Below are 115,343 nucleotides of genomic sequence, written 5' to 3'. Positions count from 1 at the left end.
CGTACTTGTTGGCGTGATGTCCACAGAAGATCAGATCGCCGCCCTCGGCGAGCCGAACTCGAAGTTTCCCTGCCGCGTTGCAGCGGTCGCACCGTTCCTCGGCGGCGGGGGGCGCCGCCGTCTCCGGCGGCGGCGTGAGGGTCGGGGTCATCGCCTTCCTCCTCTGATCGTCACCGACGAACGCTTCCTTGCGTCGTTCACAGATGGTTCAACACCGTGTTGCCCGACATCGTTCCCACCTGGTGTGGGGGACCGATGTCACATTTCTGTCGTGCCCGGGAGGCCGATACCGGGTTGGGATCGAATACCCGCTACGTGCTTCCTATCGCGCCGCGCTTGCGATCACAAGTGGGTTGGCGCGGCGCCACGGCTCTGTAATGCCCTCGGTGACCCGAAACACACCCGGGCCGCCCCAAAAGGGACGGCCCGGGTTCGCGCAGAGCGAAAAACGGTCGTTCAGTCCAAGTAATCCCGGAGGACCTGGGAACGCGACGGGTGCCGCAGCTTGGACATCGTCTTCGACTCGATCTGGCGGATGCGTTCGCGGGTCACGCCGTACACCTGGCCGATCTCGTCCAGGGTGCGCGGCTGGCCGTCGGTCAGGCCGAAACGCAGCCGCACGACGCCCGCCTCGCGCTCCGACAGCGTCTGCAGCACCTGCTGGAGCTGGTCCTGCAGCAGCGAGAAGGAGACCGCGTCGACGGCCACGACCGCCTCGGAGTCCTCGATGAAGTCGCCCAGCTGGCTGTCGCCCTCATCGCCGATGGTCTGGTCGAGGGAGATGGGCTCGCGGGCGTACTGCTGGATCTCCAGCACCTTCTCCGGCGTGATGTCCATCTCCTTGGCCAGCTCCTCCGGGGTGGGCTCGCGGCCCAGGTCCTGGAGCAGCTCGCGCTGGATGCGGCCGAGCTTGTTGATGACCTCGACCATGTGCACCGGGATGCGGATGGTGCGGGCCTGGTCGGCCATGGCGCGGGTGATGGCCTGGCGGATCCACCAGGTGGCGTAGGTGGAGAACTTGTAGCCCTTGGTGTAGTCGAACTTCTCGACGGCGCGGATGAGGCCGAGGTTGCCCTCCTGGATGAGGTCCAGGAACGCCATGCCGCGGCCGGTGTACCGCTTGGCGAGCGACACGACCAGGCGGAGGTTCGCCTCGAGCAGGTGGTTCTTGGCCCGCTCGCCGTCGCGCGAGATCCACATGAAGTCGCGGCTGGCCGGCATGACCATCGGCTCGCCGGCCTCCTCGGCCGCCCGCAGCCGCTCGGAGGCGTACAGCCCGGCCTCGATGCGCTTGGCGAGCTCCACCTCCTGCTCGGCGTTGAGCAGCGGGACCTTGCCGATCTGCTTGAGGTAGGCGCGGACCGAGTCGGCCGACGCGGTGAGCTCGGCGTCGCGCCGGGCCTGCTTGAGGGCCTCGGACTCGTCGTCGTCCCACGCGAAGTCGTCGTCGGTGGCCGTGGCCTCCGCGTCGGCCTCGGCGGCCTTGGTCTCCTCGACCGGCTCGTCGACGACGACGTCCTCGATCTCGGCGGCCAGGGCGGCGTCGTCGAGGTCCTCGAGCTCCGGCTCCTCGCCGGCGCCGGCGGTCGGGGCCGCGGGGTCCGCGGCCTCGGCCGGGGAGGCCTTCTTGGCGCCGTCGGGCGCGGCCTTGGCCGGCGCGGCCTTCTTCGCCGCCTTCTTGGCGGGCGCGGCCTTCTTCGCCGGCACCGCGGCCGGCGCGGCGGGCGCGGCCGGAGCCGCGGCGGATGCGGTGGGCGCCGATGGCGCGGCCTTCTTCACAGGAACCTTCTTCGCCGCCGCCGGCTCCGGCGATCCGGATTCGACGGCTGTCAGCGGCTTGGCAGCGGGTGCCTTGCGAGCGGGGGCGGCCTTGGCCGTCGCCGCCTTGGACGCCGGGGTGGCGGAACGGGCCGCGGCGACCCGGCGCCGGCTGTGCGCGGAGTCGTCGACCACCACGGTCACGCCCGCTTCCGCCAAGCTCCTCAGCAGCTTCTTGGCGTGCGCGGGGGTTACGTCTGCGGTCTCTACCGCCTGCGCGACCTCCGCCGACGTGAGATGGCCGCCGTTGGAGGCGGCACGCGCGATCAGCGTGTCGGCGAGGGAGCGTACGTCAACGCTGGGCTGGTGAGCTGCTGTCACGAACGACCTTCCGGTGCGATGAGCGAGCGACGGCCGGTGCGGCCGGGTTCGCGCACGGCGCGGCCGTGCTGAGTGGGCCGGGTTGCTTTGGTGGCTTCCGTGTGCCGTGACTCCGGGCGGATTCACAAACGACAGCGGGCAGCGCGTGAATTGTAACGCTCTCTCGCCCCAACATCCCCTCTTGAGGGGGCTGGACGCGCTCTTGTGACCGAACGGATGGGCTCCGAGCGGCCCGAGAAGCCTTTGGAAGGATGGCGAGCATGGCTCAACCGGTGGAACTGCTCAACCTTGCCGTATCCGTTGCCCGCTCCGCGAGCGAGCTGGCCAGCCGCATGCGAGCCGAGGGCGTGTCGGCCGTGACGACCAAGTCGACCGCCACCGATGTGGTCACCGCCGCCGACCGGGCGGTCGAGCGGCACGTGCGCGAGCAGCTCGCCCGGGCCCGGCCGGACGACGCGGTGCTCGGCGAGGAGTACGGCGCCGACCGCGACGCGCCCGTGCGCTGGATCCTCGACCCGATCGACGGGACCGTGAACTACCTCTACGACCTGCCGCAGTACGCGGTGTCCCTGGCCGCCGAGGTCGGCGGGGTGGTGGTCGCCGGCGTCGTGGTCAACGCGGCCACCGGCCGGGAGTGGACGGCGCTGCGGGGCGGGGGCGCGTTCCGCGACGGGCGGCGCCTCGCGGTGTCGCCGGAGACGGACCTGGGGCAGGCGCTGGTCGGCACCGGGTTCGGCTACGCCGCCGAGCGCCGGCTGTATCAGGCCCGGGTGCTGGCCGGGCTGATCGGCCACATCCGCGACATCCGCCGGCTCGGGGCGGCGTCGATCGACCTGTGCCTGGTCGCCGAGGGGACCCTGGACGCGTACTACGAGAAGGGCCTCAACCCGTGGGACCACGCGGCCGGCGGCCTGGTCGCCGCCGAGGCGGGGGCCCTGGTGACCGGGCTGGACGGGGCGCCGCCGGGGCCGGACATGGTCGTGGCGGCCCCGCCGGCGCTGCACGCCCGGCTGCACGACCGCCTCAGCGAGCTGGACGCCGCCGGCGGCCCGTGACGGGCGAGGCAGGCGGCGCCGCAACGGCCGGGGCCGGCCCGCGGGAGCAGGCCGGCCCGGACGGCGCGGGTCAGTCGTCCTTGGCGCAGGTGCCTTCCGGCAGCTCGGGGTTGCCCAGCGCTGCGATCGCCTGGTTGACCTCGGTCGTGGTCGGCAGCTGGCGGAACTTGCCGCCCAGGATGATCTCGACCTTGTCGTCCTGGCGGGCCTTGTCGAACTGGGTGTCGGCCTGGTTGAGGAAGTACGCCCGCACGAGCCACGCCGCGCCGACCGTCTGCGGGCCGTAGCGGATGACCGCGACCACGTTGCCCGGCTTGGCGACCGGCGGGTTGGGCGCCGCCGTGACCACCTTCGCCTCCTTGAACCGGCGGCTCAGGAAGTCGTTGGCGACATCCGTGGCGGCGCCGGTGCGTGTGGTGGCGTTGTAGATGGTGACCTTGACGTCCTCCTGCCGGGGGAGCTTGGCATTGGCCATCACCGCGCCCTCGGCGCACTTCTTCGCGTTCGCCGTCCCGCCGCTCTGGTGGTCCTTCACCACGGCGACGATCACGAACACCGCCGCGGCGACGATGAGGATGCCGACCACCGCGAGTGCTCTCACCCGCGCAAAACTCATGGCTCGCTCCCCGGGCCTGCCTCGTACGTTGTTCCGTCACCAGAGAAGACGCTCTGGCTGCCGGAGAGGTTAGCGCCTGATGCGCACACTCGCTGAAGTCCCCACCGGAGGTACCACAAAGTTCCTACTCGCCGTTGCGGGACGACTTCGCACACGAACAGCGGGCGGGCGGTATCGTCGCATCGCCGCGGGGCGGGTGCAGGACGGGCCCCTCCGAGCAAAGATCGTTGTGTCGCCTCGGTCACAGTGGGAACAAGTTTCCGCGCGTGGGCGTACAACAAACGTCCGGGAGCGGTAAGGTACGCCGCCCCACCCTACCGGCGACATGAAATTGGGAGTGTGAACACCGATGGCCACCGACTACGACGCGCCACGTCGCGACGAGGTCGACCTCGGGGAGGACAGCCTCGAGGAGCTCAAGTCCCGCCGCACCGACGCGCAGTCCGCGACCGTGGACGTCGACGACTCCGACCTCGCCGAGAACTTCGAGCTGCCGGGGGCCGACCTCGCCGACGAGGACATGACGGTCAAGGTCCTGCCGATGCAGGCCGACGAGTTCCGCTGCTCGCGCTGCTTCCTGGTGCATCACCGCAGCCAGCTCGCGGTCGAGCGCAACGGGGAGCTGATCTGCCGCGAGTGCGCGTAGACCGTGTGTTCCGGCTGACTTGATCACGCGGAACTCGCCCCGGCGTGCTTCAGTGTGAGGCAGTGACCGTTTCCGTACCCCCGGAGGTTTCGATGGTCCAGCCGGTGCCCGCCGACGAGGCGGCCGAGAACGCGCCCGTCCAGCCGGAAGCGCTGGCCGGACCCGGTGGCGACGCCGCGGCCGGCCCGGTGGACGACGCGGAGCTGTCGCAGGCCGTCGTCGCGCTCACCGACGAGGAGGTCACCGCCAAGGACCGCGGCCGGCTGCTGGGCCGCCTCGTGCGCATCGAGATCGGCGAGCGTGGCCTGCGTGACCTGTTCCGGCCGAAGAAGGCGATCGGCTGGATCACCGACTCGGTGACGCGGGTCGCGCCGCACATCCCGGTCCGCGACCTGGACACGCTCCGGGCGCACTACCCGGGCCTGGAGGGCGACGCCCTGGCCGATCGCCTGATCCGCAACGCCGCGCGGGTCACGGCCGGCATCGGCGCGGCCGGCGGCGGCGTGGCCGCGGTCGAGTGGGTCGCCACGCCGAGCCTGCTGTCGGCCCCGGTGCTGCTGGCCGCCGAGACGGTGGCGGTCGTCGCCGTTGAGATGAAGCTCATCGGTGAGCTGCACGCCGTCTACGGCCGCCCGATCCCCGGCAGCGGCACCCAGCGCGCGTTCGCGCTGATCCAGGCGTGGGCCGAGCGGCGCGGGGTCAACCCGCTGCGCATCGGCGGCAGCGTGGCCGCGGCGATGGGCACCGCGCTGCGCAAGGAGCTGCGCGACCGGCTGCTGAAGCGCTTCGGGCGCAACCTGAGCACCATGGGGCCGTTCCTGACCGGTGCCGCGGTCGGCGGGTTCCTCAACCGCCGGGCCACCCAGTCGCTGGGCAACGACATCCGCAAGGACCTGCAGAACCCGCCGCCGGGCGATCAGCGCGTCATCGAGGCCTGAGCGGCGTCGCGCAGGGCCGCCGCGAGCTGTTCCGGGTGGCGGGTGCTGATCAGCCAGTACGGCGTCGGGTCGGCCTCGTCGCGGATCTCCACCCGCACGGCGGGCCCGACCCAGGGCCGCTGGATCACGAACGCCTCCGGCTCGGCGTAGGGCCCGAGCAGGTCGCGCTTCTCGTCGGCAGTGATCGTCGTCACCTCGCCGACGTACCGCAGCGGGATGTGCGCGTCGTCGACCCGCAGCTCGCCGTTGGACACCTCGATGCGGATGCGGCCGAGGCGCCAGAGCCCGACCACGGTCAGCGGCAGCAGCACCAGGTAGGCCACCCAGGTGGCCGCGCCGGGTGCGCCCAGCTTGACCTCGGCGGCCAGCGCGGCGGCGAGGGCGACCGCGGGCAGCCAGAGCCACCAGGACAGGCCGAGACGCTCGCGGTACGGGTTCGGCGTGGACACGCAGGCGAGGATACGCGGTAGGCGAGGGTACGTGTTCGCGCGCCGGACGGACCCGGCAGGATGGAGGCATGGGGATGGAGGTACTCCTGCGGCAGCTCGACCCGGGTCTGCCGGTGCCGGCCTACGCGCATGACGGCGACGCCGGCGCCGACCTGTACTCGGCGCAGGACGTGGAGATCGCGCCGGGCGAGCGGGCGCTGGTGCGCACCGGCGTGGCGATCGCCCTGCCGGAGGGCTACGTCGGCCTGGTGCACCCGCGCAGCGGCCTGGCCGCGAAGATGGGGGTAACGGTGCTCAATGCGCCGGGCACCGTCGACGCGGGCTACCGGGGCGAAATCCTGGTGAACCTCGTCAATCACGATCGAGTGATATCGGCGAAGATATCCCGCGGTGACCGAATCGCCCAGCTTGTTATCCAGCGCGTGGAGCGGGCACACTTCCACGTCGTCGACGACCTTCCCGATACTGTGCGCGGGGCCGGTGGCCACGGGTCCACCGGCGGGCATGCCGGGCTGGTCCCGGCAGCGAACTTGGAGGCAGAGCAGTGATCTTCTCGCGCAAGAGCGGGAGCGGGAGCGGGCGGCACGCCAAGTCCGACGCGCGGGCCAAGGGCCAGGAGGCGTTCGACGACGAGTTCGACGACGACCTCGACGCGATCGAGGACGACGCCGACCCGCGCCCCGGCAAGTCGCCGCGCACCGGCGGCCCGTACGACATCAGCGAGGCCCCGGACGGCATCGCCCAGCTCGACCTCGGCGCGCTCAAGGTGCCCGCGGTCGACAACGTCGAGGTGCGGGTCCAGGCCGACAACGAGGGCAAGATCCAGCAGATCGTGCTCGTGTACGAGCAGAGCGCGCTGCAGCTGGGCGTGTTCGCCGCGCCGCGCAGCGAGGGCATCTGGGACGAGGTCCGCGCCGAGATCCGCAAGCAGCTGTTCAACGACGGCGTCGCGGCCGAGGAGGTCGCCGGCGACTACGGCACCGAGCTGCGGGCCCGGGTGCGCACCCCGGAGGGCCTGACCGACATCCGCTTCGTCGGCGTCGACGGCCCCCGCTGGCTGGTCCGCGCCGTGTTCCAGGGCCCGGCCGCCGAAAACCCGCAGGTCGCCCCGCCGCTGCTGGAGTGCCTGCACAACCTCGTCATCGATCGCGGCCACGAGGCGATGCCGGTGCGCGAGCCGCTGCCGCTGCACCTGCCGAAGGAGGTCACCGACCAGCAGGCCGCCGAGGCCGCCGCGGCCGGCGGCGCCGAGCCCGGCACCAACGGCACCAATGGCACCGACGGGACCGACGGCGGCGAGGCCGCTCGCCGAAAGCCGTCACCCCGGCCCCGTCGCAAATAGCCCCAAAGCGCGTACCGTCGTAGTTCAAGGTGTCATGACAGCCGAACGGGAGGGTGGCACCGTCATCATGGCCACGGACAGTGACGCGGTAGCGGGGCAGCGGGGGCTGCGAAAGTTTCTGCGCCGGCTGACGGCGAGCGACTCCGAGCTCGACGCGGAGGAGCTGCAGCGCGACGCCGTGCAGTGCGGCAGCATGCCGGCGCTGACCTGCCAGCGGGGTCAGGTGGTGAGCCTCAAGGGGCGGCTGCGCACGGTGGTGTACACGCCGCGCACCAACCTGCCGACCCTGGAGGCCGAGCTCTTCGACGGCAGCGACCTGGTCACACTGGTGTGGCTGGGCCGGCGGCACATCGCCGGCATCGAGCCGGGTCGAGCGATCACGGCGAAGGGCCGCATCGCCGTCCGTGATGGCCGTAAGGTGCTCTACAACCCGTACTACGAGCTCGACACCCCACGATGACGCGCAACCCATGATGAGGCCGGATGCAGCCAGGTAACGAGACCGCCGCCGAGACGTCCACGGACGAGGAGGAGCCACTCCCCCCGTTCTCGGTGCAGATGGCCCAGCAGCTCGGCGGCGTGCGGGGGCTCGTCGAGTCCAGCATCCCGATCACGCTGTTCATCGTGGTCAACTTCCTGGGCGATCACTTCCACTGGTGGTCGCTGCGCACGTCGCTCATCGTGGCCGTCGGCGCGGCGCTGTCGATGGCCGTGTACCGCCTGGCCCGCAAGGAGCCGACCCGCCACGCGCTCAACGGCGTGTTCGGCATCGCGATCGGCGCCTACATCGCCTGGAAGAGCGGCGACGCCAAGGACGTCTACCTGCCGGGCATGCTGCTCACCGTCGGCTACGTGCTCGGCATGCTGGTGTCGGTCGTCATCGGCCGGCCGCTGGTCGGCTGGCTGTGGTCGGTGACGCTGGACGGCGGCGCCACCCGCTGGTACGACAACCAGCGCCTGCGCCGCGCCTTCGTCTGGCTCACGGTCCTCTGGGCGGTCGTCTACGCGCTGAAGCTCGGCGTGCAGGTGGCGCTCTACCGCGACTCCAGCGCCGACTCCGACGACCTGCTCGGCATCGCCCGCCTGGCGCTGGGCTGGCCCCCGTACGCGCTGCTGGCCGCCCTGACCGTGTGGCAGGCCCGCCGCATCCTGCGCGACGAGCCCGCCCACGCACCGGCCGACGAGCCCGCCTCCTGACCGCGCGAAGCGCCCTTCAAGCGGGGTGGGAACCCCCCGCCGCGCCGCGCCGGAGGCGCCGCCAGTTGCGCTTGCAGTCTCTTAAAAGACCTTCCCGCCGCGGGTCTTCTCGACGCTGTCCTCGCCGAGGATGACGGCGCGGACCGTGTCCTCCATCTCGGTGGTGACGACGAACACCAGCTCGTCGCCGGCCTCCAGCGGATCGTCCGGGGTCGGCACCAGCACCCGCCGGCCCCGCAGGACCGCGACGAGCGCCGAGTCGTGCGGCAGCGGCACGTCGCGCACCGGGTGCCCGACGTAGGGGGCGCTGGCCGGCAGGGTGATCTCGACGAGGTTGGCCTCGGACTGCCGGAACGTCATCAGCCGGACCAGGTCGCCGACCGACACCGCCTCCTCGACCAGCGCCGCCATGAGCCGCGGCTTGCTCACCGAGACGTCGACACCCCACTGCTCGTTGAACAGCCACTCGTTCTCGGCGCGGTTGATCCGGGCGACCACCCGCGGTACCGCAAACTCGGTCTTGGCCAGGAGCGAGACGACCAGGTTGACCTTGTCGTCGCCGGTGGCCGCCACGACCACGTCGCACGAGGAGAGGTCGGCCTCCTGCAGGCTGGTCAGCTCGCACGCGTCGGCGAGGATCCACTCGGCGGCGGGCACCCGCTCCGGGCGCACCATCCGCGGCACCCGCTCGATCAGCATGACCTGGTGGCCGTTGTCGACGAGCTCCTTGGCGATGGAGCGGCCCACGTTGCCGGCCCCGGCGATCGCGATGCGCATGGTCAGTGTCCCCCTTCGGGCGCCGAGCTGGTGACCTTGGTCACGGAGCCGGACATCTCGTCCGTGAGCAGCATGAACGCGAGGTCGCCGTCCTGGATCACGGTCGACTCGGTCGGCAGCATCGCCAGGCCGAAGCGCATGAGATAGGCCAGGCGGGCGCCGCTGCGCTGCTCCAGCTGCCCGACGCTGTGCCCGATCCAGTCGGGGTGCATCGGCACCTCGACGATGGACACGGTGCTCGTCGGGTCGCGCCAGATCTCCACGTTGCCCTCGGGGACCATCTGGCGCAGCATCCGGTCGGCGGTCCAGCGCACCGTCGCCACGGTCGGTATGCCGAGGCGCTCGTAGACCTCCGCGCGCTTCGGGTCGTAGATGCGGGCCACGACGCGGTCGACGCCGAAGGTCTCCCGGGCCACCCGGGCGGAGATGATGTTGGAATTGTCACCGGAGGAGACGGCCGCGAACGCGTCGGCCCGCTCGATGCCGGCCTGCAGCAGCACGTCCCGGTCGAAGCCGATGCCGGTGACGGTGGTGCCGTGGAAGTCCGAGCCGAGGCGGCGGAACGCGTCGGCGTCGACGTCGATCACCGCGACGGTGTGTCCGCGCTGCTCCAGACTCTGCGCCAGCGTGGAACCCACGCGGCCGCAACCCATGATCACGACGTGCACGTCCCCGCCTCCGTGTCCCTAGAGCACCCACCCAGAGGATGTCATGCGCCGCCGTTTCGGGCGCGCCGGGATCGCCCAGCGCGCGCGGACCGGTGCACCCGCAGGAGGCACGGCCCGTACGCTTAGGCGTCGTGGCCAGTCCCACCTCCCTCATGAAGCGGCTGCTCCTGGGCCGACCGTTCCGCTCGGACCGGCTCAAACACACGCTGCTGCCCAAGCGCATCGCGCTGCCCGTGTTCGCCTCCGACGCGCTGTCGTCGGTCGCGTACGCCCCCGACGAGGTCCTGCTGACCCTGTCGATCGCGGGCGCGTCGGCGCTGACGATCTCGCCGTGGATCGGTCTCGCGGTCGCCGTGGTGATGCTCACAGTCGTCGCCAGCTACCGCCAGAACGTGCACGCGTACCCGTCCGGCGGCGGCGACTACGAGGTGGCGACGGTCAATCTCGGCCCCCGCTTCGGGGTGGCGGTGGCCAGCGCCCTGCTGGTCGACTACGTGCTGACCGTGGCCGTGTCGACGGCCTCCGGCGTGGCCAACCTCGGCTCCGTCGTGCCGTGGGTCGCCACCCACAAGGTCGCCATATCCATCATCGCGATCGCCGTGCTCACCGCCATGAACCTGCGCGGCATCCGCGAGTCGGGGGCGGCGTTCGCCATCCCGACGTACGGCTTCATGATCGTCATGATCGGGATGGTCCTCACCGGCTTCTTCAAGCTGTTCGTCCTCGGCGAGGACCTGCGGGCGCCCAGCGCCGACCTGGTCATCCACGCCGAGCACACGAACATGACCGGCGCGGCGATGGCGTTCCTGCTGCTGCGGACGTTCTCCTCGGGCTGTGCGGCCCTGACCGGCGTCGAGGCGATCTCCAACGGCGTGCCGGCGTTCAAGGAACCCAAGAGCAAGAACGCGGCGACGACGCTGCTGCTGCTCGGCTCGATCTCGATCACGATGCTGCTCGGCATCATCCTGCTGGCCAACCGGACCGGCCTGAAGTTCGTCGAGGACCCGAGCCAGATCGAGAGCGGCCCGGCCAACTACGTGCAGAAGACCGTCACCACGCAGCTCGGCCAGACCGTCTTCGGCGCGGGCTCGATCATGCTCTACGTGGTCGGCGTCATCACCGCCCTGATCCTGTTCCTGGCGGCCAACACGGCGTTCAACGGCTTCCCGGTGCTCGGCTCCATCCTGGCCCAGGACCGCTACCTGCCGCGGCAGCTGCACACGCGCGGCGACCGGCTGGCGTTCTCCAACGGCATCATCCTGCTGGCGCTGGCCGCCATGGTGCTCATCATCGGCTTCAACGGCGAGGTGACGCGCCTCATCCAGCTGTACATCGTCGGCGTCTTCGTGTCCTTCACGCTCTCCCAGGCGGGCATGATCCGGCACTGGAACCGGCTGCTGCGCACGGTGCGCGACCGGCAGGTCCGCAACCACATGATCCGGTCGCGGACGATCAACATGATCGGCCTGACCCTGACCGGCGCCGTGCTCATCGTGGTGCTCGTCACGAAGTTCCTGCTCGGCGCGTACATCGCCATCATCGCGATGATCGTCATCTACTTCCTGATGGTCGGCATCAAGAAGCACTACGACACCGTCGCCCGTGAGCTGGCGCCGACCGAGGACCGCCCGGTGCTGCCGGCCCGCAACCACGCCGTGGTGCTGGTCAGCAAGGTGCACCGCCCGACGCTGCGCGCGGTCGCCTACGCGCAGGCCACCCGGCCCGACAGCCTGACCGCGCTGACCGTCAACGTCGACGACCACGACACGCGGGCGCTGCAGGAGGAGTGGGAGCGCCGCGGCATCCCGGTGGCGCTGACCGTGGTCGACAGCCCGTACCGCGAGATCAACCGCCCGATCCTCGACTTCGTGCGCAGCAAGCGCCGCGACTCGCCGCGCGACGTGGTGACGGTCTTCATCCCGGAGTACGTGGTCGGCCGATGGTGGGAGCACCTGCTGCACAACCAGAGCGCGCTGCGGCTGAAGGGCCGGCTGCTGTTCGAGCCCGGCGTGATGGTGACGAGCGTCCCGTGGCAGCTCAGCTCCATCGGCGACGTCGACATCGACCGTCTCGACGCGACCCTGAGCCGCGGCCCGAAGCGCGGCCCGCGCTCCGCCGCCAGCCCCGAGTCGTGACCGTCACCACGGACCTCGAACTCGAGGTCGGGCCGGTCGCGCACGGCGGGTTTTGCGTCGCCCGCCACGAAGGGCAGGTCGTCTTCGTCCGCCACGCCCTGCCCGGGGAGCGCGTCCGGGCCCGGGTCACCGACCGGCGCAAGGGCTTCCTGCGCGCCGACGCCGTGGAGATCCTGCTGCCGTCGCCGGACCGGGTCATCCCGCCGTGCCCGTTCGCCGGCCCCGGCGCCTGCGGCGGCTGCGACTGGCAGCACGCCTCCTGGGACGCGCAGCGCCGGCTGAAGGCCGACGTCCTGCGCGAGCAGCTGACCCGCCTCGGCGGCCTCACCGACTTCTCCGAGCTGCCGGTCCTCGTGGAGCCCCTGCCGGGCGGCCCGTTGTCCTGGCGGACGCGGGTGCAGTACGCGGCGGGGCCGGACGGCCGGGCCGGCTTCCACGCCCACCGCTCGGCCGGCATCGTGCCCGTGGACCGCTGCCGCATCGCCCACCCGGCGATCCAGGCCCTGCCGGTGCTGCGCGAGTCGTGGCCGCCGGGCGCCACCATCGAGGCCGTCGCGGCGTCCAGCGGCGACACCGCCGTGGTGACCCGCGCCTCGCGCACCGGCCGCGCCGAGGGCCCGGTCGCCCAGGTCCGCGAGCGCGCCGCCGGCCACGAGTGGACCCTGGACGCCACCGCGTTCTGGCAGGTACACCCGCACGCCGTCGACGCCTTCACCACCACGGTCGTGTCGATGCTGCGCCCGGCCGCGGGGGAGCGGGCCTGGGACCTCTACGGCGGCGCCGGCGTATTCGCCGCCGCCCTCGCCCCGCACTGCGGCCCAATCACGGTCGTCGAGGCCGACCCGCGCGCGGTGGCGTCCGGCCGCCGCGCCCTGCGCGACCTGCCCAACGTCACGTTCGCCCGCGGCGACGTCGCCCGGGTCCTGGCCGCGAACCCGCGCTGGCGCTCCGTCGACCTTGTGGTGCTGGACCCGCCCCGCTCCGGCGCCGGCCGCCCGGTCGTCGCCGCCGTCACCGCCCGCCGGCCGCGGGCGGTCGCGTACGTGGCGTGCGACCCGGCGGCCTTCGCCCGCGACGTGCGCACATTCGCCGAGCGGGGCTACTCCCTGACCGCGCTGCGCGCCTTCGACAGCTTCCCGATGACGCAGCACTTCGAGACCATCGGCCTGCTGACGCCGGCGCTCTAGGGTCCGCGTCCGCGCCGCCGGTCACCCGGATCACGGCGGTTAGACTCCGAGGGTCCACACGGCAGGAGGGTCCCATGGCAACGCTGCGTGAGCGGCTGACCGGCGGCGTGCCGCTGGTCGCCGTCAGCTTCGGCGACGACGACGCCGAGGCCGACGCCGCCCGCGCCCGCGAGGCCGGCGTCGACCTGGCCGAGCTGCGCATCGACTGGTACCGCAGCATCGAACCCGGCGACGTGCTGCGCGCGGCCGCCCCGTTCCGCGCGGCCGGCGTGCCGACCCTGGCCACGATCCGCTCGAAGGCCGAGGGCGGCTACTGGCCGGCCGACGACGCCGCGCGCCTGCGCCTGTTCGAGGCGGTGCTGCCCGTGGTCGACGCCGTGGACGTGGAACTGTCCTCGGCCGGGATCCTCCCGGCCGTCGTCGCCGCCGCGCGCTCCCACGACCGGCCGGTGATCGTGTCGTACCACGACTTCGACGCCACCCCGCCCGAGCCCGCCCTGCAGGCCACGGTCGACGCGGCCCGCGCCGCCGGGGCCGACCTCGTCAAGATCAGCACGATGGCCCACGGCCCCGCCGACCTGCGCACCCTCGCCTCGCTGCTCGTCCGCAACGACGACATGATCGTGATCGGCATGGGCCCGCAGGGCGCCGGCTCGCGCGTGTTCTTCCCGCTGCTGGGCTCCCGCATCACGTACTCGGCGATCGGCGGCCGCCCCGCCCCCGGTCAGCTGCCCTTCGACCAGACGGTGTACATGCTGTCGGCGTTCTCACCCGCGTACGCCGCGGCCCGGAACCCCGCATGACCGCCCCCGGCCCCGGTTCCGACCCGGCCTTCGACGAGGAGCGGCCGCCGCGGGACCCGATGCGGGCGCTGCGCAAGACGGTCTCGCAGATCGTCGTGGTGTTCACGATCCCGTTCGTGTTCTCGATCGTCCAGGCCGCGCTGGGCGGCGGCCGGCTGAAGGTCGACCGCTCCCCGGCCGCCTGGACGGTGTGGACCGCCGGGGTGGCGCTGATGGTGGTCGCGTCGCTGCTGGCGGTGCAGTCGCTGCGCGGCAAGGCCCCGGCGTGGACGGGCCGCTCGGCGGCGTGGTGGTGCGCCGCCATCTGGGGCGCCGGCCTGATCCTGACCGTCGTGTACAGCAACATGGTCCCGCCCCCGACCCGCTGACGGTTGCGGCCCGGATAAGTCGGGCGCTGGCGCGCCACGACTTATCCGACTTATACGGTGGCCGGGTATAAGTCCGATTTGTGTGACTTGCCGGGGCGGCGCGGTTGGCTGCTTGCCCCTATCTTCTTGTCCGTGCCGCATGACATGACGCAGCCGCCGGGCACGCCCGGACCCGACGAGCCGACCGACTGGCAGCGCTCCGCGCCGCCCGGTGCGCCGGACATCCAGCCGCCCGCAGCGGCGGACGCCGGACGCCCGCCCGCAACGGCGGACGCCGGACGCCCGGCCGTGGCGGCGGACGCCGGACGCCCGGCCGTGGCGGCGGACGCCGGACGCCCGGCCGTGGCGGCGGCTCCGGCGCCGGCCGAGCCCGGGTTCGCGCCGCCCGACCGGCCCGCGACGACCGGGGCGCCCGCGCTTCGTCCGGCGACGCCCGCGCACGGCTTCGGCCCCCAGGCCGGCGCGATCCCGCCGCCCGTCACGCCCCCGCCGCCCGTCACGCCCCCGCCGTACGCGGCCGTCTCGCCGTCCCTGCCGCCCGCCCCGGCGGTGGTGCACTACGACCCGGCGCAGACCTATCTGGTGTACGAGACCGTGGCCGCCGGCTACGGGGTCGGCCCCGGCATGCACGACCCGCTCATCAGCCCCGACTACGGCGGCTGGTGGCGGCGCAGCGGCGCGATCTTCAAGCTGGTCTGGCCGTACGTGCTGCCGCTGCAGCTGGCCGCCTTCGCCGTGTCGCTGCTCGTCATGATCCCCGAGGCGCTCAACGCCAACCGGTTCCTCGCCGACTTCTCGGCCAACGCCTCCACCAACCCGCAGGCGCCGCCCGACACCGGCGGGGCGCTGCGGGTGTTCGGGATCTCGATGCTCGGCTCCGCGTTCGAGATCTTCGTTGCGTCCGTCGTCGCCGTCGCCGTCACCCACATCGCCGTCTCGGCCGCGGCCGGGCTCACGCCCCGGCTCGGCCCGGCGCTCGCCCTCGCCGGGCGGCGGCTGCTGCCCCAGGCCGGCTGGCAGGTCCTCGCGTCGCTGCTGATCGGCGCCGGCGTCTGCGCGTGCCTGCTGCCCGCCGTGTACTTCTACGTCGTGCTCATGGTCCTGCCGGTGGTCGTGACGTTCGAGCGCGGCGGCGCCGGGATCGGGCGCTGCTTCAAGCTGTTCCACAGCAACGTGGGCGTCGCGGCGTCGCGGGTCTGCACCGTGGCCGGGCTCGCGCTGCTCGTCGGGATCGTCGCGGCCGTCGCCGGCGTCATCGTCGCGCTGTTCGACGCCAACGCCGTCACCTCCGGGGCCGGCGGCCCGTTCGCGGCGTCCTCGACGACGACGATCGTCGTGCGCACCGTCGTCAGCGCGCTGTTCTCGGCGCTGCTGCGGACGTTCACGAGCATCATGCTCCTCACGGCGTACGCCGACATGCGCGCCCGCGTCGAACCGCTCTCCACCGCCGCGCTGGCCGCGGAGATCGGCATCGCCCCGGCCGCCCCTTCGGCGCCGGCGGCCCCGGCACCGGCCTGACGCCCGCAACGGCGGTACGGGTGCGGCTTGCCCGTACCGCCCCTTCCGCCCGATTCGCCGGTCGATACTGCATGCATGGGACTGAGCCGGCGCGAGCTGCTCGCCGCGGGGGCGGCGGTACTCGGGCTGTCCGGCTGCGGCGGCGGCGAACCCACCGGCGCCGCGCCCGACCGCAAGGTCGAGGTGTTCTCGTGGTGGGCGGGGCCGGGGGAGAAGGAGGGCCTGGAGGCGCTCGTCGCCGATTTCAAGGCCACCAACCCCGGCATCGAGTTCGACAACGCGGCCGTCGCCGGCGGTGCGGGTACCGTCGCCAGAACGGTCCTCGCCACCCGCCTGGAGAACGACGACCCGCCCGACTCGTATCAGGCGCACGCCGGCCGCGAGCTCAGCGCCCACATCGCCGCCGGCTACCTCGAGGACCTCCGCGAGCTGTACCGGGAACAGGGCTGGCTGCAGAAGCTGCCCGCCGGGCTCGTCGAGTCGATCACCGTCGACTCCGCGATCTACTGCGTCCCGGTCAACATCCACCGATCCAACCTGCTCTGGTACAGCCCGAAGACCCTCGCCGAACTCTCCCTCACGCCGCCGTCGACGTGGGCGCAGTTCCTCGACCAGGCCGACACGATCACCCGGCGCGGCCTCACCCCGCTGTCGATCGGCCCCGGCTGGACGCAGAAGCACCTGCTGGAGAACGTGCTGCTCGGCGAGCTCGGCGCCGACGGCTACACCGGCCTGTGGACCGGGCGCACCGACTGGTCGGGCGGGCCGGTGCAGCAGGCCCTGCAGCTGTACACCCAGATCCTCGCCCGCACCGACATCGCCGCCGGCTCCGGGGACTGGCAGCCGGCGCTGGACAAGGTGGTGGCGGGCACCGCGGCGTACAACCTCATGGGCGACTGGGCCGACGCCTACCTGCGCACCAACGGGCTCGCCTTCACGGAGGGTTACGGGGTCGTCGCAAGCCCGGGGACGGACCGGGTGTACAACTTCCTCTCCGACTCCTTCACGCTCCCCAAGGGCGCGCCCCACCCCGGCGCCGCCCGCAAGTGGCTCATCGAGTGCGGCTCCGTCGGCGGGCAGGACGCGTTCAACCCCCAGAAGGGCTCCGTGCCCGCGCGGACCGACACCGACCGGTCGAAGTACACCGGCTATCTGGCCGCGGCCCTCGCCGACTGGGCCGACCCGGCCACCCGGGTGGTCGGCTCCCTCACCCACGGGGTGGTGGTGGACACCATCTGGAGCACCAAGATCGATACCGCGCTGGCCTCCTTCGTACAGGACAAGAACGCCGCGGCGTTCGCCAACGCCGTGGCCACGGCCCGTTCGTGACAGGGATGTGTGGAACCTGTCAAGATTCGTTCGGCCAAGGTGCGCCGCTGCGCGGCCCCACTAGACTCGGCGGGCATGAGCACAGAAGAGAACGCGGCCTCGTCCCTGCTGAGCACGGTCCAGGCCCCGGGTGATCTTCGAAACCTGACCGCCGAGCAGCTTGACGTGCTCGCCGCCGAGATCCGTGACTTCCTCATCGCGAAGGTCTCCCGCACCGGCGGTCATTTGGGTCCGAACCTTGGTGTGGTCGAGCTGACCCTCGCCCTGCACCGCGTCTTCGACTCCCCGAAGGACCGGATTCTCTTCGACACGGGCCACCAGGCGTACGTCCACAAGATCGTCACCGGCCGCCAGGACGGCTTCGACCTCCTGCGCCGCCGCGGCGGGCTCACCGGCTACCCGAACCAGGCCGAGAGCGAACACGACATCATCGAGAACTCGCACGCCTCGACCGCCCTGTCGTACGCCGACGGCCTCTCCAAGGCCTTCGCCCTGCGCGGCGAACCCCGCCACGTCGTCGCCGTCGTCGGCGACGGCGCCCTCACCGGCGGCATGTGCTGGGAGGCGCTCAACAACATCGCCGCCGCCAAGAACCCCCTCGTCATCGTCGTCAACGACAACGGCCGCTCCTACTCGCCGACCATCGGCGGCCTCGCCGACCACCTCTCCAACCTGCGCCTCAACCCCGGCTACGAGAAGGTTCTCGACCTCGTCAAGGACAACCTCGGCCGCACCCCGCTCGTCGGCCCGCCCCTGTACGAGGTCCTCCACGCCGTCAAGAAGGGCATCAAGGACGCCGTCGCCCCGCAGGCGATGTTCGAGGACCTCGGCATCAAGTACGTCGGCCCCGTCGACGGCCACGACCGCGAGGCCGTCGAGTCCGCACTGCGCAAGGCCAAGAACTTCGGCGGCCCGGTCATCGTGCACGCCGTGACCCGCAAGGGCTTCGGCTACCGCCCCGCCGAGGAGGACGAGGCCGACTGCCTGCACGGCCCCAGCAGCGCCTTCGACATCGAGACCGGCAAGCTCCTCGCCCCCGCGTCCGTCAAATGGACCGGCGTCTTCGCCGACGAGCTCGTCGCCATCGCCGACGAACGCGCCGACGTGGTCGGCATCACCGCCGCCATGGCCGAGCCGACCGGCATCGCCAAGCTCATGCGGAAGTACCCCGAGCGCGCCTACGACGTCGGCATCGCCGAACAGCACGCCGCCACCTCCGCCGCCGGCCTCGCCATCGGCGGCCTGCACCCGGTCGTCGCGGTCTACGCCACGTTCCTCAACCGCGCCTTCGACCAGGTACTCCTCGACGTGGCCATGCACAAGCTCCCGGTCACCTTCGTCCTCGACCGCGCCGGCATCACCGGCCCCGACGGCCCGTCGCACTACGGCATCTGGGACATGTCCGTCTTCGGCGTCGTCCCCGGCCTGCGCCTGGCCGCCCCGCGCGACGCCCAGACGGTCCGCGAGGAGCTGCGCGAGGCCGTCGGCATCGACGACGGCCCGACGATCCTGCGCTTCCCCACCGGCTCCGTCCCCGCCGACCTCCCCGCCCTGCGCCGCGTCGGCGGCGTCGACGGCTTCGGCGGCGTCGACGTCCTCGCCGAGCATCCGCGCAAGGACGTACTCCTCGTCAGCGTCGGCGCCTTCGCCCACATGGCCATGGACGTGGCCGCCCGGCTGGCCGAGCAGGGGTACGGCGTCACGGTCGTCGATCCGCGCTGGGTCCGCCCGGTGCCGGTCGAGCTGGTCGGCCTGGCCCGCGAGCACCGCCTGGTCGTCAGCATCGAGGACGGGGTGCGCACCGGCGGCGTCGGTGACGCGATCGCCAAGACCCTCCGCGATGCGGACGTCTGGACGCCGCTGCGGGACCTCGGCGTTCCGCAGGGCTGGCACCCGCATGGGGCGCGCAATGAGATTCTGGCGGAGCTGGGGCTGACGGCTCAGGACGTGGCTCGTCAGGTGACGGAGTGGGTGAGCCGGATCGAGGAGCCGTCGCCGCTGGCCGAGGCCCCTTCTTCGCAAGCCCGCGCTCCGCGCCGCTGACGCTTCTCTACGGCCGTGCCCGTGCCCGTGCCTGCGTCGGCCCGCGCCTGCGTCGGCCCGCGCCTGCGTCGGCCCGCGCCTGCGTCGGCCCGCGCCTGCGTCGGCCCGCGCCTGCGTCGGCCCGCGCCTGCGTCGGCCCGCGCCTGCGTCGGCCCGCGCCTGCGTCGGCCCGCGCCTGCGTCGGCGCGGCCCGCGGGTTGCGTCGGCCCGCGGTTGCGGGTCGCGTTCATCGACTCACGTCGTGCCGCCGCCCTGACACTGTCATCGTGACAGTGTCACGGCGCTCGATGCTGACAGTGTCACGTCGACAGTGCCGCGGCCTTGCGGCGGACGACGGGCGGCGGCGCGTTGACCGCGTCTCGGCTGTCCCGGCGTCGGTGACGCTGACAGTGTCACGTCGACAGTGTCGCGGCCTTGCGGCGCTGGCAGGGCTAGGGGCGTTCGGGCGCCCAGCGCCCCGGGGTCGGGTCGGCGGTGGACGTTGACGGCTCCCAACCTGAGCAATGCTGACACTGTCACGTCGCCAATGTCGCGGTCTTGCGGCGTTGGCGAACCAGCGGCGTTCGGGCACGGAGACGGCGCTGCTGCGGACGTTACCCGTGTCGCCGCGGGGGCGCCGCTGACAGCGTCACGTCCACAATGTCCGGCTGCGGGCCTTGCCCATGTCACGGTGTGGGCGATCGCGGCAGCGTCGCGTTGACAGTGGCGTGGCCTTGTGGCGCTGAAGAGGCAGGACCCGCGGCTCGGCCCGCTGCGGCCAGATGTGGGCGCTGTCATCGTGACGATCTCACGGCCGCCGATGCTGACAGTGTCATGGTGACAGTGACAGGGTTCAGGGCCGCGCGGTGACAGAGGCGTCAGTGTCCTCAGAGGACCGCGGCCGGAGTGGCGTTGCGGTTCAATCGACGGGATGATCCACCAGCGGCGAGACGTCGCGGACGAGCGGCGCCTGGCGGCGCGGATCGAGGCGCTGCTGCGCCGCCTTGAGCGCCGTCCCGATCCCGAAGACTGGCGCGAGCTCAGCCGCACGCTCGTCCTCGAAGAGGAGTATTCGAGCGGGCCGGGTACGCCGCGCTGCCTCGGCTTGCCCCGCTCGCCGCCGATGCAGAGCACCGCGAAGACGCGCTGGCCCCGGCGGCGGGGTCGCCATGGGGACGCTCCAGCGGTACCACGGAGCGGATGACCTCGTCGAAGACGCGGCGAAGGCGTTGGCCGGGCGGTGGCGCATCGCGGTCGACGGACGGCGCGAGAAGAGTGGCGAGGAAACCGGGCGGGGTTCGTGGGACTCTCTACGGGCAGCGGCGGAAAGGGGGCCCGTGGCCGAGGCGATGATCGAGCTCGACGTCAGCGCGCCCTGGGAGCCGCCCGACGACCGCGAGCGGGTGCCCGGGCGGTCGCGGCGCTGGGGGATGGGGGCCGCGGTGCTGGCGCTCGTGTGTGCCGTGCTGCCGGCGGGGCAGGCGCCGCGGGACCTCACGCCCTTGTACACCGCGGACTTCCAGGTGATGTCGCTCGACGCGGCCGGGGGGCGGCTCATCGTGTCGCGGTACCAGGCCGGGGGCGCGCCGCCCGTCGTCGAGGCGATCGATGCGCGCGACGGCAGGACGCTGTGGGAGCGGCCGACCGAGGCCGACCAGTCGTTCGTCGCGCTCACCGACGAGGTGGCGCTGCTGCAGGTGGAGCGGGCCGACGAGCAGGGGGAGTACGACGGGCGGATCATCGCTCTTGACGCGGCCTCCGGGCGCATGCGGTGGGAGCGGCGGCGGACCCGGATCGCGGGGCTCGCCGGGGGGCTCGTGCTCGCCGAGGACCAGGCGTGGCCGGGGGAGGAGCAGGGGTTCGACCCGGCGTACGGCGATCCCGAGGACCCGGCCGTCGTGCTGCCGATGCTGCCGCATCACGAGCGGCGGGTGGCGCTCGAGCCCGGGACCGGGCGGGTCGTGTGGACCGTCGACACGCCGCCGGGCGTGGTGGCGAGCCTGACCTACGGCGACTACCCGCAGGTGGACGAGCTCAGTGAGCTTGACGCCGCGGGTGTACTGCGGGTGCGTGACCTGGCGACCGGCGGCGTCGCGGCCACGTTCCGGCTGGGCCGCTCGGGGGCGGTCGGGATGCACCGGCGCGGGGTCGCGGGGCAGGAGGTCGTGTGGGCGGCCGGCGCGCGCGGCGCCGACGTGTACGACCGGGGGTCCGGGCGGCTGCTGTGGCACGCGCCGGCGGACGGGTCGGCGTACAACGGGCCGTTTCCGTGCCTCCCCGACCGGTACTGCGTCTTCGGCGAGAGCGGCACCGACGTCCTCGACCCGGGGGCGGGGGCGCGGCAGTGGCGCGCGGAGGGGTACGCGGCGATGCTCGGGGCCGTCGACGGGCGGCTGCTGCTGTACCGGCAGGGGCCGCAGCAGTTCCATCCCGACGACGTGACCGCGTTCGACCCGCGGACCGGGGCGGTCGCCTGGCACGAGCAGGGCTGGCAGTTCGCGAACGGGATGTTCAAGGGGCCGGGGCTTGCGGGGTACTTCGTGTGGCGCCCGACCAGCAACACCGACGCGGTCGTGGGGCGGCTCGACCCGCGCGACGGGCACGTCGAGGTCATCGGGCGGGCGGCCGACTTCTACGGCTCCCCGCAGTGCACCGCCACCGGCGGGATGCTCGCCTGCCTCGCCATCGGGGTGCTGTACGTCTGGGCACTGCCGTGACCGAGGCGTTCATCGACCTCGGCGCGGCCGAGCCGTGGACGCCGCCGGACGAGCCGCCGCAGCGGGGTCGGCGGCGGGCGCGAGGGCTGCTGGTGGCGCTGGTCGCCGTGCTCGCCGCGGCGCTGCCGGGCGCGGCCGCGCCGAGGGCGGGGGCGCTGCTGCACCTCTCCGCCGGGGTGCAGAACGTCGGCCTGGGCGGCGGGCGGATGTTCGTCACGCGGTACCTCGGCGAGGGACCGCACCGGCTCGAGGCGTACGACACCGGCACGGGCCGGGCGCTGTGGAGCGTCGAGCTCGAGGACGGGCAGTCGTTCGTGTTCGGCGATGCCGACGTGGTGATGGTGAGCAGCGAGTACGGCGAGCGCCAGCCGCTGCAGCTCAGCGTGGTCACGGCGCTGGATCCGGGCACGGGCGCGCTGCTGTGGCGGCGGCCGTCGGCGGGCGTGGCCGGGCGGGGCGGCGGGCGGGTGCTGCTGCAGGACCTCACCTCGTTCCAGCAGCCGGAGGACGGCGTCACCGCGCCCAGCCCGGAGAACCGGGTCCTGGGCGCCGACGCGCGCTCCGGCGCGCTCGTGTGGGAGCTGCTGGTGCCGCCCGGGTCGCAGGCGGCGTACGGGCGGGATCCCGGGTCGCCGTACACGATGCGCTCGCTGTCGGTCCTCGACCCCGACGGCGCGCTGCGCCGCTACGACCTGCGCACCGGCGCGGTCGCCGGGACCGCGCGGCTGGCGTGGTCGGGTCCCGTCGGCTGGTTCCGGCTCGGCGAGGACGGCGACGTGCCGGGGCCGCCGGGCGCGCGGGCCGGGCAGGTCGCGGTCGGGGGCGAGGGCGGGCTGCGCGCCGACGTGTACGACGAGCGCAGCGGGCGGGCGCTGTGGCACGTCGACGTCGAGGCGTACGGCGGCCTGCGCGCGTGCGCGCCCGGCTGGTGGTGCGTCGCCGGCGACCACGGGCAGGTCGCCTACGACGCGGTCACCGGCGTGCCGGTGCTGCGCGCCGACACCACCGACGTGATGGTCGCCAACGACGGCGGCGTCCTGGTCCTCGGCCGCCTCGCCCCGGACCGGCGCGCCCTGGCCGGCCTGCGCACCGTCGACCTGCGCACGGGCGCGACGCTGCGGACCCTCGACGGCTGGCGGCCCGCGTTCGGCCCCGGCGACCGGCTGCTGGTGTCGTGGCAGGCCGACGGCGAGTACTCGGCGCTCTTCGGCCAGCTCGACGCGCGGACCGGCCGGGTGACGGTGCTCGGCGCCGCCGACCTCGGCGCCGCCGACCCGGTGTGCGTGTCCGACGAGCGCTCGGTCGCGTGCGGCGGGTCCAACGGGTCCGGCGACGTGACGCTGTGGCCGGCGCCGCCGCGGCACGGCGGCTGAGCGCGGCGGGTCCGACGGGTCCGGCGACGTGACGCTGTGGCCGGCGCCGCCGCGGCACGGCGGCTGAGCGCGGCGGGTCCGACGGGTCCGGCGACGTGACGCTGTGGCCGGCGCCGCCGCGGCACGGCGGCTGAGCATGCGCGGCGGCCGGAGAACTCGCCGGTCCGGCCACTGCCGCGGCGGCCCGGCGATCAGCACAATGGATGCGTGCCGCTGAGTGCGATGCACGCCGCCGACGCCGCCGTGAGTGGGGCCGTGATCGACCTGGGGCTCGTGCGTGGGGAGCCCGCGATCGACGCCGACCGGGGGCCCGCCGGGCTGCCCCGCGGCTGGGGCCTGCTGCTGGCGCTGGGGCTGCTGCTGTCGCTCGTCTCCGCGGTACCGCAGCGGCAGGCGCCGCAGGAGGTCACCCGGCAGCCGTTGCGCAACGGCGAGTTCCACCTGGCCGGCGGGGCGCTGCTGCTGCTGGCGAGCGACCGCACGCCGACCCCCGTCGAGGCCTACGACGGGCGCGGCGGCGACCTGCGGTGGCGGTACACGCCGGACGGGCTGGCGACGCTGTCGTACGCGGCGGCTGGCGACGGCCTCGTCGTGCTCTGGCCGGACCTGTGCCGCTCGGGCGTGACCGGCACGACCGTCGCCCTGGACGTGCGCACCGGGCAGGAGCGCTGGCACGCCATCGGCGTCCCCGTGCGTACCGCGGCCGGCATCCCCGGCACCGTGATCCTGCGCAGCCTGTGGTCGGACGGCTGCGGCGCCCTCGCCGCGGGCGCCCCCACCGGCGGGGCGCTGCGCTGGCAGGCCCTGGACGCCGGCGGCCGGGCGCGCTGGGAGGTACCGGTCGACGCGGGCACCCGGGTCGCCGTCGACGGCGCGGGGGAGGGCGCCGCGTGGGCCGCGCTCGTCGACCGCCAGGGCGCGGTCAGCGTCGCCGACTTCGCCACCGGCGTGCGGTCCGCGGCCGGCGACCTGCGCGTCGGGCCGGACGCGCTGGTGGCGGCGGCCGGGGGCCTGCTCGTCGTGTCCGGGTTCGACGCCGACGGGGCGACGCTCACGGCGTACCGGCGCGGCGACTACGCCACGGCGGCGTGGCGCGCGCGGGTGCCGACCGGGCCGCAGCCGGGCCGCACCGACCGGTTCACCGTGCGGCCGTGCGGCCGGGAGCTGTGCGTGGCGGGGCAGCGCACCGTGGTCCTCGACCCGTCGACCGGCGCGACGCTGTGGGTCGCCGGGGCCCGGGCGGACCTGGAGGCGGTGCCCGGTGGCCTCCTCACCGAGGCCGGCGTGCGGCCGATGGCGTTGCTGGACCCGCGGACGGGGGCGGCGGCGGCCGACCTGAGCGGCTGGGAGGTGCTCGGCAGCGACGGCGGGCGGATGCTGCTCGGCTCGGTGTCGCCGGCGGGGACGCTGCTGGGCCTCCGGGACACCGCCACGCCCGCCCGCACGGGGGTGACGCCGTTCGCGACGCTCGACGACCGGCTGCTGGGGTGCGAGCTCGAGGGCGCGCTGGTGGCCTGCCAGACGGACACGGACGAGGTCGTCCTGCTGCGCCTGACCGCCTGACCCGACCAGGATTTTTCGCCTGCCGGGGTATAAATCCGAAATGTCGTGGCGCGCAGCGCCCGACATTTCGTGCGACAGCCGCGGTTGGGGTCATCGGGAGCGGCCGTACTCGGCCAGTGCGTGGAAGGCCGCCTTCGGCGTCCACGAGCCGTCCGGCAGCACCTTCACGATGCCCCGGCTGGCCAGGTCGAAGTCCAGCGACGGGTCGTCGGACGTGGGCAGGTGGCGCGAGGCGAACGTGTACACGAACGCCGCGTCCGCGCCGCCGGCCTCGTAGTCGCGCAGCAGGTCCACCACGTACCGGGCCTGGGCCTCCTCGTCGCGCTCCAGCGGGGCGGTCAGGGCGGCCGCGCGGCCGTGCTCGTCGTAGCGCACCGGCTCCGCGGCCGTGCCGGCCGCGTCCGCCGCGCCGCGGTGGGTGGCGCAGCCGAACTCCGTCGCCGCGTACGGCTTGCCCTGCGACACCATCGCGCGCAGCGTCTGCGGGAACGCCGCCGCGTTCGTCGCGTCGCGGTAGCCGGCGTCGCTGGCGATGATGTCGAACGGGGCCCAGTCGACCGCCTCGAACGGCAGCGACGCGTAGCCGACCGGGCCGGCGAAGCGGGCGCGGACGGCGGGCAGCGCCTCGGCCAGGAATCGGGCGATCGCGGCGCGGGCGGGCGGGACCGCCGCGCGCAGGCGCGCCGGGTCGCCGAGCAGGGCCATGCGTTCGAGCAGGTCGGCGCCGGGCAGGAAGCCGGCGTTGCACATGGTGATCTCCGAGCCGGTCAGGTACACCACCGCCGCCCCCGACCCGCGCAGCCGCTCCGCGCGCTCGGCCCCGTCGAGGATGAACGCCATCAGCTCGTCGTAGGGCAGGTTGTTGGTGAACGGGCAGTACCACACCTCCAGCCCGGCCTCGGCCGCGAACCGCGCCGCCGTCTCCAGGCGGTCCTGGACGCCGCCGGTGACCCGTACCGCGTCGCAGCGCAGTTCGTCGCGGATGACCCGCATGTCGCGGCGCACCGCCTCGGGGTCGAACGGCTCGTGGGTGGTGCTGCCGGCGCTGACGAAGCCGGTGTCGTACGTGACGCCCCAGACGCGCATGGATGCTCCCCTGTCGTAAATAGGGTACGGACAGTACCTTACGATGGAGGTCATGACAACGCGGCGGCGGGGCGAGGAGCTCGAGCGGGCGATCCTGCGCGCGGCGGCCGAGGAGCTGCGCGAGTCCGGGTACGCGGGCATGACCATGGACCGCGTCGCGCAGCGCGCCGGCACGAACAAGAACGCCATCTACCGCCGGTGGCCGCACCGGGCGGCGCTGGGCATCGCCGCGTACCGGCAGCTGTCGGCCGAGCGGATGCCGGACCCCGACACCGGCACGCTGCGCGGCGACGCGCTGGAGATGCTGCGGGCGGCGAACCGGACGTGGGCCTCGCCGCACGGCGCGCTCCTGCGTGACCTGCTCGCCGCGGCCGCCGACGACCCGCGGCTGCTGGCGCTGCTGCGGGAGCGCTCGGGCACCTCGGCGATGGACGCCGCGTGGCTGTCGATGCTGGCCCGCGCGGCGGCGCGCGGGGAGGCCCCGGCCGGCGCCGTGCACCCGCGCGTGGCCGCGGCGCCGATGACGCTGCTGCGCGGCGAGTACGCGATGCGCGGCGCCCCGACCGTGCCCGACGAGACCCTGGTCGAGATCGTCGACGAGGTCTTCCTGCCGCTGGTGCGCGGCCGCGGCGCCTAGGGATGCCGCGGCGCCTAGGGATGCTGCGGCGCCTAGGGATGCTGCGGCGCCTAGGGATGCTGCGGCGCCGGGGGGATCAGGGGTCGCCGCCGCTCAGGGCGGGCAGGGCGCGGGCGGCCGCCTGCAGCGCGGCCACCGCGGCGTCGACCGCGTCGTCGTCGGGGACGGGGCGGGTGCTGAGGCGCACCTCGTACGTCAGTGCCGCCCCGCCGTTGCCCGGCGCGACGAGCGGCACCCAGCGGAACCGGTCGGCCCGCCGCCCGCCGAACTCCATGCCGGGCTTGAACGCGAGGGCCGCGTCCGACGGGGCGACGAGCACGCGGCCGTCCCACTGCGGCCCGACCGCCTCGTGGCGCAGGCGCAGCACCGCCGTCGCCGGGTCGTCCAGCGCCGGGGCCGGCCGCTCGAGGCCCCAGGCCGCCGCCCGCTCGTCCGGCACGCCGGGAAGGTGCAGCACCGGGCGGTACCGCTGCCGCAGCTCGGTCAGGGTGAGCCGGGCGGCGCCGACGTGCGCGGCCGGGACCATCGCCTCGAGGCGCGCCGTGTAGAGGGGTACCGACCGGGTCCCCTCCGAGCGGCCCACGAGCAGGGCGTGCCGGCCGAGGCCGCCGTCGTGGCGGGCCCGCAGCTGCCCGGGCGGCAGGTAGTCGACGGCGACCCGCGCCCGGCCGAAGCGCTCCCGCAGCCGGGCCTGCGCGGGCGCGACGAACAGCGCATGGTGTGGCAGGCAGGCCAGCCGCGGCAGGCCCTCGTCGGCGGCGGCGCTGCGCATCAGCCGGTACTCCCCGACGACCCCGCGCGCGGCCCGCTCGAACTCGCGGCCGCGGGCGGTGAGGCGCAGCTGCCCGCGGTTGCCCTCGAACAGCGGCTCGCCGCACCAGCGCTCGATGCGCTGGATGGTCTTGCCGACCAGCTGCCGCGCGTACGGGCGGTCGCGTAGATGGCGCGGGCGCTCCGGCGACAGCGCCTCGGCGGCCTTGGTGTGCTGGCGGTGCTCGACGACGGCGAGGAACACGCGGCACTCCCACTCGTCGGGCGCCACCTCGTCGCTCACGGCCATGCCCGAAGAACCTAGGGGCGGGCGGCCCCGGCGCGGTAGCTCGGCGCGCGGTTTCGCAGCATGGGTCAAAATCCCCCCAAAGACCTTGCGTTCGTGACCGTCGGTAACTTGACGCAGAGGGCCGATCCATCACGCTCTGCGATATAGACCATAGGGAGTGGGGGCGGTAGGGGGCCGATTCCACCGTGCGTAGAAGGGGGATCACTCTACGCACGGTGAGGGAACCATCGGGGTGCGGCCGCCTTCGACGACTACGGTGCGCACGCGCGACGGGGGCGGTAGACAGTGCACAGCGGGGATGGGTCAGAGGGGGAGCCGGTGTCGGCGCTGACGATCGAGTTCGTCCAGGGCGGCGCGGTGCGCGCGTCGCTCACCGTGCGCGGGTCAGGCGCGGTGGCGGCCGGGCCGGTCGGGGCCGGCGGCGTTCTTGACGGCGTACATCGCCTCGTCGGCGGTGCGCAGGACGGCGTCGGGCTGCTCGCCCGGGGCCGCCAGGTGCACGCCGATGCTGGCCCCGATGCGCACCTCGTGCCCGTGGATCTCGAACGGCTCGGCGACGACGGCCCGCAGCCGCTCGAACAGCGCCGAGGTGTCGTCGGCGGGGCCGATGCCGGGCAGCAGGACCACGAACTCGTCGCCGCCGACGCGGGCCAGCACGTCGCAGGGGCGCAGGCAGGCGGCGAGGCGCGCGCCGACCCGGCGTAGCAGGTCGTCGCCGGCCTCGTGGCCGAGCTCGTCGTTGACGGGCTTGAAGCCGTCGAGGTCGACGAAGAGGACCGCGACCGGCTCGGCGCGCAGCGAGTCGGCGAGGCGCTGGTGCAGCCGGCGGCGGTTCGGCAGGCCGGTGAGCGGGTCGTGGTGGGCGTCGTGGGCGAGGCGGTCCTGCATCTCGCGGCTGTCGGTGATGTCGCGGGCGTTGATGACGACGCCGCCGAGGGCCGCGTTGTGCAGCTGGTTGGAGGCGGTGAAGTCGAACCAGCGGTAGTTGCCGTCGGCCTGGCGCACCCGCACCTGCATGCGCTCCAGGCCGCCCCTCTCCTGCAGCAGGGCGGCGAAGCGCTCATGCACCGGGCCGCGCTCCTCGGGGTGGATGATGTCGAAGACCGAGGTACCGACGGCGATGAAACCCAGGATGCGTTCGCCGCTCGGGCTGGCGTACACCACCTGCCCGTCGCCGTCGAGGACGGTGACGACGTCGGGGGCGTGCTCGACCAGGGCGGAGAAGCGCTCCTCGGCGCGGCGGCGCACCAGCTGCGAGCGGTAGCCGAGCACGGCCAGCCCGGCGATGCCGACGAGCAGCATCGTGAACAGCGCCAGGCTGGTGGTGAGGCTGCGGTTGCGCATCGGGCCGTCGAACGTGGCCGTGGACTGGGCGCGCACGTAGGCCCAGCCGCCCGGCAGGCCGCCGTGCACGGTGGCGATCATCGAGCGGCCGTTCTCGGTGTACGTGACGAACACCGCCTCCTGGGCGCCCAGCCGCGCGATGACGGCGGAGTCGGCGAGCGAGCCGAGCCGGTCGGGGCTGCTGGACGCGCCGACGGTGCCGGCGGAGTCGACGAGCATGGAGACGTGCGAGGCGTCCCTGAGCTTCATGAGGTACGCCTGGAGCTGGCTCTTGGCCACCGGGATGAACCCGTACAGCAGCGCGGCGGGCCGGCTGCCCACGACGATGGGCACGGCCACGGCCTGCACCAGCGTGTCCTTGACGGTCATGATCGAGGAGAAGCCGGGGCCGCCGAGCGCGATCGAGGAGATGAGCGGCTTGTATCCGACCGACTGCGGGTCGGGGAACATGTTCGCGGTGCGGGTGGCGTTGAGCGGGTTGCCGACGAGGTCGGTGAGCACGAGGCCGTAGGTGAAGTACGACGACTTCTGCGAGTACTCGGCCAGGGCCGCGGTGTCGCCGGGGTCGCCGGCGGTCAGCGACAGCGGGTGGCTGCCGGTGAAGTCGGCGAGCTCCTTGGCCGAGACGCGCAGCAGCTGCCCGGCGAGCCCGGCGTTGTTGGTCGCCAGGGCCAGGGAGTCGTCGCGGTGGACCCGCTCGACGGCCTCGAGCGCGGAGCGGTTCATGAAGATGCCGGCCCCGCCGATGCCGAGCAGCAGCGCGACGGAGACGCCGACGACGAGCCAGCTGCGCAGCCGCATCGAGCCTCCACTCCGCTAGCACCGGCCGGAAACGCAGCCCAGATCGGCCCGGTACGGTCCGGGCCTGAGGGAGTGTGCCCGCGATCACAGTGTGGCGGCGCCGTCACTGCGGGTGAGATCGCAAGATCGGCTTTTTTCGCGTCGGCTAGCATAGGTTCAGGAACAACGAGGAAGCCCGCGCGGGACCGGCTCCTACCGTGCCGCCTGGCGCACCGACGCGGTGCCGGACAGCACCGGCGTGACGGCCGCCGCCGGCAGCGAGACGGTCACCTCCAGGCCGCCGCCGTCGAGCGCGACCGCGCTCACCCCGCCGCCGTGGGCCTCGCACACGGCGCGCACGATCGACAGCCCCAGCCCGGTGCCGCGCGCCCCGGTGCGCTCCCGGCCGCCGCGGCGGAACGGCTCGAACAGCGCGGGCAGGTCGGCCGGCTCGACCTCGAAGCCGGTGTTGCCGACCACGAGCCAGGCCAGGGTGTCGTCGGTGCCGGTGCGGACCCAGATCCGGCCGGCCAGGTGGTTGTAGCGGACCGCGTTCTCGATGAGGTTGCCGGCGAGGCGCTCCAGCAGGGCCGGGTCGCCGACGACGGTGGCCGGCGACAGGTCGGTCTGCACGTCGAGGTTGAGGCGCTGGACCTCCTTGCCCATCGCCGACAGGGCGACCGTGACCCCGGTGGCGAGGTCGGTGTTGACCTTGCGGCCGAGGCGGCGGCCGGCCTGGGCCTCGGTGCGGGCCAGCAGCAGCAGCGACTCGACGAGCGCGTTGGCGCGCATCGAGGCGTCGCGCACCACCGTGGCCATCCGGCGGTACTCCTCGGTGTCGGCCTCCGGGTCGTCCAGGGTCACGTCGACCTCGGTGCGCATCACCGCCAGGGGCGTGCGCAGCTCGTGGGAGGCGTTGGCGACGAAGCGTTTCTGGGTCTCGAACGCGCCCGCGATGCGGTCCAGCATCGCGTCGAAGGTCTTGGCCAGCTCCGCGACCTCGTCGTCGGCGCCGTCGTAGTTGATCCGCGCGTCCATGGACTCGCCGGTCAGGCGGCGCGCCGTGGTGGTGACCCGCTGCAGGGGCCGCAGGGAGCGGCCGGCCACGACGTAGGCGCCGGCGACGCCGACGGCGCCGATGAGCAGCAGCGCCAGGCTGCCGCGGGTCAGCAGCTCCCACTCGGCGGAGTCGACGAGGTCGGTCTGCCACGTCTGCGCGTCGACCTCCTGGCCGTTCTCCAGCACGACCCGGGTGCCGGGCTGCAGCTGGTCGGCGGGCTTGAGGGCGCCGTCGACGAGCAGGTAGGCCAGCACCACGAGGACGAGGCCGGCGCCGATGAGCAGGATGCCGTTGAGCAGCGTGAGGCGCAGCCGCAGCGTGGGGCGGAAGAACGCGGTGCGGCGGGCGTCGTAGACGGTCATTGCGGCTGCCTGGTGCGGTACCCGGCGCCGACGACGGTCTCGATGAGCGCCGGCTCGCCGAGCTTCTTGCGCAGCGTCATCATCGTCACCCGCACCGTCGTGGTGAACGGGTCGGCGTTGGCGTCCCAGACCCGCTCGAGCAGCTCCTCGCTGGACACGACCGCGCCGCGGGCCTTGAGCAGCTCCTCGAGCAGGCCGAACTCCTTGCGCGTGAGGTCCAGGGGGTGCCCGGCGCGGGTGGCGACCCGCTTGGCCTGGTCGAGGACGAGGTCGCCGATGGTGAGCACCGGCGGCGCGGCCGGGGTGGCCCGCCGGCCCAGCGCCTGCACCCGGGCGACGAGCTCGTCGAACGCGAACGGCTTCGGTAAGTAGTCGTCGGCGCCGATCTGCAGGCCCTCGACCCGGTCGGCGACGCTGCCGCTGGCGGTCAGCATCAGCACCCGGGTCAGCGCCCCCGAGGCGACCAGGTCGGCGCAGATGTCGTCGCCGTGCATGCCCGGCAGGTCGCGGTCGAGGACGACGACGTCGTAGCGGGTGACCATCGCCATCTCGTGCCCGGCGGTGCCGTCGTAGGCGACGTCCACGGCCATGCCCTGCCGGCGAAGCCCCCGGACGATCGCGTCGGCGAGATTCGTCTCGTCCTCGATCACCAGCACGCGCACGCCCTTCACCTCCGCCGATCCGGGCCAGTCTGGTGCAGGGGACGTGAAGTCCCCGTGAAAGCCCTGTGGTGCCAATGTAACTACCCGGGCAACCGCCAGAGGTGTACCGCATCGCCGCCGGCCAGGCACGACAGCCGGTGCTGGCGCACCGAGCAGCGCGACGGGATCGCCGCCACCCGGCCGAGCGGCGTGATCATGCCGGTGCGCAGGTCGATGCGGGCCAGCCGCGACCCGTCGCCGTCCGGCCGCTGGATGATCGCCGCCGGGACCTGCGCGGTGCCGAGGTCGTCGTCGTCCGTACCGTTGCTGGCCGTCGGCACCACCGCCCACCCGGCCAGATCGGTCCGGTCCGCGCCGGTGTGCCAGTCGACGACCCGCACCCGGGTGAAGTCGTCCCGGTCGCGCGCGACGAGCACCCCGGGCCCGGCCGCGTCCAGCTGCAGCGGCCGCCGCCACACCTGCTCCCCGGTCGCCGCGTCGAGCACGGCGAGGTCACGCCAGTTCGGCACGCAGACCATCGGGCCGCAGGCGACGACGACCGGACCGTAGGCGATCTCGGCGATCGGCGCCTGGTCGCTGGAGGAGAAGAGCCGGTTCCAGAGGTACCGCAACCCGTCCCGCCGGTACGCCGTGATCATCGCCCCGTCGGCCCGCACCGCCACGATGACCAGCAGGTCCCCGACGATGCGCACGCTGGTCGGCGGCTGCCCGGCCAGCTCGTCGACGTCGGCGACCGCGGTGACCGCCCCGGTGACGGCGGAGCGGATCTCGGCCCGCCCGCCCTGGTACCACACGGCGAACCAGCCGCTCCCGGGCCCGTCCGGCGCCACCAGCCGCGCCCCGCCGGCCAGGTCGAACGCCCACCGGACGTCCCCGGTCTCGGCGTCGACCCCGGCCAGGTGCACCGGCGCCGGCGCCGCATTGCGCGGCGGTACCACGGGCGGGCACTCGGCATTGCGGTCGTCCACGGTCAGCAGCCCCGGCGCCTCCCCGGCGGGCCCGGCGACGACGGCGATCGGCGCCCCGGAGCGGCGCCACCGGGTGCCCCCGGTCGCGGGGTCGAGCCGCTCGAGGCTCCACCCGAGGGTGTCGGTGCAGGGCCGGTGCCGCACGTAGGCGCGGTCGGCGGCGAGGTACACCTGCCCGCTCCCGCCCGGCAGCGACCGGCTCCACCGGGAACGCCCGGTCGCCCAGTCGAACGCGGTGAGCGCCGGCGACTCCCGCAGCGCGTACAGCGCCCCGCGGTCGGCGACGAGCGCGGAGGCCGGCTGGGCGAGCACGCCCATGTCCTCGACCGCGGTCGCCGGCCGCGACCCGGTGGCGAACAGGATCACCAGGGCCAGCACGCCGATGAGCGGCCACTGGCGGCCGCTGGCCGGTTTCGGCACCGGCCAGTCGAGCACATCCCCGTCCACCCGCCCGTGTGACTCACCGAGGTCGATCAGCTCACCCACCGCTACAGCTTGCCCGTCCGGGCCGTTGGTCACAATTCGGCAACGGATTCTGGCGGAAGATACCCGCTCAAAGCCGGGCGAAGTACTCCCGGGCAGCCGCGACGCCGCCGCCGGCGGCCAGGGCGACCATCAGCGCCGCCCGCGCCTTGCCCGCCGGCAGGCCGCGGGAGCCGATCGCGCCCACCGCGCCGGCCAGGCCGGTGCCCAGCGGCCGCTCGTCGAGCCCGGCCCGGCCCGCCCGGGCGCGGGAGGCGACGACGACCGGGATGTCCCAGTCGGTGAGGTCGCTGATCGCGGCCAGCAGCGAGGCCGGCACGTTGTACGCCCCCGTGCCCTCCAGCACCACCCCGCGCGCGCCGGCGTCGGTAGCGGCGATGAGCAGGTTCCCCTCGATGCCCGGGTACGCCCGGATGAGCGCCACCTCCGACTCCGGCTCCCCGCGCGGGTCGGGCGGCCGCGGCGGCGGTGCGGCGAGGACCTCCACGCGCGAACCCCGCACGCGCCCGAGCATCGGGTGCGGCGCGGACGACAGCCCGGCCGGCGAGTCGGCGTCGAGCAGCGTCACCCAGCGCCCCGCGTGGACCTCGCCGCCGAGGCACACGAGCGCGCCCGCGCCGGCGAACGCCGGGTCGGCCGCGACCGTCAGGGCGTCGGCGAGGTTGCCGGGGCCGTCGCTGGACACGTCGTCCAGCGCGCGGACCCCACCGGTGAACACGATCGGGCCGGGGCCGGCGACGAGGTCGGCGAGGCAGGCGGTGTCCTCGATGGTGTCCAGGCCGTGGGTGACGACGACGCCGTCGAAGCCGGCCAGCGCCGCGCGGGCGCGGCGGGCCAGGTCGGCCATCGTGCCGGGCGTCAGGTCGAAGGCCGGCTCGGCCATGACGTCCTCGACGGTCACGTCGGCGGCCAGGGCGGGCACCGCGGCCAGCAGCTCGGCGCCCGTGGCGATGCCGGGGGGCCGGCGGCGGTACGACATCAGGTCCTTCGTCGCCAGCAGCAGCAGGCGCGGCGTCACGCGCGCTGCTCCAGGCGTTCGATGCGGGCGGTCAGGTCGGCCAGCACGGTCGTCACCCGGTCCAGCGGGGAGGCCTGGCTGGCCTGCAGGTGCACGTAGCCGGCCAGGGCGGCGGCCACCGCCCGGCGGGTCAGGCGCAGCTCGGCGCCGAGGGAGCGCAGCGCCTGGCCGCCGGCGCCGTCGGGCTCGGCGACGAGGCCGAGCAGGAGGTGCTCGCAGCCGACGTAGTTGTGGCCGAGCGCGGTGGCCTCGGTGACGGCGAGCTCGAGGGCCCCCGCGGCCGGGACGCTGAAGCGGCGGTCGCCGCCGCCGGGGCCGGCTGCGTCCTCGGCGAGGTTGCGGGCGGCGAGGTCGGCGGTGACCCGCGCGGGCTCGATCTCGATCGCGCGCAGCACGTGCAGCGCGAGGTTGCCGCCCTCGTCGATGAGCCCCTGCAGGAGATGGCCGGTGCCGACGTCACCGGGGGAGGCCGCGGCGGCGAGGCGCAGCACGGCGCGGGCGCGCTGGGTGAAGCCGGGCAGGCGGGCGGCCAGGGCGGCGTCGTCGAGGTCGCCGAGGACCGTCTCACGGATCGCGGTCACGCGGCGCACGGCCTGCTCGAGCGCGCGCTGGCAGACGGCGGAGACGGGCACGCCGGCCTCGCGGACGGCGTCGGCGAGCTCGTCCGGGAGGTACACGTTGATTTTCGGCATGACCCCTATATACCCCCACTGGGGTTATAGCGTCTACCCGATGGGGGCGCCGTGGGCGCGCATGAACGGCAGCGGGTCGACGGCATTGCCCGGCGTGGTCGGCGGCGTGCTCACGTGGACCTCGAAGTGCAGGTGCGGGGCGGAGGAGTTGCCGGAGCTGCCGACGTAGCCGATGACCTGGCCGGCGGCGACCTGCTGGCCGGGCTGGACGACGCCGCGGTGGACCATGTGGCAGTACAGCGTGGAGACGCCCCCGGCGTGCTGGATCTTCACGTACCAGCCGCAGCCGCCGACGGAGGCGCTGCCGACCTGGTCACAGCTGTGGCCGGCCTCGATGTTGCACACCACCTCGACGACGGTGCCGGCCGCGGCGGCGCGGATCGGGGTACCGACGAAGCTCATGAGATCGACGCCGACGTGATTGGGGTTGGTCGGCGTGCGGAAGCCCGGCCGCGCGGTGAAGCCCGGCAGCGGGCTCACCCACCTGCCCGCCTCCGTGCCCGGCGCGACCGCGGGCGTGGACGCCGGGGCCGGGCTCGCCGCGCAGGCCGGCGGGGTGACGCCGCGATTGACGTAGGCGTCGGCGACGTACGCACCGGTGTCGAGGCGGTCCCACTGGTCCGTGGTCCGCATCGTGCCGATGATCACCTCGCCGCGCTGCTGGCAGGCGATGTTCAGCGCCGTGCCGTTGGGCAGCGCGCCGAGGATGGCGGCCGTCCGGCCGGGCCCGCCGCGGGTCTTCAGCGGGATGGCGCCGGACGCCACGGCGCCCGCCGTGGTCGGGGTCGCGTGGGCCGCCTGGGCCGTCGCCGGTTGACACGCCGGCAGCGGTACCCCCGGAGCCCGCCGCACCCACGCATCGCTCACGTAGGTCCCGTCGGTGAGCCGGTCCCACTGGTCGGTGACGCGGACCGGCCCCTGGTCGATGAGCTGCCCCTTGACCTGGCACTCGATGCTGACGCCGGCCCCGTTCGGCAGGGTGCGCAGGGAGGTCGTCCACACGGCGGCACCGGCCCGCACGTTGAGCGGCCGCTTGGGCGACACGACCGTGGCGGTGGTGGCAGCCTGGGCACTGACCGCAGGCACCAACGCGGCGGCGACGACGGCGACGACGACGACGAAGATCGTTTTGCGCATGGTGCACCCCCGGGGACGAGCGATTCGTGCGCTCGGGCCGGGGGGACCGCGAACCCCGACAACGCTAGGCGCCGCCGGGGTCCGGGATCCGAAATATCCGCCTCTTGTCACCCGTTCGGGGTGTTTCGGCGCTGACGCGGCCCGGGCCGCAACCGTGGTTGCGGCCCGGGCGACGGCCAGGGCCGGCCGCCTGCGCGCGGACGCGGTCCGCAACCGCGCCTGGGCGGGCGGCAGACCGTGGGCGCCCGGGGGACGTGTGCCGCCGTGACACTGTCATCGTGACAGTGTCACCGCGGACCGCGGGCGCACTCAGGGGCCCGCGGATGTGGTCCGCCCTGCGCGGATGCGGTCCGCAACTGCGCCTGGGTGGGCGGCAGACCGTGGGGGCGCGGGGTGAAGTTCCGCCGTGACACTGTCATCGTGACAGTGTCACCGCGGATTGCGGGCGCGCTGAGGCCCGCGGATGTGGTCCGCCCTGCGCGCGGGCGCGGTCCGCAACTGTGCCTGGGTGGGCGGCAGGCCGGAGGCGCGCGGGGGCGTGTGCCGCCGTGACACTGTCAACGTGACAGTGTCACCGCAGATCGCGGGCGCTCTGAGGCCCGCGGATGCGGTCGGCACCTGCGGCAACTGCGTCTGGGTGGGCGGCAGACCGCGGCCGCCCGGGCGACGTGTGCCGCCGTGACACTGTCATCGTGACAGTGTCCCCGCAGACCGCGGGCGCCCTGGGGCCCGCGGATGCGGTCGGTACCTGCGGCAACTGCGTCTGGGTGGGCGGCAGACCGCGGCCGCCCGGGCGAGGTGTGCCGCCGTGACACTGTCACCGTGACAGTGTCACCGCAGACCGCGGGCGCCACGGGCGACGTGTGCCGCCGTGACACTGTCATCGTGACAGTGTCACCGCAGACCGCGGGTCCCGGGGGCCGTGACTGCGTCGGGGCGGCGTGGGTGGCCGCGGGCGCGCGGACGCGGTTCGCGACCGCGCGCCCCGGCTGGGCGGTGCGGGTCAGGCGGCCTTGGGAGCGTTGGCCGCGCCCTCCGGCAGGAACCGCGCGCCGGTGACCGTTTCCGAGATGCCCTCGCGGTCCAGGTACGGGGTGACGCCGCCGAGGTGGAACGGCCAGCCCGCGCCGAGGATCATGCACAGGTCGATGTCGCGCGGGTCGGCCACGACGCCCTCGTCGAGCATGAGGCGGATCTCCCGGGCCAGGGCCTCGGTCGCCTCCGTGCGCAGCTGCTCGGCCGTCGACGGGGTGTCGCCGACCTCGAGCAGGGCGAGGACCTCGGGGTCGGGGTTGCCCTCGGCGTCGGTGAAGCCGCGCTTGCCGGCCTCGACGACGCGGGCGAGGTTGGCCGAGACGCCGAAGCGGTCCGGGAACGCGTGGTGCAGCGTCTCGGCGACGTGGTGGGCGACGGCCGGGCCGACCATGGTGAGCAGGGCCATCGGGCGCATCGGCAGGCCGAGCGGGTCGAGGGCCGAGTCGGCGACGTCGATCGGGGTGCCGCGGTCGACGGCGGCGGTGACGACGCCGAGGAAGCGGGTCAGCAGCCGGTTGACGACGAACGCGGGGGCGTCCTTGACCAGTACCGAGGACTTCTTCAGCGCCTTGCCGACGGCGAACGCGGTGGCCAGGGTCGCGTCGTCGGTCCGCGCCGCCCGCACAATCTCCAGCAGCGGCATCATCGCGACCGGGTTGAAGAAGTGCAGCCCGACGACGCGCTCCGGGTGGGCGAGGTCGGCGGCCTGCTCGGTGACCGACAGCGACGAGGTGTTGGTGGCCAGGACGCAGTCGTCGCGCACGATCGCCTCGACCTCGGCCCAGACCTGCTTCTTGACCTTGAGGTCCTCGAAGACGGCCTCGAGGACGAGGTCGGCGTCGGCGAACGCGGACTTGTCGACGCTGCCGGCGACGAGGCCCTTGAACTTCGCGGCCTTGCCCGGGTCGAGGCGGCCCTTCGACACGAGCTTGTCGATCTCGGCGTGGACGTAGCCGACGCCCTTGTCGACGCGGGCCTGGTCGAGGTCGGTGAGCACGACCGGTACCTCGAGGCGGCGCACGAACAGCAGCGCCAGCTGGGAGGCCATGAGGCCGGCGCCGACGATGCCGACCTTGTTCACGTCGCGGGCGAGGCCCTTGTCGGGGGCGCCGGCGGGGCGCTTGGCCCGCCGCTGCACGAGGTCGAACGCGTAGAGGCTGGCCCGGGCCTGGTCGCCCAGGATGAGGTCGGCGAGGGCCTCGTCCTCGGCGGCGGTGCCGTCCTCGAAGGAGGCGTCCTTGGCCAGCGCCAGCAGCTCCAGTGCTTTGCTGGCCGAGTTGACGGCGCCGTGGAGGCGCTCGTCGAGCTGGTGGCGGGCGAAGTACAGCACGCCGTCCCACATCTCCCGGTCGATCTCGGGCCGGGTCACGGTGACCGTGCCGTCGACGACGCCCTCGGCCCAGGCGAGGGAGCGCTCGAGGTAGTCGGCCGGCTCGAAGATCGCGTCGGCGATGCCCAGCTCGTGCGCCTGCGCGGGCTTGAGCTGCTTCTGGGTGAGCGGGTTCTGCAGGATGACCTGCGCGGCCGGGGCGATGCCGATGAGGTTGGGCAGCAGCTGGGTGCCGCCCCAGCCGGGCACCAGGCCGATCGCGACCTCGGGCAGGGCCAGCGCGGCCGCGCCCGATGAGACGGTGCGGTAGTGGCAGTGCAGCGCCACCTCGAGCCCGCCGCCCATGGCGGCGCCGTTGACGAAGGCGAAGGTGGGTACCGGCGAGTCCCGGAACTTCTTGAAGACCCGGTGGCCGTAGCGGCCGAGCTCGACCGCCTGGGCGCGCTCGGTGAGCAGGGGCATGCCGGTGATGTCGGCGCCGACGCAGAAGATGTAGGGCTTGCCGGTCAGCGCGATGAACTTCGGGTCGGCGGCGACGGCCTCGTCGATCGCCGCCTCGAGGCTGGCCAGGCCGGCGGGGCCGAACGAGTTGGGCTTGGTGTGGTCGAAGCCGTTGTCGAGCGTGATGAGCGCGGCCCGCTCCCGGCTCGGCAGGGTCACGAAGCGCAGCAGCGCCCTGGTCACGACCTCGTTCGGGTTCGAAAGAACAGACACTGCCGCGCTCACTTGGCGCCCTCCCAGTTCGGGTTCTCCCAGATGACCGACGCGCCCATGCCGATGCCGACGCACATGGCGGTGAGGCCGTAGCGGACGTCGGGCCGCTCGGCGAACTGGCGCGACAGCTGCGTCATGAGCCGCACGCCGGAGGAGGCGAGGGGGTGACCGACGGCGATCGCGCCGCCCCACGGGTTGACCCGCGGGTCGTCGTCGGCGATCCCGAAGTGGTCGAGGAACGCCAGGACCTGCACGGCGAAGGCCTCGTTGAGCTCGAACAGGCCGATGTCGTCGATGCTCAGGCCGGCCAGGCGCAGCGCCTTCTCGGTGGCCGGGACCGGGCCGAAGCCCATGACCTCGGGCTCCACGCCGGTGAAGCCGTAGGCGACGAGGCGCATGCCGACGGGCAGGCCGAGCTCCCGCGCGACGTCCTCGGCGGCGATGATCGAGGCGGTGGCGCCGTCGTTGAGCCCCGCGGCGTTGCCGGCGGTGACCTTGCCGTGCGGGCGGAACGGCGTCTTGAGGGTGGCGAGCTTCTCGAGGCTGGTCTCGCGGGGCGCCTCGTCGACGGTGGCCAGGCCCCAGCCGGTCTCGGGGTCGCGGGTGGCGACGGAGACCAGGTCGGGCTGCAGCTTGCCGGCGGCGTACGCGGCGGCGGTCTTGACCTGGGAGGCGTAGCCGAACCGGTCGGCGCGCTCCTTGGTGATGGCGGGCAGCCGGTCGTGGAGGTTCTCCGCGGTGGCGCCCATGACGAGTGCGGACGGGTCGACGAGCTTCTCGGCGATGATGCGCGGGTTGGGGTCGACGCCCTCGCCCATGGGGTGGCGGCCCATGTGCTCGACGCCGCCGGCGATCGCCACGTCGTAGGCGCCGAAGGCGATGCCGCCGGCGACCGTGGTCACCGCGGTGAGCGCGCCCGCGCACATCCGGTCGATCGCGTAGCCGGGCACGGTCTTGGGCAGCCCGGCCAGCAGGGCGGCGGTGCGCCCGATGGTCAGGCCCTGGTCTCCGATCTGCGTGGTCGCGGCGATGGCGACCTCGTCGACCCGCTCCGGCGGCAGCTGCGGGTTGCGGCGCAGCAGCTCGCGGATGCAGCGGATGACGAGGTCGTCGGCGCGGGTGTTGGCATACATCCCACCGGCCTTGCCGAACGGGGTGCGCACGCCGTCGACGAAGACGACGTCGCGGACTGCACGGGGCACGGGTGTCCTCCTAGCAACGAATTACCGACGATGTTACTCGCCAGTAGGTCGCGCCGGGCTGTGAACCCTTTCACCCGTCATTGCGGTGTCTGTAGCCGTCAGGCCGGGGAACAGGTCACTGCGGCGTCCGCAGCGCCTTCGTCAGGCCGGGGGAGACGAGGGCGACCTGCCACTGCCGGGCGCCGTAGCCGGACAGGACCGCGGCGACGGCATCCTCGGTGAGCTCCTCCGGCGGCGACCAGGCCAGGCGGCGTACCGAATCCGGGGTGATGAGGTTCTCCGGAGGCAGCAGGTGTGTCGCGGCCAGGCCGGTGACCAGCTCCCGGCACCGGGCCAGGCGGGCGGCCGCGACCGGGTCCCGCTCCGCCCACCGGTGCGGCGGGGGCGGCCCCTCCGACGGGGGCGTGGTCGGCAACTCCTTGTCCGGCAGCGCCCGCGCGTCGCTCAGCGCGCCGAGCCACGTCGGGGCGAGCCGGCGCACCGAGCGCCCGCCGAAGCCGGCCAGCGCCAGCAGCGAGCGCTCGTCCTTCGGGTCGGCCTCGGCGGCCGCGATGATGGCCGCGTCGGCGAGGACCCGCCCGGGGCTCGCGTCGCGGCGCTGGGCGATCTCGTCGCGGGCCGTCCACAGCGCCCGCACGCGCGCGAGGGCGCGGGCGCCGCGCACCCGGTGGATGCCCGACGTGCGCCGCCACGGGTCGGCGCGCACCCGCGGCGGGTCGCCGGCCGAGGCGACGAGCGCCGCGAACTCCTGCGCCGCCCAGTCGGTCTTGCCCTGCCGGGCGAGCTCCTCGGCGAGGGTGTCGCGCAGCTGCAGCAGCAGCTCGACGTCCAGCGCCGCATACGTGAGCCAGGACGACGGCAGGGGCCGCGTCGACCAGTCGGCCGCGGAGTGATGCTTCTCCAGGGTGTACCCGAGCAGGGACTCGGTCAGCGCCGCGAGCCCGACCCGCTCGAACCCGCACAGGCGGGCCGCGAGCTCGGTGTCGAACAGCCGGGTGGGCCGCAGCCCGAGCTCGGTCAGGCACGGCAGGTCCTGGCTGGCGGCGTGCAGGATCCATTCCGCCGGCGAGATGACCTCGTCGAGCTCCGGCAGCTGGCCGAAGGGCAGCGGGTCGATCAGCACCGTGCCGGCGCCGGCCCGGCGCAGCTGCACCAGGTACGCCCGGTGCGTGTAGCGGTAGCCGGACGCCCGCTCGGCGTCCACGGCCACCGGGCCGGTGCCCTGGGCGAAGCGCTCGATGGCGCGCGCCAGCTCGGCCCGGTCCGCGATCGGCTCGGGGGTCCCGTCTTGGGGGGCGGTCAGCAGGACGGGCTCGGTCTTTTCGCCCGGTTTACCCGGACTGTCGTCTGGCTCCTCGTCCCGACGCCGCGCGGGGGGTTCGTCGGTCACGCGACAACCGTACGTTGCGCCACAGGTCCCTTGTTGCAGCCGGTCCGGCGCGTCGGCGTTCAGCTGATCTCCGTGCCGTCCGGCGGAGCCGCGTATGGACCGTTATGCGGATTGTCATGTGGACGTTGTGTTGACCTTGTGTGCGCCGCCGGTGTAGGGGACGGACGGACAGACATGGTTGCCGGTACGGTTCGCTGACGTGGCCGGTCAGGTTGTGTACACACGCGGCATCGGAGGTCGCGAGGCTTGTGCCCGCCGTCTAGGGTGAGGGCCGACCGCGGTATCGCCGGACGACCACCGTCGAGGTGCATGTGTCCGGCGAAACGGGTGGAACCGTGACAGGAAGGAAACAAGCAGCAATGACGGCCGGGTATGACCCCTCCAACCCGGTGGCTTCCGGCAGTTCCGACGCCTACGATCCCGACCGCCCGCGTCACGCGGCGGCCGAGGTCGACGACCCGGAGCGCCTCGGCCCACACCCCCCTCGGATGACCTCCACCGGCTCCTTCGCCACGGTCACCGCCCCCGTCCCGGCCCAGGGCCCGGCCACGGGCGCGCAGCCGACCAGCTCGTGGCCCGTCTCGGCGCCCGTGACGCCGCCCCCGCCGCACAGCGTGCAGCCGGTGGCCTTCGCCCCGCGCCGCAGCCGGCTCGGCGCCGTCTCCCTGGTCCTGGCGATCCTGCTGCTCATCGTCGTCGGCGTCCAGGCGGCGTTCATCGTCGACCTGGAGCACAAGGCCGACAAGGCCGACGCCGCCGCGAAGGCCGCGCAGGCCGGCGACGCGTCCCGCCTCAAGGCGCTCGAGGACCGCGCCGACAAGCTCGAGCAGAAGACCGGCGGCAACCTCGACGCCGCCGAGGTCTCCTCGAGCGTGCGGCCCAGCGTGTTCCGGGTCTCCACGAAGTACGCCATCGGCACCGGCTTCGCCCTCGGCAAGGCCCCCGCCGGCGGCGGCACCGACCTCATCACCAACTACCACGTCGTCGCGGACGCCTACACCCGCGGCGAGAAGGACATCAGCCTCGAGCGCACCGACCAGCGCTTCCCCGGCAAGATCGTCGAGGTGCACCCGGACAAGGACCTCGCGGTGCTGCACACCGACGAGGAGTTCCCGCGCCTGACGGCCGCCGCCGGCCCGCCGAAGGTCGGCGAGCCGGTCCTCGTCATCGGCTCCCCGCTCGGCCTCGAGGACTCCGTCACCACCGGCGTGGTCAGCGCCTTCCGCACCCTCAACGGCGAGTCGCTCATGCAGTTCGACGCGGCCATCAACCCCGGCAACTCCGGCGGCCCGGTGTTCAACGCCAAGAAGGAGGTGGTCGGCGTAGCGACGCTCAAGGCGCAGCAGGCCGAGGGCATCGGCCTGGCGATCCCGATCTCGGTGGTCTGCGACACGGTTCCGGCTGTCTGTTGAGCCCCGCCGCCCGCTGACCAGCTTCCGACCGCCCGGTTCTTCGGCCGGGGTACCACCACGCCGGCGCACATCCCGGACGCGCCGGTAGTAAGACTCCCGCGGGGGCGGTGCCCGGCGGGACCACCAGGAGGAAGAGAACATGGCATACCCCGGCAACCCCCAGGGCAACCCGAACGACGCATACGGCTACCCCGACCCCAACGCCTCCACCGGCGCATACCCGCCGCCGCCCCAGCAGCCCCCGGCCTACCCGGCCGCGCCGTTCGGGGAGCAGCCGCCGGCGCCGCAGTACGGCCAGCCGGCCAACCCCTACGGCGAGCAGCCGCAGTACGGCCAGCCGGTGCCGCCGCAGCCCCAGCCGGTCCACGACCAGGGCACGACGCAGCTGCCCACGTACGGCGAGAGCTCCTACAGCCTCGACCCGTCCGTGTCGGCGCCGCCGACCGCCCCGATGCAGCCGGCCCCGCCGATGTCGGCGCCCCCGATGTCGGGCCCGCCGATGTCCGGCCCGCCGGTCGCCTACGGCCCCGTGTCGGGCCCGCCGACCAGCGGCTTCCCCGGCCAGCCGATCGGCTACCCGGGCGCCGAGCCGCCGAAGAAGCGCGGCATCGCCGTGCCGCTGCTGTCGGGCCTGCTCGCCCTCGCGGTCATCGCCGCCGGCGTGTTCGTCGGCCTGTGGGTCGACAAGTCCAACAAGCTCGAAGCGTCCGAGGCGAAGTCGAACCAGCGTCAGGTCGCGCTCGACCAGTCCAACAAGGACCTCGAGCAGACCCGCACCGACCTCAAGGCCAAGGCCGACGAGCTGGCGAAGTCCCAGCAGGACCTGCGCGGCACCCAGGCCGACAGCACCGAGGCCAAGCGCCAGCGCGACGTCATCGGCAACTGCCTGAAGCTGCTGCTGGAGGCCCTCGACGCCGCCAACTCCGGCGACAAGACCACCACCCAGAACAAGCTCAACGAGATGGAGAAGCCCTGCAACGAGGCGCAGGTCATCCTCGGCATCTGATCCGGTGAGGACCGGGGCCGGACGTCCGCGGCCCCGGTGCTCGCCGCTCAGGCCGTGTGGATGAGCTCCGCGAGGCGGGTCAGGACGTCCGGGTCGGTCTCCGGCAGGACGCCGTGGCCCAGGTTGAAGATGTGGCCGGGGGCCTTCGCGCCCTCGGCCAGCACGCGGCGGGCCTCCTGCTCGATGACCGTCCACGGCGCGAGCAGCACGCATGGGTCGAGGTTGCCCTGCAGGGCCCGCCCGGGGACCCGCGCCGCGGCCACGTCCAGCGGGGTGCGCCAGTCGACGCCGACCACGTCGGCGCCCGCGTCGGCCATGGCGGGCAGCAGTTCCGCCGTACCGACGCCGAAATGGATCTTCGGAAGGCTCCCCGTGACGCCGTCGAGGACCGCCCGCGAGTGCGGCAGGACGTAGCGGCGGTAGTCGGCCTCCGACAGGGCGCCGGCCCAGGAGTCGAACAGCTGGATCGCGTCCACGCCCGCGTCGACCTGCACCTGCAGGAACGTGCGGGTGATCTCCGCGAGCCGGGCGCACAGCGCGTGCCACACGTCCGGGGCGCCGTACATCAGCGCCTTCGTCTTCGCGTGATGCCGCGACGGCCCGCCCTCCACCAGGTAGGAGGCGAGGGTGAACGGGGCGCCGGCGAACCCGATGAGCGCCGTGCCGGACCCGCCGAGCTCGGCCAGCAGCAGCCGGATCGCCTCCGCGACGAACCCGACCGCCTCCGGCTCCAGGACCCGGATCGCCTCGACGTCGCCCATCCCGCGCACGGGGGCGGCGACGACGGGCCCGGTCCCGGCGACGATGTCGAGGTCGATGCCGGCGGCCTGCAGCGGCACCACGATGTCGCTGAACAGGATCGCCGCGTCCACCCCGTGCCGGCGCACCGGCTGCAGGGTGATCTCGCAGACCAGGTCGGGCCGGCGGCAGGACTCCAGCATGCCGACTTCGGCGCGCAGCTGCCGGTACTCGGGCAGGGACCGGCCCGCCTGGCGCATGAACCAGACCGGGACGTGCGGGACAACCTCGCCGCGGGCGGCGCGCAGCAACAGCTTCGTGTCGTTCATAGCCTGCCCATCGTTGCACTGATTGTGCGCAGGCGGCGCGGCGGCACCCCCTGCGCTCGTTTCGGATTTAGTCTTCCGTTATGGCGCCATCGACCGCGACTCCGCCCACGTTCACCCGGGCGGTGCAGGAGCTGCGCGCCGTGACCACCCGGCCGGAGATCACGCTCGAGGAGGTCCCGGCCCCGCAGCGCCTCGCCCCCTACGCACACGCGATCGGGGGCACGGTCCTGCGCCACGGGGACGAGGTGGCCACCGGCCGGCTGATCCTGCTGCACGACCCCGCCGGCCACGATGCCTGGGACGGCACGATGCGCCTGGTGACGTACGTGACCGCCGAGCTCGAGGCCGAACTGGCCACCGACCCGCTGCTGCCCGGCGTCGGCTGGAGCTGGCTCGTCGACGCCCTCGACGGCCACCACGCCGCCTACACGGCGATCGGCGGCACCGTCACCCAGACGATGTCGACCCGCTTCGGCGACCTCGCCGGCCCGCCGGCCGCCGCCGACCTCGAGATCCGCGCCTCCTGGACCCCGACCGACGAGGACATGCAGGCCCACGTCCACGCCTGGTGCGCGCTGCTGGCCTCCACGGCCGGCCTGCCGCCCCCGGGCGTCACCGCCCTGCACTCCTAGGGGTGCAGGGCCGCCGGCCCCGGCTACGGCAGGTTGGCGACCAGGTCGGCGATGTCGCGGCGGCGGCCCGTGTAGAACGGGACCTCCTCGCGCACGTGCCGGCGGGCCCGCGACGCCCGCAGCTCCCGCATCAGGTCGACGATGCGGTGCAGCTCGTCGGCCTCGAACGCCAGGATCCACTCGTAGTCGCCGAGCGCGAAGCTCGCCACCGTGTTCGCCCGCACGTCGGGGAACGTGCGCGCCTGCTGCCCGTGCTCGGCGAGCATCGCCCGGCGCTCCTCGTCGGGCAGCAGGTACCACTCGTAGGAGCGCACGAACGGGTACACGCACACCCACTCGCGGGCGTGCTCGTCGGCGAGGAACGCCGGGATGTGGCTCTTGTTGAACTCCGCCGGCCGGTGCAGCGCCATCTGCGACCACACCGGCGCCATCCGCTGCCCGACGCCGGTGCGGCGGAACCCGGTGTACGCCTCCTGCAGCGCCTCCGCGCTCGGCGCGTGCCACCAGATCATCAGGTCGGCGTCGGCCCGCAGCCCGGCGACGTCGTAGGTGCCGCGGACCGTGACGTCCTTCGCGGCCAGATCGGCGAGGAACGCGCTCGCCTGCGTCGCGTCGCGGCTGCCGGCGCCGTACGGCTCGGCGAGCCGGAAGACCGACCACATGGTGTAGCGGATGGACTCGTTCAGCTCGCGGATGCGTGCCGCGTTGCTCGTGGTCATGCCATCTACTCTGCCAGCCGCTCCAGCACCGCCTCGGCGGCCCTCCAGCCGGAGGCGACGCACGCGGGGATGCCGACGCCGTCGTAGGCCGCGCCGGCCACCGCGATCGCCGGATGCGCCGCGAGCCCGGCCCGCAAGGCCCGGACCCGGTCCTGATGATTCGGGGTGTACTGCGGGAGCGCCCCACCCCACCGGAACACCCCCCGGCCGAGCTCCGCGGGCAGCGCGTCGACGCCGATGAGCCGCGCCACCTCGGCCCGTACCACCTCGGCCAGCGCGTCGTCGGTGCGCTGCAGCTGCCCCTCGTCGCCGTGCCGCCCGACCGACGCGCGCAGCACCGTCACCCCGGGCCGGCGCAGATGCGCCCACTTCTGGTCGAAGAACGTGACCGCCTTCACGGCCAGCCCCTCCGTCGCCGGGACCAGGAACCCGGACAGCTCCGGCAGCTTCGTCGCCGGCAGCGCCAGGGCCACCAGGGCGACGGAGGCGTAGTCCAGCGGTACCGAGCTGACGCCGTCCACCGCCGCCAGCAGCCGCTCGGCGGGCCGGGCCGGCACGGCGAGGACCACGCCGTCGGCGTCGAGGACCTCCGCGTCGCGGGTCGAGCCGAGCGTGAGCTGCCACCCGCCGCCGCTGCGGCGCAGCGCCCGCACCGTCACACCGCACCGCACGTCGGGCAGCGCCGCCGCGACCGCGTCCACCAGGCGCGACATGCCGCCCTCGACGGTGCCGAAGACCGGGGCCCCGGGTGTACGCCGGGACGCCGCCACCGCCGCCTGCAGCGCCTCGGTCAGGGTGTGCGCCCGCTCGGCCGCGGCGGCCAGCGCCGGCAGCGCCATGCGCAGGGACAGGCGGTCGGCCCGTCCCGCATAGACGCCGCCCAGCAGCGGCTCCACGAAATGGTCGACGACGGCGTCGCCGCGGCGCGGCCGGACCAGCCCGCCCACCGTCACGTCGGCGCCGGGCGCCAGGAGCGGTGCCGTGGCGGGCTCGTCGAGTACCGAATCCGGGGCCTGAACCGGAATGCCCATCAGGGTCCCGGCGGGCAGGTCGCGCAGGCTCCCGTCGATGGCGACCGCGGCCCTCGCCGGCGTCGGGTGGACGACGGTGACGCCGACCGCCTCGGCCAGGCGCAGGGCCGCGCTGGACCCGCCCTCGGGCGCGCCGACCAGGAACGACTCCGCGCCACGCTCCACCGGGCCGCCGGCCAGCTCGCCGGTGGACAGCTTGCCGCCGGGCCGGTCGCGCTGGTCGAGCAGCACCACGTCGAGCCCCGGCCGCAGCGTGTGCAGGCGGTGCGCCGCGGCCAGCCCGGCGATCCCCCCGCCGACGACCACGACGCGTTTTGTCATACCCGCAGTCTATTGTCGCGGCATGGGCGAAGAGCGCGTGGCAGTGATCACCGGGGCGGCGCAGGGCATCGGCCGGCGCACCGCCGAGGTGCTCGCCGAGGAGGGCTACCTCCTGGCCGTCATCGACCGGCAGCCGGTCACCGGGTTCGAGGCCCTGTCGTTCGTCGGCGACGTCTCCGACGAGGCCGACGTGCAGCGCTTCGTGGCCGCGGTCGAGGCCCGCTACGGCCGCGCCGACGTGCTCGTCAACAACGCCGGCATCGCCTCCATCGCCCCCGCCGAGGACACCACCGCCGAGCAGTGGCGCCGCGTCCTCGACGTCAACCTCACCGGCCCGTTCCTGCTCTGCCAGGCATTCGGCCGCCGCATGCTCGTGCGCGGCACCGGCTCCATCGTCAACATCGCCTCCGTCGCCGGCCTCATGGGCGTCGCCGACCGCGTGGCCTACAACACCAGCAAGCACGGCCTGATCGGCCTCACCCGCACCCTGGCCGTCGAGTGGGGCGGCCGCGGCGTGCGCGTCAACGCCGTCTGCCCCGGCTGGGTCAAGACGGAGATGGACGACGAGTCGCAGTCCTCCGGCGCCTACGTCGACACCGACATCACCGAGCACGTCCCGATGGCCCGCTTCGCCCAGCCCGACGACATCGCCCGCGCGGTCGCCTTCCTCGCCGACCCGGCCCGCAGCGGCTTCGTCAACGGCACGGCACTGCCGGTCGACGGCGGGTGGGCCGCGGACGGCTCCTGGCAGTCGCTGCGCCTGTCGGCCCGCTCCCGCGCCTGACTCACCGCCGGCCCGGTCCGGCCTCGGGTCTTCGGCTCGGCCTCGCGCCTGACGCACCGCCGGCCCGGTCCGGCCTCGGGTCTTCGGCTCGGCCTTGCGCCTGACTTTCCGGCCGCGGCGGCGTTGTTCGGGGGCACCGGCCGGTCGGGTCGATGGTGGCCGGGGCGCGGACGGTTCGTGGCGGTCCCTGCACCTGCCGACCGGCTTCCGCGCGCGGCCGTTCCGGGGCGTCGTGATGTTCACGCTCCTGACGGAATTGTTGTCCCGCGCCGCGTGTCGTCTTGCGATCTCGCTCGTTGTTCCGGTGTGCGTCGATATGTCGTCGAGTAGGGTGATCGTGGCCCCCGCGATGTCCTTCTGAGGGGCGAACCCCTCTGGAAGATCTCCGCGAACGCGCGCACACTCTCGTGGATGAGCGACCTCGCGTCCTCCCGCCCCGTGCCCGACGAGCCGCCCGCGCGCCCCGGCGGTCCGAGCGACGTGTCCGGCCTGTTCCCGCGGGCTTCGGAGCTGTTCGTGCCGGCCGCGCGCGATCCCGCGGACGACGGCTTCGCGCTGAACCCGCTCGCCGAGGTCATCGCCGACCTGGCCGACCTGGGGTCGCACCGCTCGTCGCCGTCCTCTGACGATGCGCTGCCCGGGTCGTCACCATCCGTTGCCCCGGACGACCCGATGGCCGGCCGGTCGCCCGAACCCGGCACGTCGGCGTACGCCTTCAGCGACCCCGACCGCGGCACGTTCGGCGACGTCGCGTTCGGCGATTCCACGTTCGGAGGCCGCGGCGCGTTCGGCGATCCCGCTGCGTACGGCGGTAGCGGCGCGTTCGACGATGGCGGTTCGTACGGTGATGGCGGTTCGTACGGTGATGGCGGTTCGTACGGTGATGGCGGTTCGTACGGTGATGGCGGTTCGTACGGTGATGGCGGTTCGGCGGATCTCGGCGGTGACGCGGGATTCGTGGCTTTCGACATCGACGGCGGCCTGTCGGCGGCCCTCGACGACACGGAGCCGACCGCCCGCACGATCGCCGCGCTGCTCGAGGCCCCGGCAACGTCCGCCGCCGAGCTGGCCGACGCGGTCGCCTGGTGCTACGACGACGCGGCGCTGCCGCTGCTGCTGCCGCTGACCCGCCACCCGGACGCCGGCGTGCGCCGCTCGGTGGCGCAGGCCCTCCCCAGCGTCCTCGGCGAGGCCGACCCGGCCGAGACGGTGCGGGCCCTGATCGCGCTGAGCGGCGACGCGGACGACGACGTACGCGACTGGGCGTGCTTCGCGCTGGGCACCCAACTGTCCGAAGTGGACAACCCGGTGATCCGCGACGCCCTCGCCGCGCGGCTGGAGGACCTCCACGACGACACGCGCTGCGAGGCGCTGCTCGGGCTGGCCCGCCGCCGCGACCCGCGGGTCCTGCCGGTGCTGCACGAACGGCTGTCCAGGGACAACGTGTACTCCCTGGAGATCGACGCCGCCGGCGCGCTGGGGCACGCCTCGCTGCACACGCTGGTCCGCGGGCACCTGTCCGGCTGGGACGACGACGTGGTGGCCCGGGTGTGCGCCGCGCTGCGGCTGACGGACCCCGACGGCGTCGGCGACGACCTGCTGGACGGGCTGACCGACTGGTTCCGCCAGGGCGCACCGCACGCCACCGACGAGGACCGGTACTGGTGGTCGGTGACGCTGCAGTTGCTGGAGCACGCCGAGTACCGCGCCCCGGAGATCGCCGAGCAGGTCCACTACCGCCTGATGAACGCCGAGCCGGCCACCACGTTGATGCTCGGCTCCCGCCTGTCCCAGCTGGCCGGCGACCACGGCTGGCCCCGGTGGCGCCCATCCGGTTCGTGACGGAAGCGGGGTAACGGCCTGTTGTGAAGCGCGGTCAGGACGGGTTGGTCATGATCGTCGACCAGCCCGTCCAGACCGCCGCCTGCTTGAGCCACAGCTGCGTGACGAGGTCGCCGGCGGGGGAGACCGCGTAGATCTCGGTGTTGCCGGTGTACGGGTTGAGGATGACGGCCGGGTCGGTGCCCAGGTCCCCGCCGATCGGCGTCCAGGCCGCCCATCCGCCGCCGGGCATGATGAGGGTGTACGCCAGCGCCGAGCCGCTGCGGGCATAGATCTCGGTCGAGCGGTACTGCGGGTTGTAGAACACCGCCGGCCGCCCGGCGACCGACCCGCCGAGGTCGTTCCAGCCCGACCAGCCGCCCGCGTAGAACTTCTGCCACAGGTGGCCGTTCGTGCCCTGGGCGTAGATCTCCGACGAGCCCCACACCGGGCTGCGGAACACGGCCGGGTCGCCGGCGAGGTCCCCGCCGAGGTCGTTCCAGCCCGACCACGCGCCGGCGAAGTACTTCTGCAGCAGGTGGCCGTTCGTGCCGCGGGCATAGAGCTCCGTGGTCCTGTACACCGGGTTGTACAGCACCTCGGCCGGGTCGCCGGCGAGGTCGCCGCCGAGGTCGTTCCAGCCGGACCAGCCGCCGGCGTAGAACTTCTGCCACAGGTGGCCGTCGGTGCCGCGGGCGTAGATCTCCGTCGAGCCGTACCGCGGGCTGTAGAACACGACCGGGTCGCCGGCGATCGAGCCGCCGAGGTCCGTCCAGTCCGACCAGCGGCCGGCCTGCCAGTACTTCTGCGCCAGCCGGCCGTCCTGCGTCCGGGCGTACACCTCGACGGTGCCGGCCTTCGGGTTCTGCAGCACGTGCGGGGTGCCCGCGATGCCGCCGCCGAAGTTGCTCCAGCTCGACCAGCCGTAGCCGGGGCTCCAGTACCGCTGGGACAGGCCGTGGCCGGCGTCGGTGTACACCTGCAGCTGCTTCGTCGGTTCGTGCACGACCGGCGTGGGCCGCGCGATCAGGGGCGCCGGCGGGTCGATGCCGGCGAGGCGCTGCAGCGCGGCGAGGTCGCCGTTGAACACGTCCTTGTCGTAGTTGCCCTGCTGCTGGTTGTTGCCGCCGGCGTACTGCCACAGCGTCCACTTCGACCAGCCGTTCGGCAGCTTCGGCGCGGTGCCGCTCCAGGTCGCCACGTCGAGCGGGTACCCCGCGAACTGGGTGGTGCTGCCGACGCACTGGTTCCACCAGTTCGCCGCCGTGTAGATCATCGCCTTGCGCCCGATGCGGACCTGCACCTGGTCCAGGAACGCCTGGATCCAGTTGCGCATCGCCGTCTGGTCGAGGTTGTAGCAGGTGCCGACGGTGGAGAAGTACGGCCACTCGAGGTCGACGAACGGCACCAGGGTCTTGGAGTCGTTGACCCAGGCGGCCTTGTCGATGAACCGGTCGGCGTCGCCGACGGGGGTGCCGCGGTCGGGCCGCGCGAACGTGTAGGCGCCGGCGAGCAGGCCGGCCTTCTTGGCGTCGGCGATGTCCTGGGCGAAGTACGGGTTGACGTAGTTGTCGGTCTCGGTGGCCTTGATGTAGGCGAAGGAGACGCCCTGGGCGGCCTGGCCGGCCCAGTCGATCGTCTTGAACGTGCTGTGGTCGTGGCTGGAGACGTCGATGCCCTTGACGGTGTACTGCGGCCCCGGCGCGGCCGCCGCTTCGGGTCCGCGTGCCCCCGCGTGTGCCCGGCCGTTGCCCGGCTCGGCTTCTGCTGTCACTGCAGCGGACTCGGCCTCTGCTGCCACTGCAACGGACTCGGCTTCTGCTGTCACTGCAGTGGCCTCGGGTTCTGCTGTCACTGCAGTGGCCTCGGGTTCTGCTTTCACTGCAGTGGCCTCGGGTTCTGCTTTCACTGCAGTGGATGAGCCGAACAGCAGCAGCCCGGCCAGAAAGCCGGCGGCCAGCACGGTACGCATGTCGCTCGGGTCCCCCTCTCCCGCGCCGCCACGGTACCGTGCGGGCGCGGTGCCGCGTGGGCTGATCCGGGCGAATTCGGACGTTTGTCGCGTGAGTGGGGACGAATGGCGGTAAATCTGGATATTCTGATCGAACGCCTGCGCAGAGCCGACACCGAGGTCCGGGTCGCCGCGCGCGACGCGCTCGCGGCGCTCGACCCGGCCGTGGGGCTCGCGGAGCTGGCCAACCCCGCCCGCGACGCGGCCGCCGATGTGGTGATCGGCGGCATCCTGGCGCGGTGGGGCGACCCGGCGTTCGACCCGACGGTGGCGGCGCTGGCCGCCGCGCCCGGCGAGCGGGCCGCCCGGCGCACGGCGAGCGCTTTCTCCTGGCTGACGAGGCTGGACTCGGCCCGTTTCGCCTCCTGCTGCGCCACGCGAGCCCGGCGTGCGCGAGGGCCGCCGCGTACGTGCTGGTCGTGCACCGCGACCACGACGCCGCCGCGTTCGCCGACGACTTCGTGCCCCTGCTCGCCGACCCGGACCACGCCCTGCGCGAGCGCGCGGTGCAGGCCCTGACCGCGGCCGGCCCGGCGGCGCTGCCCGGCGCCCGCCGGATGCGCCGCACCGTCCCGGCCGGCCGGCGAGCCGCGCTGCAGGTCATTGCGGCGGTCGACTGGACTGCCCTGGAGCCGGCCGACGTCGAGGCGGTCCGCCGCCTGGTCCGGATCAAGGCGCCCCGGGAGGTGCCCGCGCCGGTGGAGCGCGAGTCCGAGCCGTGGTTCGCCGTCCCGTCCCGGGCCGCCGCCGCGGACCACGCCGCAGGGGGCGGCTGACCTCGCTGGCCCTCGCGCGCGGTGATCACGCCGGGGCGGAGCGGGCCGGGGCGGAGCGGGCCGCGGTGGACCTGTCGGCGGTCGCCGCGGAGCAGGCGGCGGTCCTTGAGGCGTTCGGGCTGTCCGGCCCGGAGCCGGTGACCATGCGTATGGGGTTGTCGTCGTGGTACCGCCGGTGGCATCCGGCGCCGGGGCGGCATGCGTACGTCACGCCCGCCCTGGACGGGTGGTTCCTCGTGTTCGGCGACCTTGTGGGGCCGCACGAGGCGATGGCGATCTGTGAAGCGGTGAGCGCGAAGCTCGGGGAGTGTCACTACTACGGCACCGGCTGGCTCGTGGCGCGTGAGGGCCGGGTGGTGCGGTGGTTCGATGACGAGCTGCCCGAGCTGGGGGAGCCGTTGCCGTTCGAGATCGAGTGGGGGGATCCCCGGGTCAGCGAGGTGCTGCGCGAGGTCTCCGTCGATCCCGGGCGGCTTGGTGCGCACACGCGCGTGCGTGGGCGAGGCGTGCTGGCGTTGACCGAGCTCGGACGGGAGCAGGGGCCGGGAGGCGGGGTGCTGGAGATCTGAGGCGACTCCGGCGGTGGCATTCCGGCTTCAACCACAGCCTAACCCACCCCACCTAACCGATCATGCCCGCCGGCACCCGCCGTGACCGGTCCGTCACCCGCGCGTCCTGGCGCGGAACAAACGCGGCGGATGCGATGGCCGAGCCGGCCGTGGTGGCCAGGCACCAGGCGACCGCGCGCCAAGGTGCCGGGCCGGCCGGCTGGCACCGGCCGTGACCGGTCGGTCACCCGCGCGTCTTGGCGCGGAACAACGCGGCGGACGCGATGACCGAGCCGGCCGTGATGGCCAGGCACCAGGCGACCGCGCGCCAAGGGGCCGAGCCGGCCGGCTGGTCCAGCAGCAGGGCGCGGAGGCTCTCGACGATCGGGGTCACCGGCTGGTTGCCGGCGAAGCCGCGCAGCCACGTGGGCATGGTCGTGATGGGGACGAAGGCGCTGCTCGCGTACGGCAGGAAGGTGATGCCGAACGTGTAGCCGCTCGCGGCCTCGGACGAGCCGGCCAGCAGGCCCAGCGCCGCCGACAGCCACGACACGGCGGCGATGCTCAGCAGCAGGATGCCCGCCGCGGCGAGCCACTGCGCGAAGTTGGCGCGGGGGCGGAAGCCCAGGGCGAACGCGACCGACAGGACCAGCACGCTCGACACCGTGTTGCGGGCCAGGCTCGCGAGCACGTGGCCCGACAGCAGTGCGGCGCCGCCGACGTCCAGGGAGCGGAAGCGGTCGACGATGCCGCCCGACAGGTCGCTCGCCACCGCGACCGCGGTCATCGCCGAGCCGAACGAGACGCACAGCAGCATGACGCCGGGGACGACGTACGTGACGTACTGCGTGCCGACCTGCAGGGCGCCGCCGAAGAGGTACACGAAGACGACCATCAGCATGACCGGCAGCGCGATCGACATGATGAGGGCCTCGACGTTGCGCCGGCCCAGGCGCAGGGAGCGGGCGCCGAGGACCGACCATTGGGTGAGGGCCGAGCTAGACACCGGCGGGCTCCTTGCGGGAGGTGAGGGACAGGAAGACGTCGTCGAGGGTGGCGCTGTGCAGCGAGAAGCGGCGCACGGCGGTGCCGGCCGGGTCGATCTCGTCCAGGACCGAGCGCACGTGGGCGGCGCTGCCGTCGGTGGTGACGCCGAGCGTGAGCCGGGCCTCGTCGCGCTGCACGACGCGGGCGCCGAGGCGGGCGGCGACGGCCTCGAACCCGGCGCGGTCGGCCAGGTCCAGGTCGAGGCGCTGGTCGCCGAAGCGGCGCTTGAGCTCGGCGGGGGTGCCCTCGGCGACCACCCGGCCGTGGTCGACGACGGCGATGCGCGCGGCGAGGCGGTCGGCCTCCTCGAGGTACTGCGTCGTGAGGAACACCGTCGTCCCCGCGTCGACGAGCCCGTCCACGACGTCCCACATCGCCTGGCGGCTGGTCAGGTCCAGGCCCGTGGTCGGCTCGTCGAGGAAGATGACCCGGGCCCGGCCGGCGAGGCCCGCGGCGAGGTCGAGGCGGCGGCGCATGCCGCCGGAGTACTTGCCGGCCCGGCGGTCCGCGGCGTCGGTCAGGCCGAAGCGCTCCAGCAGTTCGGCGGCGCGGCGGGCGGCGTCGCGGCGCGACAGGCCGGACAGGCGGGCCATCATGCGCAGGTTCTCGGCGCCGGTCTGCAGCTCGTCGACCGCCGCGTACTGCCCGGTGAGGCTGATCGCGGACCGCACCCGGTGCCGCTCGCGGACCACGTCGTGGCCGGCGACGCGGGCGGTGCCGGCGTCGGGGCGGGTGAGGGTGGCGAGGATGCGCACCGTCGTGGTCTTGCCGGCGCCGTTGGGGCCGAGCAGGCAGAACACGGACCCCGCCGGCACCCGCAGGTCGACGCCCGTGAGGACCTCGAGCCTGCCGTAGGACTTCTGCAACCCGGTCGCCTCGATGGCGGGACCGTTCTGCGTATGGTGTACGCTCATGCGTACGTTATACGCAGAAGTAGGATCCCGAGTCAATGAGCGAGCGCGAAAACGGCATACCGCCGGTCCTGGCCATGGCCTGGGGGCTGCGGGAGCGGCCCGGCAAGGGGCCGCGGCCCGGGCTCACCCTCGAGCGGATCGTCGCCGCCGGGGTGAAGGTCGCCGCCACCGAGGGCCTCGGCGCGGTGTCCATGGCCCGCGTCGCCAAGGAGCTCGGCGCGGCCACGATGTCGCTCTACCGGCACCTCAACGCGAAGGACGAGCTGCTCGACCTCATGGTCGACCACGCCATCGGGCAGCCGCCGCCGCTGCCGCCCGGGCAGGACTGGCGCACCGGCCTGGCCGCCTTCGCGCGGACCTATCTCGCGCTGCTGCGCGACCAGCCGTGGATCGCCCGGGTGCCGATCAACACCCCGCCGATCACGCCGAACCAGATCGCGTGGATGGACCACGGGCTGGAGACCATGCGCGGCACGGCGCTGCACCAGTACGAGCGGCTGTCCAGCATCATGATCATCAGCGGGCTGACCCGGAACTGGGCGCTGCTCACCGCCGACATCGACGCCGCCGCCCGGGCCGGCGGGGGCAGCACCGAGCAGGCGATGCTGGGCTACAGCCGGCTGCTCAGGCGCTTCGCCGACCCGGCCCGCTTCCCGGCCGTCGGCGACCTCATCGCCTCCGGCGTCCTCGACCACCCCGCCGAGATCCCGGACGACGACTTCGAGTTCGGCATCGCCCGCTTCCTCGACGGCCTCGAAGCGTTGATGCAGCGCCGGATCAGGGACAACGGCCGCAAAACCTAACAGCGGGCTCGCGCGTTGCACACGTGTGACAGCAACAGTCGAGCGGCGGACCGCGGTCGCCGCCGACGCGAAACCCGTACGGCGGGTCGCCGCCGCCTGGATACCGCCCGCGGCCGTGGCCGTGGGTGTCGCCGCGGGACTCAAGGTCTACGGCGTGCCGCTGCAGTCGACCGCGGTCTTCACGCTCTACCTCGCCCTGGGCATCGTCCTGCCGGGCACCCTCATCTGGCGGGCCGTGCGCGGGCGGTCGGGCTGGCTCGTCGAGGACCTCGGCGCCGGCCTCGCCGTCGGGTACGCCGGCGAGGTCCTCGCCTACATCCCGGCCCGCGCCCTCGGCGCCCCGCTCGCGTTCCTGGTCTGGCCCGCCGCCGTCCTCGCCGCGTTCCTCGCCGTGCCGCGCCTGCGCCGGCACTGGCGGGGCGGCGGCGAGCGCACGCCGCTGTGGTGGTCGCTCATCCTGTCCGGCACCGCCGCCGTCGTCTTCTTCTGGAGCTGCGTGCGCTTCTTCCGCACGCACGACCTGCGCGAGCCGGGCATGCTCAGCCCCGACGCCGACTCGCCGTTCCACCTCGCCCTCATCGGCGACGCCAAGCACCACATGCCGCTCATGTCGCCGTGGCTTTCGGACCAGCCGGTGCTGTACCACTGGTTCGTCTACGCCGACATGGCCGCCACCAGCTGGGTCACCGGCATCGAGCCGCACGTGCTGCTCGTGCGCCTCGCCCCGCTGCCGATGCTGTTCGGGCTCGTCGCGCTGCTCGGCGTCCTCGGCCGGCGGCTGACCGGCGTGTGGTGGGCCGGCGCCGCCGCGGCCGTCATCACGTTCTTCGTGCTGACCCCGATGCCGTACCACTGGCCGCTGGAGGGCTGGTTCTCCGCCTTCGGCACCAACGCCTACGAGGACGGCTCGTCGCTGCGCGCCCAGCTGTGGACCAGCCCCACGCAGACGTTCGGGGCGCTGCTGTTCGCCGGCCTCTGCCTCGCCCTCGTCGAGGCCATGGCCGCACACACCCGGGCGAGCTGGGCGCTCGTCGTCGTGCTCACCGCCGCCGTCACCGGGGCCAAGGCGACCTTCCTGCCGATGCTGCTGGCCGGGCTGCTGCTCGTCGTCGCCGTACGGCTGGTCACGAGAAGGCGCGTGCACCCGGGCGCGCTGTTCGCCGCCGCCGTCACGTTCCTCGGGCTGCTCTTCGCCCAGTTCGTGCTCTTCGGCGGCGCCTCGCAGGGCATGGCGATCGACCCGCTGCACTTCGCGCAGATCTCCGGGGCGCCCTACACCGTGAAGTTCGCCGCCCCCGAGTACCCGCACCCGCTGTGGCGGCTGCTCATCGTGCTCGCGCTCACCCTCGCCTGCTGGGCGTGCATCTGGCCCGGGCTGCTCGGCCTCGGCCGGCTCGCCCCCACCATCCGCCACGCCCGCCGCCTGCGCCGCCACCTCGGCATCGCCGCCGACCCCGTCATCCTCATGTTCGGCATCGGCCTGTCCGGCGTCGGCGCCCTCATGGTCTTCGGCCACGAGGCCGGCGCCGAGGGCTGGTTCATGGTCTCCGCCCGGCCCTACCTGTCCCTCGCCTCCGTCGTCGGCCTCGTCCTGCTCACGCCGCGGGGCCTGCCCCCGAAGCGGATGCTGCGCCAGGTGTACGCCGCGATGGCCGCCGGTGCGCTCATCCTGCTCGCCGTACACAAGATCGGCAGCATGCACACGCCGAAGCTGCAGAACACCGGCAGCCTGGCCGTGACCCTGTGGGCGCTCGTCTGGCCGTACCTGCTGTCCTACGCGCTGCTGGCCGCGGCCGGGCGGTGGATGTACCGGCGGAGGTTCCCGGCGTGGCGCACGCTCGTCGCCGCCCTGCTCGCCGGCGCCTGCATGAGCACCGCGCTGCAGCACGTCTACCAGATGACCCGCACGTCGTACCTCGGCGGCTGGCGCGGCGTCGTGCAGATCCGCACGTTCGTCACCCCCGGCACGCAGGAGGCCGGCCGCTGGCTGCGCGACCATTCGGACCCTGACGATCTCGTGGCCACGAACGCGCACTGCATCGGCGACCCGTACTCGCTGCAGGGCTGCGACAACCGGCACTTCTGGTTCTCCGCGTACAGCGAGCGCCGCTTCCTCGTCGAGGGCTGGGGCTTCACCGACCGGGCCCACCGGGAGGCGGCGAAGGACCACGTCAACGCCATCTTCGCGCCCTACTGGGACCAGCGGCGGCTGGCCGACAACGACGCCGCGTTCTACCACCCGAGCGCGCAGACCGTCGGCAAGCTGCGCGACCAGTACCACGTCAAGTGGCTCATGGTCGACGAGGGCTACCTGCTGCTGCCGTCCATCTGGGTCGAGGACTACGCCCAGTTCCGCTTCCGGGCCGGGCGCATCGCCATCTACCAGCTGGGATCATGATGTACGACACCATCGGCGCAACCCGCCGCGACCGGCTCGCGGCGGTCCTGGCGTGCCCAATCTGTCACGACCGCCTCGGCCCGGACCTGACCTGCGCCGCCTGCGGGCCGGTCGGGCGGCGCAGCGCCGGCCCGGGGCAGGGCGAGCGGCTCGACTTCGGCGGGTTCGCCGCCGAGGAGCTCGGCGCCGACGCCCTCAACCGGGTCAAGGAGCTGGTCAAGACCCGGTTCACCCGGCTCTACCCGGCCGCCATCCGGCTGCTGTCGCCGGTGCAGGACCGGCCCGGGCTGATCGGCGGCTTCCTGCGCTCCTTCAACCTCGACCGCGACCTCGTCGCCGACCTCGGCTGCGGCACCCACCGCCGCGACGAGCGCGTCGTGTGCATCGACGGCGGCGCGTACGCCAACGTCGACATCGTCACCGACCTGCGCCGCCTGCCCCTGGCCGACGGCAGCCTCGACGGCGCGATCAGCATCGCCGTCCTCGAGCACGTGCCCGACCCGGCCCGGCACATCGCCGAGATGCACCGCGTCCTGCGCCCCGGCGGGCGGATGCTCGTCTTCGTGCCCTTCATGCAGCCGTTCCACGCCTCGCCGTACGACTTCCAGCGCTACACCGAGGTAGGCCTGCGCGAGCAGTTCGGCGCGTTCGACGTGCTGTCCGTGCGGGTCGGGGCCGGTCCCACCTCCGGCATGCTGTGGGCGCTGCAGGAGTGGCTGGCCATGGCGCTGTCCTTCGGCAGCCGCCGCCTCTACCGGCTGATCCTGCCGCTCACCTGGGTGCTGTCGCCGCTCAAGCTGCTCGACCTGCTGCTCGTGCACCACCCGATGGCGGCCCAGGCGGCGAGCGGGTTCGTGATCGAGGTCCGCAAGGCGGCTTGATACAACTTGGGGATGGATGACCTGCGCGCTCAGCGGCTCTTCGGCGGGGCGAGCGTCGCCCCCGGCGACCTCGCGACCAGCCCCTACCGGGCCGACCGGGACCGCATCGTCGCCTCGCCGTTCTTCGCCCGCCTCGCCGGCGTCACCCAGGTCATCAGCCCCGGCGGGTCCGGCCTGCTCGTGCACAACCGGCTCACGCACAGCCTCAAGGTCGCCAGCGTCGCCCGCGGCATCGTCGAGCGGCTGAGCGCCGACCCCGACCAGCGGGCCCTGCTGGACAAGCTCGGCGGCTGCGACGCCGACGTCGTCGAGGCGGCGGCGCTCGCCCACGACCTCGGCCACCCGCCGTTCGGCCACCTCGGCGAGCACGTCCTGGACCGCCTCGCCCGGGAGCGGCTCGGGCTGCCCGACGGGTTCGAGGGCAACGCCCAGTCGTACCGCATCGTCACCAGCACCCAGGTGCGCGGCGCCGCCATCGGCCTGGACCTCACCGCCGCCGTGCGCGCGGCGCTGCTGAAGTACCCGTGGACCCGCCGCACGTACCCCGACCCGCACCCGATGCGCCTCAGCCCGACCCCGCGCGGCGCCGGCGGCGACCCGGCCGTCGGGTCGTCGAAGTTCGGCGCGTACGTCACCGAGGTCGCCGACGTCCGCCAGGCCCGCGCCCCGTTCGCCGGCCGCATCGCCGACTGGCAGCAGACCGTCGAGGCGTCCGTCATGGACACCGCCGACGACATCGCCTACGCCATCCACGACCTCGAGGACTTCCACCGCGTCGGCGTGCTGCAGCAGGGCCCGGTCGCCACCGAGCTCGTCGCCTGGCAGCGCGACGCCGCGCAGCTGCGCGCCCTCGGCGACGCCGAGCTGCGCACCACCGCCCGCCACCCCGGCCGCTCCGTCGAGCAGCTGCGCCGCACCCTGCAGCGCAAGGACGGCTGGATCTGCGACGACGACGCGTTCGCGGCCGCCGTCGAGCACGTGCGGAACGAGCTCGCCGACGGGCTGCTCGCCGCGCCGTTCGACGGCTCGATCGAGGCCGAGCAGGCCGTCGCCCGCTTCTCCGCCCGCTGGACCCGCCGGCTCATCGACGCCGTGTACGTGCGGGCCGACCCGCCCGTGCGCTCCGGGCACGTGCTGCTCGGCCGGGCCCAGTGGCACGAGGTGCAGGTGCTCAAGTTCATCCACCACCGGTTCGTCCTGGAGCGGCCCGACCTGGCCCTGCACCAGCGCGGCCAGGCCCGGCTCGTCGCCAGCCTCGTCGAGGCCCTGCACGCCTGGCTCACCGACCCCGGCGAGGAGGCCCGGCTGCCGCGGCGGCTGCACGACCTCGTCGAGCTCGCCGACGCCGAGGCCCGCACGCTCAGCGCCGCCGACTACGGGCTGGAGTCGCTGGACGTGCCGGCCATGGCCCGCGGCCGGGCCATCGTCGACTTCGTCGCCGCGCTCACCGATGGGCAGGCGGTCGGGCTGCTCGAGGCGCTGTCCGGGCGGTCGCGGCAGCTGTGGACCGACGCGTTCGTCCTCTGACCGGACGTACGGCGGGGACCTGCTTAGGGTGGCGGCATGCAACTTCGCCCCATGACCCAGGCCGAGCTCGACGCGATGCTGCCGGTGCTCAAGCGGGAGTACGCCGAGGACGAGCTCAAGTCCGGCCGGCGCACCCCTGAGGCGGTCCACGCCGGCATCGAGGAGCTGTTCGCGCGGCTGCTGCCGGCCGGGGTCGACAGCCCCGGGCAGCTGCTGTTCAGCGGCGTCGACGACGGCGGGGCCGTGGTCGGGCACGTCTGGATCGCGCTGCCGGACGAGCAGCGGCCGCAGGCGTGGGTGTACGACATCCAGGTCGACCCCGCCCACCGGCGCCGCGGCCACGCCCGGGCGATGCTGCTCGCCGCCGAGCAGGTGCTCCTGGCCCGCGGGATCGACCGGCTCGGGCTCAACGTGTTCGGGCACAACCCGGGGGCGCGGGCGCTCTACGAGGGCCTCGGCTACGCGACGACCTCGGTGCAGATGTCGAAAGAACTGGCATAGGGCCCGAAGCGCCCGCATGCTTTGCGTTGTCACTCCCGCACCATTAGAAACAGGGCGTGACGATGCGGTGGGGGCCGGTCGCGCTCGCCACCGGTGGTGTTGCGGTCATCACGGTGGGGACGCTGCTGGCGATCCCCTTGACCCAGCCTTCGGCGCGCACCTCGGCGGCGGGCTCGCCGGCGGCGTCGGTCGCCACGGGCTTTTCGGACATTCCCGATGCACCGGAACCGGTCGGCGCGTCGGAGCCGGTCGGGTCGGCCGCCGCGGGGCTGCGCTCGGCGGCGCCGAGCGTGTCCCGGGCCCCGCGGCCGGGCGGGCGGCCGGGGCCGGGCAACACCGGGGCGATACCCGGCGTCGGGCTCACCGTCGTCAATGGCGACCAGCGGTACGGTACCGATGGAAAGATCGTCGAAAATGTGGACATTCACGGCTATGTCCTGATCACCGGCAAGCGGGTGGTCCTGCGCAACGCCGTCGTGCGCGGCGGGCCGGCCAAGTGCGGCGCCGTCGTGCAGATCGCGGCCGGCGCCAGCGCGGTCCTCGAGGACGTCGAGATCGCCCCCGCCGCCACCGGGCCGTGCCTCGACGGGATCTGGGCCACCGCCGCCTCCCTGACCCGGCTCAACGTCCACGGCGGGGTCAACGGCGTCAAGGCCACCGGCCCCGACGTGCTGCTGCAGGACTCGTGGGTGCACGACTCCGCCTACTTCGCGAGCGGCGCGCCCGGCGGCGGGGAGACCGAGACCGACGCCGTCGAGGACGTCGGCCAGCGGCGCGTCACGCTGCGGCACAACGCGCTCAGCGTCGGCGCGCACGGCAACGCCGCCTACCAGGTGCGCCAGACCGGCGGCGGCAGCGCCAGCGAGCAGCGCATCGAGGGCAACTGGCTCGACGGCGGTGGCTGCACGCTGAACTTCTCGCACGGGGGCGGCCCGCCGCTGGCCATGATCGCCGTGGTGAACAACCGGTTCGGCCGGGCCAGCTCGTACGCCTGCCCGATCCTGGTCTCCACGCGCACCGTGCTCACCGAGCTGTCCGGCAACGTCTTCGACGACAACGGCGCGCCGATCCCCGCGCCGAGTCGCCACGACTGACCGCGCCCCGGCTGGGATCATGGAGCCGTGACCGAGCGGCTGGTGGTGATCGGCGGCGACGCCGCGGGAATGAGCGCGGCGTCCCAGGCGCGGCGGCGCCGCGGCCCCGACGACCTGGGCATCGTGGCGTTCGAGCGGGGCCAGCACGTGTCGTACTCGGCGTGCGGCATCCCGTACCTCGTCGCCGGCGACGTCACCGACCCCGACGACCTCGTCGCCCGCCACCCCGCCGAGTTCCGCGACCGCCAGCACATCGACCTGCGGCTCGGCAGCGAAGTCGTGGCGATCGACACCGAGCGGCGGGAGGTGCTCGTGCGCGGCGACGGCCGGGAGTACCGCGAGCCGTTCGACCAGCTCGTCATCGCCACCGGCGGGGTGCCGCGCCGGCCCGAGGTCCCCGGCGCGCTCGCCGTCGGGATCCACGGCGTGCAGACGCTCGACGACGGGATCCGGCTGCTGGGGTACCTCGACCGGCACGCACCGCGGCGCGCGGTCGTCGTCGGCGGGGGGTACATCGGCCTGGAGATGGCGGAGGCGATGCTGCGCCACGGCCTCGACGTGACCCTCGTCGACGCCGCCGAGCAGCCCATGCGCACCCTCGACCCCGACATGGGCGTCCTCGTCGCCGACGCGCTGCGGGCCGAGGGCGTCACGCTGCGCCTCGGCGAGCGCCTCGAGGGCTTCGCGACGCACGGCGGCCGGGTCGCCGCCGTGCACACCACCGGCGGCGAGATCCCCGCCGACCTGGTCATCCTCGGCCTCGGCGCCCGGCCCGGCAGCGACCTCGCCCGCGCCGCCGGCATCAGCGTCGGCGCCACCGGCGGCATCGTGGTCGACCGCCGCATGCGGACGTCCGCCGAGGGCATCTGGGCCGCCGGCGACTGCGTCGAGACGTTCCACCTCGTCTCTCAGCGCCCGGTCGCGATCGCGCTCGGCACCCACGCCAACAAGCAGGGCCGGGCCGCCGGCATCAACATCGGCGGCGGCTACGCCACGTTCCCCGGCGTCGTCGGCACCGCCGTGTCGAAGCTGTGTGCGCACGAGGTCGCCCGCACCGGCCTGAGCACCGCCGAGGCCGAGGCCGCGGGGTTCGCGCCGTTCGGCGTCGTCACCGAGTCCACCACCCGCGCCGGCTACTTCCCGGGTTCCCGCAAGATCAAAACCAAGATCATTGCCGAACGTACGACGGGAAGGCTGCTCGGCGCCCAGATCGTGGGGCAGGAGGGCGCCGCCAAGCGCATCGACGCGCTCGCCGTCGCGCTGTGGCACGGCATGACGGTGGAGGAGATGACCTCGCTCGACCTGTCGTACGCGCCGCCGTTCGCCCCGGTCTGGGACCCGGTCCTCATCGCCGCGCGCAAGGCGGCGGAGGCTCTAGGGTCGTACTCGTGATCTCGGACTTCGCCTCCCTCTCCGCCGCTGATCTGTACCGCCTGCTGCAGCTGCGCTGCGACGTGTTCGTCGTCGAGCAGCGCTGCCCGTATCCGGAGCTCGACGGCCGCGACACCGAGCCCGGCACCCTGCACCTGTGGCTGGACGCGCCCGACGGCTCGGTCGCGGCGTACCTGCGGGTCCTCGACGAGCCCGGCGGCGGCGCCCGCATCGGCCGGGTCGTCACCGCCGCCGCCCACCGCGGCCGGGGCCTGGCCGGCCGCCTGCTCGCCGAGGCCATCGAGCGCATCGGCCCGCAGCGCGAGATCGTCCTCGACGCCCAGACCGGCGCGACCGGCGTGTACGGGCGCTTCGGCTTCGAGATCTGCGGCCCCGCGTACGACGACGAGGGCATCGAGCACGTCCCCATGCGCCGCGCCGGGTAAATGGCTTCAGCCCCCGCCGGTTTTCGGCGGGGGCTGGGCTGTGTTTACTGCTTGGGCTCGAGCTTGATGTTTACTGCTTGGGCTCGAGCTTGATGTTCTACTGCTTGGGCTCGAGCTTGATCGACAGGGAGTTCACGCAGTGCCGCGTGTTCTTGTCGGTCATCCGCTCCCCGCGGAACACGTGCCCGAGGTGCGAGTCACACCGCGCACACCGGATCTCGGTGCGCACCATCCCGTGCGACCGGTCCTCGATCTCCTTCACGGTCCCCGGGATCGCGTCGTCGAACGACGGCCACCCGCAGTGCGAGTCGAACTTGGCGCCGCTGTCGAACAGCTGCTGACCGCAGGCGCGGCAGCGGTACACACCCTCGGTCTTGGTATCGACGTACTCTCCGCTCCACGGCGCCTCGGTCCCAGCGCGGCGCAGCACCCGGAACTCGTCCGGAGACAGCCGCACCCGCCACTCCGCGTCGGTCGTGGGCAGCGTGACAAGTGGCTCGGTCATGCCTCAACGTTAGGCGCCACGCCGGGCCACGACCATTACGGCCCAAGAACGCCCCGTCACCTCCGGGCGCGCCGCTTTGTTCGCGTCTTGCGCCTTTATTCCGAGATGCCCGAATCGTCCGCGGCGCCGGTTCGTTGGCCCATCCGAAAGCCACGATTCGGACTTTTGTGGTGCAATGCCCCTTCTGTGATGAGGACGACAATGAGGCTGCTGTACAAGGCCGTCGCGGCCGGAGCCGTCGGCGCCGCCGGCATCACCGCCCTGGCGGGCGCCGCCGGGGCCGCCCCCGCCCCGCAGACACACCCTCAGGACACGAGGTCCCTTCCGGCACTCCCGGACCCGATCCGCCTGCTGCCCGCGTCCGAGACGCCGTTCCCCGGCTACCCGGCCGCGGTGTCCCGGACCGCGGGCAACTCCCACCGCGGCCACAGCTCCGCCACCTCGGACGCCGGCTACGGCCACGGCCACGGTGGTTCCGGCCACGGCCCGTCCGGTCACGGTTCGGGCAACGGCGGTTCCGGCCATGGCCACTCCGGGCACAGCGCGGGGAACGGTGGTTCCGGATACGGCGGACACGGCAACGGCTTCCCGGGCGGCAACAGCCCGGCCACTCCCGGCGGTGGCGGCGGTCAGGGCAACGGCGGGCAGGGCAATGGCACCGGCGGTGGCGGCGGGCATTCCAACGGCGGCCCGACCCCGGGCGGCGGCACCGGCCAGGGTGGCACCACCCCCGGCGGCAACGGCCCGACGACCCCGGGCGGCACCCCCGGCGGCCCGGGCGGCGGCACCCCTGGCGGCCCGGGCGGCACGACCCCCGGTACCCCGGGCGGGACGACCCCCGGTACCCCGGGCGGGACGACCCCCGGCACTCCGGGTGGCACCACGCCCGGCACTCCGGGTGGCTCGGGCGGCGTGACCGGAATCCCCGCTCCGACCACGACCCCGACGCCGACCGGCACCGGCGGCGTGGCCGGCGTCCCGGGCTCGGGCGTGATGCCGGCCGGCGAGCTGCCCGTCACCGGCCCGTCGTCGTCGCTCATGACCACGATCGGGTTCGCGTTCATCATCGGCGGGGCCGGCGTGCTGTACTTGACCCGGCTGGGCGGGCGCGACGACGAGTCGACGCAGACGCACGTACCGGGCCCGCGCAACCGCCGGCCCGGGCCGGGCTCCGGGCGGACCACCGCGGGCGCGGCACCGCGCCGCCCGCGTCCCAGCCCGCAGGCCCCGCGCCGGGCCCGCTGACCGGTCCCGGCCGGCCAGGCCCACTTCCGCTCCAGGCCCACTTTCCGCTCGGGCGGGTGCGGGCGGACCGATTCGGGAACGCCGCCTTCGCGGGGCGAGGTGGGAGCGGCGGAGTCGGGTGGCGCGTAAGGTCCTTGGCATGGCCGATGCGCTGGAGATCGAGGTCGCGGGGCGGGCGGTGCGGCTCACCAGTCCGGAGCGGGTCGTGTTCCCCGAGCGGGGATTCACCAAGCGGGACGTGTTCGAGTACTACCTCGCCGTCGGCGACGGGATCATGCGGGCCCTCGGGAATCGGCCCACGACGCTGCAGCGCTTTCCCGAGGGGATCGGGGGCGAGGCGTTCTTCCAGAAGCGGGTGCCGAATCGCGGGGTACCGCCGTGGATCGAGACCGCGCAGATCACCTTTCCCAGCGGGCGCAAGGCCGATGAGCTCTGCCCCGCCGATCTCGCGCACGTGGCCTGGGCGGCGCAGATGGGCACCATCGTCTTCCACCCGTGGCCGGTGCGGCGCGACCACGTCGATCACCCGGACGAGCTGCGGATCGATCTGGACCCGCAGCCGGGCACCGACTTCGCGGACGCGGCCGTCGTCGCCGGGGTGCTGAAGGGCGTGCTCGACGACCTCGGGTTCACCGGCTGGCCGAAGACGTCCGGCGGGCGGGGCGTGCACGTGTACGTCCGCATCCAGCCGAAGTGGACCTTCGTCGAGGCGCGGCGGGCCGTGATCGCGCTCGCGCGCGAGGTCGAGCGGCGCCGGCCGGACCTCGTGACCACCAAGTGGTGGAAGGAGGAGCGCGGCGAGCGGGTGTTCATCGACTTCAACCAGATGGCGCGCGACCGCACGATCGCCTGCGCGTACTCGCTGCGGGCCAACCCGCGGGCGACGGCCTCGACGCCGCTGCGGTGGGAGGAGTTGCCCGACGTCGAGCCGGACGACTTCGACCTGCGCACCGTGCCGGCCCGCATCGCCGAGAAGGGCGACGCGCACGCCGGCATCGACAACGTGGCGCACGACATCACGCCGCTGCTGGAATGGTCCGAGCGGGACGCCGCGAACGGCGAGGGCGACATGCCGTATCCGCCGGAGTATCCCAAGATGGAGGGCGAGCCGATGCGCGTGCAGCCCAGCCGGGCGAAGAAGGCCGAGGCCTGATCCCGGCGCCCGGCCCGGTCCGCTTCCGAGCCGGCTTAGCCGCATCCGGCTCCAGCGCCGGGGTTAAGGCGCTCGGTCCGGACCGCTTCCGGGCCGGCTTGGCCGCATCCGGCTCCAGCGCCGGGGTTAAGGCGCTCGGTCCGGACCGCTTCCGGGCCGGCTTGGCCGCATCCGGCTCCAGCGCCGGGGTTAAGGCGCTCGGTCCGGACCGCTTCCGGGCCGGCTTGGCCGCATCCGGCTCCAGCGCCGGGGTTAAGGCGCTCGGTCCGGACCGCTTCCGGGCCGGCTTGGCCGCATCCGGCTCCAGCGCCGGGCTTAAGGCGCTCGGTCCGGACCGCTTCCGGGCCGGCTTGGCCGCATCCGGCTCCTGCACCGGGGCTCAAGGCACTCGGTCCGGGCCAGGTCGTGGGCCGGGCGCTGCTCGACGGGCCCGGCTGTGCGGAGGATGACGCGGCCGGGGACAGCGTGCCGGTCGCGGGCGGGGCGCTGCTCGGAGGGCTAGCCGTGCCGTCGGCAGCCCGCACCCGGAGCAGCGCGCCAGCCGCGGGCCGTCTGCTGTTCACAGCGCCGCCTCCCGCCGGCCCGGCGCTGGTCGACGTGCCGCCGTGGGCTGTGTTGCTCAACGCGGCACCGCGCGGCGCGCGGGCGGTGGGCGGCGCGGTGCTCGGTGGCTCGCGCGGCCGGCGGTGCAGCTCTCGAACACTCCGCGCGTCGCCGGCCGTGCGTTGCGTGGTGCGTCGCCGGCCGTGCGTTGCGGGGCGCGGCCAGGGACGGCGTGCCGGTCGGGGCGTGCCGTCGGTGGCGCGCGGCCCGAGGCGGCGTGCCGGTCGGGGGCGTGCCGTCGGCGGCGCGCGCCCGGGAGAGCGCGCCGACCGGGAGGCGTGGAGCGGCGCGCGGGGACTACTTCTCGCAGGTGGTGCCGTTTGGCGGGACCTTCAGGTCGATCAGGTAGCGGTTGACGGCGTCGATGATGCAGCCGGTCTGGGGGTACGCGGTGTGGCCCTCGCCCTTCCAGGTGACCAGGTTGCCGACGCCCAGCATTTTGGCGAGGGCGGGGGCCTGCTCGTACGGGGTGGCGGGGTCGCCCAGAGTGCCGATCACGACGATCGGGGCGGAGCCGGTCGCGGGGCCCGTCGGGTAGGGGTCGTGCTTGCCCGGCCACTGGGCGCAGATGAGGTTCAGGGCCAGGGCGCCGCCGAACAGGGGGTACTTCTCGCGCCACTGGGACTGCAGGGTGCGCGACTGCTCGACCGACGGGACGTTGTCGCTGTCGGCGCAGTTCACGACCGAGTTGGCGTCGAACATGTTGGTGTAGTGGCCGCTCGGGTCGCGCTCGGCGTAGAGGTCGGCGAGCTGGAACATCTTCGCCGGCTTGCCGTTGCGCAGGTCCTGCATCGCCTGGGCCAGCAGGCGCCAGCTCGACTCGCTGTAGAGCGACGACACGACCGCGGTGAAGACCCAGCCGGCGGTGGCCTTGCGGCCGTCGCCCTGGATGGGGTTGGCGCGGGCGTCGGCGATGGCCTTCATGACCACGGCGCGGGCGTCGGGGCCGATCGGGCAGTCGTTGGGGGTGTTGGAGCACCAGGTGGTGAAGTTCTTGAACGCGAGCTCGAAGCCGCCGGCCTGCTTCTCGGCGGAGGCCTGGGCCGACAGGGTCGGGTCGACGGCGCCGTCGAGGACGAGGGCGCGCACGTTCTTCGGGAACAGCTGGGCGTAGACGGCGCCGAGCAGCGTGCCGTAGCTGTAGCCGAGGTAGGTGAGCTGGCGCTCGCCGACCGCGGCGCGCAGGGCGTCCATGTCGCGGGCGGCCTGCTCGGTGGAGAACAGGGGGAGCTTGTCGCCGTACTTCTCGCCGCAGCTCTGCGCCAGCTTCCGCGTCAGGGTCACGGTCTGCTGATAGCCCTGGTCGCTGACCGGGTCGGGGTCGAGGCCGAAGTTCTGGTCGAGGTCGGCGTCGGAGAAGCACTTCACCGGCGAGGAGCGGCCGATGCCGCGCGGGTCGAAGCCGATGACGTCGAAGCGGCGCAGGATCTCGGCCGGCAGGAAGACCGAGCGGTAGACGCCGTAGTCGAAGCCGGAGCCGCCCGGGCCGCCCGGGTTGATGAACAGCGAGCCGACCCGGTCGCGCTGGCTGGTGGAGCGGCCGCGGACGAGGGCGATGTCGAACGTGCCCGAGTCCTTCGGGTGCGCCCAGTCCTGCGGCACCTTCACGGTCGCGCACGAGAACTCGGTGGTCTGCGGCGGGGAGGCCAGGATGCCCTTGTAGGCGTCGGGGCACGGCGTCCACGCGGCCGGCGGGATGTCGAGGCCGCCGGACTGCGACACCGGGCCGCCGGCGGGGGCCGACGCGGACGGGCCCTTGAGCGGCCGGCCCGACGTCGGGGTCGTGAACTGCGGCGAGCTGGTGCACCCGGCCAGCAGCCCCACGGCCAGGAAGACCGGGGCGAGCCGGCCCAGCACCCGGCGGGCACGGCGGCCGGCGGGCGCGGGAACGGCGGCAGCGTCCGGCCGGGGCGAGGCGGCAACCCGGCGGCCGGCGGGCGCGGGAACGGCGGTGGCGTCCGGCCGGGGCGAGGCGGCAACCCGGCGGACGGCGGAAGCGAGGAAGGACATGGCGGACCCGGGGTGAGGGGTGTGCGAGGGGCGGGGAGCGCGAGCGGGGCGAGGGGCGGTGGAGAAGGTCACGGACGACCCGCCAGCACGGACTCGACGTCGAAGCGCAGCGGGCGGTCGAGCTGCTCGTACGTGCACGAGCGGGGGTCGCGGTCGGGGCGCCAGCGCTTGAACTGCGCGGTGTGGCGGAAGCGGTCGCCCTCCATCGCGTCGTAGCCGACCTCGACGACCAGCTCGGGGCGCAGCGGCACGAACGACAGGTCCTTCTTGCCGGTCCAGCGGCTCACGCCGCCGGGCAGGCGGGTGCCCTCCTCGGCGGGGGCCGACTCGAGGCCGGCGGCGGCGCTGCCGGGGACCTGGCCGGCCCAGTTCCACGGGTGCTCGACGATGCCCTCGCGATACTGCGCGAGCTCCTCGACCAGCTCGGCGCGGCGCTCGCGGGTGAAGGACGCGGCGACGCCGACGTGGTGCAGGCGGCCCTCGTCGTCATACAGGCCCAGCAGCAGCGAGCCGACGATCGGGCCGTCCTTGTGCCAGCGGAACCCGGCCACGACGGCGTCCGCCGTGCGGGAGTGCTTGATCTTGAACATGGTGCGCTTGCCGGGCTCGTAGGCGCCGTCGGCCGGCTTGGCGATGACCCCGTCGAGGCCGGCGCCCTCGAAGCGCTCGAACCAGTCCTGGGCCACGGCGATGTCGGTGGTGACCGGGGTGACGTGCACGGGGGCCTTGACGTCGCCGAGGGCCTCGACGAGCCGGGCGCGGCGCTTCGCGTAGCCCTCGGCGACCAGGGACTCCTCGCCGATGGCGAGCAGGTCGAAGGCGACGTAGGAGGCGGGGGTCTGCGCGGCGAGCAGCCGCACCCGGGACGCGGCGGGGTGGATGCGCTGGCCGAGCAGCTCGAAGTCGAGCTTGGGCTCGCCGGTGTCGCGGCGGATGACGATGATCTCGCCGTCGACGACGCAGCGGGGCGGCAGCTGGGCCCGGACCTGCTCGACGACCTCGGGGAAGTATCTGGTCAGCGTCTTGCCGCCGCGGCTGGCGAGCTCGACCTCGTCGCCGTCGCGGAACACGATGCAGCGGAACCCGTCCCATTTCGGCTCGTAGCTCATGCCGGGCGCGCTGGGCAGGCTGGGGATGCTCTTGGCGAGCATCGGCTCGACTGGCGGCAGGACTGGCAGTTCCACGTCGCCCAGTCAACCACACGGGTACGACAAGATTGGGCCCGCAGCGAGCAGGATCAACGCCGGTCAGTACCGCGCGAACGAACGGATCGGCATCCGCGGGCCGAAGCGCGGCGCGCCGATCCCGGCGGCGGCGATGAGCGCGCACACCCGCCCGCGGTGCGGCGCGAACGGCGCGAGCAGCTCCAGCATGTGCTCGTCGGTCCCGCGCGGCGCCCCGGTCAGCGCGAAGGTCACGTTGTTCTTGATGTTGTAATCGCCGACGGAGACGGCGTCGGGGTCGCCGTACGCGGCCCGGGTCACCTCGGCCGCCGTCCACGGGCCGATGCCGGCGATGCTGACCAGCCGGGCCGTGCACGACGCGGCGTCGGCGCACCGCTCGAGGGCCGCCGCGTGGGCCGCGGCCCGCCGCAGCGTGTCGGCCCGCTTCTGCTCGATGCCGAGGGGGTGCATGGCCCAGTACGGCGTCGCGGCGATGACCTCCGGGTCGGGCGGGAGGAGCAGGCCGCGGCAGGGGCCGGGCGCGGGCTCGGAGAGGCGGCGCAGCAGGCGTACGTAGGAGTGGTGGGCCTCCTTGCCGGTGACCTTCTGCCCGATGATGGCCGGGACGAGGTGGTGGAAGACGCGCCCGGTGGCGGCGATGCGCAGGCCGGCGTGCTCGCGGGCGAGCCGGGCGACGAGGGGGTGGGCGCGGGCCAGCTCGTCGAAGCCGGTGAGGTCGTCGCGCAGCCCGGCGATGGCGTCGGCCCGCTCGAGGAGCCAGTCGGCCCCAGGGCCATATGCCTCGAAGCGAAGGTCCGACGTAAAAAGGATCCCCAGCGATCCGGGCCCGGAAGGGGTGCGGGTCGCGAACCACGCCGCAGACGTGCTGATCGACAACGTCGGGTCGCCCTGGATGAGTGCCAGGCCGCGCATGGTCCGGACCAGGTCGTAGCGAACCGGAATCTTCATGCCGCGACCCGCGCCAAGGCCCGGTGCAGCCGCAGGGTCCGGGCCAGGTCGTAGCGAACCGGAATCTTCATGCCGCGACCCGCGCCAGGGCCCGGTGCAGCCGCAGGGTCCGGGCCAGGTCGTAGCGAACCGGAACCTTCATGCCGCCACCCGCGCCAGGGCCCGGTGCAGCAGCCGGGCGTCGCCGAGCATGGCGCGCAGCTTACGCTCCAGCCCGGCGATCGGCACCAGGTTCTGCGGCGCCCGCGGGTCCTTGTACGCCTGCGAGGCGAACCGCGGCAGCGTGACCGCCGACAGCCCGGCCAGCGCGACCGCGGCCCCCGGCTCCAGGTCGGCCGAGCACTCCGCCCGCACGATCCCCGACCAGGGCGCACCGGCCGGCCCGGGCAGCCGCAGGTACCACGCGAAGCGGTGCCACGACGTGCCGAGCAGGAACACGGGCGTGCGCTGCCCGCCGCGCAGCGCGGTCACCACGGCGGTGAGGTCGGCCGGGAGGTACTCCACCCGGTGCGTCTTGATGTACCCCAGCGCCCGCGGCAGGTGCGCGCGCTCCTGCAGCGGCCCGTCGACGATGAGCAGGTCGCCGTCGGTGCGCTCCTCGTTGGACACGCCGACCTCGAGGGCCCGCATGTGCCGCTGGACGCCGAGCGCGAGGTCCTTCGGCTCGCCCCGCCTGATGCGCCGGCCGGGGTACCGGATGTTGCCCGCGACGACCGGCGGCAGCTCGGCCACGGGCGTGAACAGCCCGCGCTCGATCCGCGTGGTGGCCACCTGCGCCACGCCCCGGCCGAGTTCGCAGCGCACGACCCCGGCGGCGTAGGAGGCGGCGACGCCCGGATGCGTGGTGCCCTCGTCGTCGGTGATCCAGACGCGGGCGTCGATGCGCTGCACCCCGTCGACGATGAGCACCGTGCCGGGCACGTCCACCGCCGGCGGGTCGACCGGCCGCCACGCGGCGGCCGGCAGCTCGACGTCGGGCTGGATCTGCGCGCTGCTCTGCGCCTGCGGCCCGTCGGTGGCCGAGGCCTCGAAGGAGAGCCCGTACGCCGGGTCCCACGCGTCCACGTGCAGCTTCACAGGCCGGCCCGCTCGATCCGGGCGCTGCGGGCGTCCTTGCGGACCTCGAAGCGGACCGGGATCCGCTCCGCCAGGGCCCCGACGTGGGTGACGACGCCGACCATCCGGTCGCCGCGGGCGGCCAGGGTCTCCAGCGTCGCCGCGACGGTGTCCAGGGTGGCGGTGTCGAGGGTGCCGAACCCCTCGTCGAGCACGATCGACTCGAGGCTGGCCGACGCCGCCGACAGCCCGGCCAGCTGCTCGGACAGCGCGAGCGCCAGGGACAGGGAGGCCTGGAACGTCTCGCCGCCGGACAGCGTGCGCACGGCCCGGCGCAGGCCGGCATCGTGGTGGTCGACGACGAAGAACTCGCCCTTGTCGTGCCCGAGGTCGTACTGCCCGGAGGACAGCTCCCGCAGGGTCCTCGACGCGCCCTCGACGAGCGTGTCGAGGGCCTCGGCGAGCAGCCAGCGCTCGAACCGGTCGGCCCGCAGGTGCTGGGCGAGGGCCCGGGCGACCTGCGCGTCGCGGGCCAGGCCGTCGCGCTGCTCGCGCATCTTGTCGGCGTCGGCCCGCCGCTCCTCGATGCGGCGCACGGCGGCCTCGGCCCGCTCGACGGCGACGGCGGCCTCGCGGGCCGGGTCGGCGCCGGGCGCGGGCAGCCCGGCCTCGGCGAACCGGGCGGCGAGCTCGCCGCGGACCCCGGCGACGCGGCGCTCGGCCGCGCCGACCTCGTCGAGCACGGCGGGCCGGCCGGCGCGGCGGCGGCCGGCCTCGCCGGTGGCCCAGCCGTGCAGCGTGGACCAGGCGTCGGCGAGGTCGTCGCGGTTGGCCGGCGGGGGCCCGAAGGCGGCGAGGCCGTCGCGGGCCGTGTCGAAGGCCCGCCAGGCCGAGCGCAGCCGCTGCTCGGCCCGTTCGGCGGCGCCGGTGGCGGTGCGGTGCGCCTCGCGGGCCTTGCGCACGTCGGCGATGGCCCGGTCGAGGGCCTTGCCGAGCTTGGCGATGCCGTCGAGGTCGCGCTGGAGCGCCTCGGCCGGCGGCGCGCCGTCGAGCTCGCGGTCCAGCTCCTGCGTGCGGGCCGCGGCCTGCTCGGCCTGGGCGCGGACGGCGGCCAGGCTGCGGTCGGCCTCCCGCAGCGCCTTGTCGCGCTCCTCCACCACGTGGTCGGCGGCCTCGCTGCGCTTGCGGGCCGCCTTGCCGGCGGCCTCGGCGGCGGCGACCGCCGGCTCGTGCGGCACGGAGGGCAGCTCGCGGACGGGCTGGGTGCACACCGGGCACGCCTCCCCGACCTGCAGGTGCGGCCGCAGGGCCACCGCCCGGTCCGCCGCCACCGCGGCCTGGTAGGCCGCCCGCGCCGCCTCGAGCGCCTCGCGCGCGTCGGAAGCGTCCGTCCGGGCGGCCGCGACGGCGCGGGAGGCCTGCTCGTGCACCGCCGAGGCGGAGGCGACCCGGGCCGTGATCGTCGAAGCCTCCGCCGCCAGGCGGGCCCGCTCGGCGTGGCGGTCCAGGAGGCGGCGCAGCGCCGCGGCGTCGCCGGCCGCCTGCAGCTCGCCCCGCAGCTTCTCCTCGTGCTCCTCGGCGGCCCGCACGGCCTCCTGCGCGCCGGCGACCGCGGCGCGCGCGTCCGCGTCGGCGGCGGCCAGCCCGGCCGCCTCGCCGGGCACGGCGACGGCGTCGAGCCGGGCGATCTCCGTGTCGAGGGCGTCGAGCGCGGTCGCGGCCTGCGCGGCGAGGCGGCCGGCGTCGGCCAGCTGCGGCGCGAGCGTGTCGACGGCCGTGGCCAGGCCGTGCAGCGCCGTGACCCGCCCGGTGGCCGCGGACAGGGCCGCGTCGTCGATGTCGGAGAGGGAGCGCAGCTGGTCGTCGAGGACCTTGAGCTTGGTCTCGGCGGTGTTGCCCTCCGCCGTGGCGCGTTCGCGGATCCGGCCGTACACGTCCAGGCCGAGCAGGTTGACCAGGATCTTCTGCCGGTCGGCCGGCTTGGCGTGCAGGAACGCCGCGAACTCGCCCTGCGGCAGCACCACGCACTTCGTGAACTGCTCGTAGGGCAGCCCGACGACGGTCAGCACGGCGGTGTCGACCTCGCCGGGCGTGCCGGCGAGGACCTCGGCGATGTCGCCGGCCTCGAGGCCGAACTCGAGCTTGGCCAGGTCCAGGCCGGGGGCCAGCATCTCCAGGCCGGCGTGCTTGGTGGTGACGGCGCCCTTCGCGTCGCGGCGCACGACCCGCGTCAGGACGTACCGCTTGCCGACCGACTCGAAGATCAGGCGCACCCGGGCCTCGGCGGCCGAGGGGGCCAGGGCGTTGGCGATGGCGCGCCGGTCGCCCCAGCGGGGCACGGTGCCGTACAGCGCGAAACAGATGGCGTCGAGGACCGTGGACTTGCCGGAGCCGGTCGGGCCGACGAGGGCGAAGAAGTCCGTGTCGGTGAAGTCGACGGTGGTCGGCTCGCGGAACACGGTGAAGCCGTCGAGATCGAGGCGGACGGGCCTCATGAGTGCATCACCTCGTCGTGCAGCCGGTGGAACAGGGCCACGGTCGCCTCGTCGGCGTGCCCGCGCTGGTCGAGGTAGTCGGCGAAGAGCTCGCCGGCCGAGCGCCCGGCGCGGGCGGCCTCGGCGCGGCCGGAGCCGGGGGCGGGCAGCAGCTTCGGGTCGATGCGCACCTCGAGGGCCTTCGGCAGCAGCTCCTGCACCTCCTCGCGCAGGCCGGCGCGGGGCGCCTCCTGGACGTACACCCGAAGCCACGCCTCGCCGGTGTCCAGCGTGGCCAGCTGCTCGAGGGTCCCGCGCACGGTGCGCAGCGGGGTCGCGACCGGCAGCGGGATCTCGCGGACCCGGGCCGCGGTGGCGGCGGTGACGTCGACAATCGCGGCGGTGGCGAGGTTCTCCTCCTCGCCGAAGTCGATGGGCAGCGGGCTGCCGCTGTAGCGGATCGGGCAGGGCCCGCTCACGGACTGGGCGCGGTGCAGGTGGCCCAGCGCCGCGTAGTGCACCGAGGACGGGAAGACCGAGGCGGGGACGGCGTAGCCCATGATGGTGTGCGCCTCGCGCTCGCCGCCCCCCATGGTGGCCCCGATGACGGTGAGGTGGGCGGTGAGCAGGTTGACGGTGTCCCGGCCGAATCCCCGCGCCAGATGCACGATGAGCTCACCGACGTAGGCCGCGTAGGACTGCGTCATCTCGGCGGCGGACAGCTCGAACATCTCCGAGGCACGCACGGCGTAGCGCTGGGACAGGAAGGGCAGCGCGATGAGCCGCCATTCCTCGCCGCCACGAGTGGTGCCCGCAATGAGGTGCTCCTCGGGCTTGCCGATCGCCCCGCGCAACGTGATCCCGGCCGCGTCCGCCCATGACCGCAGGGCGTCCAGCGCTCGTCCGTTGTCGTGGTTGCCGCCGATGACCACGACCTCGGCGCCCGTCCTGCGCAGCGCCGTCAGCCCCCGGGTGACGATCGCCGTGGACTCCGCGGTGGGGGTGGCCGTGTCGTAGAGGTCGCCGGCGACGATCACCAGGTCGGGGCGCTCCGACGAAGCCACGTCGACGAGGGCGCGCAGCGCGGCGATGTGGTCGGCCGCCCGCGACTGTCCTTTGAGGACCTTGCCGACGTGCCAGTCCGAGGTGTGCAGGATTCGCAAACCGAAACACGCTCCTTAGAACGGGATGTCGTCGTCGGAGATGGCGCCCGCGCCGACCCGGGCCACGACCGCGAACGGGTCGGTGGCGTGCTGGGCGATCGAGCGCAGCGTGGAGGAGGGCGGCGGGCCGGCCTCGGCGGGCCGGGTCGCCCACGACGGGAAGGGGAACTCGATGCACAGCGGCACCGGGATCTCCGGCTGCGACACGAACATGGTGCCGGGCTTGGCCAGCAGCGCCCGCTGGCGCTGGGCGGGGGGCAGGAAGCCGTACTCCGGCCGCGACGCTTCGGCCGGGTCGAGCCGCCCGACGACGCGGATCGCCGAGTTGGCCACGATGCGCCGCTCGACCTCGCTCGCCGTCTGCTGCGCGCCGATGAGGACCACGCCGAGGGAGCGGCCGCGCTCGGCGATGTCGAGCAGCACCTCCTTGATCGGGCTGGTGCCCTCCCGCGGCGCGTACTTGTTGAGCTCGTCGAGCACGACGAACAGCAGCGGCTTGGCGGTGCCGGCCTTCTCCTTGCGCTCGAACTCGGTGCGCAGCGTGACGCCGACGACGAAGCGCTGGGCCCGGTCCGGCAGGTTGTGCAGGTCCACGACGGTCACCTGGGCCGACTCGGCGGTGTTGACCGCGTGCGGCTTGCGGGTGGCGAGGTCGCCGCGGATGAGCCGCGACAGGTCCTTCTTGCTGCCGATGAGCCGGCGGGCGAAGGCGTTGACGGTGCCGAGGCCGACGGCGCTGCCGGCCCACGCGCCGCGGGTGGCGTCGTCGTTGAGCTGCTCGACGAGGTAGTCGACGAGGTCGGCGTAGGAGTTGAGCCGGACGCCGTCGAGCGCCACCCCGCCCTCCGCGGGCTGGGCGATGCGGGCCAGGTGCGCGGTGACGGAGTGGACCACCATCGTGTACTGCTGCCGCTCGTCGTCGGCGTCGGCGAACACGTAGGGCAGCAGCCGGTCGGCGCAGAACTCCGCCAGCGTCCAGTAGAACGCGTCGACGCCGCTGAGCCGGCTGCTCACGTCGGGGGTGCCGGAGGAGTCGCCGGCCCGCGGCGGGGCGTAGACGCGCACGTCGGGGAAGGGGCCGGCGACCAGGCCGAGGCGGGCGTAGGCGGCCTCGGTGGCCGGGTCCAGGCGGGCGTTGGGGTGGTCGAGGAACAGCAGGTCCTCGCCCTTGACGTTGAAGATCAGGGCGCGGGTGTTGGCGGTCTCGCCGGCGCCGCCGAGGACGCCGGAGCGGAACACGGAGTACAGCAGGAAGGTCGCGAAGCTCGTCTTCGTCGCCACGCCGGAGATGCCGGAGATGGACACGTGGGCGCCGCGGGAGCCGTCGAGGAAGTCGGCGTTGAGGAACATCGGCGCGCCGTCGCGGCCGAAGCCCATGGGGATGGTGCGGTCCATCCGGTCGAAGTACAGCGCGCCGGCCCGCGCCTCGCCCTGCGCCCGGTGCACGAGGGCGCCGGGGGTCGGCGGCACGTACACCTCCGGGTCGACCCGCGTCGTGGTGATCTCGGCCGCCTCCTGGATGGTGGCCGGCAGCGTGCCGTCGGCGACGAGGAAGACGTCGGAGTCGAACACGACGCCCTCGTGCCGGGCCCGGACCGCGGTCACGACGCCGGCGATCGTCACGGGGTCGTGTTCGGGAAGGTCACGCTCCGTGACGACGACGTCGTCGAGCTGGAGGTAGGCGCCGTCCTCGACGGCGACCCAGAACGTCAGCGGTGTGGCGTCGGCGGTGCCGAGCACGCGCCCGACGACCGGCCCGCCCGCGTCCCGTGCGGCTTCGTCCTCCATGGCGTCGACCCCCAGTACATGTGTTCGCCTGTGCATCGTGCCCCAACCGGGGCCGCGGGTCGAAGGCACCACGCCCGCGTGGATGGATGAGTGCCCCATTCACGGGGGCAAAAGGGACGAACGCGCCCTTGTCCACAGGGTCGGGGTGGGTTGTCCACAGGGCTGTGGACCGTGCTGTGGATTCGGGGTTCAGCGGGTGTACCGCAGCAGCAGCGATCCCTCGGCGAGCAGCGCGTGACGCAGCGTGAGCGCCTGCGGGGTCTCGACCGCGGGCCCCGTGGTGATCCGGTCGGCGCCCGGCCCGGCCAGCAGCGGCGAGACGGTCAGGCACAGCTCGTCCACGAGCCCGGCCGCGGTGAGCGAGCCGAACAGCCGCGGGCCGCCCTCGCTGAGGATCTGCCGGTGCCCCCGCTCGCGCAGCGCGGCGAGCGCGGCGGCGAGGTCGACCTCGTGCTCACCCGCGGCGACGATGTCGGCGACGTCGGCGAGCCGCCCGGGGTCGGTGCGCCGGTGGGTGACGACGACCGGCCGCACCGGCGCCTCGGCGAGGGCGCGGTGGCCCGGGTCGAGCCTGCCGCGGGCGGAGACGACGACGAGGGTCGGGTACTCGGGCAGGCCGGCGGCGACGCGCCAGGCCCGGCGCCGCTCGTCGAGGCGCAGCGCGTGGTAGTTCTCCTCGCGCACCGTCCCGGCCCCGACGACGAGGGCGTCGCACAGCATGCGCAGCAGGCCGAAGACCCGCTTGTCGGCCCGGCCGGACAGCGGCTCGCTCCTGCCGCCGACGTGCCCGGCCCCGTCGAGGCTGGACACGAAGTTGAGCCGCAGCCAGGGCTCCGGCGGCGTCCGGTAGAGCTCGAGGAGGTCGGGCGCGGGATCGGGCGCGGGCCACAGCAGCTGCACCGGCAAACCCTACTCGCCCGGCGGCCCCGTCACCGGCGGCGTGGGCTCGGGCGCCCGGTGCTGGCAGTCGCACCAGTTCCCGCCCCGGCACTGTTCATGCCGTTTGTCGCGGCACGCTTGACAGATCACCAGTTCAGGCTGCGCCGCCGGGCCCGGCCGGTCAACAATGTCACCACCATGGCTCGCATGATCTTCCAGCTGCGCATCGCCCTCGACGGGGTCGAGCCCGTCGTCTGGCGGCGCGTGCACGTGCCCGGCGGGTTCACCCTCGACCGCCTGCACCGGGTGATCCAGTTCGCGATGGGGTGGGGCGACCGGCACCTGCACGTGTTCGACATCGACGGGGTGCAGTACGGCGTGCCCGATCCCGACGGGCTGCTCGAGGTCCGCGACGAGCTCGACGCGCGGCTGGACGCGGTGGCGGGCAAGGGATCCCGGCTGCGGTACACCTACGACTTCGGCGACTGGTGGGAGCACGAGATCGCCGTCGAGGACGTGGGGCCCGCCGAGCCGGACATGCGCTACCCGATGTGCACCGGCGGCGAGCGGGCCTGCCCGCCGGACGACGTCGGCGGGCCCGGCGGCTATCGGCGGTTCCTGGCCGCGTACGGCGATCCGGCCGATCCCGAGCACGAGGCGATGCGCGCGTGGCTGGGCCGCGACTTCGACCCGGCGGCCTTCGACCCGGCGCCGGCGAGCACCCTCCTGCGCCGCATGACGTGACCGCCCCCCGCGCCCATTTGATTAGGGTCCGAACGACCGACCGTTGATCGACGCCCGTGTAAGTTTCGGGCGGCGCCGACCATCTATGGAATTCAATGGCGGCCGCCCGTTGCCGGGCATCGGCGTCAATGTCACCGTGCGTGTGCGGGCAAAAGGGACATTGCGCGATATAGCCGGGCGAAAACCGGCTAAGAAATCTTGCGGTAACGAAATGGGAACGCTCCCATTGCCCCATTGACACGTCGCTGTTCGCGGTCCAATCTCATGGGAGCGCTCCCGCGGCTGTGGCCGGTGACACACCCCGCGGCCGCGGGAGGCATCAACTCGCATGTCGCCATACCCCGGCGGGGGCTTCACCCTGCCCGCCGCAGCACCTCTGCAGAACGCACGCATCAACACCCCGCACCCAACACACCCAACACACCATCACGACCTGAGAGAGGGGTCAGGATGAGCTTCACCTCGCGCCGCATGCGATCCGTCGCCGCGGCCGCGCTGACCGTCGGGCTCGCGCTCGGCATGGGCGCCTGCAGTGCCAAGAAGGACAACGCCGGCTCGGACAACAGCACGGCCGGTGGCCCGGTCACGATCTCGCTGTCGTACTTCGGTACCCCGGGCTTCACGCAGGCCGTCAAGGACTTCCAGGCCGCGAACCCGAACATCAAGGTCGACGTCAAGAACGAGGGCCAGACCAAGGACTTCGTGCCGAAGCTGGCCCAGCAGATCTCGGCCGGCAGCGGCGCGAGCGACGTCGTCATGCTCGAAGAGGGCATGCTGCTGCAGTACCTGAAGGACAACAAGGGCTTCGCGAACCTGCTCGACCTGGGCGCCTCGTCGGTGGAGAGCGACTACCTGTCGTTCAAGTGGAAGAACGCGTTCACCGCGGACGGCAAGAAGCTCGTCGGTCTCGGCACCGACGTCGGCCCCCTGGCCATGTGCTACCGCACCGACCTGTTCGCCAAGGCCGGCCTGCCCACCGCCCGCGACGAGGTCAGCAAGCTGTGGCCGACGTGGGAGGACTACGTCAAGAAGGGCGAGGAGTTCAAGGCCAAGAACACCGGCGCGGCCTGGATCGACTCGGCGACGTCGATCATGCAGCCGTACATCATGCAGAACAGCGACACCTGGTTCTACGACAAGACCGACAAGTACATCGGCGACACCAACCCGGTCGTGCGCAAGGCCTACGACCTGGGCATCGACATGGCGAGCAAGGGCCTGACCGCGAAGCTGGCCCGCTGGCAGGCGGACTGGGACGCCGCGTTCAAGAACGCCGCGTTCGCGACCGTGCCGTGCCCGCCGTGGTACACCGGTGTGATCAAGGAGCGCGCCGGCGACGCCGGCAAGAACAAGTGGGACATCGCCACCATCCCGGGCAAGGGCGGTAACTGGGGCGGCTCCTACCTCGCGATCCCGGAGCAGAGCAAGAACAAGAAGGCCGCGTTCGAGCTCATCAAGTTCCTGACCGGCAAGCAGGGCGGCATCGACGCCTTCAAGGAGGCGGGCCCGCTGCCGTCGTCGGTGTCGGCCTTGGCCGACCCGCAGATCGCCGACGCGACGAACGACTACTTCAACAACGCCCCCGTCGGCAAGATCTACGTCGCCGCGGCGAAGGAGCTCAAGCCGATCTACCTGGGCCCGAAGCACCAGGCCCTGTGGGAGAACGCGTTCGAGCCGGCCATGCAGGCGGCCGAGCAGGGCAAGCTCTCCGCCCAGGCGGGCTGGGACAAGGCCATCAAGGACAGCAAGGCGCTGGCCGAGGGCTGATCGGTAGCCGATCGAACACGGGCGGAGGTGGCGGCTGACGCCACCTCCGCTCGCTAGCGACCGGAACCTCAGCGACCGGGATTTCGCGCTCTGGAAGAAGGACCACCACCATGACCACCAACGTCGAGGTGCCCCGGGCGAATCATCGAAGGCAGGGCCCCGGGCGAAAGGACCCGGTGACGCCGCCGCGGCGGCGCTCCGTGCGTCTCGGCCGGCTGGACCTCAGATTCTCCCCGTACCTGTTCGTCGCGCCGTTCTTCCTGCTCTTCGCGGTGTTCGGCGCGTACCCGCTGATCTACACGGCCATCCTGTCGACGCGCAAGAACACGCTGACGGGCGGCGACGCGGGCTTCGTCGGCTTCGAGAACTACACGAAGGTCCTGCAGGACGACCACTTCTGGAAGGTGCTCGGCAACACGTTCGGGCTCTTCGTGGTCGCGACCGTGCCGCAGCTCATCCTGGCGCTCATGATCGCCAGCTGGCTCAACAAGAAGATGCGCGCCCGCACCGCGATCCGCATGGGCGTGCTCATCCCGAACATCACCTCGGTCGCCGCCGTCGGCATCGTCTTCGGCCTCATCTTCGCCGACCGCTACGGCCTGGCGAACTGGGCGCTGCAGAGCGTCGGCCTCGACGCGGTCGAGTGGCGCAACCACCAGTGGTCGTCCTGGACCGCCATCGCCTTCATGGTCGACTGGCGCTGGACCGGCTACAACGCGCTGATCTACCTCGCCGCGATGCAGGCGATCCCGAAGGAGCTCTACGAGTCCGCCTCGCTCGACGGGGCGTCGGCCTTCCGCCGGTTCTGGCGGATCACGGTACCGCTGATCCAGCCCACGATCCTGTTCACGGTGATCATCTCGACCATCGGCGGCATGCAGCTGTTCACCGAGCCGCTGCTGTTCAACTACGGCCGGATCCAGGGCGGCTCGCTCAACGAGTTCCAGACCGTGGCCATGTACATCTACGAGACCACGTTCATGAACAACTTCAACGTGGGCAAGGGCGCCGCGATCTCGTGGCTGCTGTTCCTCATCATCCTGGTCTTCGCGCTGGTCAACTTCCTGCTGGTGCGCCGCTCGGTTCGGGGGACCAACTCATGAGCACCATGACCCGGTCCGCGCCGGCCCGCCCCGCGCCCAACCCGCAGAAGAAGCCCGGCCGGGTCCGCAGCGCCTCGGCGGCGCTGTGGGAGGCCAGCCCGCTGACGTACCTCGGCCTGATCATCACGATCGTGCTGTCCATCTTCCCGATCGTGTGGTCGTTCATCGTCGCCTCGCGCGACAACTCGGCGGTGACGGCGATCCCGCCGCCGCTGACCCCCGGCCCGAACTTCTTCGACAACGCGGCGCGGGTGCTGCAGAACTCGGACGCCAACTTCGTCTACGGCCTCGTCAACTCGGCCATCGTCTCGGGCTGCGTCACCCTGTCGGTGGTGTTCTTCTCCACCCTGGCCGGCTTCGCGTTCGCCAAGCTCAAGTTCCGCGGCAAGAACGCGCTCCTGCTGATCATCATCATGACGATGATGATCCCGACGCAGGTCAACATCATCCCGTTGTACCTGCTCATGGTGAAGCTAGACTGGACTAACACGCTGCAGGCGGTCATCGTGCCCTTCCTGGTCAAGGGCTTCGGCGTGTTCATGATCCGGCAGTACGCCGAGTCCGCGATCAGCGACGAGCTGATCGAGGCGGCCCGCATGGACGGTGCCTCCACCTGGCGGACGTACTGGAGTGTCGTGCTCCCGGCGTTGCGCCCGGCGGCGGCCGTCCTCGGCCTGCTGACCTTCATGGAGACGTGGAACGACTTCCTGTGGCCCTACGTGGTGCTCAACGGTGACACGCCGACCGTGCAGGTTTCGCTGAACATTTTGGCGACCGGTTACTACAAGACGGACTACGTGCAAGTCTTTACCGGGACAGCCCTGGCGATCGTGCCGCTGCTCATCGTGTTCATCGCATTCGGCCGCCAGATCATCGGCGGCATCATGGAAGGTTCGGTCAAGGCGTGACCATCATCGACCCGCTGACGTTCCCACCCGGATTCGTGTGGGGGGCGGCGACCGCGTCGTACCAGATCGAGGGGGCGGTGGCCGAGGACGGCCGCACCCCCTCCATCTGGGACACGTTCAGCCACACCCCCGGCAAGACCAAGGGCGGCGACACCGGCGACGAGGCGTGCGACCACTACCACCGCTACCGCGAGGACGTCGCGCTGATGCGGGACCTGGGCCTTCCGGCCTACCGGTTCTCCATCGCGTGGCCCCGCGTGCAGCCGGGCGGCAGCGGGCCGATGAATGCCAAGGGCCTGGACTTCTACCGGCGGCTCGTCGACGAGCTGCTCGAGCACGACATCCGGCCGTGGGTCACGCTGTACCACTGGGACCTGCCGCAGGAGCTCGAGGACGCCGGCGGCTGGCCCAACCGCGACACGGCCGCCCGGTTCGCCGAGTACGCCGCGCTGGTGCACGGCGCGCTCGGCGACCGGGTCCGGCACTGGACCACGTTCAACGAGCCCTGGTGCTCGTCCTTCCTGGGCTACGCCTCGGGCGTGCACGCCCCCGGCCGCCAGCACGCCCCCGACGCGTTCGCCGCGATGCACCACCTGCTGCTCGGCCACGGCCACGCGCTCGAGGCGATCCGGGCCGCGGACGCGGAGGCGGAGCTGGGCATCACGCTCAACCTCTACGCGATCTCGCCGGCCGACCCGGCCCGCGAGGGGGACCTGGACGCGGTGCGGCGCATCGACGGCCTGGCCAACCGGATCTTCCTCGACCCAGTGCTGCGGGGTGAATACCCGGAGGATGTGAAGCGCGACGTCGCCGGCGTCACCGACTTCGGCTTCGTCCACGACGGCGACCTCAAGACCATCTCCACGCCGCTGGACCTGCTCGGGATCAACTACTACAGCCGGCACGTGGTCGCCGCGCCCGACCCCGACGTGCCGGCCGAGCCCTACTGGCGGGCGCCGACGTCGTGGCCGGGCAGCGAGGACGTGCGCTTCATCAAGCGGCCCGGCGTCCCGGTCACCGACATGGACTGGGAGGTCGACGCGCCCGGGCTCACCGAGACCCTCGTGCGCGTCGCCCAGGAGTACCCGCCCGTCCCGCTCTACATCACCGAGAACGGGGCGGCCTACGCCGACACCCCGGGCCCAGACGGGGAGATCCACGACGCCGAGCGGGTCGCCTACTTCGACGCCCACTTCCGGGCCTGCCTGGCCGCGATCGAGCAGGGCGCGCCGCTGCGCGGCTACTTCGCCTGGTCGCTGCTGGACAACTTCGAATGGGCATGGGGCTATTCGAAGCGCTTCGGCGTGATCGGCGTGGACTACGCCACCCAGCGGCGCACGATCAAGGCCAGCGGTCACCGCTACCGCCAGGTCATCAAGCGCAACGGCCTGGCCGGGTAGCGTGCACCGCCCGACACTTGACGAGGTCGCTGCCCTGGCCGGTGTCGGGCGCGGCACCGTTTCCCGGGTCATCAACGGCTCGCCCCAGGTGAGCCCCGAGGCCCGCGCGGCGGTGCAGAAGGCGATCGACGAGCTGGGCTACGTGCCCAACCGGGCCGCGCGGGCGCTGGTGACCCGCCGGACCGACTCGGTGGCGCTGGTCGTCTCCGAGTCCGAGGAGCGGGTCTTCGGTGAGCCGTTCTTCGCCGGGATCGTGCGCGGCGTCAGCTCGCACCTGGCCGACACCCAGATGCAGCTGTGGCTGGCGATGGCCCAGTCCACCGCCGAGCGGCAGCTGGTCGAGCGGCACCTGTCCGACCAGCACGTCGACGGCGTGCTGCTGCTGTCCCTGCACGACGACGACCCGCTGCCCGGCCTGCTGGCCGGGCGGGGGCTGCCCACGGTGCTGGGCGGCCGGCCCGCCCAGATGCTGGAAAGCGCCCACACGAACGGCAACGGCGTCGCCTTCGTCGACAACGACAACGAGGGCGGCGCCCGCACCGCCGTGGAGTACCTGCTCAGCCTGGGCCGCCGGTGCGTGGCGGCGATCGCCGGGCCCCAGGACATGGGGGTCGGCAAGGCCCGCCTCCGGGGGTATCGCGAGGCGCTGCGCCTGGCGGCACGAGCGTCGGGCGCCTATCTTTCCGACGATCGGCTCATTGCCTACGGCGACTTCAGCGAGGCGAGCGGGGCCGACGCAATGTACCGCCTGCTGCATCTCAACCCGGGCCTCGACGCGGTCTTCGCCGCCTCCGATCTCATGGCGGCGGGGGCCATCCGTGCGCTGCGCGAGCAGGGCCGGCGGATCCCCGAGGACGTCGCCGTGGTCGGCTTCGAGGACTCCGCCGTCGCCCGGCAGACCCTTCCGCCGCTCACCACCGTGCACCAGTCGGTGGAGGGCATGGGTCGCGAGATGGCAAGGCTCCTGCTGGCCCGCATCGCCGGCGGGCCGGCCCACTCGACCGTGCTCGACACGCACCTCGTGGTGCGCGAGTCGGCCTAACCCCCCGCACCGCAGGAGGCATCCCGTGCGCTTCGGCCACTTCGACGACGAACGTCGCGAGTATGTGATCGACCGGCCCGACACCCCGCTGCCCTGGATCAACTACCTGGGCACCGAGGCGTACTTCGGCATCATCTCCAACACCGCCGGCGGCTACTCGTTCTACCGCGACGCGCGGCTGCGCCGGCTCAGCCGGTACCGCTACAACAACGCCCCGTTCGACTTCGGCGGCCGCTACCTGTATCTGCGCGACCATGCTCAAGACGGCGCGTACTGGTCGCCGACCTGGCAGCCGACGCAGACCGAGCTGGACGAGTACGAGTGCCGCCACGGGCTGTCCTACACGCAGATCTCCTCGGCCTACCGCAACATCAAGGCCCAGGTGTCGTACTTCGTGCCGCTGGGCGAGACGCTGGAGGTCTGGCGGCTGCGGCTGACCAACGAGCGCAGCCCCGATCAAGCCGACAGCGTGGCCGAGCTCTCCGTCTTCTCCTCCGTGGAGTTCTGCCTCTGGGACGCCCAGGACGACGCCACCAACTTCCAGCGCAACTTCAGCACCGGCCAGGTCGAGGTCGTCGACGGCGTCATCTACCACAAGACGGAGTACCGCGAGCGGCGCGACCACTTCGCGTACTTCGCCTGCAGCGAGCCCCTCGCCGGCTTCGACACCGCCCGCGAGTCGTTCCTCGGCCCGTACCGCTCGTGGGACCGCCCGATCGCCGTCGAGCGCGGCGCCTCCTCCGACTCGATCGCCCACGGCTGGCAGCCGCACGGCTCGCACCACGTGCGCGTCACCCTCGAGCCGGGGGAGACCCGCGAGATCGGCTTCGTGCTCGGCTACTGGGAGAACCCGCGCGACGCGAAGTTCGACCCGCCCGGCTCGCAGACGATCAACAAGCACATGGTGCGCCCGGTCATCGCCCGGTGGCTGCAGCAGGAGACCGTCGACGCCGGCTTCCGTGCGCTCCGCGAGCAGTGGGACGCGCTGCTCGGCGGGCTGCAGGTGGCCACGCCCGACGGCGACACGGACCGGATGGTCAACATCTGGAACGCGTACCAGAACATGGTGACGTTCAACATGAGCCGGTCGACGTCGTTCTACGAGTCGGGCATCGGCCGGGGCATGGGCTTCCGCGACTCCAACCAGGACCTGCTCGGCTTCGTGCACATGATCCCGGAGCGGGCCCGCGAGCGGATCCTCGACATCGCCGCCACCCAGCTGTCCACCGGCGGGGCCTACCACCAGTACCAGCCGCTGACCAAGCGCGGGAACAACGACATCGGCTCCGGCTTCAACGACGACCCGCTGTGGCTCATCCTCGGCGTGGCCGCGTACCTCAAGGAGACCGGCGACACCTCGATCCTGGAGGAGCCGGTGCCGTACGACAACGACCCCGGCTCCGAGCAGCCCCTCTACGACCACCTGCAGCGCTCCCTGCGGTACACCCTGGAGCGCCTCGGCCCCCACGGCCTGCCGCTGATCGGGCGGGCCGACTGGAACGACTGCCTGAACCTCAACTGCTTCTCCGAGACGCCGGGGGAGCCGTTCCAGACGACCGAGAACGCCACCGGCGGCGTCGCCGAGTCGGTGTTCATCGCCGGGCAGTTCGTCCTCGCGGCGCGGGAGCTGGCCGGGATCGCCGCGCTCGTCGGCCGGCCCGGGCAGGAGTACCTCGACGCGGCCGAGAAGATGGCCGGCACCATCGCCGAGCACGGCTGGGACGGCGCGTGGTTCCGCCGCGCGTACGACTTCCACGGCAACGTCGTCGGCTCGGCCTCCAACGACGAGGGCCAGATCTTCATCGAGCCGCAGGGCATGTGCATCATGGGCGGCGTCGGCGTCGAGGACGGCACCGCGGCGACGGCGCTGGCCTCGGTGCGCGAGCGGCTCGCCACCCCGCACGGGATCGTCCTGCAGCAGCCGGCCTACAGCTCCTACCGGGTCGAGCTCGGCGAGATCTCCTCCTACCCGCCCGGGTACAAGGAGAACGCCGGCATCTTCTGCCACACCAACCCGTGGCTCATGATCGCCGAGGCGATCGTCGGCAATGGCGACGGGGCGTTCGACTACTACAAGCGCATCCTGCCGGCCGCCCGGGAGGCGATCAGCGAGGTGCACCGCTGCGAGCCGTACGTGTACGCCCAGATGATCGCCGGCCGCGACGCGCCGACCCACGGCGAGGCCAAGAACTCGTGGCTGACCGGCACCGCGGCCTGGAACTACGCCGCCGTCACGCAGTGGATCCTGGGCATCCGCCCGGAGCTGACCGGCCTGCGGGTGGCCCCGGTGATCCCGGCGGACTGGCCGGGCTTCACGGCGGTCCGCCGCTTCCGCGGCGCCACCTACAACATCACCGTACAGCGCGGCGCGGAGCGGTCACTCACCGTCGACGGCGAGGCCCGGGATCCCGATTCGGTACTCCCCCTCGCCCCCGCCGGTGCGATTTCTGAGGTGATTCTGACGATTTCCTGAAAAGAAGGGCCCTGAAAGAGCAGGGCCCTGAACAAGATTCGTCCGACCGTCGGGTGGCCCGCTGACGGGATGTGCGCACAATGAGGCGTGAACATCCCGTCCACGGGCCGCCCGCGTTCCGCCGGCCGGCCCACGCTCGACGAGGTCGCCCTGCGCGCCGGCGTGGGCCGCGGCACCGTGTCCCGGGTCGTGAACGGCTCGCCCCAGGTGAGCCCCGAGGCCCGCGCCGCCGTGCAGAAGGCGATCGACGAGTTGGGGTACGTGCCCAACCGCGCCGCCCGCGCGCTCGTCACGCAGCGCACCGACTCCGTCGCGCTGGTCGTGTCGGAGTCGGGGGAGCGCGTCTTCGGCGAGCCGTTCTTCGCCGGCATCGTGCGCGGCATCAGCTCGGCCCTGGCCGACACCCAGCTGCAGCTGTGGCTGGCGATGGCGCAGTCGCCGGCCGAGCGCGAGCGGGTCGAGCACCACCTCACCAACCAGCACGTCGACGGCGTGATGCTGCTCTCCCTGCACGACGCCGACCCGCTGCCGCTGCTGCTGGAGCGCCGCGGCCTGCCGGTCGTGCTCGGCGGGCGCCCGGCCCAGATGCTGGCCGACGACGAGCAGCTCAACTTCACCGCGCAGCTGTCGCAGCTGTCGTACGTCGACGCCGACAACGAGGGCGGCGCCCGCATCGCCGTCGGCCACCTGCTGGACCGCCAGCGCCGCCGCATCGCCGCGATCGCCGGGCCGCAGGACATGGCCGTCGGCGTCTCCCGGCTGACGGGCTACCGGGAGGCCCTGGAGCGGGCCGGGCTGGGCGTCGACGAGCGCCTCATCGCGTACGGCGACTTCTCCGAGGCCAGCGGCGAGCGCGCGGTCCACGACCTGCTCGAGGCCGACCCGGCGATCGACGCGGTGTTCGCCGCCTCCGACCTCATGGCCGTCGGCGCCCTGCGGGCCCTGCGCGACCTCGGCAAGCGCGTCCCCGACGACGTGGCCCTGGTCGGCTTCGACGACGTGGCGATCGCCCGCCAGACCGACCCGCCGCTGACCACCGTCCACCAGCCCGTCGAGGCGATGGGCCGGGAGATGGCCCGGCTGCTGATCGCCCGCATCGGCGGTGCGGCATCCTCATCGGTGATGGTCGAGACCCACCTGGTGCGCCGGGCCTCGGCCTAGGACCAGGCCCACCGGCGTCGGACCAGGCATCCGACCGGCAGCGTTTGCCGTTTCTCCGGCGGGGGCATCGGGACTTTGGAGGAGGTGGCAGATCGATGAGCTCTCAGTGGAAGAAGCGGAGGCGCCACGCGGAGAGCGTGGCGGAGGAAGCCTGGGACCATCTGGTGTCCGCGCTCGACAGCGCGCGGGCCTTCGGCGGCACGGTCAAGGAGTTCGGCGGCACGGTCAAGGACCGCGCGTCGGACCTGGCCGACGAGGCCTCGGACCGCTACGGCACGGCGTCGCACCGGGTCGGATCGGCGTACAGCACGGCGTCGGACCGGGTCGGCTCCGTCTCGACGGAAGCGTGGCGGCGGGCCAACTCGGCGCTGGACGCGCTGTCGGGCAAGCGGCCCCGCAAGCCGTGGGGCTGGTTCGCGGTGGCGGTCCTCGGCGGCGTGGCCGTGGGCTGGGCGGTGGCGGCGGCGGCCCCGAGGGCCATCCAGGCCGCGAGCGACCGCTTCTTGGACGGTCCCGACGAGTTCCCGGCGACGGCCGAGCCCCCGGCCCCCTACGACCCGGCCGTGCCCCCGGCGGCCCCGGCCCCCTAGACATCCCCTCGGCACGACAAGGACGACCGCGGACCGGCGCCGTGCGGGGCGCCGATCCGCGGTCGTTGCTCATTGCCGGTCGCGCTTGTCCTGCTGTACCTCCCGCTAGCTGTACTTGCGCAGCTCGCGCCGGGCCAGGGACGCCTTGTGGACCTCGTCCGGGCCGTCGGCCAGGCGCAGCGTGCGGGCGCCGGCCCACAGCTGGGCCAGCGGCGTGTCCTGGCTGACGCCGGCCGCGCCGTAGGCCTGGATCGCCTTGTCGAGGACCCACTCGGCCATCGACGGCACGGCGATCTTGATGGCCTGGATCTCGGTGTGGGCGCCCTTGTTGCCGACCGTGTCCATGAGCCAGGCGGTCTTGAGCACCAGCAGGCGGGCCTGCTCGATGCGCACCCGCGACTCGGCGATCCAGTCCTGGATGACGCCCTGCTCGGCGAGCGGGCGGCCGAACGCGACCCGCTGGCTCACGCGGCCGCACAGCAGCTCCAGGGCCCGCTCGGCCATGCCGATGAGGCGCATGCAGTGGTGGATGCGGCCGGGGCCGAGGCGCGCCTGGGCGATCGCGAAGCCCTCGCCCTCGCCGGCGATGAGGGCGCTCGCCGGTACCCGGACGTTGTCGAAGACCACCTCGGCGTGGCCGCCGTGGGCGGCGTCGGTGTAGCCGAAGACGTGCATGCCCCGCTTGACGGTGATGCCGGGGGTGTCGCGCGGCACGCAGACCATCGTCTGCTGCCGGTGCCGCTCGGCGTCCGGGTCGGTCTTGCCCATGACGATGAAGACGGCGCAGGCGGGGTTCATCGCGCCGGAGGACCACCACTTGCGGCCGTTGATGACGTACTCGTCGCCGTCGCGCTCGATGCGGGTGGCGATGTTCGTCGCGTCGGAGGAGGCGACGTCGGGCTCGGTCATGCAGAACGCCGAGCGGATCTGGCCCTCCAGCAGCGGCTTGAGCCAGCGGTCGCGCTGCTCGGGGGAGCCGAACTGGGCCAGCACCTCCATGTTGCCGGTGTCGGGGGCGGCGCAGTTGAGGGCCTCGGGGGCGAGGTGGGGGCTGCGGCCGGTGATCTCGGCCAGGGGCGCGTACTGCAGGTTGGTCAGCCCGGCCCCGTGCTCAGGGCCGGGCAGGAACAGGTTCCACAGGCCCCGCCCGCGCGCGGCGCGCTTGAGGTCCTCGATGACCGGGGGGCGCGCCCACGGGTCGGCGGCCGACGCGAGCTGCTGCTCCATGACGGCCTCGGCGGGGTACACCTCCTCCTCCATGAAGTCCGTGAGCCTCTCGTGCAGCTCGGCGGTGCGTTCGTCGAAACCGAAGTCCATCAGCCTTCCCCACTGTTCATTGGCTCTCCGCTGTTCGTTGGCTCTCCGCTGTTCATTGGCTCTCCGCTGTTCGTCGGCTCTCCGCGAAGTGCTGCGACACCGGCCCGCAGGAGCGGGGAGACGAGGTCCCCGATCTCGTCGAAGCCGGCCCCGACGGTCTGCCCGTGCGTGTAGCGGTAGTGGATGCCCTCGAGCACGACGGCCAGCTTGTAGCAGGCCAGCCCGACGTACCAGTGCAGGTCGTCGCTCAGCGGCGCCGTGCGCGCGTAACGTTCCAGCAGCTCGTCGCCGCTGGGGAAGCCGGCGGCGGCGCCCAGGCCGTCGGCGATCGGGTTCTTTCCGGTCTTGATGCGGTCCAGCACGTTCCAGTACGCCAGCAGCAGCCCCAGGTCGGTCAGCGGGTCGCCGAGCGTGGCCATCTCCCAGTCGAGCACGGCGGCGACGCTCAGGGTGCCCGGGTCGACGATGAGGTTGTCGAGCCGGTAGTCGCCGTGCACGATGCCGGTGCGCGGGCTGGCCGGCACGGACGCGGCGAGCCGGTCGCGCAGCTCGTCGGCGGCCGGCAGCTCGCGGCTGCGCGACTTCTCCAGCTGGCCGGCCCAGCGCCGGACCTGCCGCTCCAGGAAGCCCTCCGGCCGGCCGAACTGCGCCAGGCCGACCTCGGCCGGGTCGACCAGGTGCAGCTCGGCGAGGGTGTCCATCATGGCGTCGGCGACGCGGCGGCGGCCGGCGTCCCCGAGCGGGTCGGTCTGCTCGCGGTGGCGCAGCACGACGCCGGGCACCCGGGCCATGAGGTAGAACGGGGCGCCGAGCACGCTGTCGTCCTCGCAGAGCAGCAGCGCCTCCGGCACCGGCACGGCGGTCGGGCCGAGCGCCGAGATCACCCGGAACTCGCGGCCCATGTCGTGCGCCGTGGCCAGGACGTGGCCGAGCGGCGGGCGGCGCAGCACGAAGACCTCGTTGACGACGTACGTCAGGTTCGACCGGCCGCCGGCCACCAGCTCGGCCGTCAGCGGGGCGCCGACCAGGCCGGGGGCCTTCTCGTCGAGGTACGTCTGCAGGCGGGGAAGATCGAGGCCGGGCGGGGTGCTCATCCGGCCAGTCCATGGGTGAGACACATTCTCTGTCAAGCACTGCGGCCGAGTTCACCCCGGAATGTCCGAATCGGGGCCTCGGGAAACGTTCCGGCATCGACACCGCTGCGAAACGGCGCGGAAACGGGCGGTAGGCAACCTGGTCAGCAGAACCGGAGAGCAAGGCGTACACCAACGGCGGCGTACATCCAAGCCCAAGGACGAACGGGAGGTCACCCACATGCTGCTGAGGCTGCGGGTTACGTTGCCCGACCGTCCCGGCTCACTCGGGCAGGTTGCCCGGACGCTGGGTGTGGTCGGCGCGGACATCGTTTCGGTCGTGGTACTGGAACGGGTCGGCGGCCGTGCGGTGGACGACTTCACCGTGGTCTGGCCGGCTTCGGGCCCGGTCGACCGCGTGCTCACCGGCCTCGCGGCGATCCCAGGCGTTCGCGTGGACGGTGTGTGGCGCGGCACCGAGCTGTCGGAGCCGAGCAGTGGCCGCGAGGTCGCGCTCATCGGACAGGTGGCGGCGAACCCCGGCAACGGCCTGGCGACGGTCGTTGACGCGGCACCCGCACTGTTCGGCGCGGACTGGGCGGTCGCGATCCAGATCGGACCGGACTGGGCGGGCGGCGGCGCGCGCGCCCGGGCATGGTCCTCCACCTCGGTGATCTGCGCCAGCTGGCGCGCTCCGGATGTCCCCCCACAGGTGGACATCGCACCACTCCGGCCTCGCGCGTTGAGCGCTGCTGACGGCGTACATCTCGCTGTCGCGCCTTTCCAGCGTGGAGGCCTGGTCCTTGTCGTCGGCCGCGGCGGGGCGGACGGCGACGCGGGAGCACCACCGTTCCACGGATCCGAGGTGGAACGGCTGGCGCAGCTGGTCGGTGCTACGGCACTTGTGCTCGGGGAACGGCTGGCGGGGCCCGGTTTGGCGGAACCGGGTGAGGCGGGTGGCTCCGAGCTCGGCGCCCCCGCTCCCGCCGGCACAAAAACCTGGGCGGCGTGACGGCATGACGCTCTGGCGCATCCGGGCGACGGTCGACGACCGCCCCGGCTTCCTCTCCGTGCTCACCGCGAGCCTGGCCCTGCGCAAGGTCAACATCCTCTCCGTGCAGGTGCACACCACCGAGCTCGGCGCCGTCGACGACTTCCTCGTCGAGGCCCCCGACGAGCTCACTGTGGCCGACCTGGCCGACGCCGTGCAGCGCGGCCGCGGCCGCGACCCGTGGATCGCCCCGTCCGACGTGCGCGGGCTCGCCGACGAGCCGACCCGGGTCCTCGCGCTGGCGGCCAAGGTGCTCGACGGCTCGGCCACCCTCGAGGAGGCGATCGCGGCGCTGCTCGGCGACTGCGACATCTCCTGGAAGGCCGGCGCCTCCACCGGCCCGGCCGGTTTCACGGCGACCGGAATGCAGCTGCCGGACCCGGCGGGCGGCACCCTGTACGTTCGCCGGCCGGCGCCGGCGTTCACCCCGGCCGAGTACGCCCGCGCGCAGGCCCTGGTCGAGGTGGCCAAGGTCGGATCGAGACACACGGCGGCCTGACGACAACCGCGGCCTGACCGAACAACCGGAGCGCCCCCTCGTTGATCGAGGGGGCGCTTTTTGTCGCGCGGCGCTACGTGTAGGGTGACGACATGTTGGTAGGGTACATGTCGGGGGGCGACGCATGACAGCCCTGGAGTATGCCCGGCTGCAGTTCGGGCTGACCGCATCGCTGCACTTCCTGTTCGTCATGGTCACACTGAGCCTCGTCGTGCTCGTCGCCGTGCTGCAGACGCGCTACGTGGTGTCGGGCAACCCGGTGTACGGCCGGATGGCCCGCTTCTGGGGGCTGCTGTACGCGATCAACTACGCGGTCGGCATCGCCACCGGGCTGGTCATGGAGTTCGAGATCGGGCTCAACTGGAGCGGCCTGTCCCGGCTCACCGGCGACGTGTTCGGCGCGCCCCTGGCCCTGGAGACGCTCATCGCGTTCGTGCTCGAGTCCACGCTGCTCGGCATGTGGATCTTCGGCTGGGGCCTGGTCCACAAAGGTCAGCTCGGCAAGCGCCTCCATCTGCTGCTGATCTGGGGCGTCGCCGCCACCGCGATGCTCTCGGCGTTCTGGGTGATGGTCAGCAACGCGTTCCTGCAGCACCCGGTGGGGTACGCCCGCGACGCCGACGGCACCGTCCGGCTCACCGACTTCGGCGCGCTGCTCACCAACAGCGCCCTGTGGTTCTCCCTGCTGCACGCCGTGGCCGCCGCCATGACCACCGGCGGCATCCTCATGGCCGGCATCAGCGCCTGGCGCGTGCGCAAAGCGACCTCATCCACCGGACCCGGCCGGCCCGACGACCACGAGCTGTTCCGCCGCTCGCTGCGCCTCGGCGTCCGGGTCGGGCTCATCGGCTCGTTCTTCACCATCGGCTTCGGCTACGCCCAGTTCGGCCCGATCGGCGACAACCAGCCGACGAAGATGTCCGAGGGCGCCAAGGCGCTGGCCGCCCAGGCCGACATGGTCGCCCGCTTCGGCCCCGGCCACTACCTGCCCGGCGACATCGTGCGCACCGCCCTGGACTCGATGATCGGCATCGCCAACCTGCTGTTCCTGCTGCTGTTCATCGTGCAGCTGCTCACGTTCCGCGACACCCTGATCCGCCGCCGCTGGGCCCGGCCCGCGCTGTGGCTGCTCACCGTCCTCATCCCGGTGCCGTTCGCCGCGGCGATCCTCGGCTGGCTGGTGCGCGAGGAGGGCCGCCAGCCGTGGGCCGTCTACGGGCTGCTGCGCACCGCCGACGCCGTGTCGCCGATGAGCGCCGGGGCGCTGCGGGCCTCCACGTTCGGCTTCACCGTCCTCGTCGCCGCGCTCGCCGTCGTCGACTGGTGGCTCCTGGCCCGGGCGGCGGCCCGGCCGCCGGGCGGCGAGTTCGGGGTCGAGGAAGAGAGCCCCGCCGAGCTGCAGGAGGTCGCGGCGTGAGCGGTCCGGAGCGAAGCGGAGGAGCCGTGAACCATATGCACAGTTCGGACTCGCGCCGGCGCCGGAGCGAAGCGGAGGTGGCGGCGTGAGCGGTCCGGAGCGAAGCGGAGGAGCCGTGAACCATATGCACAGTTCGGACTCGCGCCGGCGCCGGAGCGAAGCGGAGGTGGCGGCGTGAGCAATTTGTGGTACGGCATCCTCGGCTTCTGCCTGGTGGCCTACTTCGTGCTCGGCGGGCTCGACCAGGGCGTCGCGATGCTGCTGCCGGCCCTGCGCGGCGACGGCGAACGGCGGGCCGCCCTCAACGCGATCGGCCCGATGTTCCTCGGCAACGAGGTGTGGGCGGTCGGCGCCGCCGGCGTTCTCGTGGCCGCGTTCCCGCGGCTGGACGGCGAGCTGTTCGGCGCCGCCTACCCGGCCGTGGTCGCGATCGTCCTCGGCCTGCTCGCCCTCAACGCCGGCGTCCAGCTGCGCAGCCGCGGCCGGCGGCGGGGCGGCTTCGACGCGCTCATCGCCGCGAGCGGCCTGGCCCTCGCCGCCGGCTGGGGGCTGCTCTTCGGCGTGCTGCTGCACGGCGTCCCGCTCGACGCCGCCGGCCGCGTGCACGGCTACGCGCCGCTGGGCGACCCGCGGGTCTGGCTGACCGCCGCCGCCAACGTGCTGCTCGTCCTCGTGCACGGCGCCGCGTACCTGGGCTGGCGCCTGGAGGAGGGTCCGCTGCGCGCGCGGATGCGCCGGCTCGTCGTGCGGCTCGCCCCGGTCGCGGCCGGCGTGGTCGTGCTCACGGTCGGCGGCTGGTACGCCGCCGCCCCCGACGCGGTGCGCAACCCGGTGGCGGGCACGATCCTCGCCCTCGCCGCCGCCGGTGCCGCGATGGCGGCGAGCTTCCTGGCCCCGCGAGCCGGCGGGCGGGCGTTCGCGGCGACCGCTGTGGCGTGCGCCCTACCGGCCCTCGCGGCCGCGTCGGCGCTGTTCCCGGCCGTGCTAGCGTCCACCCTGGACCCGGGCGCGACGGTCACCGTCGCCGGCGCGGCCGCCGGCGGGGACACGCTGCGGCTGCTCGCCCTCGGCGCGGCCCCGCTCCTCCCGGTGCTCGTCGCCGTCCAGGCCGCGTGCTGGTGGCTGTTCCGGCGCCGGGCGTCGCTGTACTGGTAGGAGCGACAGGTGGACAGAAGGCTGCTGCGTATCGGCCCGGTGCGGCGCTACGCGATCGTGCTGGCCGGCTCCGCGCTGCTGGCCGCGGTGCTCATCGTGACGCAGGCGGTGAGCCTCGCCACGCTGCTGGCCGCGGCGGCCGGCGGGCGGCTCGACCGGGCCGCGCTGGTTGTCGCCGCCGTCGCGGTACTGCTGCGGGCCCTGCACGCCGGCGCGCTGACCGCCGTCGCCGGGCGGGCCGCCGCCGGCATCAAGGCGCACCTGCGTGAGGAGCTGCTCGACTCGGCCGCCCGGCGCGGGCCCGCGTGGCTGGCCGGGCGGCGGGCCGGCGAGCTCGCCACCCTGGCCGGGCGCGGCGTCGACGGCCTCGACGGGTACCTCACCGGCTACCTGCCGCAGGTGTTCCTCGCCGCCTTCGTCCCGCTCGCCACCCTCGGCTGGCTCGCCCTCACCGACCTCACGTCCGCGGTCGTCGTCGCGCTCACCCTGCCGCTCATCCCGGTCTTCGGGATCCTGGTCGGCAAGGCCACCGGCGCCCGCACCGAGCGGCAGTGGGCGCTGCTCGGCCGCCTCGGCGGGCACTTCCTCGACACCGTGCGCGGCCTGCCGACGCTGCGCGCGTTCGGGCGCGGGCCGTCGTACGCGCGCCGGGTCCGGGCGACCGCCGAGGCGTACCGGGCGGCGACCATGCGTACCCTGCGCCTGGCGTTCCTGTCCGCGCTGGTGCTCGAGCTCGTCGCCACCGTCTCCGTCGCGCTCGTCGCGGTGCCGGTCGGGCTGCGGCTGCTGCACGGCGGGCTGAGCCTCACCGCCGCCCTCGTCGTGCTGCTGCTCGCCCCCGAGGCGTACCTGCCGCTGCGGGCGCTGGGCACGAAGTTCCACGCCAGCCAGGAAGGGCTGGCGGCGGCGGCCGAGCTGCATGCCGTACACCTGCCACCTTCGCCGGCCACGACGCAGCCCCGGCTGCCACCGGCGGACGCCGCGGTGGTCCTGGAGCGGGTGGAGGTCCGCTACGGCGACGTCCTCGCCCTGCGCGACGCGGACCTCGCCGTCGAGCCCGGCGACCGGATCGCCCTCGTCGGCCCCAGCGGCGGCGGCAAGTCGACGCTGCTGTCCGTCGTGCTCGGGTTCACGCCGCCGACCGCCGGCCGGGTGCTCGTCGGCGGCGCCGACCTCGCCGCCCTCGACCTGGACGCGTGGCGGGCCCGCCTCGCCTGGCTGCCGCAGCGCCCGCACCTGTTCGCCGGCACCGTCGCCGACAACATCCGCCTCGGCGCCCCCGAGGTCCCGCTCGCCGACGTCGTCGCGGCGGCGCGCGCGGCCGAGGCCGACGGGTTCGTGCAGGCGCTGCCGCGCGGCTACGACACCGACCTGGCCGAGCACGGACTGTCCAGCGGCCAGCGCCAGCGCCTCGCCATGGCCCGCGCCTGGCTGCGCCGGGACGCCGCGCTGCTGCTGTTCGACGAGCCGACCGCCCGCCTCGACCCGTCGAGCGAGGCCGCCGTGGTGGCCTCCGCGGCCCGTCTCGCCGCCGGGCGCACCGCGCTGCTCGTTGCCCACCGCCCGGCGCTGCTGTCGATCGCCACCCGCACGGTGCGCGTGGAAGCGGGCCGGCTCACCGAGGCCCACCCGGCGGTGGCCGCATGACGGCGACCCGGCCCCAGCGCCTCTTTTTCCGGCCTCTTCCCCGGCTTTCGCGGCTTGCCCGGCCTCTTTCCCGGCTTGCCCGGCCTCTTTCCCGGCTTGCCCGGCCTCTTTCGCGGCTTGCCCGGCCTCTTTCGCGGCTTGCCCGGGTTCTTTCGCGGCTTTCCCGGCCCCAGCGCCTTCTTACCGGCCTCTTTCCCGGCTGCGCCGCGGCTTCCCGTCCGGCGGTGGCCTGGTGAAGGCGATCTGGGTCCGGCTCGTCTTTGCCGGCCTCCTCGCGGTGCTGACCGAGGCGGCCGGCGTCGGCCTCGTCGGGACCGCCACCTGGATGATCGTCCGCGCCGCCGAGCGGCCGCCGCTGTCCGCGCTGGCCGTGGCCATCGCGGCCGTGCGGGCCTTCGCCCTGCTCAAGGGCGGCACACGGTACGCCGAACGCCTCGCGAGCCACGACGCCGTCCTGCGCGTGCTGGCGGACCTGCGCGCCCGGGCCTTCGCCGCGCTGGCCGCCCGCGGAGACACCGTCGCGAACGGCGCCGGCCCCTCGAACGGCACTGGCCTCTCGAACGGCGCCGGCCTCTCGAACGGCGGCGGCGCGGCGAACGGCGGCGGCATTGCGAACGGCGGCGTTGGGAACGGAGCTGGCCTCTCGAATGGCGGTGGCAGCGCGAATGGCGGTGGCAGCGCGAATGGCGGTGGCGGTGCGAATGACGGTGGCGGCGTGGGTGGGGGCGTCGGTGCGCACGGGGACTCGCTGAGCCGTGTGGTGTCCGATGTGGACGCCGTGCAGGATCTGCTGCTGCGTGCCGTGCTGCCGGCCGGCGTCGCGGCCGTCGTCGGCGTGGCCGCCGTGGCCGGGGTCGGCGCCGCCGATCTCCGCGCCGGTGTGGTCCTCGCCGGCGGCCTGCTCATCGCCGGGCTCCTGCTGCCGCTGCTCGGCAACGCCCTGAACCGCTCGGGCCCGGCCATCGCGCGCGCCCGGGGCGACCTCACGCAGTCCACTGTGGACCTCACGCAGGGGGCCGCGGAGCTGGTGGCGTTCGGGGCGATGCCGGGTGCGCTCGCCGGGGCCGCGGCCCGTGGGCGGCGCCTCGCCCGGCTCGAGGCCCGCGCCGCCGCCGTGTCCGGGCTCGTGACCGGCGCCGCCGCCCTGGTGCCGGCCGGTACCGCGGTCGCCGTCGGGGTCCTCGCCCACGGCCCGGCCGCGCCGGTCCTCGCGCTCGTCGCCCTCACCGTCGGGGAGGTGGTGGTGCCGCTCGCCACGGCCGCCGCCCGCCACGGCGAGGTCCGCGCCGCCGTGGCCCGCGTCCGCGAGCTCATCGGCACCGCCCATGACGGCACCGCCCGCGTCGGCACCGCCCGCGTCGGCACCGCCGGCGTCGGCACCGCCCGCGACGGCTCTGTCCGCCCCGTCGCGGCCCGAGTCCGCGAGCTTGTCGGGACCGCCCGCCGTGGCGAGGTCCGTGCCGCGGTGACCGGTGGCCGCGGGCTCGTCGGCACCGCCGGCCCGGGCGCGGACGAGCCGGAACTCCGCTCGCTGCCGGGCCCCGTGAGCGTGCGGCTGCGCGGCGTCACCGTCCGCTACCCGCATGGGGCGCGGCCCGCGCTCGAGGGCGTGGACCTCGACCTGCCGGCCGGGCGGCGCGTCGCCGTCGTCGGGGCCAGCGGGGCCGGCAAGTCGACGCTGCTGGACGCGATCGCCGGCCGCGCGCCGGTCGTGGCCGGTGTCGTCGAGGGGCGGCCGGCGGGGGCCGAGCCGTGGCAGGTGGCCGGGGGCGTGTTCGCCGACGCGCACGTGTTCCACGCGTCTGTGCGGGAGAACCTGACGCTCGGCCGGGAGGGGTTCGGCGACGAGGATCTGCGGGGCGCCCTGGCCGCCGCGGGCCTGCCCGAGTACGGCGGCCGCCTCGACGAGCTCGTCGGCGAGGACGGCGCGCGGCTGTCCGGCGGGCAGCGGCAGCGGCTGCTGCTGGCCCGGGCGCTGCTCGACCCGCCGCCGGTGCTGCTGCTGGACGAGCCGACCGAGGGCCTCGACCCGGCGGCCGCCGACGCGGTGCTCGCCACGGCGCTGCGGGCGGCGGGGGAGGGGCGCACCGTGGTGGTGGTCACACACCGCCAGGCCGATCTTGACCGGTTCGACCAGGTGGTACGCGTGGATGACGGGCGGCTCGCCGCAAGCTGAGTGTTGGCGCGCCCCGCGGCGCATGTGGGACCCTTGGACCCGTGGGGGACGTGACCAAAGTCCTTGCCGATCCGGTCGATGTCTACATCGGCTCGCTGGCGGCTGCCCTGCGCGGCCCGCGGGCGACGCGCCTGGAAATGATCACCGAGGCGCGCCACAGCCTTGAGGACGCCGCCGCGGCCTACGAGGACGACGGACTCGAGCCTGCCGAGGCCCGCGCGCGGGCGGTCGCCGAGTTCGGCTCGCTGCGCGAGGTGGTCCCGGGCTACCAGGCCGAGCTCGCCGCGCAGCAGGGCCGGCGCACCGCGCTGTGGATCGCGCTGGTGCTGCCGGTGGTCAACCTGCTCGCCCCGCTCATGTGGTGGGACAACCCGTGGGGCACCGAGCACGCGAGCCACCTCTACTGGGTGCTGGTCGACCACTTCAAGTACACGTCGTTCCTCGCCGCCGCGGTCGCCGCGCTCGTCGTCGCGGGCTTCTCGTGGGGCAGCCGCTACCTGCGCGACGGCGTGCGCTACGCCCGCCGCGTCGGGCTGGGCGCGGTGACGTTCCTGGGCCTGCACGGCCTGGTCGCCGCGGCGGTCGTCGGGCTGAGCGTCTACCAGTGGCCGGCGGCGGCGTCGTGGCCCCCGGTGCTCATCGGTGTCGCGGCCTTCGCGGCCGCGTTCGGCTACGCCGGCTGCCTCGCGGTCCGCTGCGTCTCGTTCGCCGGCACGGCCCTGCGCAACCGGCCGCTCGCCTAGGACGGGGCCCAGGGAAGGCCGCCCGCACAACGCCCGTGCGATTCGTTCGCCGGCACGGCCCTGCGCAACCGGCCGCTCGCCTAGGACAGGGCCCAGGGAAGGCCGCCCACACAACGCCCGTGCGATTCGTTCGCCGGCACGGCTCTGCGCAACCGGCCGCCGGCCTGGGGCAGGCCGCCGGCCCCCAGAGGGAAGGCTCAGGCCGTCGCGGGCGGCGGCAGCAGCACGGAGCCGATCGTCGCCGTGAACTCCTGCCAGGCCGAACGCTCCTCGGCGAGCACCTTGCGCCCGGCGTTGGTCAGCCGGTACGTCCGCCGCTCCCGCCCGCCGACGGTCGACCAGGCGCTCTCGACGTAGCCGGCGCGCTCGAGCCGGCGCAGCGCGGGGTAGACGGTCCCGGTGGGCAGGGACAGCGATCCGCCGCTGCGCTCCTGCAGGGCCTCGATGATCGCGTAGCCGTGGCGGGGTTCGCCGTCGAGCACCGCGAGCAGGAGTGCGTCGAGATGCCCGCGTAGCGCGTCCGCCTTCATGTGTAGCGAGTCTACGGGTTGGTGGCCGCCCGCGCCACGGCAGGGGTTTAGCAACCCGGAGGTTGGGCAGACCCGCTGCACACCAAGGACAGGAGTGCGGGGCGGGAATGGTGAAGCTTTGGGGATCGGACCGGTGAGGCGGCGCACGGAAACCACGGCCGACGTTGACCTGCAGTGGCCCACCGGGCTCGGCACGGCGCTCGCCATCGCCTCGGGGCGGGCGCTGTCGTACCGCCGGGGCGTGCCCCGCCCGGTCGTCGCCGCGCCCCGCTGGAGCACCGCCCGCGGCCGGCACGCCCGCCGCGACCCGGGGACCACCCTCGACGCCGGCGTCGTCGCCCGCTGGCTCGTCGGCCAGCTCCCGCCCGGCCGCTACAACGGCCTCGTCGTCGGCTCGCCGCACGGCGCCGCGCTGCACCTGGCGGCGGCCCTCGGCGTGCCGTGGCTGCCGGCCGCGTTCGAGCTGCCCACGGCCGACATCGCCACCCAGGACGGCATGTCGCCCAACGGGGTGCCGGCCGACGGCGCCGCCGCGGCCCGGGCCGGCGAGCGCGGCGCCCGCGCGATCCTCGACGCCAACCCGGACGTGACCGTCCGCCAGGTCTACGACCCGGTGTGGCGGGGCTGGTCCGCGGCGTCGACCGCGTACGCGGTGGTGCGCTGGCAGCGGCTGCCGGACGCCTACCGCGACCTCATCGCCGACCGGCTGCGCCCGGGCGCGCCCATCGTCGTGACCCGCGACGTGAGCCGCTGGCTGACCCTGACCGGCCCGGCCGGGTACTCCTTCCAGCTCGGCGGCCGCGCCACCGGCCTGACCCCGGGCGACTACTACGACCGGCGCACCGCCCCGGGCCCGGTGCCGGGGCTGGACGGCGCGGGGGAGGGCCCGCAGGACAGCGACGGCGAGCGCAGCGTCGACCGCGGGTTCGTCGAGGACCTGCGCCGCTTCGCCTCCGCGCACGGCAACCCGGTCCGCCAGGTCCTCTACCGCCACCCGGACGTGCTCTCCGGCGCCGTCGCCGACCTGTACCGCGGCTGGCTGCGCGCCGGCGCCCGCACCGGCAACCGGCTCGTCGTGGAGTGCGGCCGGCTCCTGGACCCGTGGCACGTGGTGCGGGCCGGCCTCGTGCCGTACTGGTGCGAGTACCCGCTGCGCTCGGCGGTGGGGTCGCTGTCGTGGTGGCTGGCCGGCAGCGAGCCGTACACCTCCGTCGACGTGCTGCCCGAGCCGCCGGGCGTGCAGCTGCCGACGACCGCGCCGCTGTCGGACTGGGAGGCGGTGGCCGCGTTCGCGTCCCGCCGGGCGATGGTCGACGCCCGCTGCGCCCGTGCCTACCCGTCCGGTTCCGTGCCTGCCCACCACGCCACGCAGGTGCTGCGCTCGCAGCCGCACGACCTGCCGTACCTGCCGTACCTGGCGGCCGAGGAGGCCCTGACCGGCCTGGCCCAGCGCGGCCAGACCGACGGGCTGCTCGTCCTGTAGTGCAGGGCAGTACTGCCAGGTGCTGGTGGCTGCTAGGCGCTGGTGGAGTCCTCGGACTTCTCCTTGTTCTTCTGCACCTTGGAGATGACGTCGTGCAGGGGCTTGGTGCCGCTGCCGACGACCACGCCGGTGATGATGGCGTCGACCCACACCGGGATGCCCTGCCAGCCGTCGCCGGCGATGGAGTGCAGCAGGTAGAGCCCGCCGGAGGCCGACGCGACGGTGGCGAGGGCCACCGCGATGCCCCACGACACCAGGCCGCGGCTGGCGCGGCCCCGCTCGACCATCGACTTGGCGTGCGCGACCTGGATGAGGTCGTCGAGGGTGGCGTCGTGGTACTTGTTCGCCATGTTCGCCACCGCCCGCTCGAGCTCGCCCTTGGCGTGCTGGCCGGGCATGAACCGGGCGAACGGCTCGAGCACGCGCTCGACGGCGGTGGCGAACGCGAACAGCACGCCGAACAGCGCGGTCGCGTCCGGCAGGTGGATCTCGTCGGCGTTGACGCCGAAGTGGTACAGCGCCCACGACCCCGCCCCGCCGGCCGCCACGAGCAGGAACGCCGCGACGAGCGCGCCGATGCTGGCCGGCTGGGTGGCCACGGCCGCGGCCTCGCCCCCCGGCGCGGGCACGGCGTCGCCGCCGACGGCGACCGCGGCCCCGACCTCGGGCGCCGGTGCGGCCGCCGTCGGGGCGCCCGGCAGCGGGGCGCCCGGCACGGGGATGCGCTGGGTCGCGTCCTGGTCCGGCGGCCCGGCCTGGGTGGGGATGGCCGCACCCGGCTGGCCCGGGTACGGGTAGCCGGCCGGCGGCTGGGCGAGGTTGGGCGGTGCGACCGTGGCGGCGGCCACGACCCGGTTGTTGGAGGTGCCGAGGACGGCGGTGCGTCGGACCAGAGCCATGCGCGAGAGGCTAGCGCTCGTCGATGCCCCGGATCATCCGGGGATCGTGCACCCCGGCGTCGTTCCTTCGGAGGGCCCGACCGCAGCCGGTGGACCGGCTCCGCCGCAGCGTCGAGGCCGCCGTCCGCCCCGGGTGGGAGCAGAGCGGCGGCCTCGACGACGTTGGAGCTGCCCTGTGTAGCTGTGGTGTTACGCGGTAGCTGTGGTGTTACGCGGTAGCTGTGGTGTTACGCGGCCGGAGCGCTCGCCGGCGCCGAGGCGCCGGCCGAGGTCGACGCCGACGCCGAGGTGCCCGGGTTCGCGGTGTCCGCCGGCGCGGGCAAGGCGCTGCCCTTGACGTACTCGTCCCACGACTTGTCCCAGTCGGTCCAGCCGTTGCCCCATGCGAGCTTGCGGGTCGTGTTCTTCACGATCACGACGTCGCCGATCTTGGTGAGGTTGTACAGGTACTTTGCGTTGGCCTCGGAGACGTTGGTGCAGCCGTGCGAGACGTTGCGCTTGCCCTGGCTGTCCACCGACCAGGGGGCCGAGTGGATGTACTCGCCGCCGCTGGTCATGCGCTGCGTCCAGTACACCGTCTCGCGGTACGGGTCGTCGGGGTCGGTGCCGACGAACAGCTCGGACTGGTTCTTGTCCATGACCACCATGTTCCCGCTGGACGAGGGGGTCTTGGGCTTGCCGAGGCTCACCGGGAGCGTCTTGATGACCTGGCCGTTCTGCTCCACCGTCATCTGGTGGGTCTTGTCGTCGGTCGTCATGACGATCTTGTCGCCGATGGTGAAGGTGCTCGTGACGTCCTTGGTGCCCCAGCCGTTCTTGGTGAGCTGGAGGCCGCCGACGGCGAGCCGGACGTTGATCTTGGTGCCGGACTGCCAGTACTCCTTCGGGCGGTAGTGCACCTCGCCGCCGTCGAACCAGTACCAGGTGCCGACCTGGGGCGGGTCGGAGGTGACCAGCAGCCGCTTCTCCACCGCCGCGCGCATTTCCTTCGGGACGCTGGAGCCGAACCGCACGACGATGGGCATGCCCACGCCGTACGTCTTGTTGTCGGTGATCGCGGTGGAGACGTTGACCGTCTTGCCGGGCTTCGCCATGGTCGTGAACGTGATCTTCTTGCCGGCGGGGTCGCCGGCGGAGGTCACGCTCGCCGTGTACTGCGTGCCGTATTTGAGCTGCGTGCCGGGGACCCAGCTCGTCCCGTCGGAGCGCAGCGCGCCGGCCACCGCCGCCCCGGAGGCGTCCGTCAGCGTGACCTGGGCGCTGGCGCCCGGGCCCCCCTGCAGGGACAGCTCGGTGGCGGTGGAGACGTTGCTGGCACCGTCGGCGGGAGCGGCGAAGGCCGCCGTGGGCAGATCGGCGGACGCGGAAGCCGAGGGGCCGCCGGCACCGCCGTCATTGCCGTTCCACTTCGGTTTGACCTCGTCGCTGCCGCCGCAGCCGGCGGCGAGCAGAACAACGCTGGTGAGCGCGGCGATCGTGGCCAGTGCGCGTGCGGAGACTCCCATGTCCACACCTCCTTCTTGAATTGCGTCGTGACTGAGGATGCACCGGTCGCAACCCCGGTGTATCCCGTGTTTGTGCCACCGGTTCAACTTGCCGGGACCGCGCGGTGGCGGGCGATCCGGCCGGGCATCATCGTAGGAAGTAACGGATGACGGCAGCCATCCGCTCGTTGGACGTCTTCCGGACTGTCGGAGGTTGCGTGACAGTTCGGTAACAGCGGCCCCACCTGCCGCGACGTGGGATTTGTCACGATCTCACGCTGTAGGTCGGCCGCCGGTGCGCACGGTACGTTGGTCGGCAACCAACGCGGCGGGCGTGCCTGCATGGGGTACGGACTCGAGTACCAACCATGCAAATTGCGCCCGCTCTTCGCGTACACTGGCAAGACCGCTCCCCAGGGCCGACGTTGTCCCGATTTGCACTCGATGACGTCAGGAGGCCCGATGGTGTACCCGGGACCGCAGCTGCAGGGTCTGTACGACCCGGCCTTTGAGCACGACGCCTGCGGGGTCGCCTTCGTCGCCGATATCAACGGCCGCCGGTCCCATGACGTCGTCCACAAGGGGCTGTCGGCGCTGCGGCGAATGGACCACCGCGGGGCCCGCGGCGCCGAGCCCAACACCGGCGACGGCGCCGGCATCATGATCCAGATCCCGGACGCGTTCCTGCGCGCCGTCGTGCCGTTCGAGCTGCCCGCCGCCGGGCAGTACGCGACCGGCCTGGCCTTCCTGCCGACCGACGACGAGGCCGCGCAGCGCGCCCAGCGGGTGCTGGAGAAGTACGCGCTGGTCGAGGGCGCCCAGGTGCTCGGCTGGCGCGACGTGCCGATCGACGCCACCGACCTCGGCGCCACCGCCCTGGCCGCCATGCCGCGCATCCGCCAGGTGTTCCTCAGCGCCGAGAAGCTGGGCGCGCCGGGCACGGTGCTGTCCGGCCTGGACCTGGACCGGGTCGTCTACTGCGTGCGCAAGCAGGCCGAGCGGGAGACCCGGGAGCGGGGCATCCAGCTGTACCTGCCCTCGCTGTCGGCGCGCACCATGACGTACAAGGGCATGCTCACCCCGGACCAGGTCGTCTCGTTCTTCCCCGACCTGTCCGACGAGCGGGTCGCCTCGGCGATCGCGCTGGTGCACTCGCGCTTCTCCACCAACACGTTCCCGTCGTGGGAGCTGTCGCACCCGTACCGCATCATCGCCCACAACGGCGAGATCAACACGATCCGCGGCAACCGCAACTGGATGGCCGCCCGCGAGGCGCTGCTGGCCACGGAGAACCTGCCGGGCAACATCCGCCGGCTGTTCCCGGTCTGCACGCCCGAGGCGTCGGACTCGGCGAACTTCGACGAGGCCCTGGAGCTGCTGCACCTGGCCGGGCGCAGCCTGCCGCACGCGGTGCTCATGATGATCCCGGAGGCGTGGGAGAACGACCCGCGCATGGACCCGGCCCGCCGCGCCTTCTACCGCTTCCACGCCTCGCTCATGGAGCCGTGGGACGGCCCGGCCAGCGTGGCGTTCACCGACGGCACCCTCGTCGGCGCCGTGCTCGACCGCAACGGCCTGCGCCCGGGCCGCTGGTGGCAGACCAGCGACGGGCTGATCGTGCTGGCCAGCGAGGCCGGCGTGCTCGACCTCGACCCGGCCACCATCGTCGCCAAGGGCCGCTCGGCGCCTGGCAAGATGCTGCTGGTCGACACCGCCGCCGGGCGCATCCGCACCGACGACGAGATCAAGGCCGAGCTGGCCGCCGCCGAGCCGTACGACGAGTGGCTGCACGCCGGGCTCATGGACCTCGAGAGCCTGCCCGAGCGCGAGCACATCGTGTACACGCACGACTCCGTCCAGCGCCGCCAGCAGACCTTCGGCTACACCGAGGAGGAGCTCAAGATCCTCATCGGCCCGATGGCCAAGGCCGGCGCGGAGCCGCTGGGCTCGATGGGCACCGACACCCCGGTCGCGGTGCTGTCCACCCGGCCGCGGCTGATGTACGACTACTTCACCCAGCTGTTCGCGCAGGTCACCAACCCGCCGCTGGACGCGATCCGCGAGGAGCTCGTCACCAGCGTCGCGTCCACCATCGGCCCCGAGGGCAACCTGCTCAAGCCGGGCCCGGCGTCCTGCCGGCAGATCGCGCTGCCGTACCCGGTCATCGACAACGACGACCTGGCCAAGATCCTGCACATCGACGACGACGGCGACCTGCCCGGCTTCAAGGCCGTGCGGGTGTCGGGCCTCTACCCGGTGCGCGACGGCGCGACCGGCCTCAAGCGCCGGCTCGTGGAGATCATGCGCGGCGTGTCCGAGGCCATCGAGGACGGCGTGCGCATCCTGGTGCTCTCCGACCGCGACTCGACCGCCGACCTCGCCCCGATCCCGTCGCTGCTGCTCACCGCGGCCGTGCACCAGCACCTGGTCCGCGAGCAGACCCGCACCCAGGTGTCGCTGGTCGTCGAGTCCGGCGACTGCCGCGAGGTGCACCACGTGGCGCTGCTGTCCGGCTTCGGCGCCTCGGCGGTCAACCCGTACCTGGCGTTCGAGAGCGTCGAGGACCTCATCGCCACCGGCGCCCTCGCCGGGATCGACCCGGACAAGGCGATCCACAACTACGTCAAGGCGCTCGGCAAGGGCGTCCTGAAGATCATGTCCAAGATGGGCATCTCGACCGTCTCGTCGTACTGCGGCGCCCAGGTCTTCGAGGCCGTCGGCCTCGACCCGCGCTTCGTGGAGCGGTACTTCACCGGCACCCCGAGCAAGATCGGCGGCATCGGCCTGGCCGAGGTGCACGCCGAGATCGCCACCCGGCACGCGCGGGCCTACCCGTCCAACGAGGCCGAGCGGGCGCACCGGCGCCTCGAGGTCGGCGGGGAGTACCAGTGGCGGCGCGAAGGGGAGCTGCACCTGTTCAACCCGGAGACGGTCTTCCTGCTGCAGCACGCGACCCGCTCGAAGCAGTACGACGTCTTCCGCCGCTACACGGCCAAGGTCGACGAGCTCGCCGGGCAGGCCGGCTCGCTGCGCGGCCTCTTCGAGCTGCGCACCGGCGTGCGCCCGCCCGTGCCGATCGACGAGGTCGAGCCGGCCGTCGAGATCGTCAAGCGCTTCGCCACCGGTGCCATGTCCTACGGCTCCATCTCGGCCGAGGCGCACGAGACGCTCGCGATCGCGATGAACAACATCGGCGGCAAGTCCAACACCGGCGAGGGCGGCGAGGACTCCGACCGGCTGCACGACCCGCGCCGCCGCTCGGCGATCAAGCAGGTCGCCAGCGGCCGCTTCGGCGTCACCACCGAGTACCTCGTCAACGCCGACGACCTGCAGATCAAGATGGCCCAGGGCGCCAAGCCCGGCGAGGGCGGGCAGCTGCCCGGCAACAAGGTGTGGCCCTGGATCGCCCGGACCCGGCACGCCACGCCGGGCGTCGGGCTCATCTCGCCGCCGCCGCACCACGACATCTACTCCATCGAGGACCTCGCGCAGCTCGTCTTCGACCTCAAGAACGTCAACCCCTCGGCGCGGGTGCACGTCAAGCTCGTGTCGGAGGTCGGCGTGGGCACCGTCGCGGCCGGCGTGGCCAAGACGAAGGCGGACGTCATCCTCATCTCGGGGCATGACGGTGGTACCGGTGCGTCGCCGCTGAACTCGCTCAAGCATGCCGGCACGCCGTGGGAACTCGGGCTGGCGGAGACGCAGCAGACGCTGCTGCTGTCGGGCCTGCGCGACCGGGTCAGCGTCCAGGTCGACGGGCAGCTCAAGACGGGCCGGGACGTGGTCATCGCGGCGCTGCTCGGCGCCGAGGAGTACGGCTTCGCCACCTCGCCGCTCATCGTCTCCGGCTGCATCATGATGCGCGTCTGCCACCTGGACACCTGCCCGGTCGGCATCGCCACCCAGAACCCGGAGCTGCGCAAGCGGTTCACCGGCGCGCCGGAGTTCGTCGAGAACTTCTTCTGGTTCATGGCCGAGGAGGTCCGCGGCTACCTGGCCGAGCTCGGCTTCCGCACCCTCGACGAGGCGATCGGCCACACCGAGCTGCTCGACGTGCGCCCGGCCGTGCACCACTGGAAGGCCGGCGGCCTGGACCTGACGCCGCTGCTGCACGTGCCGCCGCTGGCCGACGACGCCGTGCGCCGGCAGACCACCAAGCAGGACCACCGCCTCGAGCGGGCCATCGACAACCAGCTCATCGCCGCGGTGTCGCCGGCCCTGGACGCGGGCGAGTCGGTCCGGCTGGAGATCACGGTGCGCAACGAGCACCGCTCGGTCGGCGCGATGCTGGGCGGCGAGGTCGTCCGCCGGGTCGGCGGCGCCGGGCTGCCCGACAACACCGTGGACATCACGCTGCGCGGCACCGCGGGGCAGTCGTTCGGCGCCTGGGTGCCCCGCGGCGTCACGCTGCGGCTGTACGGCGACGCCAACGACTACATCGGCAAGGGCCTGTCCGGCGGGCGCCTCATCGTGCGCCCCGACGAGCGGGCGCCGTTCGTCGCCGAGGACCAGATCATCGGCGGCAACACCGTGCTCTACGGTGCCACCGGCGGCCAGCTGTTCATGCGGGGCCGCGCCGGCGAGCGCTTCGCGGTGCGCAACTCCGGCGCCGCCGCGGTCGTCGAGGGCGTCGGGGACCACGGCTGCGAGTACATGACGGGCGGTACCGTCGTCGTGCTCGGCCCCACCGGCCGCAACTTCGCGGCGGGCATGTCCGGCGGCGTCGCCTTCGTCTGGCGGCTCGACCGCGACCGGGTCAACGCCGAGCTGGTGGACCTGCGCCCGGTGTCGGACCCGGCGGCCCTGCGGGCCCGGATCGAGGAGCACCTCGCCGAGACCGGCTCCGCCGTCGCCGAGCGTCTGCTGGCCGACTGGGAGACCGCGGTCGCGGAGTTCACCGAGGTGATGCCGCGGGACTATGAGCGCGCGATGGAGGCGATCCGGGCCGCCGAGGCCGCCGGCCGCGACGTGGATGCGGCTGTCATGGAGGTGGCCCGTGCCTGACCCGAACGGTTTCCTGCGCTTCGAGCGGCGGCTGCCGGCCCGGCGGCCGGTGCCCGTGCGCCTGCGGGACTGGCGGGAGGTGTACCCGTCCGCCTCCGACGAGCTGATCCGTGAGCAGGCCACGCGCTGCATGGACTGCGGCATCCCGTTCTGCCACGACGGCTGCCCGCTGGGCAACCGCATCCCGGACTGGAACGACCTCGTCCGCACCGGCGACTGGGACTTCGCCATCGAGGCGCTGCACGCCACGAACAACTTCCCGGAGTTCACCGGCCGGCTGTGCCCGGCGCCGTGCGAGGCGGCCTGCGTGCTGTCCATCGCCGGCGGCCAGGCGGTCACCATCAAGCAGGTCGAGGTCGAGATCATCAACCGGGCCGTCGCGGCCGGGCGGGTCACGCCCCGCCCCGCGCCCGAGCGCTCCGGCAAGAGCGTCGGGGTCGTCGGCTCCGGCCCCGCGGGCCTGGCCGCCGCCCAGCAGCTGGCCCGCGCCGGCCACGACGTCACCGTCTACGAGCGCGACGACGCCCTGGGCGGGCTGCTGCGGTACGGCATCCCGGACTTCAAGCTCGAGAAGGAGCACATCGACCGCCGCCTGGAGCAGCTGCGGGCCGAGGGCGTGCGCTTCAAGACCGGCGTCAACGTCGGCGTGACCGTGTCCGTGGAGGAGCTGCGGGCGTCGCACGACGCGCTGCTGCTGGCCTGCGGCGCGCTCGCCGGCCGCGACACCGCGGAGACGCCGGGCCGCGAGCTGCGCGGCATCCACCTCGCGATGGAGCACCTCGTCGAGTCCAACCGGGTCGTCGCCGGCAAGCAGCCGTCGGCGTCCATCACCGCCGAGGGCAAGCACGTCATCATCATCGGCGGTGGCGACACCGCGGCCGACTGCCTCGGCGTCGCCCACCGGCAGGGCGCCCGCTCCGTGCTGCAGCTGGACCAGTACCCGGTGCCGCCGCAGGAGCGCGACGAGGGCCGCGACCCGTGGCCGACGTGGCCGTGGATCCTGCGCAACTACCCCGCGCACGAGGAGGGCGGCGAGCGCGCCTTCGCCGTCGCCGTGACCTCGTTCGAGGGCGACGCCGAGGGCAACCTCACCGCGGTGCGCATCGCCGAGGTACAGGTGTCCAGGGTGAACGGCCGGCGCATCGTCTCCGTGGTGGAGGGGACCGAGCGGGAGTACCCCGCCGACCTCGTGCTGCTGGCGATCGGCTTCGAGGGCACCGAGGAGGGCCCGCTGCTGGCCAACCTCGGCCTGACCCGTAACCGCCGCGGCGGCATCGACACCGACGGCACGTGGCAGAGCTCGGCGCCCGGCGTCTTCATCGCCGGCGACATGCACCGCGGCGCGTCGCTCATCGTGTGGGCGATCGCCGAGGGCCGCGCCGCCGCCGCGTCGATCCACGCCTACCTGGGCGGCGACGGCACCCTCCCGTCGCCGGTCGACCCCGCCGCGGTGGCCCTATCCGCCTGAGGTGCACTTCGGGAGCGGACCTCGTAGCCGGTTCGCTCCCGGGGTACCCCTCGGCCATGAAAGCCCCTCGCCTGTTGACGGCCGCGCTGGCCGGCCTGCTGCTCCTGCTGTTCTCCCCGCGCCCGGCCCACGCTGGCCGCACATTCTCCGGCGCCTTCTCCAGCGACCTGTCCACGGCCATCTCGGTCACCGAGCGCTACTGGTCCGCGAAAATCGTCGGCTTCCGCCCGATCGCGCGGATCGTCCCGTACACCTCGGACGGCGAGCTCTCGTGCGGCCTGCAGCCCATCCCCGCCGAGAACGCCGCGTACTGCCCGATCGGCGATTTCATCGCCTACGATTCGGCGTGGGCCGAGCAGGTGTACACCCAGATGGGCGACGCCTTCGTCTTCTACCTGCTGGGCCACGAGTACGGCCACGGCATCCAGCAGCGCCTGGGCATCCAGTACCAGTTCACGATCTACCAGGAACTGCAGGCCGACTGCTTCGCCGGCGCCGTGATCGGCGACTCCATCCGCGTCGGCGACCTGCGCCTGGAGCAGGGCGACCTGGACGAGCTGAAGTCGGGCCTGATCTCGGTCGGCGACCCTCCGGGCGAGCCGTGGTTCCAGGAGGGCGCCCACGGTTCCCCCGCCCAGCGCACGGCCTCGTTCTTCAGCGGGTACGACACCGGCCTGGACGCCTGCGACCTGCCCAGGCAACAGCCGCCGGCCCCCTTCCCGGCGACGTCCCCAACCCCGTCCTGGCCGTGGGGTCCGTGACCTTTATGTCGGTTCTGCGGCTCCCCTGAACGGGGTCGAGCCACGCATCGCTAGTCGGCTACCGTCGGGGGTGTTCGATACGCATCGTGGCGGGGGAGGGCGCGATGAGTGAGCACAACGGTTTCACGGTCGACGTAGCGGCCGTGCACGGCTTCGGCACCGACTTCCAGCACGACCTGGACGTCCACCTGTCAGCCGAGATGACGCAGACCTTGACGGTGTTCGCAAACACACCACTGTTCGGCACGCAGGCGCTGAGCGACGACGTGAAGCAGGCCGCGAAGAACTACCACGCCCGGCTGGTGGAGCTGTACGAAGCGCTGGACGTGCTCATGTACAACGGCGAGGTCATGGCCCGCGCCGCTCACGTGATTGCCGACGCATACACCTCGGCGGACGCACTGGCGAGTACGGACGTTCAGACGGCCATGTCGGAGGCGGGGCGGGCGGTCAATGCGGACGTCCCGCCTGTCGACCCGAAGCTGGGCCGGCCGATCTGATGTCCGCTCAGTCACCGTCGCGTGGCCGCCGGCCGCGCCGGGTTTGCGCGTTCTGCCGGATCGTTGCCGGTGGGGTCGCCGAGCACGGCGGCCGTTCGATACGGTCATGGTCTTCGATGCGCGTCGTAGTGGGGGCATACTGATGGCGCAGACGTACGCGAACTACTCCCTCCCGCAGCTGTGGGCGGTCGTCGCCGTCGAGGATCCAGAGACGGGATTTGCGCATGTCAACGCCTTGAATCGGCTTCGGGCGGCGATCGAGCAACAACGCGACAACCTACGAGGTCACCGGGACCGGCTGATGGAAGGCTGGCCGCCGGAACGCAGCGACGCTTCGGCCGCATTCGTCGGGCGAATCAACGACCTGATCGACGCGTTGACGTACATGGCCCGTGCGACGGGCCAAATCTGCGTCGGCGTGGACGAAACGTACGCGAGCATCCGCGACGCGCGGCGGCAACTGGAGTCGCTGCACGCCGGCTACCCGCGGAGCACCGGCCAGGGGATCGCGGTTGCCAGAACCAGCGATCCCGCGCTGGACCAGCGTGGCCGAGACGTAATGATCGCGGCGGACGGCAGGATCGCCGACGCGGCCAAGTCGTACAGCACCCCGCTGCCGACGCCAACCCGTTCCATTGAACCGGGTTCGCAAATCATCGAGAACGACTCGGAATCGAGCGGCTCGACCGCGAGCGTGTCCACGGGCGGCGGCCGTTCCGTGATTCTGCCGCCGCCCGTCTTCGAACCGCCGCCGGCGGTCGGAGGCGGATCCGGTGAGGGCGGGACAGAGGGAGGAGGAACGCAAGCGGACCCCCTCGACGACGGGCCTGGGACTGTGCTTGCAGGCGATCCGCCGAGCCGATCGCCGCTGCCGCCCAGCGGTGGGGCAGGAGGCGGCTATCCCACGTCAGGGCCGGTCGGCGTGATCGGTGGCGATCCGCGTCCGGGCGGCCCTGCGGTGAGTCCTGGCATCGGTGTGGGCTTGCGGCCCGGCGCTGTGGGAGCTGGAGGCGTGATCGGCGGGCCGC

General features: G+C 73.4%; 96 protein-coding genes (2 of these 96 cut by a window edge). 58 read left to right on the top strand and 38 right to left on the bottom strand.

What is annotated here, in order from left to right; all coding sequences use genetic code 11:
* Together ACQEVU_RS41535 and ACQEVU_RS41530 are read right to left on the bottom strand one after the other, a co-directional pair.
* Positions 1-151, bottom strand: partial view of a DUF7455 domain-containing protein gene (locus ACQEVU_RS41535; protein ID WP_433333702.1) — the 5' portion only. Its footprint begins 83 nt before the window's first position; only the first 151 of its 234 coding nucleotides appear in the window; it begins with the start codon at positions 149-151; its stop codon lies off the left edge, out of view.
* A 305-nt stretch (positions 152-456) separates the two neighbouring features.
* Positions 457-2,139 carry an RNA polymerase sigma factor gene (locus tag ACQEVU_RS41530; protein WP_433333700.1) on the bottom strand — a complete coding sequence of 561 codons (1,683 nt, stop codon included), beginning with the start codon at positions 2,137-2,139 and terminating at the stop codon, positions 457-459.
* A 251-nt stretch (positions 2,140-2,390) separates the two neighbouring features.
* Here ACQEVU_RS41530 and ACQEVU_RS41525 point away from each other — a divergent pair, with 251 nt between their 5' ends.
* A complete protein-coding gene (locus tag ACQEVU_RS41525) occupies positions 2,391-3,194 on the top strand; it encodes an inositol monophosphatase family protein (protein ID WP_433333698.1) in 804 nt (267 codons plus the stop codon).
* Between the two features lie 70 nt (positions 3,195-3,264).
* On the opposite strand, the gene ACQEVU_RS41520 is transcribed toward ACQEVU_RS41525, so the two are convergent.
* Positions 3,265-3,795 (bottom strand): LytR C-terminal domain-containing protein, encoded by a 531-nt coding sequence (locus ACQEVU_RS41520; protein ID WP_433333696.1) that lies wholly within the window; start codon positions 3,793-3,795, stop codon positions 3,265-3,267.
* A 364-nt stretch (positions 3,796-4,159) separates the two neighbouring features.
* On the opposite strand from ACQEVU_RS41520, the gene ACQEVU_RS41515 reads away from it, so the two are divergent.
* Both ACQEVU_RS41515 and ACQEVU_RS41510 read left to right on the top strand, forming a co-directional pair.
* Positions 4,160-4,456, top strand: a complete 297-nt coding sequence (locus tag ACQEVU_RS41515) for a DUF4193 domain-containing protein (RefSeq protein ID WP_433333694.1) — start codon at positions 4,160-4,162, stop codon at positions 4,454-4,456.
* A 92-nt stretch (positions 4,457-4,548) separates the two neighbouring features.
* On the top strand, positions 4,549-5,394 hold the full coding sequence (locus ACQEVU_RS41510; protein ID WP_433333692.1) for a hypothetical protein: 846 nt from the start codon (positions 4,549-4,551) through the stop codon (positions 5,392-5,394).
* Here ACQEVU_RS41510 and ACQEVU_RS41505 read toward each other — a convergent pair.
* The gene (locus ACQEVU_RS41505; protein ID WP_433333690.1) at positions 5,373-5,843 is read right to left on the bottom strand and encodes a DUF3093 domain-containing protein; all 471 of its coding nucleotides are present in this window, start codon (positions 5,841-5,843) and stop codon (positions 5,373-5,375) included. The two genes, ACQEVU_RS41510 and ACQEVU_RS41505, sit on opposite strands and share 22 nt — an antisense overlap.
* A 74-nt stretch (positions 5,844-5,917) precedes the next feature.
* Between ACQEVU_RS41505 and dut the strand changes: the two genes are divergently transcribed.
* The 4 genes from dut (at position 5,918) to ACQEVU_RS41485 (ending at position 8,382) form a co-directional block, all read left to right on the top strand.
* The gene (gene dut / locus ACQEVU_RS41500) at positions 5,918-6,391 is read left to right on the top strand and encodes a dUTP diphosphatase (RefSeq protein ID WP_433333688.1); all 474 of its coding nucleotides are present in this window, start codon (positions 5,918-5,920) and stop codon (positions 6,389-6,391) included.
* Complete coding sequence (locus ACQEVU_RS41495; protein WP_433333686.1) at positions 6,388-7,185, top strand: DUF3710 domain-containing protein; 798 nt, start codon at positions 6,388-6,390, stop codon at positions 7,183-7,185. Before dut ends, ACQEVU_RS41495 begins: the two co-directional genes overlap by 4 nt.
* A gap of 67 nt (positions 7,186-7,252) precedes the next feature.
* A complete protein-coding gene (locus ACQEVU_RS41490) occupies positions 7,253-7,645 on the top strand; it encodes an OB-fold nucleic acid binding domain-containing protein (protein ID WP_433335282.1) in 393 nt (130 codons plus the stop codon).
* Between the two features lie 23 nt (positions 7,646-7,668).
* Positions 7,669-8,382, top strand: a complete 714-nt coding sequence (locus tag ACQEVU_RS41485; RefSeq protein ID WP_433333684.1) for a DUF3159 domain-containing protein — start codon at positions 7,669-7,671, stop codon at positions 8,380-8,382.
* 81 nt (positions 8,383-8,463) lie between these two features.
* On the opposite strand, the gene ACQEVU_RS41480 is transcribed toward ACQEVU_RS41485, so the two are convergent.
* Together ACQEVU_RS41480 and ACQEVU_RS41475 are read right to left on the bottom strand one after the other, a co-directional pair.
* Positions 8,464-9,165, bottom strand: coding sequence for a potassium channel family protein (locus ACQEVU_RS41480; RefSeq protein WP_433335280.1), 702 nt, complete (start codon positions 9,163-9,165; stop codon positions 8,464-8,466).
* Positions 9,162-9,827 (bottom strand): potassium channel family protein, encoded by a 666-nt coding sequence (locus ACQEVU_RS41475; protein WP_433333682.1) that lies wholly within the window; start codon positions 9,825-9,827, stop codon positions 9,162-9,164. The genes ACQEVU_RS41480 and ACQEVU_RS41475 overlap by 4 nt, the downstream gene beginning before the upstream one ends.
* Positions 9,828-9,958: 131 nt before the next feature.
* Here ACQEVU_RS41475 and ACQEVU_RS41470 point away from each other — a divergent pair, with 131 nt between their 5' ends.
* The 11 genes from ACQEVU_RS41470 to ACQEVU_RS41420 all read left to right on the top strand — a co-directional run bounded on the left by ACQEVU_RS41470 (position 9,959) and on the right by ACQEVU_RS41420 (position 24,842).
* Positions 9,959-11,962, top strand: a complete 2,004-nt coding sequence (locus ACQEVU_RS41470) for an APC family permease (RefSeq protein WP_433333680.1) — start codon at positions 9,959-9,961, stop codon at positions 11,960-11,962.
* Positions 11,959-13,149 (top strand): class I SAM-dependent RNA methyltransferase, encoded by a 1,191-nt coding sequence (locus tag ACQEVU_RS41465; protein WP_433333678.1) that lies wholly within the window; start codon positions 11,959-11,961, stop codon positions 13,147-13,149. Before ACQEVU_RS41470 ends, ACQEVU_RS41465 begins: the two co-directional genes overlap by 4 nt.
* 74 nt (positions 13,150-13,223) lie before the next feature.
* Positions 13,224-13,952, top strand: a complete 729-nt coding sequence (locus ACQEVU_RS41460) for a type I 3-dehydroquinate dehydratase (protein ID WP_433333676.1) — start codon at positions 13,224-13,226, stop codon at positions 13,950-13,952.
* Complete coding sequence (locus ACQEVU_RS41455) at positions 13,949-14,320, top strand: hypothetical protein (protein ID WP_433333674.1); 372 nt, start codon at positions 13,949-13,951, stop codon at positions 14,318-14,320. The genes ACQEVU_RS41460 and ACQEVU_RS41455 overlap by 4 nt, the downstream gene beginning before the upstream one ends.
* A gap of 132 nt (positions 14,321-14,452) precedes the next feature.
* Positions 14,453-15,838 carry a hypothetical protein gene (locus ACQEVU_RS41450; RefSeq protein WP_433333672.1) on the top strand — a complete coding sequence of 462 codons (1,386 nt, stop codon included), beginning with the start codon at positions 14,453-14,455 and terminating at the stop codon, positions 15,836-15,838.
* Between the two features lie 75 nt (positions 15,839-15,913).
* A complete protein-coding gene (locus ACQEVU_RS41445) occupies positions 15,914-17,167 on the top strand; it encodes an ABC transporter substrate-binding protein (RefSeq protein WP_433333670.1) in 1,254 nt (417 codons plus the stop codon).
* A 75-nt stretch (positions 17,168-17,242) separates the two neighbouring features.
* Positions 17,243-19,210, top strand: a complete 1,968-nt coding sequence (dxs, locus tag ACQEVU_RS41440; RefSeq protein WP_433333668.1) for a 1-deoxy-D-xylulose-5-phosphate synthase — start codon at positions 17,243-17,245, stop codon at positions 19,208-19,210.
* A gap of 910 nt (positions 19,211-20,120) precedes the next feature.
* A complete protein-coding gene (locus ACQEVU_RS41435; RefSeq protein WP_433333666.1) occupies positions 20,121-20,393 on the top strand; it encodes a hypothetical protein in 273 nt (90 codons plus the stop codon).
* A gap of 133 nt (positions 20,394-20,526) precedes the next feature.
* Complete coding sequence (locus ACQEVU_RS41430; RefSeq protein ID WP_433333664.1) at positions 20,527-21,906, top strand: PQQ-binding-like beta-propeller repeat protein; 1,380 nt, start codon at positions 20,527-20,529, stop codon at positions 21,904-21,906.
* Positions 21,903-23,279, top strand: coding sequence for a PQQ-binding-like beta-propeller repeat protein (locus tag ACQEVU_RS41425; RefSeq protein ID WP_433333662.1), 1,377 nt, complete (start codon positions 21,903-21,905; stop codon positions 23,277-23,279). The genes ACQEVU_RS41430 and ACQEVU_RS41425 overlap by 4 nt, the downstream gene beginning before the upstream one ends.
* A 207-nt stretch (positions 23,280-23,486) precedes the next feature.
* Positions 23,487-24,842 carry a hypothetical protein gene (locus ACQEVU_RS41420; RefSeq protein ID WP_433333660.1) on the top strand — a complete coding sequence of 452 codons (1,356 nt, stop codon included), beginning with the start codon at positions 23,487-23,489 and terminating at the stop codon, positions 24,840-24,842.
* A 90-nt stretch (positions 24,843-24,932) separates the two neighbouring features.
* Here ACQEVU_RS41420 and ACQEVU_RS41415 read toward each other — a convergent pair whose 3' ends face one another.
* A complete protein-coding gene (locus tag ACQEVU_RS41415) occupies positions 24,933-25,928 on the bottom strand; it encodes a hypothetical protein (protein WP_433333658.1) in 996 nt (331 codons plus the stop codon).
* Between the two features lie 52 nt (positions 25,929-25,980).
* Here ACQEVU_RS41415 and ACQEVU_RS41410 point away from each other — a divergent pair, with 52 nt between their 5' ends.
* Positions 25,981-26,565 (top strand): TetR/AcrR family transcriptional regulator, encoded by a 585-nt coding sequence (locus ACQEVU_RS41410; protein WP_433333656.1) that lies wholly within the window; start codon positions 25,981-25,983, stop codon positions 26,563-26,565.
* A gap of 76 nt (positions 26,566-26,641) precedes the next feature.
* On the opposite strand, the gene ACQEVU_RS41405 is transcribed toward ACQEVU_RS41410, so the two are convergent.
* From ACQEVU_RS41405 to ACQEVU_RS41355, 11 genes are all read right to left on the bottom strand, one after another.
* Positions 26,642-27,625, bottom strand: a complete 984-nt coding sequence (locus tag ACQEVU_RS41405; protein WP_433333654.1) for a hypothetical protein — start codon at positions 27,623-27,625, stop codon at positions 26,642-26,644.
* A 384-nt stretch (positions 27,626-28,009) separates the two neighbouring features.
* Complete coding sequence (locus tag ACQEVU_RS41400) at positions 28,010-29,770, bottom strand: diguanylate cyclase domain-containing protein (RefSeq protein ID WP_433333652.1); 1,761 nt, start codon at positions 29,768-29,770, stop codon at positions 28,010-28,012.
* Between the two features lie 192 nt (positions 29,771-29,962).
* Positions 29,963-31,171 (bottom strand): sensor histidine kinase, encoded by a 1,209-nt coding sequence (locus ACQEVU_RS41395; RefSeq protein ID WP_433333650.1) that lies wholly within the window; start codon positions 31,169-31,171, stop codon positions 29,963-29,965.
* Positions 31,168-31,833: a response regulator transcription factor gene (locus ACQEVU_RS41390; protein WP_433333648.1), complete on the bottom strand. Its 666-nt coding sequence runs from the start codon at positions 31,831-31,833 to the stop codon at positions 31,168-31,170. Before ACQEVU_RS41390 ends, ACQEVU_RS41395 begins: the two co-directional genes overlap by 4 nt.
* An 80-nt stretch (positions 31,834-31,913) precedes the next feature.
* Positions 31,914-33,287, bottom strand: a complete 1,374-nt coding sequence (locus ACQEVU_RS41385) for a PQQ-binding-like beta-propeller repeat protein (protein ID WP_433333646.1) — start codon at positions 33,285-33,287, stop codon at positions 31,914-31,916.
* 67 nt (positions 33,288-33,354) lie between these two features.
* Positions 33,355-34,302 (bottom strand): asparaginase domain-containing protein, encoded by a 948-nt coding sequence (locus tag ACQEVU_RS41380; RefSeq protein ID WP_433333644.1) that lies wholly within the window; start codon positions 34,300-34,302, stop codon positions 33,355-33,357.
* Positions 34,299-34,994, bottom strand: coding sequence for a Clp protease N-terminal domain-containing protein (locus ACQEVU_RS41375; RefSeq protein ID WP_433333642.1), 696 nt, complete (start codon positions 34,992-34,994; stop codon positions 34,299-34,301). The genes ACQEVU_RS41380 and ACQEVU_RS41375 overlap by 4 nt, the downstream gene beginning before the upstream one ends.
* Positions 34,995-35,027: 33 nt before the next feature.
* A complete protein-coding gene (locus ACQEVU_RS41370) occupies positions 35,028-36,131 on the bottom strand; it encodes a peptidoglycan DD-metalloendopeptidase family protein (RefSeq protein WP_433333640.1) in 1,104 nt (367 codons plus the stop codon).
* Positions 36,132-37,134: 1,003 nt separating this feature from the next.
* Complete coding sequence (locus ACQEVU_RS41365; RefSeq protein ID WP_433333638.1) at positions 37,135-39,210, bottom strand: 3-hydroxyacyl-CoA dehydrogenase NAD-binding domain-containing protein; 2,076 nt, start codon at positions 39,208-39,210, stop codon at positions 37,135-37,137.
* An 8-nt stretch (positions 39,211-39,218) separates the two neighbouring features.
* Positions 39,219-40,412 (bottom strand): thiolase family protein, encoded by a 1,194-nt coding sequence (locus tag ACQEVU_RS41360; RefSeq protein WP_433333636.1) that lies wholly within the window; start codon positions 40,410-40,412, stop codon positions 39,219-39,221.
* 115 nt (positions 40,413-40,527) lie between these two features.
* Positions 40,528-41,802: an HRDC domain-containing protein gene (locus ACQEVU_RS41355; protein ID WP_433333634.1), complete on the bottom strand. Its 1,275-nt coding sequence runs from the start codon at positions 41,800-41,802 to the stop codon at positions 40,528-40,530.
* A gap of 359 nt (positions 41,803-42,161) precedes the next feature.
* Between ACQEVU_RS41355 and ACQEVU_RS41350 the strand changes: the two genes are divergently transcribed.
* The gene (locus ACQEVU_RS41350; RefSeq protein ID WP_433333632.1) at positions 42,162-43,214 is read left to right on the top strand and encodes a S1C family serine protease; all 1,053 of its coding nucleotides are present in this window, start codon (positions 42,162-42,164) and stop codon (positions 43,212-43,214) included.
* A 139-nt stretch (positions 43,215-43,353) separates the two neighbouring features.
* Positions 43,354-44,220: a hypothetical protein gene (locus tag ACQEVU_RS41345; protein WP_433333630.1), complete on the top strand. Its 867-nt coding sequence runs from the start codon at positions 43,354-43,356 to the stop codon at positions 44,218-44,220.
* 47 nt (positions 44,221-44,267) lie between these two features.
* Here the strand turns inward: ACQEVU_RS41345 and hemE are convergent, their stop codons facing one another.
* Positions 44,268-45,287 (bottom strand): uroporphyrinogen decarboxylase, encoded by a 1,020-nt coding sequence (hemE, locus tag ACQEVU_RS41340; protein WP_433333628.1) that lies wholly within the window; start codon positions 45,285-45,287, stop codon positions 44,268-44,270.
* Positions 45,288-45,367: 80 nt separating this feature from the next.
* Between hemE and ACQEVU_RS41335 the strand changes: the two genes are divergently transcribed.
* Positions 45,368-45,919 carry a DUF3000 domain-containing protein gene (locus ACQEVU_RS41335; protein WP_433333626.1) on the top strand — a complete coding sequence of 184 codons (552 nt, stop codon included), beginning with the start codon at positions 45,368-45,370 and terminating at the stop codon, positions 45,917-45,919.
* A gap of 23 nt (positions 45,920-45,942) precedes the next feature.
* Here the strand turns inward: ACQEVU_RS41335 and hemQ are convergent, their stop codons facing one another.
* Positions 45,943-46,638, bottom strand: a complete 696-nt coding sequence (hemQ, locus tag ACQEVU_RS41330) for a hydrogen peroxide-dependent heme synthase (RefSeq protein ID WP_433333624.1) — start codon at positions 46,636-46,638, stop codon at positions 45,943-45,945.
* A 5-nt stretch (positions 46,639-46,643) separates the two neighbouring features.
* Complete coding sequence (gene hemG / locus ACQEVU_RS41325; protein ID WP_433333622.1) at positions 46,644-47,990, bottom strand: protoporphyrinogen oxidase; 1,347 nt, start codon at positions 47,988-47,990, stop codon at positions 46,644-46,646.
* Between the two features lie 22 nt (positions 47,991-48,012).
* On the opposite strand from hemG, the gene ACQEVU_RS41320 reads away from it, so the two are divergent.
* Both ACQEVU_RS41320 and ACQEVU_RS41315 read left to right on the top strand, forming a co-directional pair.
* Positions 48,013-48,774: an SDR family NAD(P)-dependent oxidoreductase gene (locus ACQEVU_RS41320; RefSeq protein WP_433333620.1), complete on the top strand. Its 762-nt coding sequence runs from the start codon at positions 48,013-48,015 to the stop codon at positions 48,772-48,774.
* A gap of 411 nt (positions 48,775-49,185) precedes the next feature.
* On the top strand, positions 49,186-50,616 hold the full coding sequence (locus tag ACQEVU_RS41315) for a HEAT repeat domain-containing protein (protein WP_433333618.1): 1,431 nt from the start codon (positions 49,186-49,188) through the stop codon (positions 50,614-50,616).
* A 34-nt stretch (positions 50,617-50,650) separates the two neighbouring features.
* Here the strand turns inward: ACQEVU_RS41315 and ACQEVU_RS41310 are convergent, their stop codons facing one another.
* Positions 50,651-52,369 carry a GH25 family lysozyme gene (locus ACQEVU_RS41310; RefSeq protein WP_433333616.1) on the bottom strand — a complete coding sequence of 573 codons (1,719 nt, stop codon included), beginning with the start codon at positions 52,367-52,369 and terminating at the stop codon, positions 50,651-50,653.
* Between the two features lie 476 nt (positions 52,370-52,845).
* On the opposite strand from ACQEVU_RS41310, the gene ACQEVU_RS41305 reads away from it, so the two are divergent.
* Positions 52,846-53,382 carry a hypothetical protein gene (locus ACQEVU_RS41305; protein ID WP_433333614.1) on the top strand — a complete coding sequence of 179 codons (537 nt, stop codon included), beginning with the start codon at positions 52,846-52,848 and terminating at the stop codon, positions 53,380-53,382.
* Positions 53,383-53,447: 65 nt separating this feature from the next.
* Complete coding sequence (locus ACQEVU_RS41300) at positions 53,448-53,951, top strand: hypothetical protein (protein WP_433333612.1); 504 nt, start codon at positions 53,448-53,450, stop codon at positions 53,949-53,951.
* A 223-nt stretch (positions 53,952-54,174) separates the two neighbouring features.
* Here the strand turns inward: ACQEVU_RS41300 and ACQEVU_RS41295 are convergent, their stop codons facing one another.
* Together ACQEVU_RS41295 and ACQEVU_RS41290 are read right to left on the bottom strand one after the other, a co-directional pair.
* On the bottom strand, positions 54,175-54,936 hold the full coding sequence (locus ACQEVU_RS41295) for an ABC transporter permease (protein WP_433333610.1): 762 nt from the start codon (positions 54,934-54,936) through the stop codon (positions 54,175-54,177).
* Positions 54,929-55,891 carry an ATP-binding cassette domain-containing protein gene (locus ACQEVU_RS41290; protein WP_433333608.1) on the bottom strand — a complete coding sequence of 321 codons (963 nt, stop codon included), beginning with the start codon at positions 55,889-55,891 and terminating at the stop codon, positions 54,929-54,931. The genes ACQEVU_RS41295 and ACQEVU_RS41290 overlap by 8 nt, the downstream gene beginning before the upstream one ends.
* A gap of 35 nt (positions 55,892-55,926) precedes the next feature.
* On the opposite strand from ACQEVU_RS41290, the gene ACQEVU_RS41285 reads away from it, so the two are divergent.
* Genes ACQEVU_RS41285 through ACQEVU_RS41250 form a run of 8 tightly spaced genes read left to right on the top strand, consistent with a single transcriptional unit; the run spans position 55,927 to position 64,912 of the window.
* Positions 55,927-56,694: a TetR/AcrR family transcriptional regulator gene (locus tag ACQEVU_RS41285; RefSeq protein WP_433333606.1), complete on the top strand. Its 768-nt coding sequence runs from the start codon at positions 55,927-55,929 to the stop codon at positions 56,692-56,694.
* Between the two features lie 25 nt (positions 56,695-56,719).
* Positions 56,720-59,092, top strand: a complete 2,373-nt coding sequence (locus ACQEVU_RS41280) for a hypothetical protein (RefSeq protein ID WP_433333604.1) — start codon at positions 56,720-56,722, stop codon at positions 59,090-59,092.
* Complete coding sequence (locus ACQEVU_RS41275) at positions 59,089-59,973, top strand: class I SAM-dependent methyltransferase (protein ID WP_433333602.1); 885 nt, start codon at positions 59,089-59,091, stop codon at positions 59,971-59,973. The genes ACQEVU_RS41280 and ACQEVU_RS41275 overlap by 4 nt, the downstream gene beginning before the upstream one ends.
* 12 nt (positions 59,974-59,985) lie before the next feature.
* Positions 59,986-61,500: a deoxyguanosinetriphosphate triphosphohydrolase family protein gene (locus tag ACQEVU_RS41270; RefSeq protein ID WP_433333600.1), complete on the top strand. Its 1,515-nt coding sequence runs from the start codon at positions 59,986-59,988 to the stop codon at positions 61,498-61,500.
* A 36-nt stretch (positions 61,501-61,536) separates the two neighbouring features.
* Positions 61,537-62,001 (top strand): GNAT family N-acetyltransferase, encoded by a 465-nt coding sequence (locus tag ACQEVU_RS41265; RefSeq protein WP_433333598.1) that lies wholly within the window; start codon positions 61,537-61,539, stop codon positions 61,999-62,001.
* Between the two features lie 56 nt (positions 62,002-62,057).
* Entirely contained in the window at positions 62,058-63,095 is a 1,038-nt protein-coding gene (locus ACQEVU_RS41260) for a hypothetical protein (RefSeq protein WP_433333596.1), read from the top strand.
* A gap of 27 nt (positions 63,096-63,122) precedes the next feature.
* The gene (locus tag ACQEVU_RS41255; RefSeq protein ID WP_433333594.1) at positions 63,123-64,487 is read left to right on the top strand and encodes an FAD-dependent oxidoreductase; all 1,365 of its coding nucleotides are present in this window, start codon (positions 63,123-63,125) and stop codon (positions 64,485-64,487) included.
* Positions 64,484-64,912: a GNAT family N-acetyltransferase gene (locus ACQEVU_RS41250; RefSeq protein WP_433333592.1), complete on the top strand. Its 429-nt coding sequence runs from the start codon at positions 64,484-64,486 to the stop codon at positions 64,910-64,912. The genes ACQEVU_RS41255 and ACQEVU_RS41250 overlap by 4 nt, the downstream gene beginning before the upstream one ends.
* A gap of 97 nt (positions 64,913-65,009) precedes the next feature.
* Here the strand turns inward: ACQEVU_RS41250 and msrB are convergent, their stop codons facing one another.
* A complete protein-coding gene (gene msrB, locus ACQEVU_RS41245; protein ID WP_433333590.1) occupies positions 65,010-65,417 on the bottom strand; it encodes a peptide-methionine (R)-S-oxide reductase MsrB in 408 nt (135 codons plus the stop codon).
* A 201-nt stretch (positions 65,418-65,618) separates the two neighbouring features.
* On the opposite strand from msrB, the gene ACQEVU_RS41240 reads away from it, so the two are divergent.
* Both ACQEVU_RS41240 and ligD read left to right on the top strand, forming a co-directional pair.
* On the top strand, positions 65,619-66,662 hold the full coding sequence (locus ACQEVU_RS41240; RefSeq protein ID WP_433333588.1) for a hypothetical protein: 1,044 nt from the start codon (positions 65,619-65,621) through the stop codon (positions 66,660-66,662).
* A 139-nt stretch (positions 66,663-66,801) separates the two neighbouring features.
* Positions 66,802-67,815, top strand: coding sequence for a non-homologous end-joining DNA ligase (ligD, locus tag ACQEVU_RS41235; RefSeq protein WP_433333586.1), 1,014 nt, complete (start codon positions 66,802-66,804; stop codon positions 67,813-67,815).
* Between the two features lie 900 nt (positions 67,816-68,715).
* Here ligD and ACQEVU_RS41230 read toward each other — a convergent pair.
* From ACQEVU_RS41230 to ACQEVU_RS41195, 8 genes are all read right to left on the bottom strand, one after another.
* Positions 68,716-70,428 carry an alpha/beta hydrolase gene (locus tag ACQEVU_RS41230; protein ID WP_433333584.1) on the bottom strand — a complete coding sequence of 571 codons (1,713 nt, stop codon included), beginning with the start codon at positions 70,426-70,428 and terminating at the stop codon, positions 68,716-68,718.
* 68 nt (positions 70,429-70,496) lie between these two features.
* Positions 70,497-71,612, bottom strand: coding sequence for an ATP-dependent DNA ligase (locus ACQEVU_RS41225; protein ID WP_433333582.1), 1,116 nt, complete (start codon positions 71,610-71,612; stop codon positions 70,497-70,499).
* 63 nt (positions 71,613-71,675) lie between these two features.
* Complete coding sequence (locus ACQEVU_RS41220) at positions 71,676-72,560, bottom strand: DNA-3-methyladenine glycosylase family protein (protein WP_433333580.1); 885 nt, start codon at positions 72,558-72,560, stop codon at positions 71,676-71,678.
* Between the two features lie 138 nt (positions 72,561-72,698).
* Complete coding sequence (locus tag ACQEVU_RS41215) at positions 72,699-73,637, bottom strand: hypothetical protein (RefSeq protein WP_433333578.1); 939 nt, start codon at positions 73,635-73,637, stop codon at positions 72,699-72,701.
* Entirely contained in the window at positions 73,634-76,111 is a 2,478-nt protein-coding gene (locus ACQEVU_RS41210) for an AAA family ATPase (RefSeq protein ID WP_433333576.1), read from the bottom strand. Before ACQEVU_RS41210 ends, ACQEVU_RS41215 begins: the two co-directional genes overlap by 4 nt.
* The gene (locus ACQEVU_RS41205; RefSeq protein ID WP_433333574.1) at positions 76,108-77,253 is read right to left on the bottom strand and encodes an exonuclease SbcCD subunit D; all 1,146 of its coding nucleotides are present in this window, start codon (positions 77,251-77,253) and stop codon (positions 76,108-76,110) included. The genes ACQEVU_RS41210 and ACQEVU_RS41205 overlap by 4 nt, the downstream gene beginning before the upstream one ends.
* A gap of 15 nt (positions 77,254-77,268) precedes the next feature.
* Positions 77,269-79,041 carry an ATP-binding protein gene (locus ACQEVU_RS41200; protein ID WP_433333572.1) on the bottom strand — a complete coding sequence of 591 codons (1,773 nt, stop codon included), beginning with the start codon at positions 79,039-79,041 and terminating at the stop codon, positions 77,269-77,271.
* Positions 79,042-79,230: 189 nt separating this feature from the next.
* A complete protein-coding gene (locus ACQEVU_RS41195) occupies positions 79,231-79,947 on the bottom strand; it encodes a pyrimidine reductase family protein (RefSeq protein ID WP_433333570.1) in 717 nt (238 codons plus the stop codon).
* Positions 79,948-80,118: 171 nt separating this feature from the next.
* Here ACQEVU_RS41195 and ACQEVU_RS41190 point away from each other — a divergent pair, with 171 nt between their 5' ends.
* The 9 genes from ACQEVU_RS41190 (at position 80,119) to ACQEVU_RS41150 (ending at position 91,108) form a co-directional block, all read left to right on the top strand.
* Positions 80,119-80,664 carry a plasmid pRiA4b ORF-3 family protein gene (locus ACQEVU_RS41190; protein ID WP_433333568.1) on the top strand — a complete coding sequence of 182 codons (546 nt, stop codon included), beginning with the start codon at positions 80,119-80,121 and terminating at the stop codon, positions 80,662-80,664.
* A gap of 450 nt (positions 80,665-81,114) precedes the next feature.
* Complete coding sequence (locus ACQEVU_RS41185; protein ID WP_433333566.1) at positions 81,115-82,431, top strand: ABC transporter substrate-binding protein; 1,317 nt, start codon at positions 81,115-81,117, stop codon at positions 82,429-82,431.
* Positions 82,432-82,541: 110 nt separating this feature from the next.
* Positions 82,542-83,534, top strand: a complete 993-nt coding sequence (locus ACQEVU_RS41180; RefSeq protein ID WP_433333564.1) for a carbohydrate ABC transporter permease — start codon at positions 82,542-82,544, stop codon at positions 83,532-83,534.
* Between the two features lie 5 nt (positions 83,535-83,539).
* The gene (locus tag ACQEVU_RS41175; RefSeq protein WP_433335278.1) at positions 83,540-84,442 is read left to right on the top strand and encodes a carbohydrate ABC transporter permease; all 903 of its coding nucleotides are present in this window, start codon (positions 83,540-83,542) and stop codon (positions 84,440-84,442) included.
* Entirely contained in the window at positions 84,439-85,842 is a 1,404-nt protein-coding gene (locus tag ACQEVU_RS41170; RefSeq protein WP_433333562.1) for a GH1 family beta-glucosidase, read from the top strand. The genes ACQEVU_RS41175 and ACQEVU_RS41170 overlap by 4 nt, the downstream gene beginning before the upstream one ends.
* Before the next feature lies 1 nt (position 85,843).
* Positions 85,844-86,884 (top strand): LacI family DNA-binding transcriptional regulator, encoded by a 1,041-nt coding sequence (locus ACQEVU_RS41165; RefSeq protein WP_433333560.1) that lies wholly within the window; start codon positions 85,844-85,846, stop codon positions 86,882-86,884.
* A gap of 25 nt (positions 86,885-86,909) precedes the next feature.
* Positions 86,910-89,357 carry a GH36-type glycosyl hydrolase domain-containing protein gene (locus ACQEVU_RS41160; RefSeq protein ID WP_433333558.1) on the top strand — a complete coding sequence of 816 codons (2,448 nt, stop codon included), beginning with the start codon at positions 86,910-86,912 and terminating at the stop codon, positions 89,355-89,357.
* Positions 89,358-89,450: 93 nt separating this feature from the next.
* Positions 89,451-90,518, top strand: a complete 1,068-nt coding sequence (locus tag ACQEVU_RS41155) for a LacI family DNA-binding transcriptional regulator (RefSeq protein WP_433335276.1) — start codon at positions 89,451-89,453, stop codon at positions 90,516-90,518.
* 95 nt (positions 90,519-90,613) lie between these two features.
* Entirely contained in the window at positions 90,614-91,108 is a 495-nt protein-coding gene (locus ACQEVU_RS41150; RefSeq protein ID WP_433333556.1) for a hypothetical protein, read from the top strand.
* Between the two features lie 105 nt (positions 91,109-91,213).
* Here ACQEVU_RS41150 and ACQEVU_RS41145 read toward each other — a convergent pair whose 3' ends face one another.
* Both ACQEVU_RS41145 and ACQEVU_RS41140 read right to left on the bottom strand, forming a co-directional pair.
* Positions 91,214-92,425, bottom strand: coding sequence for an acyl-CoA dehydrogenase family protein (locus ACQEVU_RS41145; RefSeq protein WP_433333554.1), 1,212 nt, complete (start codon positions 92,423-92,425; stop codon positions 91,214-91,216).
* Positions 92,425-93,519, bottom strand: a complete 1,095-nt coding sequence (locus tag ACQEVU_RS41140) for a phosphotransferase family protein (RefSeq protein WP_433333552.1) — start codon at positions 93,517-93,519, stop codon at positions 92,425-92,427. The genes ACQEVU_RS41145 and ACQEVU_RS41140 overlap by 1 nt, the downstream gene beginning before the upstream one ends.
* Positions 93,520-93,739: 220 nt before the next feature.
* Here ACQEVU_RS41140 and ACQEVU_RS41135 point away from each other — a divergent pair, with 220 nt between their 5' ends.
* The 7 genes from ACQEVU_RS41135 (at position 93,740) to ACQEVU_RS41105 (ending at position 102,186) form a co-directional block, all read left to right on the top strand.
* Positions 93,740-94,510, top strand: coding sequence for an amino acid-binding protein (locus ACQEVU_RS41135; RefSeq protein ID WP_433333550.1), 771 nt, complete (start codon positions 93,740-93,742; stop codon positions 94,508-94,510).
* Positions 94,511-94,514: 4 nt separating this feature from the next.
* Positions 94,515-95,048, top strand: coding sequence for an ACT domain-containing protein (locus ACQEVU_RS41130; protein WP_433333548.1), 534 nt, complete (start codon positions 94,515-94,517; stop codon positions 95,046-95,048).
* Positions 95,049-95,172: 124 nt separating this feature from the next.
* Positions 95,173-96,465 carry a cytochrome ubiquinol oxidase subunit I gene (locus tag ACQEVU_RS41125; RefSeq protein WP_433333546.1) on the top strand — a complete coding sequence of 431 codons (1,293 nt, stop codon included), beginning with the start codon at positions 95,173-95,175 and terminating at the stop codon, positions 96,463-96,465.
* 174 nt (positions 96,466-96,639) lie between these two features.
* Positions 96,640-97,620 (top strand): cytochrome d ubiquinol oxidase subunit II, encoded by a 981-nt coding sequence (locus ACQEVU_RS41120; protein ID WP_433333544.1) that lies wholly within the window; start codon positions 96,640-96,642, stop codon positions 97,618-97,620.
* 9 nt (positions 97,621-97,629) lie between these two features.
* A complete protein-coding gene (gene cydD, locus ACQEVU_RS41115; RefSeq protein WP_433333542.1) occupies positions 97,630-99,267 on the top strand; it encodes a thiol reductant ABC exporter subunit CydD in 1,638 nt (545 codons plus the stop codon).
* 232 nt (positions 99,268-99,499) lie between these two features.
* A complete protein-coding gene (locus tag ACQEVU_RS41110; RefSeq protein WP_433333540.1) occupies positions 99,500-101,443 on the top strand; it encodes an ATP-binding cassette domain-containing protein in 1,944 nt (647 codons plus the stop codon).
* Positions 101,444-101,484: 41 nt separating this feature from the next.
* Complete coding sequence (locus ACQEVU_RS41105; protein ID WP_433333538.1) at positions 101,485-102,186, top strand: permease prefix domain 1-containing protein; 702 nt, start codon at positions 101,485-101,487, stop codon at positions 102,184-102,186.
* A 197-nt stretch (positions 102,187-102,383) separates the two neighbouring features.
* Here the strand turns inward: ACQEVU_RS41105 and ACQEVU_RS41100 are convergent, their stop codons facing one another.
* On the bottom strand, positions 102,384-102,716 hold the full coding sequence (locus tag ACQEVU_RS41100; protein ID WP_433333536.1) for a PadR family transcriptional regulator: 333 nt from the start codon (positions 102,714-102,716) through the stop codon (positions 102,384-102,386).
* Positions 102,717-102,849: 133 nt separating this feature from the next.
* On the opposite strand from ACQEVU_RS41100, the gene ACQEVU_RS41095 reads away from it, so the two are divergent.
* Positions 102,850-104,199 (top strand): hypothetical protein, encoded by a 1,350-nt coding sequence (locus ACQEVU_RS41095; protein ID WP_433333534.1) that lies wholly within the window; start codon positions 102,850-102,852, stop codon positions 104,197-104,199.
* A 32-nt stretch (positions 104,200-104,231) separates the two neighbouring features.
* On the opposite strand, the gene ACQEVU_RS41090 is transcribed toward ACQEVU_RS41095, so the two are convergent.
* Complete coding sequence (locus ACQEVU_RS41090) at positions 104,232-105,098, bottom strand: hypothetical protein (RefSeq protein WP_433333532.1); 867 nt, start codon at positions 105,096-105,098, stop codon at positions 104,232-104,234.
* Positions 105,099-105,325: 227 nt separating this feature from the next.
* Positions 105,326-106,603: an Ig-like domain-containing protein gene (locus ACQEVU_RS41085; RefSeq protein WP_433333531.1), complete on the bottom strand. Its 1,278-nt coding sequence runs from the start codon at positions 106,601-106,603 to the stop codon at positions 105,326-105,328.
* 423 nt (positions 106,604-107,026) lie between these two features.
* Between ACQEVU_RS41085 and gltB the strand changes: the two genes are divergently transcribed.
* The 5 genes from gltB to ACQEVU_RS41060 all read left to right on the top strand — a co-directional run.
* Positions 107,027-111,586 (top strand): glutamate synthase large subunit, encoded by a 4,560-nt coding sequence (gene gltB, locus ACQEVU_RS41080; protein WP_433333529.1) that lies wholly within the window; start codon positions 107,027-107,029, stop codon positions 111,584-111,586.
* On the top strand, positions 111,579-113,054 hold the full coding sequence (locus tag ACQEVU_RS41075) for a glutamate synthase subunit beta (protein WP_433333527.1): 1,476 nt from the start codon (positions 111,579-111,581) through the stop codon (positions 113,052-113,054). The genes gltB and ACQEVU_RS41075 overlap by 8 nt, the downstream gene beginning before the upstream one ends.
* A gap of 56 nt (positions 113,055-113,110) precedes the next feature.
* Positions 113,111-113,815, top strand: coding sequence for a neutral zinc metallopeptidase (locus ACQEVU_RS41070; protein WP_433333525.1), 705 nt, complete (start codon positions 113,111-113,113; stop codon positions 113,813-113,815).
* Positions 113,816-113,919: 104 nt separating this feature from the next.
* Positions 113,920-114,315: a hypothetical protein gene (locus tag ACQEVU_RS41065; RefSeq protein ID WP_433333523.1), complete on the top strand. Its 396-nt coding sequence runs from the start codon at positions 113,920-113,922 to the stop codon at positions 114,313-114,315.
* 106 nt (positions 114,316-114,421) lie between these two features.
* Positions 114,422-115,343 carry the 5' portion of a hypothetical protein gene (locus ACQEVU_RS41060; RefSeq protein WP_433333521.1) on the top strand. Its footprint extends 323 nt past the window's final position, so the window shows 922 of its 1,245 coding nt (coding positions 1-922); the start codon lies at positions 114,422-114,424; its stop codon lies off the right edge, out of view.

Origin of the sequence: Dactylosporangium sp. CA-139066 (genome assembly GCF_050936175.1) — a bacterium.
Lineage (GTDB): Bacteria > Actinomycetota > Actinomycetes > Mycobacteriales > Micromonosporaceae > Dactylosporangium.
Note: the sequence above shows the minus strand (reverse complement) of the source record. Positions and strands in the feature narration are given on the sequence as shown.

Coding starts and splice junctions, on each gene's coding strand:
- ACQEVU_RS41150 (WP_433333556.1), top strand. CDS start 90,614: ATGAGCTCTCAGTGGAAGAAGCGGAGGCGCCACGCGGAGAGCGTGGCG.
- ligD (WP_433333586.1), top strand. CDS start 66,802: ATGGCCGATGCGCTGGAGATCGAGGTCGCGGGGCGGGCGGTGCGGCTC.
- ACQEVU_RS41210 (WP_433333576.1), bottom strand. CDS start 76,111: ATGAGGCCCGTCCGCCTCGATCTCGACGGCTTCACCGTGTTCCGCGAG.
- ACQEVU_RS41125 (WP_433333546.1), top strand. CDS start 95,173: ATGACAGCCCTGGAGTATGCCCGGCTGCAGTTCGGGCTGACCGCATCG.
- ACQEVU_RS41415 (WP_433333658.1), bottom strand. CDS start 25,928: ATGCGCGTCTGGGGCGTCACGTACGACACCGGCTTCGTCAGCGCCGGC.
- dut (WP_433333688.1), top strand. CDS start 5,918: ATGGAGGTACTCCTGCGGCAGCTCGACCCGGGTCTGCCGGTGCCGGCC.
- ACQEVU_RS41180 (WP_433333564.1), top strand. CDS start 82,542: ATGACCACCAACGTCGAGGTGCCCCGGGCGAATCATCGAAGGCAGGGC.
- ACQEVU_RS41240 (WP_433333588.1), top strand. CDS start 65,619: ATGAGGCTGCTGTACAAGGCCGTCGCGGCCGGAGCCGTCGGCGCCGCC.
- ACQEVU_RS41175 (WP_433335278.1), top strand. CDS start 83,540: ATGACCCGGTCCGCGCCGGCCCGCCCCGCGCCCAACCCGCAGAAGAAG.
- ACQEVU_RS41275 (WP_433333602.1), top strand. CDS start 59,089: ATGATGTACGACACCATCGGCGCAACCCGCCGCGACCGGCTCGCGGCG.
- ACQEVU_RS41395 (WP_433333650.1), bottom strand. CDS start 31,171: ATGACCGTCTACGACGCCCGCCGCACCGCGTTCTTCCGCCCCACGCTG.
- hemE (WP_433333628.1), bottom strand. CDS start 45,287: ATGAACGACACGAAGCTGTTGCTGCGCGCCGCCCGCGGCGAGGTTGTC.
- ACQEVU_RS41370 (WP_433333640.1), bottom strand. CDS start 36,131: ATGCGCAAAACGATCTTCGTCGTCGTCGTCGCCGTCGTCGCCGCCGCG.
- ACQEVU_RS41335 (WP_433333626.1), top strand. CDS start 45,368: ATGGCGCCATCGACCGCGACTCCGCCCACGTTCACCCGGGCGGTGCAG.
- ACQEVU_RS41135 (WP_433333550.1), top strand. CDS start 93,740: ATGCTGCTGAGGCTGCGGGTTACGTTGCCCGACCGTCCCGGCTCACTC.
- ACQEVU_RS41140 (WP_433333552.1), bottom strand. CDS start 93,519: ATGAGCACCCCGCCCGGCCTCGATCTTCCCCGCCTGCAGACGTACCTC.
- ACQEVU_RS41405 (WP_433333654.1), bottom strand. CDS start 27,625: ATGGCCGTGAGCGACGAGGTGGCGCCCGACGAGTGGGAGTGCCGCGTG.
- hemG (WP_433333622.1), bottom strand. CDS start 47,990: ATGACAAAACGCGTCGTGGTCGTCGGCGGGGGGATCGCCGGGCTGGCC.
- hemQ (WP_433333624.1), bottom strand. CDS start 46,638: ATGACCACGAGCAACGCGGCACGCATCCGCGAGCTGAACGAGTCCATC.
- ACQEVU_RS41290 (WP_433333608.1), bottom strand. CDS start 55,891: ATGAGCGTACACCATACGCAGAACGGTCCCGCCATCGAGGCGACCGGG.
- ACQEVU_RS41285 (WP_433333606.1), top strand. CDS start 55,927: ATGAGCGAGCGCGAAAACGGCATACCGCCGGTCCTGGCCATGGCCTGG.
- ACQEVU_RS41460 (WP_433333676.1), top strand. CDS start 13,224: ATGGCAACGCTGCGTGAGCGGCTGACCGGCGGCGTGCCGCTGGTCGCC.
- ACQEVU_RS41485 (WP_433333684.1), top strand. CDS start 7,669: ATGCAGCCAGGTAACGAGACCGCCGCCGAGACGTCCACGGACGAGGAG.
- ACQEVU_RS41320 (WP_433333620.1), top strand. CDS start 48,013: ATGGGCGAAGAGCGCGTGGCAGTGATCACCGGGGCGGCGCAGGGCATC.
- ACQEVU_RS41190 (WP_433333568.1), top strand. CDS start 80,119: ATGGCTCGCATGATCTTCCAGCTGCGCATCGCCCTCGACGGGGTCGAG.
- ACQEVU_RS41410 (WP_433333656.1), top strand. CDS start 25,981: ATGACAACGCGGCGGCGGGGCGAGGAGCTCGAGCGGGCGATCCTGCGC.
- ACQEVU_RS41375 (WP_433333642.1), bottom strand. CDS start 34,994: ATGCCGAAAATCAACGTGTACCTCCCGGACGAGCTCGCCGACGCCGTC.
- ACQEVU_RS41265 (WP_433333598.1), top strand. CDS start 61,537: ATGCAACTTCGCCCCATGACCCAGGCCGAGCTCGACGCGATGCTGCCG.
- ACQEVU_RS41270 (WP_433333600.1), top strand. CDS start 59,986: ATGGATGACCTGCGCGCTCAGCGGCTCTTCGGCGGGGCGAGCGTCGCC.
- ACQEVU_RS41200 (WP_433333572.1), bottom strand. CDS start 79,041: ATGGAGGACGAAGCCGCACGGGACGCGGGCGGGCCGGTCGTCGGGCGC.
- ACQEVU_RS41490 (WP_433335282.1), top strand. CDS start 7,253: ATGGCCACGGACAGTGACGCGGTAGCGGGGCAGCGGGGGCTGCGAAAG.
- ACQEVU_RS41185 (WP_433333566.1), top strand. CDS start 81,115: ATGAGCTTCACCTCGCGCCGCATGCGATCCGTCGCCGCGGCCGCGCTG.
- ACQEVU_RS41145 (WP_433333554.1), bottom strand. CDS start 92,425: ATGGACTTCGGTTTCGACGAACGCACCGCCGAGCTGCACGAGAGGCTC.
- ACQEVU_RS41085 (WP_433333531.1), bottom strand. CDS start 106,603: ATGGGAGTCTCCGCACGCGCACTGGCCACGATCGCCGCGCTCACCAGC.
- ACQEVU_RS41510 (WP_433333692.1), top strand. CDS start 4,549: ATGGTCCAGCCGGTGCCCGCCGACGAGGCGGCCGAGAACGCGCCCGTC.
- ACQEVU_RS41515 (WP_433333694.1), top strand. CDS start 4,160: ATGGCCACCGACTACGACGCGCCACGTCGCGACGAGGTCGACCTCGGG.
- gltB (WP_433333529.1), top strand. CDS start 107,027: ATGACGTCAGGAGGCCCGATGGTGTACCCGGGACCGCAGCTGCAGGGT.
- ACQEVU_RS41350 (WP_433333632.1), top strand. CDS start 42,162: ATGACGGCCGGGTATGACCCCTCCAACCCGGTGGCTTCCGGCAGTTCC.
- ACQEVU_RS41065 (WP_433333523.1), top strand. CDS start 113,920: ATGAGTGAGCACAACGGTTTCACGGTCGACGTAGCGGCCGTGCACGGC.
- ACQEVU_RS41455 (WP_433333674.1), top strand. CDS start 13,949: ATGACCGCCCCCGGCCCCGGTTCCGACCCGGCCTTCGACGAGGAGCGG.
- ACQEVU_RS41230 (WP_433333584.1), bottom strand. CDS start 70,428: ATGTCCTTCCTCGCTTCCGCCGTCCGCCGGGTTGCCGCCTCGCCCCGG.
- ACQEVU_RS41130 (WP_433333548.1), top strand. CDS start 94,515: ATGACGCTCTGGCGCATCCGGGCGACGGTCGACGACCGCCCCGGCTTC.
- ACQEVU_RS41525 (WP_433333698.1), top strand. CDS start 2,391: ATGGCGAGCATGGCTCAACCGGTGGAACTGCTCAACCTTGCCGTATCC.
- ACQEVU_RS41100 (WP_433333536.1), bottom strand. CDS start 102,716: ATGAAGGCGGACGCGCTACGCGGGCATCTCGACGCACTCCTGCTCGCG.
- ACQEVU_RS41220 (WP_433333580.1), bottom strand. CDS start 72,560: ATGAAGATTCCGGTTCGCTACGACCTGGTCCGGACCATGCGCGGCCTG.
- ACQEVU_RS41315 (WP_433333618.1), top strand. CDS start 49,186: ATGAGCGACCTCGCGTCCTCCCGCCCCGTGCCCGACGAGCCGCCCGCG.
- ACQEVU_RS41445 (WP_433333670.1), top strand. CDS start 15,914: ATGGGACTGAGCCGGCGCGAGCTGCTCGCCGCGGGGGCGGCGGTACTC.
- dxs (WP_433333668.1), top strand. CDS start 17,243: ATGAGCACAGAAGAGAACGCGGCCTCGTCCCTGCTGAGCACGGTCCAG.
- ACQEVU_RS41345 (WP_433333630.1), top strand. CDS start 43,354: ATGGCATACCCCGGCAACCCCCAGGGCAACCCGAACGACGCATACGGC.
- ACQEVU_RS41400 (WP_433333652.1), bottom strand. CDS start 29,770: ATGCGGCTGCGCAGCTGGCTCGTCGTCGGCGTCTCCGTCGCGCTGCTG.
- msrB (WP_433333590.1), bottom strand. CDS start 65,417: ATGACCGAGCCACTTGTCACGCTGCCCACGACCGACGCGGAGTGGCGG.
- ACQEVU_RS41435 (WP_433333666.1), top strand. CDS start 20,121: ATGATCCACCAGCGGCGAGACGTCGCGGACGAGCGGCGCCTGGCGGCG.
- ACQEVU_RS41070 (WP_433333525.1), top strand. CDS start 113,111: ATGAAAGCCCCTCGCCTGTTGACGGCCGCGCTGGCCGGCCTGCTGCTC.
- ACQEVU_RS41090 (WP_433333532.1), bottom strand. CDS start 105,098: ATGGCTCTGGTCCGACGCACCGCCGTCCTCGGCACCTCCAACAACCGG.